General features: G+C 33.9%; 87 protein-coding genes and 1 tRNA gene (1 of these 88 running past the window's edge). 58 read left to right on the top strand and 30 right to left on the bottom strand.

Going from position 1 to position 115,343, the window contains the following annotated elements; translation table 11 throughout:
- From RE431_RS11005 to RE431_RS10995, 3 genes are all read left to right on the top strand, one after another.
- Positions 1–794, top strand: the 3' portion of a protein-coding gene (locus RE431_RS11005; RefSeq protein WP_309562035.1) for a type IV secretory system conjugative DNA transfer family protein. The gene continues 787 nt to the left of window position 1, outside the view; only the last 794 of its 1,581 coding nucleotides appear in the window; its start codon lies beyond the left edge, outside the window; its stop codon occupies positions 792–794.
- A gap of 51 nt (positions 795–845) precedes the next feature.
- On the top strand, positions 846–7,322 hold the full coding sequence (locus RE431_RS11000; protein WP_309562034.1) for an NACHT domain-containing protein: 6,477 nt from the start codon (positions 846–848) through the stop codon (positions 7,320–7,322).
- A 162-nt stretch (positions 7,323–7,484) separates the two neighbouring features.
- Complete coding sequence (locus tag RE431_RS10995) at positions 7,485–8,852, top strand: RNA-binding domain-containing protein (RefSeq protein ID WP_309562033.1); 1,368 nt, start codon at positions 7,485–7,487, stop codon at positions 8,850–8,852.
- Positions 8,853–8,876: 24 nt separating this feature from the next.
- Here the strand turns inward: RE431_RS10995 and RE431_RS10990 are convergent, their stop codons facing one another.
- From RE431_RS10990 to RE431_RS10960, 7 genes are read right to left on the bottom strand one after another with little or no spacing between them, the layout of a single operon-like run.
- Positions 8,877–9,248 carry a hypothetical protein gene (locus tag RE431_RS10990; protein WP_309562032.1) on the bottom strand — a complete coding sequence of 124 codons (372 nt, stop codon included), beginning with the start codon at positions 9,246–9,248 and terminating at the stop codon, positions 8,877–8,879.
- 7 nt (positions 9,249–9,255) lie between these two features.
- Positions 9,256–10,107 carry a DUF4138 domain-containing protein gene (locus tag RE431_RS10985; RefSeq protein ID WP_309562031.1) on the bottom strand — a complete coding sequence of 284 codons (852 nt, stop codon included), beginning with the start codon at positions 10,105–10,107 and terminating at the stop codon, positions 9,256–9,258.
- Positions 10,104–11,033 (bottom strand): conjugative transposon protein TraM, encoded by a 930-nt coding sequence (gene traM / locus RE431_RS10980; RefSeq protein ID WP_309562030.1) that lies wholly within the window; start codon positions 11,031–11,033, stop codon positions 10,104–10,106. The genes RE431_RS10985 and traM overlap by 4 nt, the downstream gene beginning before the upstream one ends.
- Positions 11,014–11,637, bottom strand: a complete 624-nt coding sequence (locus RE431_RS10975; protein WP_309562029.1) for a conjugal transfer protein TraK — start codon at positions 11,635–11,637, stop codon at positions 11,014–11,016. The genes traM and RE431_RS10975 overlap by 20 nt, the downstream gene beginning before the upstream one ends.
- 11 nt (positions 11,638–11,648) lie before the next feature.
- A complete protein-coding gene (locus tag RE431_RS10970) occupies positions 11,649–12,491 on the bottom strand; it encodes a hypothetical protein (protein ID WP_176619454.1) in 843 nt (280 codons plus the stop codon).
- Between the two features lies 1 nt (position 12,492).
- The gene (locus tag RE431_RS10965) at positions 12,493–13,068 is read right to left on the bottom strand and encodes a conjugal transfer protein (protein WP_309562028.1); all 576 of its coding nucleotides are present in this window, start codon (positions 13,066–13,068) and stop codon (positions 12,493–12,495) included.
- Positions 13,069–13,072: 4 nt separating this feature from the next.
- The gene (locus RE431_RS10960) at positions 13,073–15,475 is read right to left on the bottom strand and encodes a TraG family conjugative transposon ATPase (protein WP_309562027.1); all 2,403 of its coding nucleotides are present in this window, start codon (positions 15,473–15,475) and stop codon (positions 13,073–13,075) included.
- Between the two features lie 110 nt (positions 15,476–15,585).
- On the opposite strand from RE431_RS10960, the gene RE431_RS10955 reads away from it, so the two are divergent.
- Complete coding sequence (locus RE431_RS10955; protein ID WP_309562026.1) at positions 15,586–15,729, top strand: hypothetical protein; 144 nt, start codon at positions 15,586–15,588, stop codon at positions 15,727–15,729.
- A 19-nt stretch (positions 15,730–15,748) separates the two neighbouring features.
- On the opposite strand, the gene RE431_RS10950 is transcribed toward RE431_RS10955, so the two are convergent.
- Positions 15,749–16,036 (bottom strand): hypothetical protein, encoded by a 288-nt coding sequence (locus tag RE431_RS10950; protein ID WP_309562025.1) that lies wholly within the window; start codon positions 16,034–16,036, stop codon positions 15,749–15,751.
- Positions 16,037–16,226: 190 nt separating this feature from the next.
- On the opposite strand from RE431_RS10950, the gene RE431_RS10945 reads away from it, so the two are divergent.
- The 7 genes from RE431_RS10945 (at position 16,227) to RE431_RS10915 (ending at position 28,070) form a co-directional block, all read left to right on the top strand.
- On the top strand, positions 16,227–16,862 hold the full coding sequence (locus RE431_RS10945) for an N-acetylmuramoyl-L-alanine amidase family protein (protein WP_309562024.1): 636 nt from the start codon (positions 16,227–16,229) through the stop codon (positions 16,860–16,862).
- A 164-nt stretch (positions 16,863–17,026) separates the two neighbouring features.
- Positions 17,027–18,349: a hypothetical protein gene (locus tag RE431_RS10940; RefSeq protein ID WP_309562023.1), complete on the top strand. Its 1,323-nt coding sequence runs from the start codon at positions 17,027–17,029 to the stop codon at positions 18,347–18,349.
- Entirely contained in the window at positions 18,322–18,969 is a 648-nt protein-coding gene (locus RE431_RS10935) for a condensin complex protein MksE (RefSeq protein WP_309562022.1), read from the top strand. Before RE431_RS10940 ends, RE431_RS10935 begins: the two co-directional genes overlap by 28 nt.
- Complete coding sequence (locus tag RE431_RS10930) at positions 18,966–22,214, top strand: DNA repair protein Rad50 (RefSeq protein ID WP_309562021.1); 3,249 nt, start codon at positions 18,966–18,968, stop codon at positions 22,212–22,214. Before RE431_RS10935 ends, RE431_RS10930 begins: the two co-directional genes overlap by 4 nt.
- Positions 22,215–22,240: 26 nt before the next feature.
- Complete coding sequence (locus RE431_RS10925; protein WP_309562020.1) at positions 22,241–23,194, top strand: Wadjet anti-phage system protein JetD domain-containing protein; 954 nt, start codon at positions 22,241–22,243, stop codon at positions 23,192–23,194.
- A gap of 59 nt (positions 23,195–23,253) precedes the next feature.
- Positions 23,254–25,011, top strand: coding sequence for a hypothetical protein (locus RE431_RS10920; protein WP_309562019.1), 1,758 nt, complete (start codon positions 23,254–23,256; stop codon positions 25,009–25,011).
- Entirely contained in the window at positions 25,011–28,070 is a 3,060-nt protein-coding gene (locus RE431_RS10915; RefSeq protein ID WP_309562018.1) for an AAA family ATPase, read from the top strand. Before RE431_RS10920 ends, RE431_RS10915 begins: the two co-directional genes overlap by 1 nt.
- Before the next feature lie 33 nt (positions 28,071–28,103).
- Here RE431_RS10915 and RE431_RS10910 read toward each other — a convergent pair whose 3' ends face one another.
- The 5 genes from RE431_RS10910 to RE431_RS10890 form a co-directional block, all read right to left on the bottom strand.
- Positions 28,104–28,760: a P-loop NTPase family protein gene (locus tag RE431_RS10910; RefSeq protein WP_309562017.1), complete on the bottom strand. Its 657-nt coding sequence runs from the start codon at positions 28,758–28,760 to the stop codon at positions 28,104–28,106.
- Complete coding sequence (locus RE431_RS10905) at positions 28,744–29,496, bottom strand: hypothetical protein (RefSeq protein WP_309562016.1); 753 nt, start codon at positions 29,494–29,496, stop codon at positions 28,744–28,746. The genes RE431_RS10910 and RE431_RS10905 overlap by 17 nt, the downstream gene beginning before the upstream one ends.
- Positions 29,497–29,499: 3 nt before the next feature.
- Complete coding sequence (locus tag RE431_RS10900; RefSeq protein ID WP_089663749.1) at positions 29,500–29,784, bottom strand: helix-turn-helix domain-containing protein; 285 nt, start codon at positions 29,782–29,784, stop codon at positions 29,500–29,502.
- Positions 29,785–30,069: 285 nt separating this feature from the next.
- On the bottom strand, positions 30,070–30,951 hold the full coding sequence (locus RE431_RS10895; protein WP_309562015.1) for an RteC domain-containing protein: 882 nt from the start codon (positions 30,949–30,951) through the stop codon (positions 30,070–30,072).
- A 49-nt stretch (positions 30,952–31,000) separates the two neighbouring features.
- Positions 31,001–33,409: an aminotransferase class I/II-fold pyridoxal phosphate-dependent enzyme gene (locus RE431_RS10890; protein WP_309562014.1), complete on the bottom strand. Its 2,409-nt coding sequence runs from the start codon at positions 33,407–33,409 to the stop codon at positions 31,001–31,003.
- Positions 33,410–33,647: 238 nt separating this feature from the next.
- Between RE431_RS10890 and RE431_RS10885 the strand changes: the two genes are divergently transcribed.
- The 3 genes from RE431_RS10885 (at position 33,648) to RE431_RS10875 (ending at position 35,389) form a co-directional block, all read left to right on the top strand.
- Positions 33,648–34,031 (top strand): DUF7793 family protein, encoded by a 384-nt coding sequence (locus tag RE431_RS10885; RefSeq protein WP_309562013.1) that lies wholly within the window; start codon positions 33,648–33,650, stop codon positions 34,029–34,031.
- A 2-nt stretch (positions 34,032–34,033) separates the two neighbouring features.
- Positions 34,034–34,909, top strand: coding sequence for a helix-turn-helix transcriptional regulator (locus tag RE431_RS10880; protein WP_309562012.1), 876 nt, complete (start codon positions 34,034–34,036; stop codon positions 34,907–34,909).
- 210 nt (positions 34,910–35,119) lie between these two features.
- A complete protein-coding gene (locus RE431_RS10875) occupies positions 35,120–35,389 on the top strand; it encodes a DUF6520 family protein (RefSeq protein WP_309562011.1) in 270 nt (89 codons plus the stop codon).
- Positions 35,390–35,474: 85 nt separating this feature from the next.
- Here the strand turns inward: RE431_RS10875 and RE431_RS10870 are convergent, their stop codons facing one another.
- The 3 genes from RE431_RS10870 to RE431_RS10860 are packed head-to-tail and all read right to left on the bottom strand — an operon-like array spanning position 35,475 to position 42,801.
- The gene (locus tag RE431_RS10870) at positions 35,475–38,369 is read right to left on the bottom strand and encodes a M16 family metallopeptidase (RefSeq protein ID WP_309562010.1); all 2,895 of its coding nucleotides are present in this window, start codon (positions 38,367–38,369) and stop codon (positions 35,475–35,477) included.
- A 12-nt stretch (positions 38,370–38,381) separates the two neighbouring features.
- Entirely contained in the window at positions 38,382–39,785 is a 1,404-nt protein-coding gene (locus RE431_RS10865) for a RagB/SusD family nutrient uptake outer membrane protein (protein ID WP_309562009.1), read from the bottom strand.
- A 10-nt stretch (positions 39,786–39,795) separates the two neighbouring features.
- Entirely contained in the window at positions 39,796–42,801 is a 3,006-nt protein-coding gene (locus RE431_RS10860; RefSeq protein ID WP_309562008.1) for a SusC/RagA family TonB-linked outer membrane protein, read from the bottom strand.
- Positions 42,802–43,553: 752 nt separating this feature from the next.
- On the opposite strand from RE431_RS10860, the gene RE431_RS10855 reads away from it, so the two are divergent.
- From RE431_RS10855 to RE431_RS10810, 10 genes are all read left to right on the top strand, one after another.
- Entirely contained in the window at positions 43,554–43,814 is a 261-nt protein-coding gene (locus RE431_RS10855) for a helix-turn-helix domain-containing protein (protein WP_309562007.1), read from the top strand.
- A 333-nt stretch (positions 43,815–44,147) separates the two neighbouring features.
- Positions 44,148–44,780, top strand: coding sequence for a ribonuclease H1 domain-containing protein (locus RE431_RS10850; RefSeq protein WP_309562006.1), 633 nt, complete (start codon positions 44,148–44,150; stop codon positions 44,778–44,780).
- Positions 44,781–44,947: 167 nt separating this feature from the next.
- Complete coding sequence (locus tag RE431_RS10845; protein ID WP_309562005.1) at positions 44,948–45,739, top strand: leucine-rich repeat domain-containing protein; 792 nt, start codon at positions 44,948–44,950, stop codon at positions 45,737–45,739.
- A 142-nt stretch (positions 45,740–45,881) separates the two neighbouring features.
- Complete coding sequence (locus RE431_RS10840) at positions 45,882–46,727, top strand: nucleotide-binding protein (protein ID WP_309562004.1); 846 nt, start codon at positions 45,882–45,884, stop codon at positions 46,725–46,727.
- A gap of 120 nt (positions 46,728–46,847) precedes the next feature.
- Entirely contained in the window at positions 46,848–47,873 is a 1,026-nt protein-coding gene (locus tag RE431_RS10835; RefSeq protein WP_309562003.1) for a hypothetical protein, read from the top strand.
- 162 nt (positions 47,874–48,035) lie between these two features.
- Entirely contained in the window at positions 48,036–49,445 is a 1,410-nt protein-coding gene (locus RE431_RS10830) for an adenosine deaminase (protein ID WP_309562002.1), read from the top strand.
- A 153-nt stretch (positions 49,446–49,598) separates the two neighbouring features.
- Positions 49,599–50,354: a DUF2321 domain-containing protein gene (locus tag RE431_RS10825; protein WP_309562001.1), complete on the top strand. Its 756-nt coding sequence runs from the start codon at positions 49,599–49,601 to the stop codon at positions 50,352–50,354.
- Between the two features lie 197 nt (positions 50,355–50,551).
- Positions 50,552–51,235 (top strand): TIGR02391 family protein, encoded by a 684-nt coding sequence (locus RE431_RS10820; RefSeq protein ID WP_309562000.1) that lies wholly within the window; start codon positions 50,552–50,554, stop codon positions 51,233–51,235.
- Positions 51,236–51,361: 126 nt separating this feature from the next.
- Positions 51,362–51,643, top strand: coding sequence for a hypothetical protein (locus RE431_RS10815; protein WP_309561999.1), 282 nt, complete (start codon positions 51,362–51,364; stop codon positions 51,641–51,643).
- Positions 51,622–52,125, top strand: coding sequence for a hypothetical protein (locus RE431_RS10810; RefSeq protein WP_309561998.1), 504 nt, complete (start codon positions 51,622–51,624; stop codon positions 52,123–52,125). The genes RE431_RS10815 and RE431_RS10810 overlap by 22 nt, the downstream gene beginning before the upstream one ends.
- 157 nt (positions 52,126–52,282) lie before the next feature.
- Here RE431_RS10810 and RE431_RS10805 read toward each other — a convergent pair whose 3' ends face one another.
- Positions 52,283–52,945 carry a hypothetical protein gene (locus tag RE431_RS10805; protein ID WP_309561997.1) on the bottom strand — a complete coding sequence of 221 codons (663 nt, stop codon included), beginning with the start codon at positions 52,943–52,945 and terminating at the stop codon, positions 52,283–52,285.
- Between the two features lie 182 nt (positions 52,946–53,127).
- Between RE431_RS10805 and RE431_RS10800 the strand changes: the two genes are divergently transcribed.
- From RE431_RS10800 to RE431_RS10765, 8 genes are all read left to right on the top strand, one after another.
- Positions 53,128–53,802, top strand: coding sequence for a hypothetical protein (locus tag RE431_RS10800; protein WP_309561996.1), 675 nt, complete (start codon positions 53,128–53,130; stop codon positions 53,800–53,802).
- A gap of 164 nt (positions 53,803–53,966) precedes the next feature.
- Complete coding sequence (locus RE431_RS10795; RefSeq protein ID WP_309561995.1) at positions 53,967–54,518, top strand: topoisomerase DNA-binding C4 zinc finger domain-containing protein; 552 nt, start codon at positions 53,967–53,969, stop codon at positions 54,516–54,518.
- 200 nt (positions 54,519–54,718) lie between these two features.
- On the top strand, positions 54,719–55,951 hold the full coding sequence (locus tag RE431_RS10790; RefSeq protein WP_309561994.1) for an AAA family ATPase: 1,233 nt from the start codon (positions 54,719–54,721) through the stop codon (positions 55,949–55,951).
- Positions 55,948–56,448: a hypothetical protein gene (locus tag RE431_RS10785; protein ID WP_309561993.1), complete on the top strand. Its 501-nt coding sequence runs from the start codon at positions 55,948–55,950 to the stop codon at positions 56,446–56,448. Before RE431_RS10790 ends, RE431_RS10785 begins: the two co-directional genes overlap by 4 nt.
- Positions 56,449–56,852: 404 nt before the next feature.
- Positions 56,853–58,376 carry an IS21 family transposase gene (istA, locus tag RE431_RS10780; protein WP_309561992.1) on the top strand — a complete coding sequence of 508 codons (1,524 nt, stop codon included), beginning with the start codon at positions 56,853–56,855 and terminating at the stop codon, positions 58,374–58,376.
- Between the two features lie 24 nt (positions 58,377–58,400).
- Positions 58,401–59,129, top strand: coding sequence for an IS21-like element helper ATPase IstB (gene istB / locus RE431_RS10775; protein ID WP_309561991.1), 729 nt, complete (start codon positions 58,401–58,403; stop codon positions 59,127–59,129).
- Between the two features lie 67 nt (positions 59,130–59,196).
- Entirely contained in the window at positions 59,197–59,883 is a 687-nt protein-coding gene (locus RE431_RS10770; RefSeq protein WP_309561990.1) for a hypothetical protein, read from the top strand.
- Between the two features lie 161 nt (positions 59,884–60,044).
- Complete coding sequence (locus RE431_RS10765) at positions 60,045–60,776, top strand: hypothetical protein (RefSeq protein ID WP_309561989.1); 732 nt, start codon at positions 60,045–60,047, stop codon at positions 60,774–60,776.
- Positions 60,777–60,837: 61 nt separating this feature from the next.
- Here the strand turns inward: RE431_RS10765 and RE431_RS10760 are convergent, their stop codons facing one another.
- Entirely contained in the window at positions 60,838–61,458 is a 621-nt protein-coding gene (locus RE431_RS10760) for a transposase (RefSeq protein WP_309561988.1), read from the bottom strand.
- A gap of 513 nt (positions 61,459–61,971) precedes the next feature.
- Between RE431_RS10760 and RE431_RS10755 the strand changes: the two genes are divergently transcribed.
- The 17 genes from RE431_RS10755 (at position 61,972) to RE431_RS10680 (ending at position 85,810) form a co-directional block, all read left to right on the top strand.
- Positions 61,972–62,802: a helix-turn-helix domain-containing protein gene (locus RE431_RS10755; protein ID WP_309561987.1), complete on the top strand. Its 831-nt coding sequence runs from the start codon at positions 61,972–61,974 to the stop codon at positions 62,800–62,802.
- A 62-nt stretch (positions 62,803–62,864) separates the two neighbouring features.
- Positions 62,865–63,785 (top strand): TPR end-of-group domain-containing protein, encoded by a 921-nt coding sequence (locus RE431_RS10750; RefSeq protein ID WP_309561986.1) that lies wholly within the window; start codon positions 62,865–62,867, stop codon positions 63,783–63,785.
- A 188-nt stretch (positions 63,786–63,973) separates the two neighbouring features.
- On the top strand, positions 63,974–64,798 hold the full coding sequence (locus RE431_RS10745; protein WP_309561985.1) for an alpha/beta hydrolase: 825 nt from the start codon (positions 63,974–63,976) through the stop codon (positions 64,796–64,798).
- Positions 64,799–65,047: 249 nt separating this feature from the next.
- Positions 65,048–66,034 carry a S41 family peptidase gene (locus tag RE431_RS10740; protein WP_309561984.1) on the top strand — a complete coding sequence of 329 codons (987 nt, stop codon included), beginning with the start codon at positions 65,048–65,050 and terminating at the stop codon, positions 66,032–66,034.
- A gap of 952 nt (positions 66,035–66,986) precedes the next feature.
- The gene (locus RE431_RS10735) at positions 66,987–67,181 is read left to right on the top strand and encodes a class I lanthipeptide (RefSeq protein ID WP_309561983.1); all 195 of its coding nucleotides are present in this window, start codon (positions 66,987–66,989) and stop codon (positions 67,179–67,181) included.
- A 254-nt stretch (positions 67,182–67,435) separates the two neighbouring features.
- Complete coding sequence (locus RE431_RS10730) at positions 67,436–68,659, top strand: lanthionine synthetase C family protein (protein WP_309561982.1); 1,224 nt, start codon at positions 67,436–67,438, stop codon at positions 68,657–68,659.
- A 16-nt stretch (positions 68,660–68,675) separates the two neighbouring features.
- Positions 68,676–70,913: a lantibiotic dehydratase family protein gene (locus RE431_RS10725; RefSeq protein WP_309561981.1), complete on the top strand. Its 2,238-nt coding sequence runs from the start codon at positions 68,676–68,678 to the stop codon at positions 70,911–70,913.
- A gap of 2 nt (positions 70,914–70,915) precedes the next feature.
- A complete protein-coding gene (locus RE431_RS10720; protein WP_309561980.1) occupies positions 70,916–71,821 on the top strand; it encodes a thiopeptide-type bacteriocin biosynthesis protein in 906 nt (301 codons plus the stop codon).
- A gap of 83 nt (positions 71,822–71,904) precedes the next feature.
- Positions 71,905–72,657, top strand: coding sequence for a peptidase associated/transthyretin-like domain-containing protein (locus RE431_RS10715; RefSeq protein WP_309561979.1), 753 nt, complete (start codon positions 71,905–71,907; stop codon positions 72,655–72,657).
- Between the two features lie 217 nt (positions 72,658–72,874).
- Complete coding sequence (locus RE431_RS10710; RefSeq protein ID WP_309561978.1) at positions 72,875–75,100, top strand: S41 family peptidase; 2,226 nt, start codon at positions 72,875–72,877, stop codon at positions 75,098–75,100.
- 1,010 nt (positions 75,101–76,110) lie between these two features.
- Complete coding sequence (locus RE431_RS15650; protein WP_408914517.1) at positions 76,111–76,296, top strand: class I lanthipeptide; 186 nt, start codon at positions 76,111–76,113, stop codon at positions 76,294–76,296.
- A gap of 54 nt (positions 76,297–76,350) precedes the next feature.
- Positions 76,351–77,688 carry an erythromycin esterase family protein gene (locus RE431_RS10705; RefSeq protein ID WP_309561977.1) on the top strand — a complete coding sequence of 446 codons (1,338 nt, stop codon included), beginning with the start codon at positions 76,351–76,353 and terminating at the stop codon, positions 77,686–77,688.
- Positions 77,689–77,741: 53 nt separating this feature from the next.
- Entirely contained in the window at positions 77,742–78,968 is a 1,227-nt protein-coding gene (locus RE431_RS10700) for a lanthionine synthetase C family protein (RefSeq protein WP_309561976.1), read from the top strand.
- 5 nt (positions 78,969–78,973) lie between these two features.
- Positions 78,974–81,217 (top strand): lantibiotic dehydratase family protein, encoded by a 2,244-nt coding sequence (locus RE431_RS10695; RefSeq protein WP_309561975.1) that lies wholly within the window; start codon positions 78,974–78,976, stop codon positions 81,215–81,217.
- Complete coding sequence (locus RE431_RS10690) at positions 81,204–82,085, top strand: thiopeptide-type bacteriocin biosynthesis protein (protein WP_309561974.1); 882 nt, start codon at positions 81,204–81,206, stop codon at positions 82,083–82,085. The genes RE431_RS10695 and RE431_RS10690 overlap by 14 nt, the downstream gene beginning before the upstream one ends.
- 112 nt (positions 82,086–82,197) lie before the next feature.
- Positions 82,198–84,384: a peptidase domain-containing ABC transporter gene (locus RE431_RS10685; RefSeq protein WP_309561973.1), complete on the top strand. Its 2,187-nt coding sequence runs from the start codon at positions 82,198–82,200 to the stop codon at positions 84,382–84,384.
- Between the two features lie 130 nt (positions 84,385–84,514).
- The gene (locus RE431_RS10680; RefSeq protein WP_309561972.1) at positions 84,515–85,810 is read left to right on the top strand and encodes an HlyD family secretion protein; all 1,296 of its coding nucleotides are present in this window, start codon (positions 84,515–84,517) and stop codon (positions 85,808–85,810) included.
- A gap of 727 nt (positions 85,811–86,537) precedes the next feature.
- Here RE431_RS10680 and RE431_RS10675 read toward each other — a convergent pair.
- The 3 genes from RE431_RS10675 to RE431_RS10665 are packed head-to-tail and all read right to left on the bottom strand — an operon-like array spanning position 86,538 to position 87,380.
- The gene (locus tag RE431_RS10675; RefSeq protein ID WP_309561971.1) at positions 86,538–86,798 is read right to left on the bottom strand and encodes a M57 family metalloprotease; all 261 of its coding nucleotides are present in this window, start codon (positions 86,796–86,798) and stop codon (positions 86,538–86,540) included.
- A complete protein-coding gene (locus RE431_RS10670) occupies positions 86,785–87,129 on the bottom strand; it encodes a M57 family metalloprotease (protein WP_309561970.1) in 345 nt (114 codons plus the stop codon). Before RE431_RS10670 ends, RE431_RS10675 begins: the two co-directional genes overlap by 14 nt.
- A gap of 26 nt (positions 87,130–87,155) precedes the next feature.
- Positions 87,156–87,380 carry a hypothetical protein gene (locus RE431_RS10665; RefSeq protein ID WP_309561969.1) on the bottom strand — a complete coding sequence of 75 codons (225 nt, stop codon included), beginning with the start codon at positions 87,378–87,380 and terminating at the stop codon, positions 87,156–87,158.
- 232 nt (positions 87,381–87,612) lie between these two features.
- Between RE431_RS10665 and RE431_RS10660 the strand changes: the two genes are divergently transcribed.
- The 7 genes from RE431_RS10660 (at position 87,613) to RE431_RS10630 (ending at position 95,105) form a co-directional block, all read left to right on the top strand.
- Positions 87,613–88,350: a LytR/AlgR family response regulator transcription factor gene (locus RE431_RS10660; RefSeq protein ID WP_309561968.1), complete on the top strand. Its 738-nt coding sequence runs from the start codon at positions 87,613–87,615 to the stop codon at positions 88,348–88,350.
- Between the two features lie 258 nt (positions 88,351–88,608).
- Positions 88,609–88,770 (top strand): hypothetical protein, encoded by a 162-nt coding sequence (locus tag RE431_RS10655; RefSeq protein ID WP_309561967.1) that lies wholly within the window; start codon positions 88,609–88,611, stop codon positions 88,768–88,770.
- A gap of 147 nt (positions 88,771–88,917) precedes the next feature.
- Entirely contained in the window at positions 88,918–90,801 is a 1,884-nt protein-coding gene (locus RE431_RS10650; RefSeq protein ID WP_309561966.1) for a tetratricopeptide repeat-containing sensor histidine kinase, read from the top strand.
- An 11-nt stretch (positions 90,802–90,812) separates the two neighbouring features.
- Positions 90,813–91,478 carry a response regulator gene (locus tag RE431_RS10645; protein ID WP_309561965.1) on the top strand — a complete coding sequence of 222 codons (666 nt, stop codon included), beginning with the start codon at positions 90,813–90,815 and terminating at the stop codon, positions 91,476–91,478.
- A 378-nt stretch (positions 91,479–91,856) separates the two neighbouring features.
- The gene (locus tag RE431_RS10640; RefSeq protein ID WP_309561964.1) at positions 91,857–93,629 is read left to right on the top strand and encodes a hypothetical protein; all 1,773 of its coding nucleotides are present in this window, start codon (positions 91,857–91,859) and stop codon (positions 93,627–93,629) included.
- A gap of 9 nt (positions 93,630–93,638) precedes the next feature.
- On the top strand, positions 93,639–94,253 hold the full coding sequence (locus tag RE431_RS10635; protein ID WP_309561963.1) for a hypothetical protein: 615 nt from the start codon (positions 93,639–93,641) through the stop codon (positions 94,251–94,253).
- Between the two features lie 240 nt (positions 94,254–94,493).
- Complete coding sequence (locus RE431_RS10630) at positions 94,494–95,105, top strand: hypothetical protein (RefSeq protein ID WP_309561962.1); 612 nt, start codon at positions 94,494–94,496, stop codon at positions 95,103–95,105.
- 225 nt (positions 95,106–95,330) lie between these two features.
- Here RE431_RS10630 and RE431_RS10625 read toward each other — a convergent pair whose 3' ends face one another.
- Positions 95,331–95,576 carry a hypothetical protein gene (locus tag RE431_RS10625; protein WP_309561961.1) on the bottom strand — a complete coding sequence of 82 codons (246 nt, stop codon included), beginning with the start codon at positions 95,574–95,576 and terminating at the stop codon, positions 95,331–95,333.
- A 91-nt stretch (positions 95,577–95,667) separates the two neighbouring features.
- On the bottom strand, positions 95,668–96,882 hold the full coding sequence (locus tag RE431_RS10620) for a phage integrase SAM-like domain-containing protein (RefSeq protein WP_309561960.1): 1,215 nt from the start codon (positions 96,880–96,882) through the stop codon (positions 95,668–95,670).
- Between the two features lie 133 nt (positions 96,883–97,015).
- On the opposite strand from RE431_RS10620, the gene RE431_RS10615 reads away from it, so the two are divergent.
- Together RE431_RS10615 and RE431_RS10610 are read left to right on the top strand one after the other, a co-directional pair.
- Positions 97,016–97,086, top strand: a tRNA-Leu gene (locus tag RE431_RS10615).
- 243 nt (positions 97,087–97,329) lie between these two features.
- Entirely contained in the window at positions 97,330–98,562 is a 1,233-nt protein-coding gene (locus tag RE431_RS10610) for a site-specific integrase (RefSeq protein ID WP_309561959.1), read from the top strand.
- Positions 98,563–98,593: 31 nt separating this feature from the next.
- On the opposite strand, the gene RE431_RS10605 is transcribed toward RE431_RS10610, so the two are convergent.
- The 7 genes from RE431_RS10605 to RE431_RS10575 all read right to left on the bottom strand — a co-directional run bounded on the left by RE431_RS10605 (position 98,594) and on the right by RE431_RS10575 (position 115,182).
- The gene (locus RE431_RS10605; protein ID WP_309561958.1) at positions 98,594–99,511 is read right to left on the bottom strand and encodes a glycerophosphodiester phosphodiesterase family protein; all 918 of its coding nucleotides are present in this window, start codon (positions 99,509–99,511) and stop codon (positions 98,594–98,596) included.
- 87 nt (positions 99,512–99,598) lie between these two features.
- Positions 99,599–101,176, bottom strand: coding sequence for a calcineurin-like phosphoesterase C-terminal domain-containing protein (locus RE431_RS10600; protein ID WP_309561957.1), 1,578 nt, complete (start codon positions 101,174–101,176; stop codon positions 99,599–99,601).
- 82 nt (positions 101,177–101,258) lie between these two features.
- On the bottom strand, positions 101,259–103,007 hold the full coding sequence (locus RE431_RS10595) for a RagB/SusD family nutrient uptake outer membrane protein (RefSeq protein ID WP_309561956.1): 1,749 nt from the start codon (positions 103,005–103,007) through the stop codon (positions 101,259–101,261).
- 59 nt (positions 103,008–103,066) lie between these two features.
- Entirely contained in the window at positions 103,067–106,330 is a 3,264-nt protein-coding gene (locus tag RE431_RS10590) for a SusC/RagA family TonB-linked outer membrane protein (RefSeq protein ID WP_309561955.1), read from the bottom strand.
- 1,080 nt (positions 106,331–107,410) lie between these two features.
- Entirely contained in the window at positions 107,411–110,215 is a 2,805-nt protein-coding gene (locus RE431_RS10585; RefSeq protein ID WP_309561954.1) for a M16 family metallopeptidase, read from the bottom strand.
- A 181-nt stretch (positions 110,216–110,396) separates the two neighbouring features.
- A complete protein-coding gene (locus RE431_RS10580) occupies positions 110,397–111,737 on the bottom strand; it encodes a RagB/SusD family nutrient uptake outer membrane protein (protein ID WP_309561953.1) in 1,341 nt (446 codons plus the stop codon).
- Between the two features lie 10 nt (positions 111,738–111,747).
- Entirely contained in the window at positions 111,748–115,182 is a 3,435-nt protein-coding gene (locus tag RE431_RS10575) for a TonB-dependent receptor (protein ID WP_309561952.1), read from the bottom strand.
- Positions 115,183–115,343 lie beyond the last annotated feature (161 nt).

Below are 115,343 nucleotides of genomic sequence, written 5' to 3'. Positions count from 1 at the left end.
GGGCAATGGCAGATGCATTTATTAGTGGTAAGGATTCTGATAGGCAGACCGCTGGTGTAAAAAGCACCTTGGCCAATGCGCTGAAACGAATTAGTACACAGCGCATATTTATGGCATTATCCGCAGACGAAGTGCCACTAAATATTAATAGCGAGGATAATCCAGCAATCATTTCAGTAGTAAACAATCCAAAATATGAAACATCCTATTCGCCTGTTGTTGCAACCATTATTCACACTATTACCAAGCAAATGAGCGTACGCGGTCAGAGACCGTCTTTTTTATTGATGGAAGAAGCACCTACCATCCGATTACTGAATATGCACCGCATTCCGGCAACGCTCAGAAGTTATGATATTGCAACTGTTTATGTAATGCAGGACAAAATTCAGAATGATATGATGTATGGCGATAAGGCAAGCAAAGCGATTTTGAGCAACCTATCCTACCAGTTCTTCGGAAAGGTCAATGACCCGGATACGGCTAAATATTACGAGCGTTTTTTTGAAATCATTAAAGACCCGACGAAAAGTATCAGTCGTGGCCATAATCTCGATTTTGATACTCGTATTACGACTGGCGAAAAAGAAATCCCAAAGATTAGAGCGGACGTTTTTTTTAGATTGAAACAAGGCGAGTTCATTACCTATGCCGATGGTAAAGATAAGAAAGTTCGGTTTAAATTAGCGCGAATTCAACGGCAGCTTCCTGAAGAATCCATGCAATTTTCTCAGGTGGATTTAGCGGTTAATTTTGCGCGGGTTTATGATGAAGTCAGAACTATTTTCAAATAGAGAATATAGGATTATCTTTATGCAGATATAAACTAATTTTTTAAATAATTTATGACTGGTTCGGCACCACAAGCAGGATTCTATTATCAAAATAATATTGCAGCTCTTAAAATAATTGAAAGCCTGTTTTTTGATACCGATATACAATATATTCAACTTGAAAATTATGACAGAGGAAATCATATAGATGATGTTATTATCAATAGAAAATGTAAAACAGAGTTCATACAAGTTAAATGGTCTGAAGATGAGAGTAATAATTATACGCTGTATAACCTTATAAGTAATGCTGATGGTAAAAAATCAATTTTTCGTCAGCTTGCGGATGGCTATAAAAGCGTTATAGATTCAGAAAAACAGTTTCAAATTATCCTTTATTCAACAAAAGGTATAAGTAATGCAGCACGACCTAGTAAGGACATTACAATTGGGCTAAACGATTTCATAAAAAAAGTTGTTTTACCGATACAGACTTCAGGAAAACAATATGACGCCATCAAAACGGCAACGGAGTTTTTACCAGTAGTGGAAGTTATTCGAAAAGAAACTGGGTTACGAAAAAAGGAATTTACAGATTTTCTTAGCCGATTAGATTTTCAGCTAAAGCAAGATTCAATTCATATTATAAAAGATGCCATTGGCTCAAAATTTAGCCTTTTGGGAATTGAAAAAAACTTAGTTGATAAGCTATTGACTTCAGTAGTAGAATGGAGTATTTCTGCGGAAAAAATTACTAAAGAAAAAGTTTTAAAGCAACTTGGTTTATCCGATAGGTTTGAAGATAAACTTTCACATTACTTTAGGGTAGTTGATGATGATTACTACGTAGCTAACGATAGATTGTTGAAAGCAATACAGAAATCGGTTGATGCGCTAGATGGTGGCTATATCCTTGTAGAAGGTCTGCCAGGAATTGGAAAATCCACAGCATTAACAAAATTTCAGGAACTAAATGACGATATAGCATTTACCTATTATTGTTTTATACCAGACTCTAAAAATAATTTTGGGGAATTAAGGCACAAGACTAATTACTTTCTAAAATCTATGTGTGTCGGTATTGAGAATCGATTTCCAGATGTAAATTTACCTTCTCGCTATTCTAATGATTATGAAAGTAAATTTGTTGAATATATTGGTAAGCTTTCAACGCTCGGTAGAAAAATAATTTTTATAGTTGACGGCCTGGACCACGTACATAGGGATTTGGCTTTTTCTGAAAATTCATTACTGAATAATATTAAGGGCAATCTTCCCGAAAACATTTTTATAATAGTTAGTACCCAGTATAAGTCGGTGCTTGCTACAGATGTCCTTCAGCAAATCAACTTAGATTCTAAAAGACACATTATTGCTAAAGGGTTTACCCAACGAAATATTAAGGAATATCTTACCAATAAAGGTATTGACCATTCAGAAATACTTGAGTTGGTAGAAAAGGTATCCTCTGGCATTCCAGTATACCTTCATTATATATCTGAATTGCTTTTAAAAACTGACAGGCACAAGTATGCAAAACTACTTAGCAATCTGCCAGAGTTGAAGGATGGGGAAATTGACACGTACCATGAGTATTTATATGGAAGTATCGAGTTTAGTGAATATAATCGATGGGTATTGTCTTTCTTAGCATTTAGGAGAGAGCATACCAGTATTGAGCTAATCAATTTTATTCTTTTAAAGCTTGGTGTAGATTCGGATATAATAAAAGTGAAGCAGGTAATTAATGCCTACTCACATTTACTCAAGCAAAATGATTCAGGTAATTTTAGTGTGTTTCACAACAGCTTCAGGGAATTTATTCTTCGGAAAACGGAAGATATTACAGTTAAGTTCGGTCCAGCATTGATAGACTACTATGAGCAAAATCCTAATACTGATGAAGCTTTTAGAAACTACTTTTCGCATTTGTTTGATGCTGGAAACTATAAAAAGATATTAGAAGTAGTCAACGTAGCTTGGATTAAAAATGCTTGGGCTAATTTACGTCCAATCGAAGAAATAAGAAACAACATTGAAATTGCTCACAACGCCGCAATTGAAGAGCTAAATCTATCTGAATTTATAAGAATATCATTTTTAAAAGCTCGAATTTTAAATATAGAATGGAATTTTGAAAGTTCCCATATTGACTTTCCAACCCTATTTTTAAAAGCTGGTCACGTCAAAAACAGTTTGAGAGCAATTTGGGATGGTGATTTCCTTTTAGGCTCTAAGGAATACTTTTACCATTATCTAAGTGAATATCATTTAAAGTTTTCTAAATTATTGCCTAAAACCATTTTATCACGTGGTCTGGGAAAGGAAACCTCTGAATCTAGCTACGATGCTTTAGTGCAAAGTCTTAAAGCTGATACATTAATTGAAGAAGACCCTGTAGCTGTATTTAATAGAATTGATAAAATAACATGGAAAACGACAGATAACCATACAAGAAATTTTAAAAAGACTGATTATTCAAAAAAACAAAACAAAAAAATAAACCGTAAGATTAAACGAAAAGTGGTTAACTACTTATTATCGCATAAACAATTTGATAAGTTGGTTTTGTTGGATAATGCCAAACTGAAAGATGATAAAGTTGTCGTCACTATTAAGTTGGCTCTAGCAAAATTCTTTGTTAAGGATGATAAAAACACCACAATTGGTATTTTAAATGAGATAGACTTTAAGCAAATTTCCAATGTGAATCTTTTAAGTCAAATAGCTTATTTTTCCTCTTTTTTAACATTCGAGGAAATCGTTAAGATTTTCCCCAAGCCAAAAATAGTACTGCCAAAAATCGAAAATAAAATTATCGAACAGCGCAGGATGAATTATAAAATAAAAAAGAACATCGTCTCTTTGTTCGACTTGCTTAAAGTAATTTGGGTTTTTGAGCCAAGCCTCATTAATATTGTAGAACTAAAAGTAACCTTACTGAGAGACCCTTCGCTTGGAATTTTTGAATCAATCTTGAATTTCTCACAATTTTGGAAAGATAATAAGACCACCGAAGTAACGGAATCCTCAAAATTAAAAGCTCTAAAAAAATCACTAGAATATCTATATATAGAACACCCAAAATTTCTTCAAAAGAGAAGTTATGGACTAATGGATGGCGATGACGACAGTCATTTCATTCGTCGTAGCTTAAACGATATTACTAACAGCGTATTTCAATTAGCTTCGGATAGTTTAAAAATTCAGAGCTTAAAGAAGTTTATATCATATTGGCTAGAATTAGAAGATGGTAATAATGGTTATAGAGAACATAAAATTGGGATTGGATTTGCTAGAATTCTGAATGAAAAACACAAAGATTCGTTAGGTGCTGAAATTTTAAAAATCATACAACATTCTGAAGAAATTGTAAGACAAGATGAAGATACCAACTCGTTATTGGAACATCTTGGTGAAATAGCTGAAATCTATGGAATTTGCGATTTTCAAGACCATTTTATGAGACTATATAATGAATTCATTATAGTCGCTTTTGGTGTGGGCTATCGCAAGGATTATCAGGCAAGCTACATCACTAATGCTTTGGAAGCTGTACACGAGACAGACCCAGAAAACACGCTTAAGAGGTTAAAGGACGCATTCTCTGTTCAAACACAATTAGCTCATGCTGGCAACGGACGAATGAATCATATCTGTAAATCAGACCTAATTAGTTTTACTGGCGAAAGATATCCAAGACTGGCATTTAAACTTTTAAACTATGAGGAAAATAATTTAGGACGAAGTGAAGCCATTTCAAGTGTATTAAAGCCACTTATTGAAAAGGCTAAAAGTGCTGAATTACGACTCTTATTTACCGTAATAAAAACATTGCCAAAATGGGATGTTGGTGGCACATCAAAAGGTGAGTTTTTAGAATTGACCACTCAGTTATTGAAGCATACTTTAGAGATTGACGAGAAGGACTTTATACCCAATATTTTAAATGAAATAAAGTTCAATATATTGGTAGAACTTGAAGAACCCAAAAAATTTGAAGAATTTTATAAGTTATTAAAAACTTACAATTTAGACCCAAATGACTATGGTTTACCTGATATTGATTTTAAAGAAGATGAAAGCCAAAAGAAAAAACAATATAGAGGTAAATTTCTTGCGCCATTTTCCAAACCTACAAAAGAGCAGTTTTTAGACCTGTTTAACAACGACTTTGAAAAATTCAATGATACATTGGAATCACTTCAAAGAATACTAATTGAAAATGGAAGACGAACAGGTATTAGAAATGAATACTATCCTTTAAAAGAAAGTTTTCAGGATTTTTTTGATACGCTTTCTAAGAGGGAACAAAAAAAGATAAAGCCTTATCAAATTCTTCGATGGTTTCTGAAATTTAAGAATGAGGTAGCGCTTCTACCAAACACGCATGTTGAAAAAGATGGTATTGAGCTACTATTTAAAGCGCTTTGTAATAAAATTGATGAAGCTTATCCCAAAGCAAACTTCAAAACATATGTTATAAAGGATTGTGACTTAAATAAAATTGTAGATGAAATTTATACAAATGTAAACAACAGTCCAGTTTCTGTGCTATATGCCGTCCTTACAGACGAAGATGTTTTCGAGATAGTTACTAAAGTATCTTTATTGAAACAGCAGTTTATAGAAGAATTTTTGGATAGATGGGTGAAAGATCACACCTATTCAAAGGCAATTTTAATCTTGGCCAATCGATTGGTCAATCCTCAGCCAGAAAAGGCAAAAAAAATGCTCGATGATATAGCAGAAAAAGAATATGACAGCCTTTTATTTTCAAATCACTATAACAAGGACACCCTAGGTTTTAATGTAGTTGAAACATTAATAAAAGCAGACCCAAAATTCGGAAAACGTTATTTACTTAAAAGCTTTATTTCTCAAAAAGGAAGATATTTCTACGAACTCTTAAGCAGTATTAATATGCTTATGGAGTATACACCTTATTTTGAAGGCGAAAATGCGTCTGAATCATTTTTTAAAGCTAATTTAGAGTACAATGTAGGTTTAGCTGAAGGACTACCACAAAAGACAGCAGATTATGATTTTGTGGAACAATATACCGCAGACGTTGAGTTTTCAGAAATTATAATAAATTATATCGTCTCTCTTTTTGATTATCCAGTAATCAAAATTCGTGAATTGGCTTTAAAGAGCTTATTGGACATTTTTATAGAAATTCCAGATTATCTCACACATTTTCTTAAGAACAATCTACAAAATTTAGGTTTTAATAAAGTTGAGCATTTACTTACTGAGCTAATAAGTATTGCACTCAAAGAGCCTAAATTACTTGTTGATTACAAAAAAGAAATCTGGGTTTTGTTTCGCTTAAAACACTTTAATATCAACCAGCTTTTAATTACGTTATTTACAGTTCTATCAAATCACAATAAAAAATTATTAACAAATGATGAGCAACTTTTTATTAAAAATTTAAACCAACCCAGTACCATCATTATACCACCGAAATTTAAGGTGTACGAGAATGGTGGCAGGTTTATTTATTCAGATTTTCAGGCAGAAATGTTATATAAAATTAGAAGAAATGATTTATGTAATGAAGTTGTACAAGATGAGCTATATACAGATTTAAAACAGCAAAAAGGACTTGGTAATTACGATGCCGAAAATGAAGGTATAGAACATCGAAATTATAATATCAATACAAATTTTGATGTAATTGAGATACACTCCAAGTATTATGAAGAAGTCAAGAATAGCCTAAATGAAATACTATATAAAAAAATTAAGCGGGATTGTTTTGAACCTGAATTTTTAGAAGAGCTGGCTTTGGACATGAGGCTATATGACCCTTCAATTATTTTATACGAACCTATAACACGCTCAAGCTATATTAATTGGTTGCCAAAAGCATCACCAGAAGATTTTATGCTGTTTAAGGATTTAGACAATGTAGCTGAAACATTTATGTCACGCGAGCAAAACTACGTAACGTTATTTGAATCTGGAAGCCAACGGTCTTTAGATGGTTACAGAGAATCAAAATTTACTACTTATTTTGAAGTAAGCGCTTTCTTGAAGAAGAGAGACTTAACTATCGATATTGAAAGCTTGAAGTATGAACATTTTATTCCCAGAAAAAACAGCTTTCATTTTGAAATGCCTGGTTCCACAAGAAGTATTCATTCATTTCCAGTAAAAGGTATACTACCAATTCTTGAGGTGTCCATGAACAATTTTCGAGGCGAGAAGAGTATTTCGACGGCAATGGTTGCTAACGAGTTTTTGGAAATGTTGGAACATAATAAAATAACCTTGTTCGATTTGCTTAACAACTCATCAGAACAAGAGGAATTAATAGCTGTTAAATGGCAAAATGCCTATACCTCTGGAAGAAGGCGCTATAAACCAAGTTCAGAGGGCTTTACTTTAAAAATTCATAGAGACAAGTTAAAAGGGTTTTTAGATAAAAACAATTTTGAATTATGTTTGAGCATCGAAGTTTCAAGAGCAAATACGCCTTATGTTAACGAGTCTCATATGGACTGGAAGCATTATCGTAAAGTTTCTAGGGTAAAGATATAATAGATTTTCAATAAATAAATATCATCTTTATTATGACTTTTAACTGTTACTTCCGAAACATTATCTTGCTATGCCGATTTAAAAATGTCTAATGTATTTTCATAGCTTACTAAACCAATTTCCACAAATTTATATCATGATCTTTATGGTTTATTTATTTAAATGACCGAAACAAACCGCATAGAATACAAACGAGAACTATCCGATGGACTTGAAAAAGAGGTCATTGCTTTTTTAAACTACCGTGAAGGTGGCATTATTTATATTGGTATTGATAAGGAAGGAAACACTTACGGTCTGGCTGATGCGGATGGCGACCAATTAAAAATTAAGGACAGGTTGAAGAACAATATTCGTCCTTCAGCTTTGGGTCTGTTTGATATTTTAAGTGAAGAACGATATGGTAAGAATATCCTGAAAATCATTGTGGCGAGTGGTCCCGAAAAACCCTATCATCTCAAAAAATATGGAATGAGCGAAAAGGGTTGTTTTATCCGCTTAGGTTCAGCAGCTGAACCGATGCCACAAAAAATGATAGACGAGCTGTTTGCCAAACGTACCCGAAATTCCATCAGCAAGATTAAAGCCTGTCGGCAGGATTTAGGCTTCGGACAGCTGAAAATCTACTACGAAGAATCAGGACATACCCTCGGTAAAGCTTTTGCAAAGAACTTGGAACTATTGACCGAAGATGGCGCATTCAATTACGCTGGCTATCTTTTGGCAGATAAGAACAATACTTCTATTAAAGTAGCCAAGTATTCGGGTAAAACCCGAACAGACTTGATAGAAAGCAACGAGTATGGTCACGAATGCCTTGTGAAAGCCACCAAGCAAGTGATTGATAAAATTGCGGTTGAAAACAGAACCAACACAAAAATAACCGCCAAAGAAAGACAGCAAGCAAACCTTTGGAATCCCATCGCATTGCGCGAGGCCATTATCAATGCCTTTGTGCATAACGATTATACCAATGAAATTACCCAAAAGTTTGAAATCTTTGCGGATAGAATTGAAATCACATCGGCAGGCGGTCTTCCGGAAGGATTGAGCAAACAGGAATTTTTCGAGGGCTTTTCAGTTCCACGGAATAAAGAACTGATGCGGATTTTTAAGGATTTGGAACTCGTGGAACAATTGGGTTCTGGCATCCCTCGTATTTTGGAACACTATGGAAAAGAGAGTTTTGGCTTTTCGGATAACTTCCTTAGAATGACTTTTACTGCTAAAGAAACTGCTGTTGAAGAAGATGGTCAAATAGGTGGTGTAATAGGTGGTCTAAAAGGTGGTCAAATAGGTGGTCAAAAGGATGATGAAATTGATGATATTAAAGAATTGACACATAGACAAAAGGAAGTTCTAAAACTAATTGCTTCAGATAACCGAATAAGCCGTTCAGGAATTGCAGAGGTTTTACACATAAATGAATCTGCAATCCAAAAGCATCTAAACAATTTGAAGGATGCTGGCTTTATAGAGCGTGTAGGTGGTACGCGAGGTTATTGGGAAATAAATCTCGATAAGAACTGATAAAGCTTAAAATGAAAGTCCTTTTTAAAAAGGCGATTTATCCTTTGAGCCTCTCGCGGTAGCCAGCCATTTGCCTTCCTGTTTAACTAGTTTAAAAACACCAGGCGTTTTATCGTAAGCTGTGGTGTATTTTACCCAAGCGACGTCGCCCATTATCGTATCCTGTAAAACAGTAAAGTTGGAATCATCCTTTACCGTAGCATTAAACATATTTATAGTATTCATATAGTTAGAATATGCCTGTGGTGTTGAGTTAGCCTTTAAAGTTTCTTCATCTTTTTCATAAAAGCTTTCAATAACAATTTGGGCTGTGGTACTTGGTCCCGAGATTTTAGTTTCAGAATCAGCACAAGAAAGGAACATTACTATGAGCGAGAAAACAACAATTTTTTTCATAACAGTATTAATTGGGATTATTAATATATCTATGCGATAGTTTCATTTCTATGTTTCGTTCACCATCCTTTTCATTCAATTTCAAAATTGCCCTACGGTCATCGGATAATGAAAATTTGGATAATACATAAACAAAGCGAGCCAGTTCATTTTCCTTAATCTTGGACGGCACATTATGTTTATATATCGGTTCTTTATAGAGTTGTTGCAACGATTTCCTTTTCCCTTTTTGTATTGTTTCAATCGACAGGTTCAAGAAATTCAAATCGTAATCCAATGTAGAGGTATTTTCAATCTTGATAACGAAATAGAGTTCATCCTTATCAAAAACAATGTTCTCTACGGTCAAGATAATACCTTCATTTCGTTTCTTGATGCGTCCTATACGCTGTTTTCTATTGAGAAGATATGAGCAGAATTTTTGGTAATAATAAGTGCTGTTATCTACAAGTTCTTCAGATGATTTTACAAGAACCGAATCCTTTACAATCGGTCTTTCATTACCGATACTATTGGATAACGGAATGAAATAATTGAGCTTAGAAAGCTGTTTTTTATACCTTACAATATACGAAAAAATCAAACCATTTCTATTGACTACCAGTAGATTACTTTCCTTACCCGGCTTCGCTTGAAGAAGGCCAAAATACTGTTCTTTTTCACGATTGTAAGTAAATACAAAATTGTCAGAACCGGTTATACCTTGGCGGATAGGTTCTGGGAAGAATAGCGCAACATTCTTAGTGTCGTTGGCATAAATAGTGTCAAGTGGTATGGGTTGTTGTTGTGCTGTAGCCTGTGCTGAGCAAAGTCGAGGTGCGAAAATATAAACAAATCCAATTAAGATAAAAGTTTTCATAGTTTAGGCTTTAGAATTAATCTGTAGTTATTTAATACGGTTACTTTAACGTTGCGATTGTTTCGCCTTAGGACTTTTGTGACACCGCCTACTTGCGGAATGGTAGGTATGTTAATGTCACCAATAATATCGTCCAAAACTTCCGTGGTGGCTTCTGCCCTGAAATTGTTCTGTACGTAGATGCCCTCGCTACCATCTGATAAATCAAAAGCCTTAAGTTTAGTAGGGTGGTGCTGTATGTTTTCAATTTCAATGAGCGTTCGGTTGGGCTGAAAGCTGATAAATCCAAACACAGGTGAATTCTTGGGCATCAGCTTACCATTGATTGTAGCAGTTTTGATCAGTCGCATTCGCAATCTGGTATTCGCTTTTACTACTTGATCGCCATCAACGACCACATAAATAGTTTCATCTGTATTGTCGATGATTGAAACTTCATTGGGTTTGGGCGCAGCAGCAAAGAACAATTGATGTTCCAATCCCAATTCTTTCGCTTGGATTTTTTGTTCTCGTTTTACTTCTACAGAATCAATTTTTAAAACCGCTTTGCGAACAGTTCTTTTCTGTCCCAAGTTCTGGTATCGCTTTTCTGAATATTGGATCTTACCAGCTTCATATATGCTATCTACGATACGCTCTTTTTCGCGATCTGGAAGATCTGGGTCGTAAAATCCCAAAGAATCAATCAGTTTTTCATCATAAATGCTGGGCGCATTATTTTCACGTACTTTCTTCAAGTCGTTAATCGCATCCAGTTTGGAATCATACTCTTTTTGATCTTCTTCTAAATCTGGAACTAAGGTTTGCTTAAGGTTTTCAGTTTCACTTTCATCATCGCCCATTATCATTACGGAATAAGAAATGATGAATATGACAATCACGGCCAATACTGCTGCAAATACTATTTTATTCTTTTCTACTTTCATCGTTTAGTTTTTTTAAGGTGTTCTCGAAATATTTGGTAATCAATAATCCGTGTGGATTGTTGGGGAAGTTTCTGTCAACCGTAATCAAGTTTCCGGAGGAAACCAACTCATAGGTGTCGATGATTGAACCTCTATTGATTTCAAAAATGGTGGTTGTTGTAAAACTATACGAGCCATTATTTTCGGATATTCGTGAATCGGTGCTCAGTACTTTTTGAACCAAGGAATACTGAAGCAACCTGTTGTAAACACCATCCGCTTTTTTCTGGCGGTAAAGATTGTCCACAGAACTATTGCCCAACCACAATGCCTTTTCCAAATTACGTTCATAATTACCCGCATCTATGTTATAGAAGTAGTTATGGAACAGATCCAAATGTGCTAAAGCTTCAACCTGAAAATTTTCCTTCTGGGTCACGAGCTTCAGCGGAATTATACTGCCATCGGTATTGATAGCAAATGCACTATTGAGGGCTTTTTGATTGGTGTTGAATACAATCCAAACCGAAAATGTGCTGGATAGTAAGGCGCAGACAACCACTGCCAAAACGATAAACCGATTCAATTTTAGGACGCTGTAAATGTTCTTGTAAGGTGTTTTCATTCTGAATATATTTAGTTGGTAAATAGTCTTAGCGTAAATGACGTGGCACGTTTATATAGGGTGAATTTCAAGAAAACAATAAAACCTACTGATCCCAACTGAACTACAGGTGCAAAAAAGCCCTGGCCAACCTCTGTCCCAAAAAGGTTGACCCAAAAATTGGTGTTGATTTCCGTATATATGGCATTGATAAATATATTGACCAGAAAGAAAGCTGGCACCAGCATAAACACCGCTGCATATAGTTTGAAGAACGTATATGCGAGCGAACGAAACTTTTCAAAAACTGCAAGGCTAATGACCAAAGGAAAAAATGCTTGCATTATTCCTAAAAGGAAGAAGCGCTCTGCTAAGAATAGCGGGTAGATGAACAAATCCAATATCCAAAGTAGGGTAGTTAAGATAAATGCCAATATTTTAAAACCGTATAAAGGTGTAACCAGGGCTTCATATAAAAGTGTCATCGCTGAACTTGCGGCATCAAACAAACTTACGTCTTCCTCTAAAGGAATATCCTGCATTTGCAAAGGCAGTAATGCTGGTGCTGTTCCTCGATATTGTTCTTCAATGGCGACTAAAATGCCATCAAAAAATCCCAATACCTGAGTTGAGAATATGACCAAGATGACAATGGTAAAATTCTTGACCAATTCACCAGGACTCAATCCCCAAGTGTAACCGTCCTTCTCTGCAATTCCTTCGTTATATTTTTTAAGGATGTTGACCAAAAAGAACAAGACAGCGAGCGTTTTCATTCCCGCAATTGTGTATTGCGAAAAATTGCTGGCTTGTATGGTCTGGAAAATGGTATCGATATATTCCAAACCAATTCCTAAGAGAATGGTCGCGTTCATTTTAATAGAATGTTTCTCGGTTATTGACTTTATCTTGCATCTTTCTGAAAGAAATAATGTCTCGATAGCGTTTTGTTTTTGTAGTTATGTTGGAAACCATCTGCTTTGATTCAAGCTCCTTTGCTTTTAAAATTTCAGCACGTTCTGCATCGCTCATTTTGAGATAATCGCTGGACAGGATTTCATCAATAAAATCTACCGTGTCCAATGAGTTTTGAACAATAGCATCAAAAGATTTTACAACCCTTGAAACTTCCTCTGGTTTGATATAGGGCGAGCTGAGTATGTCCTGTACATCGTTCTGCATTACGGTGATAAGGCGCTGATTGTTTTGTCCAATTTCCTCAACTGCTCTAAGCTGTTGTACCACACTTGATACTTTCTCAATGCTCTCCTTTGCATCTTTTAAGAACTTTACAGACTTAATCATTTGAGCTGTCTGTTTACCTGATTCTACAAGTTGTTTTACCAAGCTTATAAAATTGGTATTGTCATAAGTGGGCATTCCCTGACACGCAGCGCGTGTGGGTAATAAAAAGATGAATACCGTTGCGATAATTAAGATTTTTGTCTTCATAATATTATGTTTTAGATGCGAATTGAATTATTGCCTTTTGCATATCCTGATGCTCTTTGTAGAGCTTCATTATTTCCTCATTTTCTTGTCCATCGGTCAAGTAAGCTGCATATACTTCCTTCGGAACTTCCAGACGGAAGATGTTACTTTCCCTGCCAATTTTGATAAACATTTCGGTGTACTTCCGTGGACCGGAAAGATTGTTCTTAATTGATTTTAATTGGTTCAAATCGTGGCTGGATAGATTGAGCCGTTTGACCAATTCGTCATAGCCTTTTTCATTGTTCAGGCTATAAATGACCTGCGTGTTTTCAAGAATACTCGCTGAAGTGGAATTTTTCGGAAGCTGATTAATGGATTGAAGAATGATACCGATAGCTCCGTTCTGTTTTCGTATTGCCTGGTAGTAGAATTCGACACTTTCCAGTACATTTTCAAACTTTAATTGTTTTGCAAACTCATCAAAAAGGATAATACCTTTTTCCGCTCTATTCTTCCAGATGGTTCTTTGGATAGCTGACTTAATCAGTTTCAACATTACAGACAGAATTTCCTTATTGTCCTTGACTTCATCCAGTTCAAAAACAATCAAACGCTTGTCCTCAATTTTATAGGTCTGGTCTTCGCTCACTTCAAAAAGGAAGCTATATAGACCATCGCCGACATATTCTGACATTACGTGCAAGAAGCTCGTCACATTGAAATAATCGGGATGGATTTTCAGGGTGCTCAGAAGATCTTCCTGATTTCTTTCTATAAAGCTGTAAAAACCATCCAATGAGTGATTTTCTGAAGTGCTATCGTAATAATGACGCAATATTTTTTTGACCGATACCGATTGTGCCTTTGTAACCTTTAAGTCTGAAGCAAACAGTTCAAAGAGGAAGACGGACAAATCTTCCAAACGTTCTGGTGTAAGGTCATTAGTGTGGCTAATGTAAAATGGATTGATACCAAGGTTCTTTCCACTTTCGTAGCGAAGCACCGTATATTTTTCAGGATAGAGCTTTGCAAACTTGGTATAAGAGCCACCCAAGTCGATAATGACCAGGCGAACGCCACTTTCAAAATATTGACGTAGAATGTTATTTGCCAGAAAAGACTTGCCTTCACCAGTTGGTGCAAAAATGGCGAAGTTTCGTGCCTTTATTCTTTTCTTCTTTTCGTCCCAAACATCCTTTAAAACAGGAATGTTATGCTCACGGTCATTAAAAATGATTCCGGTGTTATCACTTTTGTAGGTAGTGTTATTGATAAAAAGACAAAGTGCGTGTTTTAAGTCAGTTACATATAAATCGTTATTTGAAAAATTGGACGAAAAACAGCAGTAACTATTTAGAATATAATTTTTACGTTCTTCGCCTCTTGGATAATACGGGATGATATCCAGTTCCTTAAATTCAGTCTTGATTTTTGAAGTTATCTTGTCGAGCTCTTTGGCTTCCTTTGCCCAATAGACAATATTGAGATGACCACGAATAATTCGGGCATTATCATCAGCATTGATTTGGTCAAGGATGTGTTGGATTTTACCAAGCACCACTTTATTTTGTGAACCAAAGTTTGAACTTTTATTTAGTTCCTCAACCTTCTTATCGAGCAGCTTGCGCCATTTTTGTTTGTCATCTAAATAAAGAATTTGATTGACAATGTGATTCTCGTTAAGCGTAAGCCCTAAGCCATCAATAAACCCTTGATGAAATACAAAATCGTCAGAAGTGAATTTCTCATTGGTTTTGCTACTCTGTACACTTTCGCCAAAGCACAGTTCGCTGTTGACGGCCAGGGCATCAAAATGGTTTTCGCCAATATTGACGCTTTTCTTATCAAGTAAAATATCGGTGTCGTAGCCTTCATTGAAGCCATTGAAGTAGGCATTTGTTAGTTGCCGAATATCTTCCGCTTTAAGCGAAACAAAATCCATCTTTCGGCTGTTATTGATAAAAGAAACTGAATCACTTACCGAGTTCGTGAAGCTCTTGATATTATCATCCAGTTCCTGTACGATTCCTTTTGAAACTTTCCTGAAGGGATTGACATATTTCGGATTGTTGAGTGCCTTGTTTTTGGTCAAGATGAAGAACAAATAACAGCTGTGCTCAATATGCCCACGACCTTTAAAATGCTCGTGGGTAGCATTTTCCAGAAAGGTTGAATTCGGAAGTTGTTCTGAAGTATATGATTTCTTGAGGTAGATATCCTGCTTGTGAACCACAGTACCAACTGGCAATGATTTCAAAGCCTGAAACCAAGCACCGTGCATATCCTCAAAATCCTTTTCAGAAAGAGAGTATATTTCCGGTAGATTCCCTTTATAGCATAGGACAACGTTACCATTGTTGGCAAACATGATATTGTCCTGAATATCTGCGATGGGTTGATATGCTGAAATGTTAATCTTGTTCATAATCAAAGCCTGAGGTTTTTTTGTTACTCATTATTTTTGGGAAAACATTTGCCATTTGAAAAATTTGTGGACTGTGTGTTATCCTCGTCAGCACAACAAATAAGGAAGCATTGAGTATCAATACTCCTATTATTATCCCAAAGCTGAAAGAGAAAATGATGATGAGCAACGAAGCCAAAATGGAAACCATCATCAAGGCAAACAGGGAAATGGACAGTCCAAAAATGACAGCCCGTTTCCGAATGTTTTTATAGACTTCGAACCGCTTCATCTTTAAACTACGATTCCTATTAAGTATGTGAAGATGCCGACTACTGCACCTGCAATTAGTACAAAGACCAGTATTCTTGTTATCCCTTTTTTGAGGTCCGCATTTTCGCCGAAGAAATGTCCAGCATTAAATAGGAAGCCAATCAAGAAGATGACACCCAGTAAAATCGGAAAGATGGTCCTGATGGTATCACCAACATCGTTAACAGAATTTTCTATACCACCAATTTGAGCGAAAAGAGAAGTGGATAAGAGCGAAAGAATGAATGCTAAATAGTGTGATTTTTTCATAACGGAAAAATTTAGATTTTAAGTTCATTTTTCATTATTAGAAATTTACATATATTTGATTCTAAATAACTGAAAATCAAATAATTGTGAATAAAATATTCTTTGATATTGTTTGGTTTTCATTGTTATTATTTGACATCAAATTCTATGAAGTTTGAGATAGAAGTTGTTGATAACCCGAAAATTGAAAATGAAAAATCTGCTCAGAAACGTCAGTTTTACCATTTTACTCTTGAAAATATGCTTCATTTTTGGACAGGAAATCGATGTTCAAAAAAGAATTGTAATTGATGTTGGACACGGTGGAAAAGATGCCGGTGCAATTGGCATAAATGGCATCCAAGAAAAGGATGTGGTTTTGTCGATTGCAAATGCCATTTTGAAGCTGAATAATGAATTGAAAAAGCCTTTGGATATTTATTTAACCAGGTATAGTGATACACTCATTTCGTTATCTGATAGAACTAAGCTGGCTAAAGCCTTAAATGCTGACTTGTTTTTGTCCTTACATTGTAACCATTCGGATAATCCGGATGCGAGAGGGATAGAGATTTATGTGGCCAAGGCTATATCTAAATACTCAGATGATGCTACTTGGCTTGCTTTCCAATTGCAAGAGGACCTTAATAAGAGTTTGGGTTTTGAGAGTAGAGGTGTGAAGTTTGCAAATTTTCAGGTGTTGCGTGAAACCGTCAATTCTTGTTCTTCGATATTGGTAGAACTTGGATTTTTATCAAATAAAGATGAATCAGATTATTTGGCTAATTCAAAACAAAACAAAACGTTGGCATTCCTTATTATTAATTCATTTAAAGAAAGAAGATGAAAGAATTATTTAAAGAGGTTATTTTTTGTATAAAATCAATTTTCCTTTTGCTGTATATCGAAATAAAGTCATTGTTTAACAAAAATGTAGATAACCGTAAATAAGAAAATCTCAATTAATTATATTTATAGGATTTTTCATCAAGACAAGACCTAATAATATAATTGAACGAAAACGATAAAATAAATTTTGATTTTGTAAAAGAGATTAAAGAACCTGGTGTTTACCAACTACTCTTCCCAAAGAAGGAAGTTGGGTTGGCCGTTATGGTTCTATTTGAGAAAATTAAAAACAAATCGTTACCCGACGGAAAGTTCGTTGAAAAAGACCTTCACAACGCTTTCGCCCAGATAAGCAAACCGAACGAAAGATATCCGAAAGAGATTTATAGCGAACATATAAAGGATCTACAGGAATATTTTTTAGACTACAATCAAGAAACTCAGAAATATTATTTTAAGGATTACGCGCATAGGTTCTACGCCTATGCAAAAGAGACGTTAAAGGGTAATTTTAGTCCAACCCGTATAGAAAAGATTTGTAGTCTTCTTACCGCTTCATTGAAACAAAGGGAATCCTTAGAGGATTTAAAGTTTTGGCTCAATTCTGAGTTTAAAAAATATGAACCAGATCTCAGGGAACAGGTAGATTTTTTAGATAGGCAAATCATAGAGTCTGTAAATAAGCTTAAAAACAATACCGCCAATTCCGATAAGAAGTTTATAGACCTTTTACGTGAAGTAGAAAGTAATTTAGATAAAGCGCAAGAGCAGAGTAGAGAATTAGCAGCAGCCTATTCTGAAACTAAAGTGATACGCTCAATTCTAGAAAAACGAGAAGATACAGATTCTGAAGCAGACGATTTAATTGCAGACGTTCACTTCTTTATCAAATATCTCAACGAAAGGCTAGATTCTATCGATGGAAAACTCGATAGAATTCAGCCAAAGATTAGGCATTTGTTCTCAATTTTAAATAGACCTCAGTTTAACAGTAAAATTGAAAAATTTCTACACTTCCTACTAGATAAAAGTACCGTGACCAGTAAAAAGGATACGCTGCTTCCAAAAGTGGTCGAAAATCCAATTTTACATATAGACACACCAAATTTTACCATAGTTGAGAGAGAAAGAGAATTATTCCCTTCTAAACCCAAAAAGAGAGTTTCCTATAAATCAAACGAAGTAAAGATTGAGGAAAACACACAAAGTATTTTAAAAGTGCTCACTCAGCAGGACTTGATTAGAAAATGGGAACAACACATCATTGCCGAAATAGAATTAAGGGGTAGCATTGATTTGTCCGAAACATTTTTCAAGATAATGGAAGAAACCGACGATGGCCAGATAGCTGTAAGTGCAATCTACAGTTCAATACAGCAAGCACGTAAATCAAAAAGTTTTGATTTTAAAATGAATAAAACCAAACAGACCAATAGCAAAATAGAGCATATAAGCTTATGGAAGATGAACATACAAAAGATATAAGGGTACAGTTTTTAGACCATCCTGACACGGAAGAATTATTTGCCTCTTTAGACTATATGTTGAAAGATGGCGTTCATTTTCAAAGGGAAGGGAGTCAAGCAAGATTCTACAATTACATCTATTCAAATATAGACAGCTTAAAAGCATACTACCAGTCTTTATTCAATGTTGAATTGACTTTTGGCGGAACTGAAACAAGAGGATATTACTTTTTGGACTTTATAGGTAATACTAGAGGTCAAATAGACGCTGGACACAGATATCATATGAAGAGCGAACACGTTATAATCGGCTTCGTTATTTACAAGATTTTTTTCATTGATAATCAAATAGATGTGGTTTCTGTAAAAGACTTGCAAAAGAAGATTAGGACTGATTATGAAGATTTAAAGCCAGGTATTTACAGATTGATTGCAAAATCGAGAAATACCAACCCTGGAAATTTAAACGATGATGCGATAGATTCAACTGTGGAATCAGCGCTTAGAGAATTCAAGAAAATAGGTTGGGTAACATTAAATGATGATGAGTTCGACCTATTGCCGGCTTTTGATAGATTGATTGCCATACACGAAGACCATATAAATAATATAGACGAAACCCTAAATGAATTGAAATGAAAAGGTACCCTAGAATAAAAAGATTATCCACTTTGGGCATCGTACATCATCAATCATTTGATTATGATTTCAACCCATTTAGAACAGACTTTGTAGGCGAAGGTGGTTCTGGTAAGAGTATGATTGCAGATATTCTGCAACTCATTTTTGTCGGTTCTGCTGCATTTCATTCGCCTACCGATAGTAGTGAGCCAAGAAAGCCTAAAACAATGGTGTTAAGAACCGATGGCAAAGGAACAGATATGGGTTATGCCTTTATCAATGTAGAACTCAAAAAAGATGCATTTGTACTTATTGGTATTTATCTTGAAAGTACCGGAAGCTCACGCTCTTTTATTATTCAACAAGGCGAGAATTTTGAACCAGAAGATGAATTGCTTCCATTTAGTAAAGCTCTTAGTTTTTCGGATTTCTTGAAGGACAACAGTATTTTACCAATAGAGGATTTAAAAAATCACATATTCGATACTAAAGGATATGTATGCGAATCTTGGTCAGTATTAGATAAGTTTCATAAGCTACTGTTTGAAAATTATATCATTCCAGTTGACTTATCCATTAACCGCGAGTCTTTAAAAAGCTATGCTAAAATTATTCAGGCTTTTTCTAGGGAATCATTGGACATCAAAAAAAGCGAGAAAATCCAGGAATTTCTCTTCGGAAATGACAAGGAAAAAGAGCTTAAACTAAATTTTGACAAGGCTGTTGAAGAATTGAGTGGCGATATACGTCAGTTTGAATCTAATAGAGATGAGATTGATATGTTAACCCATAAGCAGACCGAACTACAAGAACTTCTTAGTTTAAAAAAAGATAGAGACGAAGCTCAAAGCGATTTTTCAAACACAAAATTTCACTACTTAAATCAGCAGATTGAAAAATCTAATGTGAAAATGGTCCAAAGATTAAATTCCTTTTTTAATAATCGAAACACCTTAATTGGACTTAAAAATTTTGCCGAAACTAAAGTTGAAGAACTGAAATTGAATATACCTGCTTTAGACGAAGAATTTGATAAAGCTTCTGCAGCAAGAATGTTATGGCAAGGAAAAAGCAATGACTTGAAAAAGTATTTTTCTTGGATGCAGCACTTTGAAAAAACGGGTAAGGAACTGTCAGAACATTATCACAACTATCATAAAAACAAGCTGGACATTGAGCGAATAGAAGAGTTTAAGTCACTTTTAAAAGATAGTGGTATTTACAGTTTCTTTGGAGAAAATAATAAACTCAACAAGGATTCATTGTTGAATATAGCAGAAACAATCAATACGATCGAGAAGTCACTCGAAGAGAAAAAGAAACTAAAGGTCCTTCATAATCTAGATGATACTTCGTCACTTGCACATTGGGCGTTAAATCTTAAACGAGGATTGAACCTTAAAGAGGAAAGTGTAGTACACAAATATCAAAACGATAATATTACCACCAAAGAACCCTTAAATGGTATAAAATCAAGGTACATTCCAGATCCAAAATTGTTGATTGAAAACCTGCAAGTCACAAAAGATGAAGATGATGGATTTTGGTTAGATTTAGGTGGCGTTCGTGAGTATATTCCTTATGTTCAAGAACCAATATTTGATACTGGAAACTCAGATAAAATTAAGGAATATTTTTCAAATCAAAAGGCAACCTTGGATAATGACATCAAGGATTTAGAAAAGGAATTTAAGAATTGGACAATTCTGAAAGGATTGCTAAATAAGCTAGAAAACCAATCATCTTACCTTTTGTCTTGGGAATTAAAAGATGCTAATTCTAAGTTTGATAAGCACGAATTGTACGAGGAAACAGCAGACGCCATAAAGCGTTATTTAAAATTACTAGAAGAAGACGAAAAGATAGATAAGGGATTCAAAAAGGCAAACAAGACCTACAAGAAAATAGACAAAAAACGTTCTGATAACTCTTCTGTAATTAATGGGCTAGAAACAAATCTAAAAACGATTTCAATTCCCGAAATCGATGATGATGCCGAACAGTTAATCGCCAAGTATAATTACCAAGTACAAGACACGGATGATTTAGAGAGTTTAAAAACAACACTTAACCAACAAGAGAATTTCTACGACGCTTTTGTTGCGACCCTGCATAAAGAGTCAAAAAATGAAATTGCTATTGAAGATTTGAAGTTAGAAGACAAAGCAATAGATGTTTTTAAAGCAGATTTGCAAAAATTAGTTGACGACGACCCAAAATTCACTTCAGAAAGTGATGCAGATGAGAGTGAAATTACCGCAGAAGCATTAGAAGACAAAGATGCACTAAATGCAGAATGCCAAAAGCAATACAATTATAAATATGCTCTTGTAATAAGGGAATTTTTGAAAGAAAAGGCCAACCGCTATTTAGAAACAGATGATTTTAAACAGATATGTTCAGAAATTTTACCGGCAGAGATTTTTTCGGAAAAGGACTTAGAAGATGATGAAATAATCCCGCGTATTAAAAAGTTGCTTGACGATATCAACATCAAGAATAAAAAACTGAACATTAGAAAGCTTCAAAAGTTAACGAGCATCGTTGATAAGGTCAATACTGAGGTAAGCGAACAGATATATTACTCAAGAAAGATTAGGGATTTTATAGATGCCGATGATAAGACGATTACTGGCGGTCACAGGGCAAAGCTGTCCATCAATTTTGAAAATAGCTATCCTAGAGGCTGGATGGAAGACTTTATTGATAAAATACGTGAGGATATTAGAGTGTCTAGTGAGAATAATCTATTCAATGATTTACAAGGCGTTTCAAACGAATTGGAAAAGTACACGTCTCTAGAAGAGAAAATGCAGGAAGCTTTTTATAGATGTGGTGGTTCTAGAAATCTAAAACCTAAAGTTTTAGAATTACTCAATCCAAAATCATATTATGGATTGAACTTTACCATTCAATCCTTCCACGGAAAAACGAACCCAGGAAGCACAAGTCAAACCTATGCTGCAATTGCCCTTATGTGTATTGCTAGACTCTCATTAATTAATAGAGGTGCTAAAGATAAAGTAAGGGATGGGATTAGGTTTATGCCTATTGATGAAGCAGCAGGACTAGGAAGTAATTTCGATATGCTTTACGACATTGCCAAAGCAAATGATTACCAGATTATATCGTTATCAATCCAGCCATATAAAGTAGATATGTTGAACCAATATATCTATTTGCTTCATAATAACTTAGAAGAATCTGATAAGGTAAATTATGAACCAGTTCCAATATTTGGGGATTTTGAAAATAATAATTGAGGCGTAAAACAGATGTAAAAATCAGAATGAAAAAAGATGTTGAATGGAAATATCTGATTGGTCTTAACCAACTATATAAAAACGAAAAGACCAACTTGAAGATTGGCAACAATAGCTTCATTAAACAAATACTAATGAAGCAAAAAAAACTGATAAAGCCCAAAATGGGTAATCCCAAGATTTTAGAAGCTAAATATGGTTTTAAGGCATATTATGAAAAAGAATTTTTGGATTATTTTGAATACTATTCCAATTTCTTTGAAAAAGCCGGATTAGAGAGTAATGCACACAAAACTTATAACGAAGATGATTTGAAAAGTTTGGCTTTTATTTATTATCAAAAAGACCAACTCAAAAAGAACCTCACAACTGAATACACTTTTTCAGCACGAGTTTTTAAAGGTAAAGGAGCAAAGTACTTAACAAATAAGCCCAGTTTACGCAATGCAGTATTACAGCTTCTGGATATTGACGAGTTCCCAGAGAAAGACCCGAAGAATGCACAATGGCGATTCGTAGTAGATTGTGAAAATCCTAAATTGGTTGTTATTTGCGAAAATATAGCTTGCTTAAAAGTACCCTACGAATATAAACAGAACAATATAGAATTATGGTACGTAGGTGGTAACAATACCAACCCTTTAAAAGATATTCCTGCCAAAAAAATAGAATTACCTCTATTTTACTTTTGCGATTGGGACCATCACGGGCTATCTATTTTTTCGAGAATAAAAGGCATCTTTAAAGAAAAAGGCAAAGAAATAACCTTAATTGAACCTACTACATTAGATGATGCACTACCCGTAAATTCGCCACACCATAAAAGTAAATGGCGTAAAAAGGAATTTTCGGGATTGAAAAGTGAAGACTTTTCTAAGCAGCAACAAGACATAATCAACAACTTAATTCAAGATGATATTTGGGTAGAGGAAGAGTCGATGGATTTGTTAGAATCGTTAAAAACAATAAGTCTTATCTAATAAAATATAGAGTATTTACTTGTTAAATTTTTATATTTGGAAATTAAGTAAACTGTTGAATGATATATAATTATATAGATGAAATACTACAAGGATACACTATAAATTTAGATGTATTAAGACGCGATACTAATTTATATAGTATTTCGATGTTACAACATACTGGTAGCTTTCATTCTTCAGAATTTTTTTTTGGCAATGAAAATAGTGAATTAGAAAGTGTAAAATTCAATGACTTTTTATTTAAAGCAAAGGAAAATAACTCTTCTCTAGTAATTACCCCAGAATACTCTTGCCCTTGGAGTACTGTAAGAAATTTAGTAGATAATATTGAGAATTTACCAAGTCAAAATAAATTATGGGTGCTTGGCTGTGAATCAATTATACCAACTAATGTTTTAGAGTTTCGAGATGCTTACAATGGTTTAAATAATGTTGAAGTTGTATTTAATGATATTGTAGACAATGCACCTGGTGGTGTCTTGTTAAATCCTTGTTTGTACATATTTAAAGCTAATGACCCAAATGGTATTGAGAAGACAATTGTTTTAATACAATTCAAGAGACAGCATATGGGAGCTTGGGGGAATCCATTAGAGCAACAAAAATTAATCCCAGGACAACATTCTTATATTTTAAGAAATTCACCAGATTCTATTAATCTAGTAACAGTTATATGTTCTGATGCAATGTTGTTTGATGGTCGGCATATTTATCCAGGCGCAGAAGGTCAATGGGATATTCAACCTTATATTATTCTAAGTATACAAATGAATCCTCAACCTGCTCACATAGAGTTTCGAGATTTCAGAAGAAATATTCTAAAAGTAGCTAATAAAGATGTTATTTCTCTAAACTGGAGCTCAGAAGGTAGGTCATCAGGTAATCCTAATTTTTTTGGAGAATATTGCAAATCCAACATTTCACTTATTACAGAACATATTTCTAACACTTCGAGTATTGAAGAAAAGCTTATAGATGATAATCATAAAAAAGGCGTTTATTATACATTAATTAAACCAAATAGACATTGCTTCTATTTAACCCCAAAAATCGAATTTTTCTATTTAAGGATGCGAAAACCAATACTAGGATTAGCACCTGGTCCAGCAAATAGAAGGCGAGGTCCAGAAATAAAAACAATTTATGAATACGACACGGTTTTGGAAACATTCATTGAAGTAGAGGATACAAGCGATGGCTATGTTGACTTTACAGAAGATATTCAAATTCAAAGTGAAAGCTTGCAAGATGGAGCATTAAATATACTTGATAGGGAAAGACTTATTGCTTTAACATCAGGAGAGCTATCTAAAGTTAAATCTGGTTCAAATTGGTATGCTGTCAATACCTTAAAAAGTTTTATTTCAGAAGATACTGAAACCATTAATAGATTTACAGTCACATTCGATACAAATGGTAAAGAGTATAGAATTTCACAATTTGGCAAAATTGAAGCTTTAAATGTTAATATTTTGAGTGATACCAATCTGTATCCAGATATCATAGCTTCATTTAAAGATAAATGCAATGAAGTGATGTTTTTAAACAGAAATGGAACAAAATATAATTATAACCTTGTGTCCAACGATGACCAGATAGCTACAGTTGCATTTTTAGGTCATACATCAAAAGCTGATGCAAAAGCAATGTTAAATCAACTCACCAAATTGTTTCCAGAGGAAGATTTAGGAAACAAAAGAATAGTAGTTTGGTACAAGCCGAGCATTGCAGCTGATAGTTATGACTATGAAGCTACGGATGTTCCAAAATTTACATCTACAGAACAAACCAACCTTACCTCAATAACAAAATAATGACAATCGATAAAATAAAATCAATACTACCACCGTCATATGTTATTACTAATAAGAGTGATAATCAAAAACAGTTATTTGTTGTTCAGAAGTATAATGGATTAGAGATTGCAAAGTATGTCTTCGATTTGGATTATGATAATCAACATTTTAAGCTCGATGAGTATCAAGACAAATATATCGCAAAAGATTATTTTGATTCAGAAGGAAACCTACAATGGAATTATTATCTAATATTTTTAAGAAGTTCACTTCCGGCTACCCTTAAAAAGAATATAGAAAAGGACGAGACTTTTGCTCGAAAATTTGTTTTCACATATCAAGAGCTAGAAGATCACTTAAATTACGAAAAAGCAGACTCTATTGTAGAAGAGAATATAGTTGAAAAATGGAAGTTAGAGCTTAAAAAAAATGATTTACAAGAGGTATTTAGCAATGAACCTTATACTCAAGCAGTACCTCGATATCTTGAAAATAAGACAAAAAAAGTAACAGAGCTTAACCCAATTGATGTAGAGCCAGATAAAGCCCAGGATTTTATGTTAGATGGAATATCTAATATTAAGTTAACAGATGACTACCGTAAATTTCCAGAACGGCGAAGTTTTGATTTTGGTAAAGTAAATCTTATTTGCGGTCCTAACGGAGTTGGTAAAACTTCATTAATGGAAGGTATTGAGTTAGTGATAACCGGAAATAACGCTAGAAATGAAAATGACTTACCAAGTAATGGTGCTATTGATGCAAAATATGAAGTTAACTTAGAAGAACTAGCTGATTCTTATTCTAATAACATCCCAAAATTTAAAGCTAGAAATTACTATTGGTATAAGGCTTCTTACAATAAACAAAAGTCGAATACCTTACACCACAGTTTTAATCGCTACAATTTTTATAATAGCGATAGTGCCTATCATTTATCAAATAATACTAATAGTAACCTACTGACGCCATATCTTACTGCAATTGCTTTAGGAACAGAATTTGGTGCTGTGAGAGATAGAATGATGGGCTTTAGAAAAAGATTGGGAGATGAACTCGCAAACTTAAATAGTAATCTTGAAAGAGAACAAGGACTTATCAAAAATGCTCAAGAGCAAAAAGAGGCTTTAAAGAAAATATCAAACCCAGAAAAAATCTTTGATAAATTTTTAGATGAAGCAAAAATAATAAAGTGGTTAAAGGTTCTTCCGTCTACAATAAGTGATAGTTCAATAAACTTTGAAAAAGATTATGATTTAATTAAGGGACTACTTAATTCTCTTGTTCACTCTAAAGTCGGTAAAGAATCTGATGCTATAGATAAGCTGTCAAACTTAGAAAGTCTTAAAAAAGATTTAGAGGCAAAAGAAAGTGAGAAGGAAAATCTAAGGGGACAACTAAAAATTGAGAAAAAACAAGCTAACGAATTAGAGCAGAATTTAAAACTTCTTGATGAAGCTCTAAGTTATTTAGATAATCCTGAAGCATTCAAAATTGAAACCATAGATGAAGAGATAAAAGCGTTAGAGAAAAGTATATTAAAAGTTGATGTTTTTTTAAGTGAAATAGCCAAGCTAAATATTAGTGATATAAATTCTAGTTCACATAGTTTTATAGATTTTAGAGAAAATCAAGAAGAATTTTTAAAGCTCAAAGAATCTGAATTAGGTCGTAGTCAAGCACAACTTAAAATAGTGAAAAATGCACTAGATAAAGTGAAGTCAATTATTGTAGATATTAAGTATTATGGTAAAGAATATATCGAAGCTAAACAAGATTTAAGTGAATGCCCGCTATGCGAAACACCTCATACTAAATCTGAACTGGAAGCTAAAATACAAACTAAATACGATGACAAAGAAAGTTCAAAAGATATTGAAATCTTCAACAAGAGTATAGACTTATTAGAGAAACAGATACTAGAGGTAAAAAGTAAGCTCACAAGATTAAAGAGTTATGAAGGTATTTTGAGAGGGTTTTTTCCTGTTGATATTTCTAGTATGAAAATAACCGAGTTAACTATTCTTAAAGAGAAAGAGGAGAGACAACTTGCTTTATCAAAAAAGGAGCTTGATGAATTAAAAAGTCTAAGTCTAGATTTAAGGCTGAAAGGTTATGATGTCAATGACCTTATAGAACTAAAAAGAAATTTAGCTTCAAAGTACAATGATTATAGTTTTACACCAGAAAACAAATTTCAATTTGAGTCCTTAAAAAAATCTGAACAAAAATCTTTTGATGATAATAAAGAAAAATTTGATTCAGTAAAAAATAAAATAGAAGAAATAGATGGTATTATCTCAGAACTTATAAAAGATAAATACGATTTAGAAAGATATGAAGAACAGCTGAATTTTGAGATTAAAGAGGTTCAATCTTACAAGAATTATTTCTCTGATTTACATAAATATATTGACTTTGAGAGAGATGATTTTATTATTGAACTTAGGCATAATTTAGAAAATTTATATAAAACATTTAAAAATTTCAAAGAGCAAAAAGTAAAATTTGAAGAATTAAATTTGGCTAATAAAATCATTGATGAGTCGAATGAAAAAATAAAAAAATACCAACCAAAAATAACTAGAGCTGAGTCTGCCCTTCAAGTATTACATAAATTGATAACTGAAGATAGTGAGGATGTTGTACTAGATGACTTCTTTAAGAAAAATGAGTCAGAGATAAGCGAGATATTCACAAATATTCACTCGCCCCAAGAGTTCTCTAGGTTATCTTTTAGTTCAGGTCAAATTTTATTACATAAAAAAGATTCTTCAACCGAGGTGCCAATCTCTCAAATCAGTACAGGTCAAAGAAGTGCATTAGCATTATCGGTTTTCTTAGCTTTGAATAAGAAGTTAACAAATGGGCCTAACTTAATTATTTTTGATGACCCTGTAACCTATACCGATGATTTAAATATACTTTCGTTTTTAGATTACTTAAGAAGTATAGTTATCAATGAATCAAGGCAAGTAGTATTTGCTACTGCTAGTAATAAAATAGCGAAGCTCTTTGAGAAAAAATTCGCCTTTTTAAATACTGATTTTAAGAAGTATGAATTATCAAGGGGTTAGAAATTTTTGAATACAAGTTAATGTTGTTTCTTTTTAATTTCGCTTATCCCTATCCTTCTCATCGAAAGCAATCAAATTAAACAATTCCCGCATCCTGCTGCGTACTCTATTTCCATAGCGTTCTTCCAACTCCTCTGCATTTAAATTAGTAGTAGCATGGGTTTTTAGTTTGGTTTCAAGATAAAGATCATAACGGGAGAGCAGGATTTCCCCGATCACGTTGCAATCTTTTCCATAATGCCGCCCCATGGGTTCTACTCCCATATCATCAAAACAGAAAAAACTACTTTCTCCATAATCTTCTATGGTTTTATATCCTAAATGATTGAAGGCAAAAACAATATTCCGGCAAGGCATCACTACATATTTTCGTTGGTGTGGCACTAAAAATTGTAAGAGTTTCATAAGACTTGTTTTACCGCATCCCACGGGACCGGTAAGTAAGATTCCCTTATCCAGGTCAATATCAAATTTTTTGCAATTTTCCTTATCCTTGATGAAGTAAGAGCATAGCTTTAATAAGATCTCTTTATCCTTCTTGTAAATTTTAAACTTTTCTCCAAAGAGGAGCTTACCTTTCGCATTCAGGTACACCAGGATTTTCGGAAAATCATACTGCACGGATTTTCCATTAAACCTGCCTAAAGAATATTCTACGCCGCCTTCGATTATTTTAGAGGGGTTGTGCATAATCCTTGGTTTTAGTGGTTTTGAGGTTGTCCTGATTATGGGACGCTTCCTTTTTTATTTCCTTGTTATCTTCGTTGAATAATTCGGTTCTATCCATCCAGTGGATCGCTAAGGCTTTCCAGTCCCTTACCTCGTTTCCATCACTTGTTTTCCAATTATTGGAGTGGTAATGATCAAAGAATTTTTTTCCTTCATCAGCATTAAATCCTTTTTCTTCAAAAAAAATTAAAACGGCCTGCCTGCCCTTTGGCTGTTTATTAAAGTTTATTTGTTTAGTATTGTTTATATAAGGTACCAATGCTTGTCCACTGGCGGGACGGTGCGGGTCTGCAGCTTGTCCATTGATGGGATGGTGCTGGTACACAACTGGTTCATCTTTGGGACAGTACTGTTCCGCAAGCTGTTCCAATATGGGATCGTAGTCTCCCGTAACTGGTTCATCAGTTGTCCCGATAATGGCCATCCTGATTTTACTTCCTTTATACGGATTATTGGAAGGGAAATAAGAGAGGTAATTCCATGAATCAAGGTCTGTGATACAACGATGATAGGTAGATTTAGAGCCTATCTTAGCCACGCGCATCAGTTCCCTACGGTTTACAAAAAATACATCTGCAAACCGGCTACTATTCCATTCTTGAAATAGAGCCATATACAAGCTAATATGCGTTGGGTTTAGGCGCTCGTCGAAAAAGAATTTTTCAAAAGCCGCGTTGAGTTGCTTAATATAATTCATCCTTTATAGATCAAAATTGTGTTTAACTCTGTTTTCATCCATGACCCGGTGGATCTCCTGGACATCATAGTAAATGATCCCACCCACCTTGGTATAGGGCAACGTACCATTGATACGAAGATTTTGTAAAGTTCCCGGACTGATTTGAAGCAGATCCATAACCTCTGAGGATTTAAGATAGCGTTTCAGTGTCCCGGAATTTTGTTTGGAAAGAAGGGTTTTTAATTCTTCGAGCAATTCCATTTTGAATTCCCGAAGATCATCTGTGGTAATAATACTTGTTGGCATAATAGAACATTTTTAATAGAAAGGGACTACCAAATGGTTTAAGCTTTTTAATTGATAGCCCCTATCAAAGTTTGACTTTCGTTCTACTAAATTGGTACTGTTTGATGGATATCTTTCCCTATGGGTTTCGTAGTTACGAGAAAATTTAACATTTAATAGTTATTGCTGGGATTTGGTCTATTTTGAGAGAGTATTGCTTTGAATTATGCTCTCAATTCAGAGGAAATTAAATTTGAACAGCAATTCTTCTACTTTTCGTAGTTACGAGTTACTACGAAAAGTTCATTATTCATCATCCTGGTTCATCTTAGTTTCCAAACGCAGAATAAGATTATGAAGATATTTTGCCCTGGTGCCTTTCCGGGACTTTATTTCAGAGTAGGTTTTGTAGATATTCTCCAGTTTGATATTGAAGAAATCCTCAAAAGAAGAAGTAATTGTACTGATATCTACGGTACCATGGTTAAGATCTCCATTGGCGTATAAGGCATAGATAAGTTCTACCAGTGAAGTTTTTGAACCTGACCACAGCATGACCTTATGTTTTTTATCCATCAAACCACTTTGTTTTCCTGGTCGTAGAGTTTCCATTGCTTCTCTAATGAAATGGATGAGCCGATACATAGCCTGGATCTTTGCCCATAGCATATCATGAGAGCTTGAAAATTCAGGATACTGGTAGTAATTGATCATGGGAGTGAAGGGATAGTTCTTACGATGGTTCCTGGTAAAAAGCTGGTGATCCAGGTATTCATGCCCTTGTTCCATATATTGAACAAAATCATTATTCTTATAAAAAAACTTATTGATCTTACGTAGTTCCTTTTCAAAAAATCGAAATTGAAAATTTTTGCCTGCTTTAGGTTTACGAGTCTCACAGGATCGTACCTCTGAGAAATAGATGAGATAGCTCATGGGGCAGGGTTTGATTTTTTTAAAGAATTCGATCTCGTCCGGGGTGTTTTCAAAATCCTCTTTTTCCACAATCTCTTTTAATTTAGAAAGGGTGTGATTTGAAATATCAATCCCTTTATCCGCTTTTTTAAAGGGATGAGGGATTGGTACCACCTTAGTGTTCAAACTATTGTGAAACTCATGTATTACGTCATCAAACATCTTATTATTACCTTGAATCATTAAAAAATAGTGTGGTAACGGGATCTTCAAATTGTTTGGTTTTATAAAGACTAGGTAAGGACCGCGATTACAATATCAATTATGAAATCTCATTTCTCATCATGTCCAATTGTTCTAACAGGAAATTATCGGAAGTTTGAATAAAAGCCTGTTTCTCAATTATGGTTGCACCAAATTTTCGTTTTTCAAAGGAGGCACTAAAACCTAAATCTATTTTCTGAAAGTTTGAGTTCTTAGCCCTTTTTATGGTCTGATATAATAATTGACGATATACCTGATATTCCCTGGAATATTCATAATCCATTCCAATTAAATTGGGGACGTATATACCTCCTTTATTTTTGTAACAGAACATAACGCCGACAATCTGGTTTTCCTTTTGAAGTTTTAATTCGATGAACTCCCAGTTTTTATCGGATGCCATATTTTGAAATACTTTTTTCGGATAGGTAAAGGTGTTTAATCCAAAATTTTTTGATTTCACATTTTTATAGAGTTCATGATAGGTATCAATTTTTTCAGGAGTAGGGGAGTCTAAAATTGATATATGGAACTTATCTTCAAACGGCAGTACCTCTTTTCTGAAATGTTTTCGAGACCGGGAGCTTAATGTTTCCAGAAATTCTTCTTCACTGTTCCATTCTAAATTATTAATTACACAGGAATCTGGCATGGAGACGGGAATATAACCTTCCTTTTGGAAAACTTCTGCTAAGGCTGTAGATTTCTTAAAATCGCGCAGAACGCACATTCCAGTTCTTAGTCTTTCTCCCAGCGCTTCGATTCTTAATAAGAGTTCTTTGATAGCTTCCTCAGATTGTGAATGCTTGTGGTCTAAATACAAATGACTCCCTTCGGTAAAGAGACATCCCATAGACAGTACTTTAGTAGTCATCGCATAGGGATTGGATTCCCTGTCTTGCTCTATGGCTTTAGATACCGATTCCGGTGCAAGCATATCATTCTTCCATAAGCCGCTGGTTAAAAATGTAGCTAAAATTGGATCATCCTTCTGATCTGTAATTATAAAATAATGGAAGTTCCAGTTATGCTCTTTTTGATCGTTATGGGAAAAGCATTTTTCCAGAAATTGAAGTCCTTCTTTATTAAGCATATTATGATTTCCAAGTAATTTATTCCATAGATCTGTATCTATGTCTTCGATGCTTTCCGCATAAATCACCGATACATCTGAGTCTGATTTTTCTTTTATCGTAGTTGGGTTCACGCTTATATTAAAAGCTTTTCCAACCCTCTCCAAAGTATTATTCGTTGCATTCAATGCTTTTTCATAATGATACTCCAGGGCATTCACCAGGGCTTTAATATCTTCTAATTCATTGTGACAGGAAATCGTAATTCTTACCCCGGTATTTTTCACAGGAACCGCTGGAAATAATCCCAGGTTTACAAAGAATCCTTCATCCAGCATTCGTTTCACAAAATTATAGCCGGTGGCGGGTAAGCCCGTACCAATATAAAAAACCGGGGAGTCGTTCTTTGAAATTAAGGGCAGGTTGGTTTTTGAAAGCAATTCATTAAAATAATTTATCCGGAGCTGTAGTGCCTTTTGTAGTGAATATAATTCGGTAGAAAGATGAATGTCTGCCGAAGCACTTGCCGCAGCAACAGCGCTGGGTTCCAGTTGGGCAGAGAAGGTGAGGGGGCCACCAAAATTTTTAATTTTTCTAAAGAGTTTTCGATCTGGACAAACCAGGACGGCACCTGAGGCTCCAAAGGTTTTGCTTAAAGTGCCAAATAGTAAAATATTTTCCGGTAGTTCTTTTAGGACTTCCATTACATAGCCACTACCGTTATGGCCCTTCCAGCTCATTCCATGCACATCATCAAAATACAAGTGCAGCTGAGGATATTTTTCACAAAGGGAGATAAGATCTTCTATGGGAGCATAATCACCATACATGGAATAAACCCCATCTGCCATATACCATATTTTTTTAACCTTTCCGGATAACCTCTTTATTCGGTCTTCCAGCATGTCCATGGAATTATGGCGAATTAGGCTTACAGGTATACCTCTAATTTTAAGGAATTGGGCCGCGTTTTGAACACTCCAGTGCACCTGGTGATCTAAAATTACTGCATCCTCATCCCTTACCGCAGTTGGTATAACCGCGATATGACCTAACGTACTGTTCTTGGTTATAAGAATTGGATTGTTGTAGATGGCTTCTATTTTCTCTTCTAACTCCGCATACAATGGATGAGAGATATAAGTCTTTGAAAGTGGAAACTGAGTACCATATTTTTGAATAGCTTCAATGGCAGCATTTTTAAGGCGCTGATCCTGTTCAAGACCCAGGTAGCCAGTCGTTCCAAAATGACAGGATTCTATTCCATTAACTTTTATTTTCCGTCCATTTAAGCCCTGACCTTCAGCATGCAAGTGTAAGACTCCTGCATTTGTTGCATTGGTGATTACTTCATCTACGGTATCAAGAAAATTGTTGTGTTTTATTTTAGCCATTTCTTCAAGTGTTAGATTAACAGAATATCAAGCTAAATAAACTTTTTAGGGACTGCTTAATTTAATTTGAAGATATTAAGGAAAATGCTCCTCAAAGTAAAATGTTGGTCGAGTAAGTCAAATTTATTAGTAAAATTTGACTTTAAATGAAGTAAAATGACCCTCTGTGTAAACTATATGCTGAATTTATCAAAAGTAAATCCCTAAATTACAGTATTCTATATCAAATATTATTGAAGTGAAAAAGCGGACACGAAATAATTTTGCAGAAGTATGGATTGACAAAGAAGTTCTATTCTTTGAATATAGTCCTATAATTAAATTAACATTACCTATTGCCAAACAACTTTTGAAACTCCGGTTATCTATTCAGAATAACAAGAAATACCCTATTCTCTGTGATTTAAGAAACGTTATAGACGCCGACACGAAAGCTATGGATTATTTGGCAAAAGAAGGGTCTATCCAGGCAACAGCGGTGGCGCTTTTGGTTAACTCTCCCCATACATCTATTACTGCCGAATTTTATTTAAAAACCAGTCTTCCAAAAGTTCCTACCAAGGTTTTTGAGCATAAATTGAAAGCCTTGGAATTTCTTTCTGAATATCCTAAAACACCCTAATTATGTATTTTTCTAACTCTAAATATTTTAATCAAATAACCAGTTTAATTACTGCTCTGGCAAATGGTCAATACGACAAAAGGATTCATGTAAAACGAGTAGATAACCAGTTCGCCACTATAAGCGTTCTATTAAATATGCTTGCGGGGGTATTGAAAGATGCTGCACCTAACCTATCGGCAGATCATAATGTGAGGTATCTTAATCATTTTATTTTTACCATTACTAAAGATCTGGAGCTTATTGACTTTAACAACGATGTTATCAAGGCTTTTAATATTGGAAAAATTAGAAACTTAAAAAGTATAGTCGACAAGGACTCTTTAAAACAAGTAAAAAATGCTGTTGAATTGGAAGAGATTACGGAAGGTTTATATCTCAATTTCAAGCTTAAAGAAGATTTATTTTTAAAAATGCATTCCCGGCTAACAATATCAAATAATTACAGCGCTAATAACGTATTATATATGTTGTCGGCAGTTCAGTTAATAAAAAAGTCAGAATGGTCTAAAGAACAATTATTGGAATCTTCCGAAGAAAAAAGGTCTGCTTTTAGTATTACGAAAAACAGAGACCTGATCCATTCTCTCTATCATTATCTTATGGATAATTTAGACTCTCCTCCACGTCCTATATTTGAAATTGCTGAAAAACTAAATACCAATCCAACTTTATTAAAGCGAGGTTTTAAAACTATCTATGGTACTACTATAGCTAAATATCATAGAGAAAAAAGACTTGAAAATGCAAAAGATCTTTTGCAGGATACCGATACCTCCCTGTATGCTATCGCCCAGGAATGTGGTTTTAAAAGTGCTTCACATTTCTCCAGGGCATTTAAAAAGCATTTTGGAATAAACCCTTGTCAAATTCGATAATACTACCAGTTAGTAAAACATCCACTTAAAAAAAGCAAATTTTATTAGCGACTTTAGCTATTGATATTCTAAAGTACAATGCTCCTTTACATTGAGAGAAAATCTTCTCTCTTTAAAAGAAGGGATTATAATAAAATTTATCGCGATGATACAGGAAAAGCCAACCTGTTTAAATAAAAGGTATTTGTTTAATTATTAAAATTTAATATCATGAAGATTAGAAAATTAATATTACCGATGATGGCATTCATTTGTGCCATAGGAATGGCCTTTGCCAATGTAAATTTCAATGAAAACCCAAGCAACGATTACATTGTTGTTAATGGTGACACAATTGAAATAGATGAGATGGATTGCGGTATTGGGTCAGAAACGTGTCAAGTACAGTTAGAAAGAAATGGACCTTTATATCCTGTTTTTGATGATGCAAATCTTAGCACTCCCAAAAACGGTGATGGTACCGTAATTAAATTGTATTAGATTTTTAGAGTCTATCTTAAATATAGCACACCGGAACTACCGGTGTGCTTTTTTAATTTAATCTACAAAGGAACCATGGATATTCTCAAATCTGTTTATCCTTCATTATAACTTCTATAAGATTATCTTCATGACAGTATTTTTTAGCTGTTTCAGCAATATCTTTGGAAGTAAGAGACTTTACAAATTTTTCTATTTCTGCAGGCTTTATCCAGGGTTGGTTGTAATGATAATGATTATAGAGTTTATTTTGGATTTCCTTACTATCTTTTGCTGTTTGTACACTGTAAGAAGAATAGAGACGGTGAGTACTGGCAGAAAAAGTACTTTCATCTATATTTCCTGATTTAATATTTGAAATAATCTTATCAAATTCTTGTCGTAAAGCATTCAAATCTTCTGACTTAGCCAACAATCTTATTCCAATTTCATAACGAGATAGATCTTTATTGAATCTGCCACCACTGCCAACGCTGTATAACGCATATCCTTTTTTAAACCTTAATTGTAACATCTTGTGATACAATAACCATCCCAGTGCATCTACTTTGATTTGTTCTTTCCAATTATCTGGATTTTTAACCGGGAATATAAAACTGCTATAATATTGAACTCCTTCTATTTTATATCTTCCTTTCGCAGTAATTTCTTTAGTTAATGGCCCTTCAAATTTCGTTTGAATCTTAGGTATGTGGTTACAAAATGAATCTTTCCCTTTTGGAAGATTACCCAAATATTTTTGTAAAATCGGTAAAATTATTTTAGTATTAAAATCTCCGTTGATAATAAATGTGAAGTCTTGTGCATTGCCGAAAAGTTCATGATAGATTTCATAGGATCTATTTAAATCAGTTTTTAGCATTCCCTGATAATTTTCCGTTCCAGTTAGCAACTTTAGCCCGAACACCCCATCTCCGGCAACCGTGGAATCTCCTGTTATATTTCTAATATAATTATACAAATCTGTAGACATGACATCGGCTCCTTTAGGATTTTTATAATTTTTAAATTTCTCCTTTTGCCAGTCTTTATATGCTATGCGATCTTTTCTTGGTTTGGTAAAGTAAAGGTGAATTAATTGAAGTACTGTTTCCAATTGATCTATAGACTTAGCGGCTCCCTGAATAGCAGTTTCTCTAAAATCTACGTAGGAAACAGGCCCTTTTTTAATACCTTTCGAGTCAAGGAATCGATCTAATACAAACTTATTCATTGAACCAACTCCAGAATGTTTGATAATTTGCACGCTATTAACGGCAGAATAAAAATCATCTTGTGGAAAACAAGAAGCGCCATTTGGGCTAACTCCTTTTATTAAAATTTCCCTGTCTTTAATATCAGACGAAATTTTATTGGGTTTTAAGATTAGCCGGACTCCATTTTCTAAAATGATTTCTTTTGCACCAGAAATACCAATACTTCTAGAAATAATTTTCTTCTCTTTTAATTTTGAAATATTTAACTCGGAACTAAGATTTTTAGAAGTTTCTACTAATTTGTACGACTGATAGGATTTTTTATTTGCTTTAGCAATCAACTGTCGTATTTGCTTTTCTTTGAACTGCAGAGCTAGATGACCAGCAGGAGCAATTATGCCGATATCTTCAGGCATTTCAGGAAATAAATTTTTTAGCTTCAGATTAAAGCTTTCCCTGGATAAACTTTCTATCCATTGTGCTAAATAGGAACTTTTATTTGATGGAATGGCTTCATCGTATAAGAAGTGTTTATCTATCTGTTCTATCCAATATGGTATACTGTTTTCGTTTGCTTTTTCAACAAATCGATATTTTTTCCATTCTTTTTCAGTGACACCGAATTGCTTTAACTGTTGAATTGCTTTCATGGTTTCATTGATCGCTTTCCTTTCAGAATTATTTTCAGACTTAATTTTTATTACTAAACCCGGAATATTAGGATTTTGATTTTTTTTATAAGGTAAGTGACTGGAAACTGTAAAAGAAGAATTATAAACTTCGCTTTTGCGATGTAAACGTTCCATAAGAACATTATTGAAAATTCGTTTTATTTTTTCATTTTGAAGATCCTCCCAAGTATTAATTTTAGCCGATTCATAACGGTAGATCAACCAGGTTTCTACGAAATCGTCTAAATATCCTTTTATAGTATCAGGAACCCTTTTAACTTTTTTAAATTGGTTAGGAAGGGATAAATACTGGATTGCATCATTTTTGTATTTAAGTTTATTTTCCCGGTAGATGGTCTCTGAAAAAATATTTTTGAGTTTACTTTCTAAATCATCTACGTCTTCTATACTTCCTACAATTGAAACAGCCGTTAAATCTGGTCGGTACCAATTTTTATAGAATTTTCTTAGAACCTCTGGCTTAAAGCTCTTATTATAGCTTAAGAAATTACTCTTATCACTGAATGTTGGAAACATTTTAGACATTAATTTTGATTCTGCAGCAAATTTATCTCTATTATCACTACCCCTCGTAATATATTCCTGCCTTAATTCTCCTCTGACCTTTTCTATGACGGGATTGGATAAGACCAATTCATTCGAGATATCTTTAAACCAGGTCAAGGCTGTATTTATAGTTTTAGGATCATTATTCGGCGCATCAAAGCTATAAACAGTAGTGCGTCCTGAATATGCATATATATCATATAAATGCATCCCAAGACCATCCAGAAGCTTTTCGCTATATATCGAATTCGGAAAATTTTTCGTGGGATGAAAGGCAATATGTTCTATAGCATGAGCAATATCTAATTGGTTTGCTTCTTGTTGATTTATACCGGCCTTCACATGAAATTTTAAGAACACTTTTTCTTTAGCTCCATTTATCGGTTTTATATAATAGGTGAGCCCATTATCCAGCTTACCATATCGAATGGAATTATCTACAGCTAAAGTTGTTTCTTGATTAGAGTTACCTAATTGAGCTTGAGTTGGGTATGAAAAAATGATTAGGGCTATTAAACCAATTATTTTTTTTAGGTATTGATACATTTTTTTTAAAGTTTAATAACCAGGATTTTGGTTGAGATTTGGATTCTTCATTCTTTCTTCGGCGGGTATGGGATAAAGTCTATCTGTAGCTTCCCAATCTGGTTTGATAGGGGCTAAAACTGCATCACTTCTTTCAGTTCGCTTTAAGTCCAGCCATCTGTGACCCCATTCCGTAAATAGTTCCTTTCTTCTTTCCTCTATAACTTCATCCATCAATTCTTCCCCATCCATATTTGGCCTGAATTCTGATATAATTGGTAAACCAGCACGAGCCTTTATAACATCTAAATCAGCAATTGCTCCAGGTAAATTGGACTGCATTAATCTGGCTTCTGCTCTGATCAGATACATTTCACTTAAGCGGATAACCATTGAGTATTCAGTTAGATTATCAGAACTATTTCTATCTTTATATTTAAAAGCGTGGTAATTTTCGGATCTACTGTGAAAACCAATCCATTTAGATTGACGCTGATCTTCAAGATCGAAACTATTCACAAGGTCATCAGTTAATGCTACATGGGTTAGTGATGATATGAACGGATGAAATATAAAAGCAGCGCCTTCCTTTGTTTGGGTTAAACTACCCCCACGGCCAGCCGGAGATATTTGCCAAATAGCCTCTCTGCTATTCGCTAGAAAGACCTGATCTAAATCTTCCAATATTTCATATGTATCTGTTTGAGAAATTACCTGGGTACTCAATAGCTCTGCTTCTTCCCAATTTTTAAGATATAGTTGAACTCTTGCCAGTAAAGCTTTAGCCACCGATTGATTGACGTTTATACGATCCTGGTTTCTATAGGATTGAGGTAATAATTCTACTGCTTCTTGAAGATCATTAATGATTTGCTCGTAAATTTCTTGTTTAGTATTTGAATCTGCTAGAGCATTTTCCCTATAATCTTTAGTCAAAATCAGTGGAACTTCACCATATAGATTAACTAAATAGAAGTATGAAAAAGCTCTAGTAAATTTTGCCTCACCTTTTAATTCAGCAAGAGAAACGGCTTCAATGCCTGTAGAATTTGAAATTCCATCTAATAGCGAATTAGACATATAAATTATTTTATATGCACTAGACCATAAATTAAGGTTTCGTGTATTGGTAGTTTGAATTTCATTTTCATAAAAATCCATGTAGGATCTGTCGGTAGGACGTAGTGATTTCAATTCATCTGCGCTTAAGCCTGAAATAACTGTAACACTATTGGTTCCTCCATTGCTAAAAGCAGTATTAAATAATTCATTGTATATTCCCTGTACGGCGCTTCTAGCTGTTTCAATATCACTAAAAACAACTTCGCTGGTTATTTGGTAATTGGGAGTATCAATCTGCACCAATTCTTCACATGAGGTAAAGGAGAGAACAATCAGGAAAAATAAGATAGGTTTAAAGTCAAGTATAGTTTTCATTATATTTTATTTAGAAATTAAGTTGTATTCCAAAGCTTATTGTCTTTAGGCTGGGGAAAGAAGTACCCAGATTTGGTGCTTCGGGATCTATACCTTCATAAGGTGTAATGGTGAATAAATTTTGTCCGTTGAGGAATAACTTACCACTGTTTAAACCCAGACTGTTTAAAAAGGTATTTGGTAAGGAGTAGGCTAATGAAATTGTCTTTAGCCTTATGAAAGAGGCATCAGTTCTAGAAAAAGTGGAATTTAATACATTATCATAGGCTATGATAGCCTGGGAAGATGCAGATATTTGCTGATAGCCGCTATTTTCATCCAATGCTCTAATTACATCAGTGCGTTGATTTCTCAACTCCCCTGCATTGAATAAAGCAAGTCTTCCATTTTGTTTTACGATTTCCCATAAAAACTGTAGAGAAAAATTCTTATAGTTTAAATTATTATTTAAACCACCAAAAAATTCCCTGCCACTATTTCGAATGATAGTTCGATCTTCAAAATTAAGATTGCCGTCACCATTCACATCTTCTACACTATAAAAACCGGTTTCAGGATCGAGACCTTCATAATTATATAGTAGCGCTATATTTAATGGATGACCTACCCTGTAGATATTTGCATAAGAAGATTGCTCCAAATTAGGATACCTAACCAATTCATTTTTAGGAAAGCTTAGGTTAAGGGAAGTTTGCCAGCTGAACTTGGGAGATTGAAAATTGAAAGTTGATAATTCAATTTCCCAACCTGTATTTTGTACTGTAGCCGGTAAGTTCGCCTGTACATTTGTAAATCCGGTAATCTCCGGTAAGGGATATCCTACTAACTGATTAGAAGAACGATTACGGTACCAGCTAAGCCCAATATTAATTCGATCTTCTATAAAACCTAGCTCTACAGCTGCTTCAATTTTCTTATTCACCTCCCAGGAGTAATCTGGGTTTGCTAAAAGGGTGGGGTAGAGTCCGCCTGCTCCTAAGGTTGGTTCATACGCATCTAAAAAGCCATAATTTGCGATTTGGTCACTTCCTGTTGTACCATAGCTGCCACGAAGTTTTCCAAAACTTAGAAAAGATACATGGTCTCTAATAAAAGTTTCTTCGGAAAATATCCAGGCTCCTCCTACGGCTCCAAAATTCGCAAATCTATTTCCAGGCCCAAAACGGGAAGATCCGTCCCTACGACCGGTAAGATTGATATAGTATTTTTTATCCCAGTTAAAACCTAACCTTGCAAATAGGGCTGCATATTTATATTCTGACTGCTGATTTGTTTGCGAATCTATATTTTCAGCAGCACTTAGGCTACCTATAAGAGATTCTGAAACATAACCTTCTCCATATAAGCTTAAACCGTTTTGTGTACTTTCTTGAATGGTTACCCCTACCAAGCCATCTATGGTTCCTTTTCCAATTTTACTAGAGTAAATTAACTGAGGTTCTGTTATCCAGGATTTCCTATCGGTTATTAGATGGTTCGAACGATGTTGAATTCGATCCCAAGTTGCCGGATTATATGATCGCCGAGGGCGTTTTACAATTTCATTACTATTAAAATAGGTGTACCCAAAGTTAGTTTTGAATTCCAATCCCTTTAATAGCTGATAGGTGATAACCAAATTAGATATAAGATTATTAGATTGGGTCTTACTGGAATTATAAAAACCAGCTAATGGATTATCCAATCCTACTTCAGCCCAATCATTCCAATTTATAGATTGATCATCATTAAATAGAGAGGGTGCATTAGGAGGGAGGTAAAATGCAAATGATGATAAGTCCAGGTAACCTACGAGATTATTTGAATCTACTCCGTAATTTACCGAGAGGTTAAAATTTAGTTTTTTGTTATTTGAAGTATGATTGAGTTGTAAACCTGCTGCAACTTTGTTGTAATCAAAATCTCCTAAAAAAATGGTGCCTTGTTTATGGTAGGAGCCACTAAGACTGTAAGTGGTATTTTCATTACCGCCACTTGCATTTAAATTAATATCTGTAACCTGAGAACTACCACCAAAAAACTCTTCCTGCCAATCTGTATAACGGTTCTGATCCCAAACTACTAAATCATAAGCATTCGCTTCGTCAGCTTCTACTCCATCATTTTCTAAAGCCCTTCTTCTTATTTGTAAGTAATCTTCCGTTTTTAACAGTTCTAAACGATTGGGCACTGTGGAAATGCCTTTGTAGATCCTGGCTTGGATTTCGGTTTTCCCCTGTCTTCCTTTTTTGGTAGTTATTAAAACGACACCATTGGCCCCACGAGAGCCGTAAATGGCAGTAGCATCGGCATCTTTTAGGACTTCAATGCTTTCAATATTCGATAAGTTTAGAGTGTTTAAAGGATCAATCCCTACATTTCCCAGATTACTAAAGCTTTCAATAGGAGTGGAATTTATAGGTACACCATCAATAATATAAAGAGGAAAATTTCCTTCATCCCGTAAACTATTTCTCCCTCTAATACGGATCGTAGCAGCCTGCCCCGGTAAATTACCGCCAGGAGTAACTTCTACCCCCGCCATTCTTCCTTGCAATGCCTGAATAGGGCTAACTACCGGCTGGTTTTCAATTTCTTCTGCGGTAACTCGGGAAATATTACCGGTGCTTTCCCTGCGAGTTGTATTGTAATATCCTGCATTAATCGTCACTTCCTCCAGTGCATCTACATCTTCTTCTAAAGATATATTTAGCATAGATTGATTACTTACCCGAATTTCCTGGGTTTTAAATCCAATAAAAGAAAATACAAGCATATCACCAGGATTCGCTCTGATGCTATAATTACCTTCCAGATTTGTTGTGGTGCCGTAGTTTTTGGTTGCTACTCTTACAGTCACTCCTAATAACGGCTCTCCTCCCAAAGTTGTAACGGTACCACTTATTTCCTGCTGGTAAAGTAGGGTGGGGGTAGAGGGCGTTGCCGCTTTGGCCTGACCCATCGCCAACATGACCAATAAGGCCATGGCTAGAAGGAACATGATAATAAGCATGCTCCTCTTGTAAAAATTTTTCATAATTTTACATTAGTTAAATGAAACATTTGTTTTATTAAAGCTTAGGCCTTCCCCTCCAGACGCCAATCTTAAGGGAAGGCTTTCTTGCTTTTACCCGTAAAAACGAGTGTTCACTTTTTCTTTTTATTAAATGCCCATTATGGGCTCTCATGCGCAATTTTTTTGTGGCTAAACAAACTATTAGTATGGAGCAAAAAATCACCGTTCCCAAAGCCAACTCTCTATAAGAACTGGCTTATGCCCACCCAACTGCCATTGCTAAAAAGGGCAATAACATCCCACGGGATTATTAGCGGAATTATCTCGTTCCCGTAACAAGCTTAATAATAACACTCCACAGGGAATGCCGGCCGCTTTGACCTTAGATTAAATTGTAGGGTTAATAGTTAGCGATGTCTTTTAGTGAAGAAACAAATGCTTTAAAAATAATTGAGCAGGAAACACCTAAATACAAAAAAGGCGTGAGAGCTCATCTTATTGCATCAGAGGTACTGGTATACCTTAAAAACCACAATAAGCAGCAAACTCACGCCCGGGTCGTGAGCATCCTTACTTATCCTCTCGTGGTTTATTTGAAAATTACCAGTTTTCTGACGCGAGATTCAAAGCGAATGCTTCTAATATTTTTACTTTAAGAAGTTTCGCAAATATATTATAATGAATCAAATATAATAATATTTCTTCATATGGTAATATATTACCATAAATTTTTTTATTGAAACCTTCAAATTGAGGTCTAAAGATTCTCAATTATGGATAGTAAAGAGGTATTGAAAATTTATATGACTAGGTTTTCGGAAAATTTAAATCGAATTAGGGAAGAAAAATATGAAACGATGCATGATGTGGGAACTAACTCCTCATTCGATCCTAGTAATTATAACAAATTTGAAAAAGGAAAGGGGAACCCTACCTTAGAAACCATTTTGAAACTTGCTAGCGTGATGCAAATTGATCCTAAAGATTTATTTGATTTCGATTTTGATATTAAAAAGCATAAAATTGAGATGTAATTTAATTTTTCCTGAAAGTATAAATATTCTAAAAAAATTTAATCCCTCATTTAATACTTTCAGATTTCCAATCAGGAGTATTTTAGAACAAGAATTATCTAAAAGGATTACTATCAAAAAAATATTGGAGAAATAGAGAGGGGTGTAACTAGTCCACCCTTTGAAACATTTATTTCGTTAGCCGTAGTCTCAGACGTGCCGTTTAAAGAATTATTCAACTACGATTAATAATTGCAACTTCTGTACCCTGAAACATTTTTCGATAAACCTTTATATTTGGTATGATATAATTAGTTTTTGCGAAAGCTTTAAACAAAACTACTACAACAATTTATGGCAAAGAAAAAATATTACGTCGTTTGGGAAGGAAGAAATACAGGAATACTAGAAAGTTGGGATGAATGCACAAAAAGTACTCAGGGATACAAAGGAGCTAAATTTAAATCCTTTAAAAGTTTGGAATTAGCTAAAATAGCATATTCAGAAGAATATGATGATTATAAAGGAAAATCAGTTACTGGATCAGAATTATCCAAAGAAGAAATTGACTTAATTGGAAAACCAAATCTGGATTCAATTTCCGTAGATGCTGCTTGTAGCGGCAACCCTGGAAATATGGAATTTAAAGGTGTTGATACTAAAACGAAACAAATTATTTTTCAACGAGGACCCTATAATGGTGGTACAAATAATATTGGTGAATTTCTTGCCATCGTATTAGCAAGTGCTATCTTGAAAAAGAACAAAGATTTACGACCTATTTATACGGATAGCAAAGTTGCTATGGGATGGGTGAAATATAAAAATTGTGGGAGTTACCTAGAACAGAATGAAAACAATAAAGAAATTTTTGAACTAATAAAAAACGCGGAAGAGTGGTTGGAAAATAGTCAAATTGAAAATAAAATTATAAAATGGGAAACTAAAGCTTGGGGAGAAATCCCAGCTGATTATGGCCGAAAATAAAAGTAAAAATTGAGCCCAAATGAACGGGTCATCGTTAATTCTCAACAGCTTTAGTATGAATCTAATTAAACGAAACTAACGATTAATAAGGCCACAAGCTCACTTCCCTTAATTCACCAGCTGGCGATAACATAGACCGGGAGCGATGAGCTTAAACTTGATTCCGAATGAGATACATTTATATCATTATAAATCCAAGATTCAGAAAATATTCACTTATAAATAGTACGAATCAATCATTAGAAAAAATAACTTCTGAACTAAATGATAAATATGCGAATCCAGAAATTGCTAATGATTTTTATAAAGTTGTTTATTCAAAAGAAATCGACGGAGATATTTCTGATACTTTAATAGGATTAAAGGAATATAAATTACCAGAAAGTGAATTTTATAATATCAAAGGTAATTTGGCCATAGAAATATTGGAAAGTGAATCATATGAAGATGATATTTCGGAGGACGAACTAATTAATTGGTGGGATTCTCTAAATTTAAGTTGGAAATACACTTTTGAGAAGAAAATATATACTCAAACAAGGCGAGGTGAAGAGGGCTCCAATTTTGATAAAATAACCATCAAAGAACTTAGAGAACTTTTACTTATTGAAAATCTTACTTTATGGAGAAAAGGAATAAAATCATTAGAACCACTTAAATTATTTAAACAATTAAAAATATTGAATTGTGGGGACATGGATGGTTTTACCGATTTAGAACCACTATCGGAACTTTACAAATTAGAAGAATTAAATATCGTAAATACAAAAATCAAATCATTACAACCAATATCCAAGCTTTTGAATTTAAGAAGACTCTACTGTTTTAAAACTCAAGTCAACTCAATGAATGCAATTTTACATTTAACGAATTTTGAGATAATTAAAACTAACTACAATATCCCTAATCATGAACTACGCATAATAAGAAAAAATAATCCCTATTGTAAGATAAACTAAAGCCTGTTGGGACAACATTCATCGCCAATAGGCAGCAAGGTTAGAAAAATAATTAACTTGATCAACAAACTAATATTAAGCCGACAAATCCGCCTCCCTTACTCCGCCAGCTGGGGATAATCGGTACCATTAGCTGTAATAGATGACAGAATTTGACTTAAAAAAGAAAAAAGTAATTGAAGATTTAGAAGAATATAAAAATCTAATTCGACAATGGACTTATAATGACCTCGATCCAACCGAAACAAACAAATTGCGCTCCAAAATCAACAGAAAAAAATCTTTTGTAGAAGATGTAGTAAGTAGAACCGGAAGTGCTAAAAGATTTGACTGGTCACCACCACCAATGGTTGGAGGTTTAGGTATGCAAAATGTAAACCCATTTGATGTATTTTTTGATCCACCTTATCAGACAAATGTTGCTTCTATAATAATTGATTCGATTGATCAAGCTATTGGCGTTTTAGAGACAGTAATTAAGGATGAAAATGGAGAGGAAATATTTGATCAACCTAAAAAAACAAAAACAAGGAAAAAAGATAGAAAAGAGATATTTATTGTTCACGGTCACGATAATGAATTAAAAGAAAAAGTAGCCAGATTTTTAGAAAAACTAAAACTCAAACCTATCATATTACACGAACAGGTAAACGGTGGTTTAACTGTAATAGAGAAATTTGAAAAATTTTCAGAAGTTCAATTTGCCATTATTTTAATGACTCCGGATGACATAGGAAATTCTGTAAAAAACCAGAAAAGATTAAATCTTCGAGCTCGCCAGAATGTAATTTTCGAATTGGGTTATTTTTTAGGAAAACTTGGAAGAGAAAATGTTTGCGCACTTTTAAAAGATAATATAGAAAAACCTTCAGATTATGATGGTGTAGTTTACATTGCAGTGGATCCGTCCGATGGTTGGAAATTGCTGTTAACTAAAGAATTAAAACGAGCTCAGATGGATTTTGACGCAAATGAAGTTTTCGAATAATCTACTATAGCCAACTTAAGTCGGTTCTAATCCGACAAGTCCGCGTTCCTAGTCCCGCAACTTACGAACCGTAACCGTTAGCCACAAGCTTTAAAAAAAATACCCATCCAAATGGAATCAATGTCCGATTTAAAAGAAAGATATTTAAAAGCTCAACAGGAGGAGAGGAAAAAACAGCTTGAAAAACATTCTAAAACTATAAAAGATTTTATCACGCTATGTTCGGAAATTGGACTGAAATTGACAAGTGAAAATTTTAGTTATATAGAAACAATCGGAATAGTTGCAAAATATCCTAACCTACTCTTCCACCTCAAGCCCGAATTGAAAAAAGTTGATGAAGAACTAATCGAATGTAAATCGTTAGAAAAGCACTTTGAGAAAAAAAACTTCAATAGCGGAATGCTTTATTCAGACAAATTTATTGCGATGGCTCATCCTTATTTTAGAAGAAGTTTGAGTGAATATGCAAATTTCGCACCTCGATTTATTGACCTTTTTTGGAAATTTAAAGATGATAAAGTCAAAACATATATTGCTTTAGATGCAAACCGAGTAAGAATAAATGTAGATGATTCAGCATATTCAGAACTTGATACGTGGTATGGCGGATCTTTTAAAAAACAAATTGAAAAAATTTCAGATGGTGTTGTCAAAATTCGTCCACCAGGCCAATTAGATGAAACCGATATTTCATTCTTTTTTAACGAGGCATATTCATTAGACATTAAATGGAATGAAAAAAGTGGAATAAAAACTTTTCAAGCGGAGGAATTTAAAACTGACAAAGTAACTATTAATATTGGAGCAATTGAATATTATCCAGTTCGATATATACACGCAGAATATGATATAAAAAACAAACATTTTAGGCATTTCGATGGAGCAATTCATTTCTACGAGAAAGATGAATACTTTCAACGAAGAGATTCTGATTTGAATTTTAATGAAAAAATTGGAACTCATTTAAAAGCAAGGACCTACAAATTGTTTAAAATGAACAAAAATGTAAGCATAGATACTTGGATTACTTATACAAGTCATTTTTGTACAGGAAACCCATTAGTATTCGAATATTTTGAGGGAAAATATCCTGACCATATTCAAAATTTATTGAACAAGATTGTAAACAAAGCCAGTGGCTAACATCGGCTCATCGCTAATACTGAGTTTAATCGAAAAAGTTTAATTTTAGAAACTAGGAAAGAAAGCAAAAAATCCGACTAGTCCGAGTCTCTTCTCTTGCAACTTGCGATAATCGTACATGTTAGCATAATTTTAAAAAAAAACTAACTAAAACCAACCAACATGTCACAACAAATCCAAAGAGTAAATGAATCTTTAATTGAATTAGGCAAAAAAAAAGCTTCTCTTTTTGCATTCTTTAGTGCAATGCCAAAAGGTGGAGATTTACATCATCACTATTCCGGATCAGTATATGCAGAAACCTATGCAGACTATGTAATATCAAAAGATTACTACCTGAACTTAAAAACATTGGAGGTAAAAAAGGAAATTGATGATACTACTGTGATTTCCACTTCAGAATGGAAAAAATTTAGCCAAATCAATAATCTTGAAGAGGTTAAGGCTGATCTAGTACGAAAATGGTCAATAAAGGATTTCGATCATGGCCATAGTAATATGTCTTCAGCAGACCACTTCTTTACTACCTTTTCGGATTTTTCAGTTGCAAGTAGAGATACTCTTGAAGAAGGATTAGCAGAACTAAAAAATCGCGCATTATTACAAAATTTAAGTTATCTAGAAACAATTTTTTATCGCATTAATTGGAAAGATGCCCAATTAAAAAATGAAGAACAAGTTGATAAAGAGCTTTTAAATTTCCAAAAAAATAAGGACGCAAACGGATTATTCGAATACCTAGATGGTTTACATAATAACCTAAAACCAAAAATAGATTCTATAACTGATTTGCATAATAAAAATGTAAAAGAATTGCACAACAAGGTAGTTCCAGATACAGATAATCTTATTGTTAGATATCAGAATTACTGTTTACGATTTAGACAACCAACTGATATGTTTATTGAATTAATGTCCTGTTTTAATTCAGCAGAAAAATCTGATTTGCTAATTGGTGCCAATATTGTTGCTCCTGAACACGGAGAAACATCGATGAGAGATTATTGGCTGCACATGTATTATTATAAATTCTTAAGATCCAAATACAAGAATGTTAAGTTTTCAGTTCATGCTGGGGAACTTACATTAGGACTTGTCAGACCAGAATTATTAGGTAAACATATTAAAGAAGCAATAGATATTGCAAAACCAAAAAGAATTGGGCATGGCTTAGATATTATTTATGACTCAGACTTTACTAATACAATCAAAAAGTTGTCAAATTCAAATACGGCAATTGAGATAAATCTAACTAGTAATGAATTTATTTTAAATGTTGTTGATGATTTACACCCAATAGAAGTTTATCATAATTATAAAATTCCGATGGTGATTTGTACGGATGATGAAGGTGTATTAAGGTCAAGCATTACAGAACAATATGTCCTATTGAGGCATAGATATGAGCTTTCGTATATGGATATTAAAGAATTAGTTTATAATTCTATTAAATACTCTTTAATAGAGGAAGAAGATATAAAACAAAAGCTTCTGGATAAATTAGATAGAGATTTTGATGAATTCGAAAAGAAAATTCCTGAATTAGAACCTCTATTTATATTGGGAAAATAAAAACTATGCCTAAGCCGGTTCATCGCAAACTTAAGACGGATTTTGCCGAAAAAGTATAATTTTAGTAACCAGGAAAGAAAATTGTTGACTCGACAAGTCTTATCATTATACCACAACTGATAAAATATATATTGTTTACTCAAATCTTAAAGAATGGCAGGAAAACATGATGCTTATTTAGTATGTGAAAATGGACATGGAATTAATAGTTCATATTATTCAAGTCCAGAATTCAATAAAAAGTTCTGTACTACGTGCGGAGCAAAAACGAGGAAAGATTGTCCAATTTGTGGTAATGATATAGAAGGCGAAATTAACTTTGAAAATGTTATTGATTTATCTGGAGGAATAACACCAGTTCCGGACATTTGCAAACATTGTGGAGAAGCCTTTCCATGGAAATCTGAAAAGGAAGAGATTTTACAGAACCTTGATAAGGTTAACAAAGACGATATATTTCTTTTAGAAACAATATTGGACAAATTCCATTTAGTTGCGAAGCAAATAAGACAACGCTATAGTGATCGAGAAACTCTTGATGTAAAAGATGAATATGATACACAAGATTTACTTCATTCATTACTCAGGATTTATTTTGAAGATATAAGGAATGAAGAATGGAATCCAAGCTATGCAGGAAGTTCAACACGTTCTGATTTTCTACTAAAGAAAGAAGAAATTGTAATTGAGGTAAAAAAAACAAGATCTAATTTAAAAGCAAAACAAATTGGGGAACAACTGATAATTGATATAGCTAAATATAGAACACATCCTAATTGTAAAATTTTATATTGTTTCGTATATGATCCTGAAGGTTATGTTAGTAACCCTAAAGGAATAGAAAACGATTTAAATGATGAGATTTCAGAAATGAAAGTGAAGGTAAAAATTGTGCCTAAGGGACATTAAATTAGCTGAGATTTCAGTTGGTTCATCGCAAATAATAGTATTGCTAAAAAAGTATAATTAGAGAAACCAAGAAAGTAAATTGATCAAAACCGTCTATTCCAGTAAATAGCGGTAATAGAGATCATAGTGCAAAATACAAACAAACACTCTGAAATAATATGGAAATAAGATTTATTGCCACTCAAATTGGAGACCGATTGAAATATGATACATCCGTAAATGAAATAAACCGAGTTGGCCAATCCATATTAAAAATTAACAAAGAAAAATTTGAGAATGATTCCATTACCTCGATAAGAGCAAAAGAAATTTATAATTGGATTATGTCTTTGGGCAAAACCAGTTTAACTAATGAAGACCGGACAAAACGATTGGTTAAATTTTGTATGGAATTATCTCCAGAAGCTGATAAAGGTGGGATTTCTGAATTCTTGATAAATAATGGCTGTGATTATAATGCTGTAAATAGAGACAGTTTGAACAATTTTAATTCGAGAAATTATCATCCAGAAATTAAAAAGCATTCACAAAAATTATTTTTACAGCAAAACTATTTTCATTCGGTTTTCGAATCTGCTAAAGCATTTAATAATTCAGTGAAGGCCAAATCGAAATCAGAAAAAGACGGACAGGATTTGATGATGAATGTTTTCAGTTTGAATGGAGTTTTGAAATTGAATACTGGCAGGACCGATACAGAGAAAAGCGTTCAAGATGGAGTTAAATTCTTGACGAGCGGACTCATGCGAGCTGTAAGAAACCCGACAGCACACGAACCGGCATTGGATTGGCCGATAAACAAACAAGAATGCTTAGATTTCCTTAGTATGATTTCATTTTTATTTCACCAACTGGATAAGTCAGTTTATTACAGTGCGTAAAAAGGACAATGTCGAAATCTGGTATCTATTCCCGCAACTTCTGTTAACTTTTGAATATAATATCATCTGATGAATTTGTGATTAGTTAAATACTTTGATGAATGGCAATTCCTTTTTCCAGAGAAAATGGATGGCGTTTTTAATGAATATTGGGAAGCAATTGACTTTTTAGGCTATGATGAAAAAGAATGTCAGAAGAGATTAGATAAAATAATAATGGAGTTTCCCGAAAGTCATTTGGATGCCTATAATCATATTAGCATCTCCTATAGGAATCAAGGAAAAACTAAAAAAAGCTTTCAATATGCCCTGACCTCGTATTTACTGGGAAAAAATGCATTTCCAAAAGAATTTAAAAAAAAGAGGATGAAATACGCTGGATTAATTTGGACAATAGACCATTTTTAAGAGCATGTCAAAATTTAGGTCTAGAGTATCAGCATAAAAAAAACTTACCAAGAGCAATCGAATTGTTTGAAGAAAACCTCTTATACAATACGAATGATAATCAGGGTATAAGATATTTATTATTGGAGTGTTACCTTGAATTAAAAGATTATACAAAATTCAAGACTCTTCTGGATAGGCACAAAGATGATTATAGCGTAGAATTCCTATATGGCAGAGTAATTTATGATCTTATAAAAAGTGAGGGAAAAAAAACTAAAATGCTATTGAATCAAGCTATAAAGTGCAATAAATTTATTCCCGAAGAATTAGCAAAAGAAAAACATATTAAACCCGCTCCATATAGAATTCCAGGAGAACCTCATTTCGATGCTGGAACTCCTATCGGATCCATTCAGGAGGCATATAATTATTGGGAGAGAAATAAAATTTTTTTAAACCAAAAGCGCATCCGTGATTTTTTTAAAAACCTTAAGAACTAAGCTTTTAAGGACATTATCGGAATAGCGAAAGTAATTTCTAACGAAATAATTAGATTCTCACAAAGAAGCAATTCAGTAGAAAAGTTCGTATCGACACTGTCTCACAACATACGACCCGGAACCATTATTTACAAGCTAACAGCGGATGTTTTTAGATTTAGCGCTTGGAATAACTTTCAATTTCCGTCAATAACCTTGGAATTTCGTTTTTGAAGAACTTACTATGACAATTTAAATATTTTCTTTTTTCATGATGTCCCTTTGGGCAATAACAATTAACCCTATCACCTTTATTTTGTTTTATTAATCCCATTACCAAATCACGATATTTTTCAATTTGATTGATAACATTTAAAACAGGTTTTTCCATATTTACACGATCATCATTAATTCTATCTGTATATTTAAAATAAATATGACCTACGCTATTAGATAGATATATCCAATCATTAACAATTTTATTTCCCGTAATATTCATTCTCACATTATCAATTTGTATTTGGGGATCGACGGGTGTGTTGTCAGAAAAGAATATTAATTCACTTTGACCACTTGGATGGGGTGTTACACATAATAAATCCTCCTCTTCATTTTCCCACACAGCATGACGTTCTGCTTCAATTATTATTCCCTCAGTAAAATGAACCGACCATCCATAATGAATAGCACCTCCATCTTTCTCAATTTTTGCCCTCACATTTGAATAGCATTGCATCTTACGTGAATAGCTTTCCATCTGAATAGGTACAGTTTCATATTCATAATTAACTTTTAACTTATCTCCTAATTTATCGATTTGGATTTCTTGTAACTTAGTCATCAATTATTAATTAAAAGGTCAAAAATAAAAAATTGGGAAATAACTCAAATTCACATAACAATGTTCATCGCTAGTAAGCGGCACCGTTAGAAAGAAAATAATTAAATTGACCAACACACCAATACTAAGCCTACAAATCTGCGTCGTCACTCCTATAGCTGTCACTTTTTTAAATAATTCGAATGTTAAATAAAATTCTCTTCAAACAACTTATTGATTTCAAAATACAATCAATTATTGACTATAATATCTTTGTCGAAAAAAATATTAAAGAAGGTGTCAGTGAAATCCAAAGTCAATATGATGATTTTCTTAAAATGAATCCTGAAATTGAAAATTCAACAGATGAAGAATATATTGAAAATTTTGCTTCCGTAGTCGATGATTTGGCTTTTGAAAATAAAAAGCTAAATCAGGATATATTATACAAACATAGACAGTCAATTATAATACATTTTTACTCTTTACTTGAAGAAGAATTATTCCAATTTGCAAATCTAATTCAAGGAAATAGTCAATTTAAAATATCAGATTTAAAAGGTAATTCAACATTTGACAAATTTAAACTGTATTTAAAAAAAGTTGATCCCGACTTACTGAAATCGATCAATAATGATTTAGTTTATCTTGATAGAATAAGATTAATTCGAAATTTTATAGTTCATCATAATTCAATTATTAGAGATGACAATACACACTTCAATAAAATAAACGATTTTAAAAAGGGAAAGTTTGAACTTCGTTTTAAAGGAGAAAATAAAAATGGATTTAAAGTTTTTGAAATTATATTAAATGATAGCAATTTTATAAACGAGATTTTTAAAAATTACAAGTCATTTATAGAGAAGATATACTGAAAATTATATGTTAGCTAATATCGGTTAATCGCAAATAACCGAAAATGTGATAAAATATTAATTATAGAACCAGCAAAGAAAATTGTATAGGTCCTAAGTAAACATTTCTATTCCTTCATTTTTTGATAATCAAAACCTTTAGCTGTAACTGAATAAAAAGAGTCATGAAAATCCAATGTAAATCTTGTAGTGGTCATTATACTTTGAGAACCGGTAAATACGGTGAATTTGGTGGATGCTCTAATTACCCAAATTGCACTGCAACCATAAAATTACACGATTTAGTCTTTCAGTTCTTTATTGAAGAGGGAATCCAAGTATTTAAATGGCAGAAAGTCTGCTATGGGTGTAAGAAGAAAACAGATGTTTATAGTTACTTTTTATTTTATCAATTAGAAAAGCTGGATGAATCTTATAGTGCTGCTTATGGGCTAGGAGTGGGTGATGTACCTTGGATTGATAGTTATTTGAAAAATAACATTTCAACAGTAAAAGACTGCTATAGTAAAATTATTAATTCTACCTATACAGCAAATACATGTCAGCATTGCGGTCGATTACAAGGGAAAAATTACGTAGTTGATGACCCACACGAAATATTTACCGAACTATTTCATGAAAAATCAATGAATAAATTCTTTCATTCTAGAATAACCGTCAAGGAAACGGATATTGAATTGAGAAATGAGTTCCATACAATATTTTCCCAAATTTAAATATTGCTAACATGAGGTTGAATTCCAATAATAGATATTATATAAAAAGTGCAATTTTAGAAGTTAAGAAAGAAATTGGTTATGCGGACAAGTTTGCCACCTTACTCTCGCAACTTGAGAACCGAAACTATTGTAGCCAAATTCCTATGGAAACAACCAATTTATATTTGTAATTTCGTTATTAAAGTGATCTAGAATAGATGAGTAAGATTAGAATAAGAAATTTTGGGCCCATTAAAAAAGGCTTACTTCAACACGAAGGCTGGATAGATATCACTAAAGTCACGATATTCATTGGAAATCAAGGGAGCGGAAAGAGTACCGTTGCAAAACTTATTTCTACATTCAGTTGGATGGAGAAAGCATTAGTAAGAGGGGACTATAATAGAAATTGGTTTGAAAGAAAAAATAGATTAAAAAACACTTTCCTCAAATATCATCGATTAGATACGTATTTTGAAGAGGGTGCTTTAGATAATTCAGTTATTGAGTATCAAGGTAATGCTTTCTATATTGTCTATGAGAATGGAGAACTTCGTATAAAGGAAATAGAGAATCAAAACTATTCTTTACCACAGATACTTTATGTACCAGCAGAAAGAAATTTTATTGCCTATGTCAAAAGTCCAAACGAACTTAAATTATCATCTGATTCTCTAAAAGAATTCTTAACTGAATTTGATAATGCGAAAAGATCAATCAAAGGGTCTATATCTATTCCAATTAATAATGTTGAATTAGAATATGATAAATTAAATGAGATTTTAAATATTCGAGGGAATGATTATAAAGTGCGTCTAACTGATGCCTCTAGTGGTTTTCAATCATTAGTACCAGTTTATTTAGTTTCAAAGTATTTGGCCGAATCTGTCAAAGATCAAAGCGACAATGAAGAATCTATGAGTATAGATGAGACAAAACGTTTTAAGGATGGAGTAAAACAAATATATTCTAATGATAATTTGACGGAGGAACAAAAAAGAGTTGCTTTATCAGTTTTATCTTCCAAATTCAATAAAACCTCCTTTATAAATATTGTAGAGGAACCGGAACAAAACTTATTTCCTACTTCTCAATGGGAACTTTTGAAAAAACTTATAGAGTTTAATAATATGAGTAGGAGTAACCAATTGATTATGACAACACATAGTCCGTATATTATTAATTATATGAGTATTGCCGTTGAGGCTCACATTTTAAAACTAAAGACCAATAACGATTCTTTACTTCAAAAACTTAACGAAATAGTTCCATTAAAATCAACAATTGCTTCAAATGATTTATCTATTTACCAATTAGATGAAACAAATGGTACAATCACAAAGTTAGGAGACTATCAAGGAATACCTTCCGACAATAATTATTTAAATCATTCTTTAGCTAACGGGAATAGACTTTTTGACTCATTGTTAGAAATCGAACAAGAAATATGAGTTTAGATTTTTTTAATAATGATTGCAAAGAGAATTCAAAGAGAAATGAAATCTTTGGTCTTTGCGACAAAGAAAATGGTGAAAAAGCGTATAGTGATAATTCTAATCCTGATGATTGGGTAGCAACAGTAAAAAATAATAATTGTAAAGAGATTACCTTTACACCTATAGATAATTGCTTAGAATTATTAAAACCTGATAGTAAAGATAAAGAGAGTACATGCGATGGCATGCTCACCTTTGAGAATAGTATTTATTTAGTTGAGTTAAAAGTTCAGAGACCTGGTGGCTGGTTACAAGATGCAATACAGCAACTTAAAAATACTATCACTTTAATAAATAAAAATCAGGAAATTAATTTTAAATATAAGAAAGCCTTTGCTTGCAATAGGAAACATCCTTATTTCACTACTATTGACAATGAATTAAGCAAGCGATTTTTTGAAGAGACTGGTGGTTTCAGAATTGATGCACAAGCGGAGATAGTAATAAAGTAGATATGGCAATAGCTACAATAATAGTTCATTCGAAAAGGGCCAACCGTTAGATAGAAAATAAAAATCTTGACCAACAGACCAATACTAAGCTTACAAATCTGAGTCTCTTACTCCCCCAACTGACCATAACCGGGACCGGTAGTAACAAATTAAAACGAACCGAATGAAATTATTAAATAGTTCTGAAAACATACCGGAATTCTTTTATATATTTCTTAATCAGAATAATATGCAAAAAACGGTCATAGTATACCACCCTGGCCGGATTAAAGTGAACCACCTTGGCCGGGTCAAACTGAACCACTTTAGCCGGAGTAAAGTGAACCACTAAAAAATCGATTCTATTTGTAAGGAGCCAAATGTCTTTTTTTGTAAAAAAGACCATGGCCAATAAACAGATAGATATGCGAAAAGTAAAACAGATTTTTAAGTTGTACAGCCAGGGCGTCAGTAAACGCCAGATAAGTTCGAGCTTGGGGTTATCACGTAATACCATCACTAAATACATCGCCTTTTTTCAGCGTTACCAGTTTACAAGCTACGAGGTCTCTGCAATGACCCTTGAAGAGTTACACAAACTTTTTAAGTCAGATCAAAAGCCAAAGAGCGCTCAATTGTTGACCCTGGAGGAGTACTTTCCCTATTTTGATAAGGAATTGCGTAAGACGGGGGTAACCAGGCAACTGCTCTGGCAGGAGTATTATGCGAGACATCCTGATGGCTTTAAGTTATCCCAGTTTAAATACTGGTACCATCAATGGACTAAGGAGGTATCACCGGTGATGCACCTTACCCATAAGGCTGGCGATAAGCTGTTCATCGATTACACCGGTAAGAAACTTAGCATTGTAGATCGTCACACAGGAGAACTGCAAGATCTGGAAGTTTTTGTGTGCGTTCTGGGCAGTAGCCAATACACGTATGTGGAAGCCTCGCCAAGCCAGAAGAAAGAAGATTTTATACGTAGCGTTGAGAATGCACTTTGGTTTTATGGTGGGGTGCCCAATGCCCTGGTACCCGATAACCTGAAATCCGCCGTAACCAAGGGGAGTCGTTATGAACCCAAGGTCAACGAGACCTTCTCTGATTTTGCGGAATATTATGAAACCGCAGTATTGCCCACAAGAACATATAAACCCAGGGATAAGGCTATTGTAGAGAACGCTGTACGGATAATATATACCAGGGTATTTGCACCGCTACGCCACCAGACCTTCCATAGCGTACCCGAAATTAATAAGGCAATACTCGAACTTCTAAAAACACATAATGAAATGTCGTTCCGGGGAAGAGAGTACTCCCGGCGTTCTTTATTCGAAGAAGTAGAAAAACAGGAATTAAAACCCCTGCCCTTAAAACGGTATGAGATAAAAGCCTACGCCAATGGGACCGTGCACAAGAACAGCCACATCTATTTTAGTAAAGACAAGCATTACTATAGCGTACCCTACCAGCATATAGGGAAACGTATCAAAATCATCTACTCCGATAGCCTGGTGGAGATATTCTATAAATTTGAACGCCTGGCCGCACATCCAAGAGAGAAAAGGAAGTACGCCTATACTACAGTTAAGGAACATATGCCATCACACCATAGGTTTGTAAGTGAATGGAGCTCTGAAAAATTCATCGCCTGGGCAGCTCATATTGGAGTACACTGCAAAAGGTATATCACTGAAATACTGGACAAAAAACAACATCCCGAACAATCCTATAAATCCTGTTTGGGCATACTACACCTGGCAAAAAAAGTAGGAAACCTGCGCCTGGATAATGCCTGTAAGAGAGCTTCTGATTACGGTGCATACAATTACAATATTATTGATCGCATCCTTAAAAAAGGCTGGGATAATCTTGAGGAAAACCTTGAAGATGAAATAATCCTGCCTGATCACAAGAACATCCGGGGAGGCCATTATTACAAATAGAACGAAACCATTAAAACCAAGTATATGAATACGCAAACCTTAGAACAGATGAAACAATTAAGGCTCCACGGAATGATCAGAGCCTTCAACTCCAGCTTAAGCCCGCGGAGCGTAGATTACACTAATGATGAGCTGGTAGCTTACCTTATCCAGTCAGAATGGGATGATCGCCAGGACCGAAAGGTAGAACGCCTAACTAAAACAGCCAGGTTCAGGTATAGCGCCGTTATGGAAAATATCGATTATAACCACGACCGAAATATTGATAAAAACCAGATACAACGTTTTGCAAGCTGCGACTTTGTAACGCAAAAGGATAATATATTAATCACAGGAAGTACCGGGGCCGGGAAAAGTTATATGGCATCCGCCATAGGTCATCAGGCTTGCTCATTAGGCTTCAAAACGATGTACTTCAATACTTCTAAGCTTTTCACCATGCTTAAAACATCCAAGGCCGATGGCTCTTATTTAAAGCAAGTAAACAAGATCGAAAAACAGGATCTCCTCATACTTGACGACTTTGGGCTTAAAGGCCTGGATAATATTAACAGGCACTCCCTGATGGAGATTATTGAAGATAGGCACGGAAAAAAATCTACCATAATAGCCTCCCAGTTACCGGTAGAGGCCTGGCACGAGATTATTGGAGAACAGACTATTGCAGATGCCATATTGGATCGCCTAGTTCATACGGCTCACAGAATAGATATCAAAGGGGAATCAATGAGGAAAAAACTTAAAAATAAATAGTAAATTTAACCACAATAGAATCGATTTTGAGCACTTAGTTTGCTATGCTCACTTTCATCCGGCGCACGTGGTTCACTTTGACCGGCTCATCCATAATATAGTAAGCAACAAAAACATTGAAAAAACAAAATGCATATGTTCTACAGCATTTTTCCAAGCAATTACAGATTCGGATAAAGACTTCGCAAATAAATATTTAAAAGGTTCGATTTCAGCATTTACACCAAATTATACAAAAGTTGAGGATTTCCCAACAGAATATTTGAATGGAACTATAAATTATCTTCCGTTTGTTCAAAATCCAAATTTTAATCTTGGACTAACATCTTTCTTTAATAATAGCATTACTTCCGAATACAGAACAGAATATAACTGTGAACTTTCAAGAATGTATGATTTCCCAACTTTGCCTTCAAGATTGTCCAGTTGTTACGCTTTTAGCGATTTTGAAACTTGTAAGTTAGTCAGCAATAGGTATGGTTGGAATATTAACACAGTTAAAAAATTCAAATTAATATCACATAAATATAATAAGGTAGCGAAAGTTAATATGGAAATTATTTCTCTAGAACGATACGCCAATAACGTTTCATCTATAGATATAACTACACAAGATATGATTTGGAAATCATATTGGGGTGGAAAAAAAAGCATTGAATTAGAACTTCCAACTATTAATGGACGAGAAAAATTCAAAAGCGGTTTAATATGGGAATATTTGGTCGAGGGAATATTAAGCTTGGTGGAAGAATAACGTTTTACAACATCGGTCACGTGCAGATAGCGGGCAGTGCGGTGAAAAGTGCTCTTTAGGCACCAAGCAACAAACAACCAAGCCGACAAGAACTCGTCCCTATTCCATGCCACTTGCTGTAAGAGCGTTGTGTGCAATTTCACAAAATTGAGAAAAGAATAATGATTGAATTTATAGAGCAAAACTGGACATACATTATTACGGTAGGAACAGTTCTCACATATTTATTTGAAAAAGGAAGGACAATATATCTTGATCAAAAGAAAAAGAAAACTTCATACAACAGGCTACTAACAGCCTTAGTAAAATTAAACTTCAGCTATCTAAAGCATAAACAGTTATACTCAGAAGAACCTCCGTTCAATCTTCCAGATGAAGAATTCCAACCAATATTAAAACATCTAGATACCTTTAATAATGATATTAATGAATTCAAGATGTCTGTTGACAAAGAATCTGATATAAACCCTGAAATATTAATTAATTCTCACAACCTTTTTGATTTTGTAGATAGATTTAGAATAGTTGACCGAATAAATGAAAAAGAAACAGAGAACAAGATTTCAGAAAAGGAAAGAATTGGAATAAAAAGAGCTCAGTTTTATGCTTTTGAAAAAATTTTCGAAGATTTTCTAGATGAGATCATTAGTGATTTAACCAAGAAATCTACTGCCAGTAAAACTTTTTTACAGGCACTAAAGAAAACGAAGACTGAAAAGTACAAAAAACAATTATTTGAGGAACAAAAGGAAACAATGAAAAGATACTATGAATCACTAAAAAGACAAGGTTTAATTCCTGAGGAAATTCATCATTTCATTTTAAAAAATTTAGAGTTAGAAACTGCACCTAAAAACCCTAATGGCGGGTTCCATAGAAAAGACCTAAATTAATTTCTATAACAAACAAAATAGTTAAGCCGACAAATCCGCGACCCTTATTCCGCCAATGCGATCATTTTTGTTTTCCCTTTACTAACTTTCGTTGATAATATTCTCGAAATTCCCCATCATGCTGCATGGCTGATCCACTAGCCGTACTGAGCAGGCTTTTCATTTTCCGGTCTCCCATGGGGTGGCATTTTCGCTTTTTGTGAATACTACTTCCCGAACTATGACCAAAGGGAGCCGTCCCACAATAACTGGAGAATTGGCGCCAGCTATCAAAGCGTTCAAAATTATTGGTATGATAAAGCAACTGGGCTCCTACTACTAAACCCACACCTTTTAAAGAAGTAATCAACTTATAATTTTGCGATAAGGCCTCAGAAGTCTTTATAAATGAATTTAGTTGCTTTTCTATTTTATTTATTTGAGAAGTCAGGTGGGTAATAGAGCTTACAAGCGTCTTGCAGCAGGTATCCGTAGAACTGCTGCTGAGCAACTTCTTCAGCTCTGAAAGGGTATTCTTCAATCCCGTACGACTACGAACCAGCTGATCACGTAAAGCTAGCAATCTGCCTACTTTCAGTAGTTCATCATCCTTCAACTCACTCGGAGATAGTTCCTCCCGGTGAAGCCACCCATACCTGGCGATCATCATCGCATCTACCACATCATTCTTCTCCCTGATCACTCCGGATGAACGTTTGATTACTACGGGTTTTCCCGCACATACACCTATTTCTTTGAGGATAAATACAATGCTAACTTCAAGGAATAATGACCTATATTTTCAAAACAGAAAAATACTTTTTGTTCCTTACAGTTAGCCCATTTCAATAGGGCTTTATAGCCCTTTACATCGTTACTAAACTCCCGATGGGAACAACAATTATGAGCATAGGCATCTAACTTATTTTTTGAAACATCAATTCCGATTACTTCTTGGTGATTTTTCATATTTTTAAAAAATTATTATTTGAAGGGCACATTAACTTACTCCTTTAACGGGTCCAGAATAAGACCTGGTATTCCAAATGGTTCTTGCTGCCCGTATGAAGAATGGAGGACTCTTACGGCTATTGGATCAGTAATCTCGAGACCGTTTTAGTTCTCCTCCTTCTTCATCTCAAAGGTATATTTATTAATAAGCGAAGTAAAGGAGACCTTTATACAGAAGGGCTTATGAAAATTATGATAAGTAATAATGAGAAAATTGGAGAATTTTATTTCTGTAAAACCACATTTTAAACTTCAAAAATATGTGGATTCTTATTATTTTCATATGAACACTGATCCTAAAAATAAATCAAAGTTTACCTATTACCCAAATATTAAACACGCGGTAACTATTTATCAAGATTCAATAGGCAAAACAGATAACAACAAAACTATAGTTAGACCTAAGAATGGTGTTTTTTCAGCTCATTATTCAACAGTAAAAACAGAGCCACATCAAGTTGAAATACAAGGAGAATTTAGAAAAATAGGTATTATCTTCCAACCATATGGTCTTAACCATTTTATTCAAAGAAATATAAAGGATTTTCATTTTCAAACCATTTCTAATTTTTGTGAGTGGGATTCAAGCTTTCAGGAACTGTCTAAAAAAATTTGGAGAATGAAAAATATCGACTCTCGGGTTACTTTATTAGACTCCTTTTTAATCGAAAAGAAAACTCAAAATCCAAATGAAGAATTTCAGGAAATGATAGATTGGATAATTTACTCCGAAGACATCTACTCTCTCCAAGACATAGCCCAAAAATATAACTTGAATAGAAAAAAAATTTACAGACTATTTCTAAAAGAGTTGAACTGTACTCCAACTGTATTTTTCAAAATTTTAAGATTTAGAAGGTCTTTGGATAACTACTTAAAAAACCAAAGTTCAAATCTTACTGAAGCTAGTATTGCTCAATTTTATGATCAGTCAAACTTCATCAAAACAGTAAAGCAAATCACATCCGTTACACCTAAGAAATTAACTAAAGAATTATCTGATTTAGATAATTCCATATTTTGGAAAATTTACTAGATGTCCCAATTGTACAATTATACTTCATTTTAGCAGAGTATTTTTGATGGAAATTAACGACTATGAAATACTTTCCTCTTACTCTAATTATTATTCTATACTCATTAAATAGCTTTTGCCAGAGCTATGATGGACATATCACTGATGCTACATTTTTATATAATCAAAAAAAATATGATAAATCAAGCCAAAAATGGGATAACGCTTTTACCATTCATAAAGGATATTCATCAGATTATTACAATGCAGCGTGCACAAATGCTTTAGCAGGAAATAAGGATAAAGCCTTTGAATATTTAGAAAAGGCAATAAAAAGTGGTTGGAATGACATAGAATGGATGAAAAATGATAGGGATCTTATATCTTTAAAAGATTCAAAACGGTGGACATTATTTATTAAGAATATTTCAAGTCTAAAAACTGAATACTTGTCTTCATTAAATATAAAAATGAAAGATCGATTAGAAGAGCTGCGAATGCAAGACCAAACAATTAGATTATTATTACCTGACGCAGAAAAAAGATTCAGCCGAAATTCGAAAGAGTATAGTTGGTTTAGAAATGAATTAATGCCCCGGAATGATAGTATAGTTCTAACAGAAATAGTTGATATTATAAATAATAATGGATGGTTGGGAATAAACGAGGTAGGAGAATTGGCAAATCAAACTTTATGGTTAGTAATTCAACACGCACCATTGTCAATACAAGAAGAATATCTTCCTCTACTTAAAAAATCCGTAGAAAAGGGAGACTCAAAAGCTCGTTATTTAGCCTTTCTCCAAGATAGAATTTTAATGCGAAAAAACGAAAAACAAATTTATGGAACACAGTCTATGTGGAGTAGTAAGAGGGAGAAAAATGTAATATGGCCTATTGAAAATGCGGAATCAGTCAATGAACGTAGAAAAAATGTTGGACTGGAGAGTATTGAAGAATATGCTGATAATAATGGATTTGTCTACGAACCAGAAAATAAGTAAGAGAACTAATCAATAAAATTACGTATCACCCCAGTGTATAACAACAGTTCCTAATCGCCAATAAGCGGTACCGGAAGCAAGAGAACAATTAACTTCACCAACCAATCAATACTAAGCCGACAAATTTGCGTCCCTACTCCCGCAACCTACGAACCGTAACCGTTGTAGCATTAAAAAAAACGAAATCAATGAATAAAATAATATTTCTTTTACTATTAATCCTAATAATATCGTGTAATAGTTCCATAAAAACCGAGATTCAAAACGATAATAAAAAAATATCTGAATTAGAAACATTTCACTCCAAAAGCCTCAAAGAAAATATTCCTTATAAAATTATATTTCCAGAAGATTTTGAAACAAAAAAAGACAGCTTAAGTTTATTAGTCTTATTGGATGGCGATGATTATTCTGGAATTGCAGAAAATGTTGCTTCACTTTACGAATTCAGTGATAAAATTTATCCAACCGTAATTATATCACTACCAAGTACAAAAGAAAGTAGATGGACTTATTATACACCAACAAAAGACACCACCAAAATTGAAAAAGGATTTGAATATTTATATTCAAAAACTGGAAAATTCAATGAATTTGCTGATTTTGTAGGTAATGAATTGATTCCTTCAGTTAAAAACAAGTACAATATTAATTTTAATCAAAAGACAATATTCGGACATTCTCTCGGAGGTTTAGGTGCTTTGTCATTCGCTGTTTTAAGACCAGAGATATTTGAAAATTATATTTCAGCAAGTCCAAGCACAATGTATGACCAACATTTTATTTTCAAAACAATAGAAAAAAATGGCAGGTTAAACTTCAATTCTATGTTTATAACAGCAGGATTGAACGATGCCAATGGTTATCGTGAAAATGTGGAATGGTTAAAAGAATATTTAGATAAACATAAATCGGAAAATCAAAAAGTAGGAATGGAAATTTACGATACTGAAAATCATTCAACATCCGGCTTAAAATCAATAATAGACGGAATTGAATTCATCGGGAAATAAACGTGCTACAACGGTTCATCGCCAATAAGCAAGCGATACCGGAAGCAAGAGAACAATTCACCAACAAATTAATACTAAGCCGACAAATTCGCGTCCCATATTCTGTCAACTGGCGATAATCGGGACCGTTGTGTGTCATATTAGAGATAAATCGAAACTTAACGAGGAGGAACTGGAAACATACTACCTCTACATTTGTAGAAATAAATATTTTTTTCTACACTTGTAGAACAAAATATTTTTGATGATATGAAAAATTTATTTTTAATAATATTTATTCTTTTAAGCAATATTTCTTTTTCTCAAAACAAAGATTTTGATAAATCTTACAAAAAAGAACTCATCGACTCTATCGCTTATCAACTAAACGACAAATATGTTTTTCCTGATGTTGCACATTTAATGGCAAGTAATTTATTGAAAAGATTAGAGCGTGGAGAATATAATGAAATTACTAACAAAAAAATCTTTGCTGATTCTTTAAAAAGTCATCTGTTTAAAGTAAGTAAAGACAAGCATATTGGAGTCTCTTATGACGAAGAACTTGCTTTGCAATTAAATAAACCGAAAGAGGAAAAAAACTCAGCTGAAAACTTTAAGCGAATAAACGAACGAGTTAGAAAATTCAATTATGGATTTGAGGAACTAAAGATTATGAAAGGAAATGTTGGTTATGTTAAAATAACAGGTTTTTCACCGACCAAATATGGAGGTAAAACCGCAACCTCGGCTATGCAATTTGTTTCGAATTGTGACGCACTAATTTTTGATTTAAGAGTAAATTATGGAGGAGACGATACTATGATACAACTTCTTATAAGCTATTTGTATTCTAATGAACCTGTACATCTAACTGACTTTTACCACAGAAAAGAAAATAAGACTACTCAATCGTGGACTTTACCATATGTACAAGGCAAGAAAATGCCAAATATCCCTGTTTATGTTCTAACTAGCAATAAAACTATTTCTGCGGGTGAAGAATTCGCATACGACTTGAAAAATTTAAAAAGAGCTACATTAGTCGGAGAAACAACAGCTGGAGCTGCAAATTTCGGAGAAGAATTTGTAGCAAAAGACAATTTTATAGTATGGATTCCAACGGGAAGAGCTATTAATCCAAATACAGAGACGAATTGGGAAGGAAAAGGAGTCGAACCAAACATCAAGATTAACTCAGAAAAAGCCTTGGAGACAGCTTATAAAATGGCTCTTGAAAAATTAGAGGCCGAATAAAATACGCCACACAAGACGGTTAATCGCCAATAGTCGGCACCGTTAGTAAGAAAATAATTAACTTGACCAACAAATCAATACTAAGCCGACAAATCCGCCTCCCTTACTCCGCCAACTAGCTATAACCGGGATCGTTGGCTTCAAGTATTAATGACAACTTAGAAGCCTTTAAATGAGCAACTTTAAATTAATTGCTATTCAACCCTTAAAATATTGCAATAAAAATTTTGTAAAAATCCTACAGTTAGAAACTATATATCAATTTCACAATGAGTATGATTTTTCAAAGTTTTCGAATAAAGATAAAATTCTAAAACTTAATTCCAGTTCCTCCCTAGACCTTTATTCATTTAAAAATATAAGTGGTAAAAGAATAGATTAATGATCGGATGGTACTTTTCCACGAGCTTTCCTCATTTGGGATTATTAATTCCCTTGGTGTATAATCAACATTTATTGAAGCTTATCTGATACCTTCATAATTCTAATGGCTTTCTGGTTATGAACTCCATTATACTTTAGGGCGCAAACCAATTCCTCAACATTTAAATTGGTAAATGGCTAATGTTTTTTTCTATAACACATCGCTTTACCCCCTTTCCAAATTATTTTCAAGATAGTTTTATATGTCACTTCCAAAGAGAAATCTTGCTCTTCAAATTTTCCAGAGCCTATAAATCTCTAATAAATAATAAAAGTTAAACGTGGTCTTACCGCGGAAAAAGCGTGGTTTTATTTCCACTCAAAATGTATAGTGAATTTTAATTTTACAGAATAGATCGAAGAATAGAGAATTTTGTGGATCGCATATTCAGAATATAAATAATCTAAAAGCCAAATAAGCAACGCAAATAGAAACTTAAAAGGATTATAAGAACTTTTGCAAGAGCATCCACGAAACTCAAATGATGTAAAACTTATAGAGATTTCTTAATAATTAAATTTTATAAAAATGAAAAAACATTTAAAAAGTAAATTGAAATTAAACAAAGAAACAATTGGCAAATTGCAGCCTGAGGAAATGCAAAATATAAAGGGAGGAAAAGAAGCAGCTGTTACAATGGTTAACGGATCGGCTTGCAATATTACTTTTGATAAAACTTGTGGTTCTCATTGCGTGCAAAGTAATGCAGGCCTTTGTAATTAACATCATAAGTTTGATGTATTCTTAACATTAAATACTAAGGGAAACCCAAAAAGGTTTCCCTTTCTGTTTAATTTTTAACCTTGAACTTTCATTTCCCTCATAATTTTGGATTTACAAAGCTGATTATTGAATTTAATAAGCAAAGAATTAAATTTCTGAAAGCAGAGGATAATTCTTAACTGCTTTGTAAACATCCCTTTTTACAAATTTGATTTTATAAAAATTATAAATATAACACTTAAAAACACTAAGCAGTGATCATTACAGAATCTCAAAATATAATACATAATAAGCTTGAAGAAATTAATCAACTTATTAATGAAAATTATTCTGAAATACCAAAAATTGGTGTGTTTACAGGAATCTCTGGTATGGCATTATTTCATTTTTATTATTCCAAATATTCAAACAGTAATAATTATGGAGATATGGGTTTAGAAATATTAGTGAAAGGAATCGATAGAATCAATAAGGGAAATATTTTTCCAACATATTGCAACGGATTAGCAGGTTTTGGTTGGGTAGTCAATCATCTGCAACAGGAAGGTTTTATGGAAGTTGATAATGATGAACTATTGGAAGGTTTGGATAATTACCTGTTTACTGAAATGACGTCAACTATGAAAGCAGGCCACTACGATTTTTTACACGGAGCTTTGGGATATGGTTTTTATTTTTTAAAACGCTTTAAAAATACTCGATCGGAAAAATTAAAAGAGCGATATAAAATTTACCTGTTAGAATTGATTGATTTATTAGAAAAATCATCTAAGAAAGAAGGAGATAAAATTAAATGGTTATCCATTCTTAACAAGAAAACTGGTGAGAAAGTATATAGCTTTGGTTTAGCCCATGGGATACCTAGTATTGTAAATTTCCTTGCCAGGCTGTATGTTTTTGAAGATTTCAAAACTAAAGTACATAGTATGCTAATGGGAGGTGTAGAATACATTTTAAGTCATTTTAAAGAGGAACAAAATGCATCCTCTTCTTTATTTCCCGGTTGGGTAAAAGAAGGGCAGAAAATTAGCAGAAAAAGCAGAGTGGCATGGTGTAATGGCGATTTGGGTGTGGGACTCGCTATTTGGCAAGCGTCCATTAGCCTTGGTGACTCTTCTTTAGCTAGTACAGCAAATAATATCTTTAAATACTCTACTAACCGAAATTCACCGGGAGATAGCTTGGTTAGAGATGCTGGATTATGTCATGGATCCTTTGGCAATGCACAAATATTTAATCGGATGTACCAAGAGACTGGAAAAAAGATTTATAGAGATACTGCTGGATTCTGGGTAAATGATGGATTGAAAAAAGCTTTTCATAAAGATGGTTTCGCTGGTTATAAACAGTGGAGGGGACCTGAAAAACCATATCAAGCAGAATTGTCTGTCTTAGAAGGAATAGCCGGCATTGGTTTAAGCATGATTAGCCATCTGTCAGGAGACAATTCATGGGATGAATGTTTACTAATTGGTTAACAAAAAAATTAGATAAATGAAAAATATTCCATACGAATCCTTCTCAAACTTTGTTTTAAGAGCTCCTCTTTATTCTTTTGACTTTTTTCAAAAACTAACCTCTTTACAATCGGATTCAAGTAACTATCTTAAGAGTTTATTTGATGAGGCTATGATTAAAGAAGCCATTTTTCTTGCTTCTCCACCACTTTATGAGGAACTTTTAAAATGGATAAACCATGAAATAAAAGATGAAAAAAAAGAAGAAAAATTGAAATATTCTTTTTTGAAGTATCTATCCCGTATGTCTTCTAGGTGTACTCCATTCGGTTTGTTTGCAGGATGTTCTGTTGGGGAATTCGGAAATAAAACTAAACTGGAGCTTGAAAATTCAGAAAATCACTCTCGACATACACGTTTGGATATGAATTTCCTCATAGCATTATCACAGGACTTGGCACAGAATCCAAATATAAAAAAACAATTACATTTTTTTCCTAATAATAGTATCTACAACGTGGGAAATAAACTGCGCTATGTTGAATATGAATACATAAATAGTAAAAGATTTCATCGCATAGTTGCAGTTGAGAGAACACCATATATTACAAAAATTTTACAAGCTGCTAGAACAGGATTAAGTTTTAAAAATCTTGCAGAATTATTAGTAGAGGACGAAATAACTATTCAAGAGGCTAAAACATTTATAGATGAATTAATAGATAATCAATTGTTAATTAGCGAACTAGAACCTTCGGTTTCTGGTCCGGAATTTTTAGAACAGATTCTTCAAGTATTGTCAAAATTAAATAAAGTGGAAGTCATTTTTGAAAAATTAAAAGAGGTAGACCATGAGTTGAAAAAATTAGATTTAAATATGGGAAATCCCATAGTGAGCTATAAAACTATATGCGAAAAATTAGAGGGGTTGCATACTGAATTTGATATAAAATACCTGTTTCAGACCGACCTGATCTTGAATACAATTGAAAATCAATTAGACAGTACTGTTGTTGAAAATGTAAAAAAAGGGATGGTACTTTTCAATAAAATAAGCCTCCCTCCCAAAGACACCTTTTTTAATCAATTTAAAGAAGCATTTTCTGAACGGTTTGAAAAAAGAGAAGTATCAATTTCCAAAGCATTGGATATAGAGATGGGGGTAGGATATAAACAAAACCGCAGTTCTACAGAAATAAATCCATTAATAGATGATATAACAGTGCCTTTCAAAAAAGAAAGTTCCATTAAAGAGATAAAGTGGTCATCTGTAGATTCTATAATTCAGAAAAAATTGTTTAATGCAATTGCCAACAAAGATTATATTATTAAAATAACAGATGAGGACTTTGAAGATTTTGAAGCAGATTGGAATGATCTACCTGAAACGATGAATGCAATGATTGAAGTTTTAGAAATAAATGATGATGGTAATCAAAAAATAAAGTGTGTTGGCATTGGTGGATCAAGTGCAGCTAATTTATTTGGACGTTTTTGCCACGGTGATGAAAATCTTTATAAATATACTCAAAAAATCATTGATTTTGAATCAAGTACCCAAAAAGATCAACTTCTGGCAGAAATTGTGCATCTACCGGAATCAAGGGTTGGTAACATTTTAATGCGCCCTAAATTTAGAGCATTTGAAATTCCATATTTAGCAAAGTCTTTATTAAATATAGATAAGCAGTTGCCAATTGAAGATTTGTATATTTCTATGAAAGATAATAATAGAATACGTTTGAAATCTAAAAAACATAACAAAGAAGTTATTCCCAAACTTACTAATGCTCATAATTTTTCATCAAATGCCCTGCCCATTTATCAGTTTTTGTGTGACATGCAGACACAGGGAAAAAGACAAAGTATTGGAATCAATTTAGGGCCTTTTACTCATCAGTACGAATTTATACCACGTATTGAATATAGTAATTTAATTATCTCAGAAGCAATTTGGAACATTAACAAATCAGATATAGAACCATTACAAAAGCTAAAAGGAAATAATGAAGAACTAATTACTCAAATGAAAATTTTTAGAAAAAACAAGAGGATCCCAAAATTCGCAATGTTATCCGATGGAGATAATGAATTACTAATCAATTTTGAAAATTTGACATCATTTAAAATGTTGCTAGATACTGTTAAAAATAGGTCCCAATTTAAATTGACTGAATTCTTACATACCAATTCAGGTGTTTTAAAAAATAATAATGGCAAGAAATCTTTTACAAATCAAATTATATTGTCGTTTTACAAAAATGAAATAAATTAAAGATGAATAAGCTAATTAAAAGGAATTTTATTATTGGGGACAACTGGGTTTATTATAAAATTTATTCTGGTGCAAAAACTTCTGATTCTATATTAGCAGAAATAATCAAACCACTTACTGAAGCCCTTCTAAAGGAAAAAATTATTGACAAGTGGTTTTTTATTCGATATTCCGATCCAAAACACCATATTCGTTTGAGGTTTCATTATGAAGACCCTCATAATATAAGCATAATTATTAACCGACTACAGCTTTACATTGAACAATATCTTATACATGATTTAATTTGGAAGGTCCAAACAGATACTTACAACAGAGAGTTAGAACGCTACGGCTACAAAACCATGGAATTATCAGAAGATTTATTCTTTTACCACAGTCAAATGGTCGTTAATTTTTTAAACTTGACAAAAGGATATGAAGAAGTAGAAGAAGACGTAAGGTGGTTATTCTCTTTACGAGCTGTAGATTCCTTTTTGGAAAATTTTGGTTATTCTTCAAATGCTAAACTTAATTTATTAGAAAGCCTGAAAGTAGGATTTGGCCGGGAATTTGGAATGGCTCGACCACTCAAAAAACAATTAGACAAAAAGTATCGCGAGAAAAGGATAAAAATAGAAAATTTTATGGTTGAAACAGTGAGTAATGGGGAATATGCTCCGATATTAAAACTCCTGGAAGAAAAAACAAAAAATATTCAGAACATAACAGAGAGAGTTTTGGAATATAAGAAAGAAAATGAATTAGAAATTCAGCTAAATTTCCTTCTAGGAAGTTATATACACATGTTAATGAACCGACTGTTCACTTCTCAAAATCGAAAGTATGAGATGGTTTGTTATGATTTTTTATATCGTTATTATAAGTCCATTATAGCGCGAGAGAAATTTAATGCCAAAACCCTCTGAAATTCAAAATGTACTCATTCTGAACATCCATTCCTTTTAAAGCCTCCATTTCGGTAGAAGAAGACTGGCAACAATTTTAAAAAATGAGGATACCATTTATACTAATAATTATTTTTTCTATATCTCATCCTTTATTTTCTCAAGAAAATACGATTTTAAGGGGAGAGATTAGGGGTGATTCTCTTAAGGATTCTTTTATTCATATTCTAAATCTCTCTCAGGAAACCGGTACTATAAGTTCTTTCTCAGGAGAATTTGAGATTGAAGTTAAAAAGAATGACACCCTAGCTTTTTCATCTATCCAACATAATATTGTGAAAGTCAAAATCTCTAAGAGAATTTTGGATGCAGGGTTTTTGGAAGTTGAAATGTCAGAAAACATTAACCAATTGGAGGAGGTAATAATCAACAACTATAATCTAACAGGTAGTTTACAACAAGATTTGTCGAAGAAAAAACCTTTTAATCAAGCTAATGTTGGTTTTCCTTTATCTTATAGAGAGTCTCTTACCCCTATTGAAAGAAGGCTAAAATCTGCAAGAGATGGTCTTTTGGTTACTCTATGGAACTCACTTAGCGGCAGGATTAAGAAACTTGAAAAAGCTCGTAAGAAGGAAAAAACATCTATAATGCTTGAGAAAGAAATCGCTATAGTTTCATCCAATTTTTTTACAAAAGATTTACAAATTCCAGAAGACGAAATTTTCAGTTTTGTCTATTTCTGTGCTCGTTACTCCCAATTCAGAGATCTTATCTTCGAAGGAAGACGACTGGAGTTAATTGAATATTATCAAAAAATGGCACCACAGTTTCTGAGCCAGAAACAAAAAATGTAAGAAGAAGTTATGACAAATAAGGGAAAAATTGAGTGTCCTAAGGTAACAAGGATATTGATTAATAATAAAAACACCTAAAATTTTTGATTATCTAATACATTTAAAAACAACAATCAGTTGAAATAATATGAAATTAATTTATTATGTACATCACACTAATCAATACATATAATCTATAATAGAACATCAAGTTTTTTATTAAAAAAAAGAATTACCTATGAAAACATTTTTTTTCCCATTACTATTAATTATTTGTAGTTTAAGTTGCACTGCACAGTCAGTTAAGAAATTTAATCTTGATTTTGAATACTTAAAATCAGATACTGATTTTGCAAAAGATTGGATTCAATGGGGAACTTATCAGGTAAGCATTGATACCCTTACTGTTCAATCGGGAAAATATGCTACACAGATAAATTCGAAAAATTCCGAAGGTGAGTTTGGGGGTGTTGTTTACCAAATATCCGGTAATTATGAGGGTGAGATGATAAAGCTTGAAGGTTTTATGAAAACCAAGGAGGTAAAAGAAGGATTTGCAGGGTTACTTTTGCGGGTTGATGGCAGGAATAAAATATTGGCTGGTGATAACATGGAGGAACGGAAAATTTCCGGAACCACGAATTGGACGAAATATATTATCACTTTTCCTTACCCCAAAGATGCTTCATCCATATTAGTAGGAGGTATATTAGCTGGACAAGGTATGGTTTGGTTCGATGATTTTAAATTATTCATTGATGGAAAGAATATACAATCTATACAAGAGAAAGAAAAACCAGTCTTCAAAGCAGACCAAGATGATGAGTTCGATTCCGGATCAAACGTGGAGTTTCCGGCTCTTAATGAGAAATTGGTTGCTGATTTGGAATTATTGGGAAGAATTTGGGGATTCATGAAATACTATCATCCTGAAATTGGAAAAGGTAATTTCAACTGGGATTATGAACTTTTCCGGATGCTTAATGAATACACCCATACTTCTAAAAATAAGAAGAGGGACATGATATTACTTGACTGGATCGCCAAATATGGGCGGGTAGAAGTATGTAAAAGTTGTAAAGCAAAAGCTTCAAATGCCTATTTAAAACCTGATCTGCATTGGATTCAAAATGCTAACATTAACCAAGAACTGAAAAATCAACTTCTTCATGTTTATCAGAATAGACATCAAGGAGAAAAATATTATTTAGGATTAGGTCCTGCAGAAAATCCTGAATTTCTTAATGAAAATGCCTACTCTGATATGCCTTATCCTGATGAAGGCTTTAGATTACTATCACTTTACAGATATTGGAATATGATTCAATATTTCTTTCCATATAGATATATCATCGATGAAAACTGGAATGAAATTTTACCTGAATACATTCCTCAATTCCTTAGTGCAGAAGATGAATTGGAATATGAGGCCGTAGTTTTAAAACTTATTGGAGAAGTACAAGATACTCACGCCAATCTCTACGATGGTAATGACAAACTCAATATATGGAAAGGGGAATTTTATCCACCTGTACATGTTCGCTTCATAGAAGACAAGCTAGTAGTGACGGACTACTACAATCCAGAATTAAAAGAAAGTACAGGTTTGGAGATAGGAGATGTAATTACTCATATAAATGATAAACCTATTGGAGAAATTATTGAAATGATCAAAAACTACTACCCTGCATCCAATGAGGCTGTACGTATGAGAGACTTATCAGCAGATCTGCTTAGATCTCAGAAAGATCAAATCAATATCAAGTACGATTCAGGGGCGGGCACCAAAGAAAAGACCTTGGACCTTTATAAATTAGAAAATCTAGATTATTATTCGTTGTATCGAAAAAATAGTAAAAAGAGTTACAAGATGCTAGATGAAAACGTAGGGTATATTAATTTAAAATCTATAAAAACAGCTGATACCAAGAAAATAAAAAAAGATTTCAAAAATACAAAAGGAATAATAATAGATATTCGAAATTATCCTTCGGCTTTTGTTCCTTTTTCTTTAGGATCTTATTTTGTTTCTTCTCCGACACAGTTTGCAAAATTCACAAAATTCAATATTAATAATCCAGGGGAATTTACTTTTAAGAAAGGAGATGAAATACCTCCTTCGGATCAGACATATGAAAAGCCTCTTGTTGTAATCGTTAACGAGATTACTCAGAGCTCTGCGGAATACACAGCCATGGCATTAAGAGCTGGAAAAAACACTACCATTATCGGGAGTACTACTGCCGGAGCAGATGGAAATGTATCTCCCATACTTTTGCCAGGTGGATTGAGAACTTTAATATCTGGGATAGGAGTATACTATCCGGATGGAACTGCAACACAAAGAATCGGTATTATACCTGATATTGAAGTGAAACTCACTATTGAAGGAATTAGAGCCGGAAGAGATGAATTGATAGAGAAAGCCATTGAAATTATCGAAAAAAAGAACGAAAGACATTAAAAAAATACAAAACGGCAACAACTATAAATTCTGAAAAGAATTTTAAAGATAATGCTTATGATTAAACAGGACTACCTCATAAACTGTTTATAGCAGAGTATAGCGAGGTAATTTTGTCAATTTTTGGAATCGATTGTGGTAAACATCAAGCAGTCCCCGTTATAAATTGGCAATTAATACGTGATTCATTTTAAGGTGTGCTTCTTGCTCGTATTGGGGTCTTTCAGGTTTAGTTGATCCCTCCATTCAGCTACCTCCAGTTGGCGTGGGCTTCAAGATCAAAATTTTAGCCATTGGTGTTCACCCTTCTTGGGTGCTTGTTCAAATTAGCCTTCGTCCTCCTACTCAATCGCCACAATAATCCTCTATGTATTTGAGATCATACCATTTGATAGAGGGTGAATTACGGCTGCCGCTGAAATTAGGTCGACATCCATTTTTTAGAACTCACAGAGTTATGCCTAAAAACTAAGTGCAGCTGGGGAGGTTGGAATTTACATTGCCATCTTATTATGAAATGAGTTGCTGAAATCACATTTTGCGCGATGCAGGATCCCAATTGGCTTTAAGCCAATTATGTTTTAGCGCCAAAAACATGCAAAATTCTCTTTTTCAAGTCTTTTGATCATATCATCTTCACTGAATTTTCACTTGGAAATTGCTCTACCGTTTCAAAATTGAAAATTCTACTTTTCATATTAACTAACAATTTTTTTTTATGGTACAATTGAGTAGAACCATTAAAATTATCCTTTGTTGGGTTTTCAGTATATATGTTAAACGTGGTTTTTCCGCAGGAAATACGTGGTTTGACAAAATGAAATATTTTAAGCTAAATTTTAATTTTAACCTACGAAAAACCTGCAAAATAGTCAAAGTGAAGTTTTATAATTTCTTTTTAGAGAAAGCTAATAATTTATAAATCATCAGAGATAAAAATCAGACTATTTTAAGGAGAATGCGTAAACCGAAAAGCTATAATAGAGTAGGTAAATTTAAATCATTTTATAATGAAAAAAAGACAACTTAAAGGAAAGTTCAATTTAGAGAAGGAATCCATAAGTAAACTTCAGAGTAGTCAAATAACTGGTGGGAAGGAGGCAGCTGGAACTACTTCTTTTAATGTGTGTTCGAACGGATTTATTTGTTGCGGAAAGGGTACTAGAGGTTCTTTCATAATTACTGGTTGTCCATAGTGGAACCAAATTTCGCCTACTACAAATGTATAGGTATTTATAAATAGATAATAGTTGGATTTCCAGCTATTATCTATTTTCATTAAAAATAGCATTATTTTGAGATCATTGTTTTTGTATTCTGTAGCCTTCCTATTGGCTATAAATTGTAATTCCCAAAACAAAAATGTAATAAACTGGCTAACACAACACAGCCTAGAAATTAGTAGTACAGAGGTGGATTCTATTATAGATCGTCCCATAAATACCTTTCCTTCCTCTTTTATAAGTGCCAAGATCTACGGTTTGGGAGGCTCCTCGCATCAACATACCGAATTTAATAAATTGAAATCTTCAATTACTAAATATTTAATCACAAATAACAATTTGAATTTCCTCTATTTTGAGGAAAGTTATGGTGCTGCCCATGACTTAAACGAATACCTACAGTCGGGCAAAGGTGATTTAAGAAAGTTGGTAAAAGAATTTCGTCAGAAAACCTGGCAAAATAGTGAGGTGCTGGATTTTTTTCAGTGGCTTAAGAATTATAATGACACTAAAGCTGATGCCGACAAGGTTAGCGTATATGGCATAGATCCTATGTTTAATTATAATATAGTGCAATTACTTCGAGATATACACGGCAACAAAAATTTTGAACTTACCAATGAGGAAGAAAAAATTTTAACAAAATATTCGAAGGAAGTCTTTCAGCCTTATAAAATCAAAAATATAAATCAAGAAATAAAACTTCTAACTGAATTGCAAAAAAGAATTCAGGTTTCAGATCAATTTAATTCTCAAACGGAAGATGCTGTTCTAGCCCTAGAGGCTTTAAAAAGTTATATTTTCTTTATAAATGAACCAAAACAAAGTGTAAGAGATAGGAATATGATGAGTTTAATTGTTTCAAATATGGAACAAGAAAAGAATTTCAAAAAAGGCATGGTTTGGTCCCACAACCTACATATCAAAAAAACTTCACTTCCCGATTTAAATGCAAATAAGGCAACCCTCTTTCCCAAAAACACGCCCTCCTTGGGGAAAAGATTAAAAAAGAAATTTAAAAAAGATTATTATTCCATAGGCTTTGATTTTGGTTTTGGAAAATTGGCCAAGATTGATAAAAATGGAAACCGAGAAACCGGAACCTTATCCCAGCCTTTTCCTAACACATTTTCTGAGGTTTTATTTGAAGTTCCTTTTGATTTTTTCTTTTTTGATTTTCAGGAAGCTTCGAAAAATAAGTCAATGAAAAATTTCATTAAATCGGAAAAAAAATATTTGAATATTGGTGGAGGAGGATTGCTTCCAAAATATGCAAAAAAAGCTCTCGCTAAGGATCCACTTTTCGACTTGTACGACGGGTTAATTTATGTTAGAGAAGTAAGCTTAAATTCTAAAATACCTTAATGGTATGGTGGCTTAAGAACGTTTAATTGAATCCCAAAATAAAAATCAAAAACTTGCTTAAAACATTATCTTTTACCAAACTTCCTGAAGCTGCACTTTTGAATGACCTTCATCAAATAAGTCGAACAGTTTCAGCAGAAACGAAAACAGATTTTGGAACAGGTGGTTTAGTTGGATTAGCAGGTGTCGCCATGTTTCAATTCTATTATTCCAATTTTACAAATAATAATAATTATGCCGATTATGCATTAGAAAACCTGCAGAAGTCTTTGGAAATAATTAATAAGGGGAATGGCATTCCATCCTTTTGCAGTGGAATTGGTGGAATGGGATGGATTCTTAGTCATCTCAAGCAAAAAGGATTTTTGGAGACAGATGATAGCTTATTAGCTGATATAGATGAATACATGTATGAGGCTATGATAAACTATATAAATGAAAGGAATTACGATTTTTTACACGGGGCAATAGGATGTGGTTTTTATTTTCTTAAGCGATACCAAAATTCTAATGATTCTAGTTTGCAGAACAAATACAAAAATTTTCTCACAACATTAATTGAAAATTTGGAATCATCATCCATTGTAATAGATGATAAAATTTATTGGATTTCGATAATTGATGAGAGTGGGAAAAAAGGTTATAATTTAGGCTTAGCCCACGGAGTTGCTAGTGTTATTAATTTTTTATCTCGGTTATATTTAATTAAGGATTTAAGGTCCAAGGTTCAGAAAATGCTTGAAGGCGGTATCAATTATATATTGAGCTATAGAGGTGAAAATAAATTTTCTTGTTCAACCTTTCCGAGTTATATAGATAAAAATGGAAAAATTTTTTGGAATAGTCGTTTAGCCTGGTGTTATGGGGATCTTGGAATTGGTCTATCTTTATATCGAGCTGGGAAGGCATTGGATGATACTTCTCTCAGGTCGACTTCCCTTGCTATATTAAATCATGCATCTCTAAGATACGGAGCAGAAGATACTTGCGTAGCTGATGCCGGGTTATGTCATGGCTCATTCGGTATAGCCCAAATATTTAATTACATGTATAGGCAAACAGGTCACCTAAATTTTAGAAATGCTTATCATTATTGGGTAAATGATGGAATCAATCAGAAATTACAAAATAATAAAAATATCGGTTATAGAAAAAAGACTACGAACGGGTGGGTTGATGACATCTCAGTTTTAGAGGGGATTTCGGGTATTGGTTTAGCAATTATATCCAGCTTATCAAAAGAAAATATTAGCTGGGACGAATGCTTAATGATTAATTAGCAGTAATGAAGAGTAGATTTAGATATTCCCCATTTCCCAATCACATTATTCGGACACCACTCCTTCCATTATCTTATTACAGTAAAATCACTAATGGAAATAAAGTAGAAAAACTTAAGTTAAAAAAAGCTTTTGAAAATCCTATAGTGAAAGAAGCTATTTATCTTGCTTCACCAGTATTTTATGAAGAGTTAGAAAAATGGTTTGAGGGTGCAGTAAAGAGTGAAAAGAATGAAAGAAAGCTGATTTCTTCTTTTCTAAAATACCTAGCTCGTATTTCTTCAAGATGTACACCATTTGGTCTTTTTGCCGGTTGCGCTGTTGGAACTACAGGAGAGACTATAGATTTAAAGATGAACGATGCCAGTGATAATCAAAGGCATACCCGTTTGGATATGGACTATTTAATCTCGCTCGCACAAAATCTAGCGGAAAATGAAATTATCAAGCCTCAATTAAAATTTTACACAAATAATAGTATTTACAGAGTCCAAAACAAATACCGCTATGTTGAATATGAGTATATATTCGAAAAAAGACATCATAAAATTGTTGGGGTAAATTATGCTGAATATTTAGAACTGATATTAATTTCAGCGCAAAATGGTGTCAAGTTTAATGAATTAGCAAATCTTTTAGTGGATGGAGACACCGATTTTCTAGAGGCCAGTGCTGTTATCCAAAATTTAATTGATAATCAGATATTAGTCAGTGAGTTGACACCTATCTTATCAGGTCCAGAATTTATGAGTCAAATTCTAAAAGTATTAAGAGGTTTAGATGGTATCGATGATTTAATTAAAAAGGTAGAAAAGATTGAATTAAGGGTCAATAATCTTGACCAATCATTAGGTAATTCTATAGATGCCTATAAAAACATAATTCAAGAAATCGAAGGCTTAGAGGTTGATTTTAAGATTAAGCATCTTTTTCAAACAGATTTAATTTTAAAGCCTCAAAAAAATGTTATTAATAATTCTTTGAAGTACAGGGTCTTAAACGCAATAAGAATTCTGAATATATTAACTCCACCCAGTAGTAATTTTTTTTTAAAACAGTTCAAAGAAAAATTTTATGAGCGCTATGAGGAAAGGAAAATGCCCTTAGCGATGGCATTAGATGTGGAAATGGGTGTGGGTTACAATCAAAATGGGATTTCAGACTTTAACCCACTAATAGACGCTTTAAATTTTGGAAATGGAAATGAAGAAGATCCTGTTGAAATGAAATGGTCGGAAATTGATTTTATAATCCATAAGAAAATACGAAATGCGATTTCCAAACAACAATTCATTGTACAGTTGACAGATGAGGATTTTAAAAATTATCAGGCAAACTGGGATGATTTACCTGAAACTTTTTCTGCAATGATTGAAATTTTAAAGGGAGAAGCTAATGAAAAAGTGAAATTAAAATACATCGGCGGTTCGAGTGCTGCCAACTTAATGGGCCGGTTTTGTCATGGTGATAAAATTATGTTAGACTACGTAAAGAATATTACTGAGGTTGAAAATAGTATAAACAAAGATAAAATCCTAGCGGAAATTGTTCACTTACCGGAGTCAAGAGTGGGTAATATTCTAATGCGACCAAATTTTAGAAACTTTGAAATACCATATCTAGCTCATTCGAGTGCATCTTGCAAAAATCAAATAAATATTTCGGATTTACAGATTAATGTAAAAAATGGGAGAAAAATAATTTTGACTAGTAAAAAATTTGAAAAAGAAATCAAACCAAAACATACAAATGCACATAATTTTACTTATGACAGTTTGCCAATGTATAATTTTTTATGTGATGTTCAAACAGATCAGCAGAGAGATAACTTAGGAATTCAATTTGGGACATTAGGCAATGAATATGAGTATGTCCCAAGGATAGAATATGAAGGAATCATTTTATCAGAAGCTTTTTGGAATATATCTAAACAAGAAATACAAGAACTTTTCGAGGTTAGTAAAAATGATCGGCAATTAGAAATAAAATTAAAAGAATTTTTGGAGGTCAAAAACATTCCAAACTGGGTGTTACTTCCTGAAGGAGATAATGAATTATTAATAAATTTTAAAAATTTGACTTCAACCCGCATGTTTTTGGATACAGTCAAAAACAAAAAGCAATTTAAGCTTTTGGAATTTTTATATGTCCAAGAAGGAAAGAATGAAAGTGTGGAGGATCTTCATACTAATCAAGTTATCCTTTCTTACTATGATTCACACAATTTGAGAAATCATGAGACAAGTTAGTATAATGGGTAGAAGGACGTTTTGTATTGGTGAAGAGTGGTTATATTTTAAACTTTATTGTGGTTCCGTTACTGCAGATAAAATTCTTGTTGAAGTTATTCACCCTTTAATTCAAAAATTAATAGACAATAAAATAATAGAGCAATGGTTTTTTATTCGTTATCAAGATCCTAATTCACATCTCCGGATTAGATTTTTTTCCTCAGACAAAGAGAAAATTTTCAAAGTTATCTCCATCTTTCAACCAGTTATATCAAAGCTTTTGAAAGAAAATATCATTTGGAAGGTTCAAACTGATACCTACCAAAGAGAAATAGAAAGGTATGGTACACAAACGATGGAAATATCTGAAAGGCTTTTCTTTCTTGATAGTAATTTAATTGTTAGTTTTTTAAGTTACATACATGGAGAAGAAGGGGAGGAAATTAGATGGTTATTTGGGCTGAAAATTATGGATTCGATTTTAACTTGCTTTCAACTAAATAGAAAACAAAAACTTGCATTTGTTGAATTTTTAAGAGATGCTTTTGAGGATGAGTATAAAATGAATAAGACTCTTAAAAGACAATTAAACGATCGATATAGGGATAAAAGGAACTTAATTGAAAATTTTGAGAAAAGTGATGAATTAAGAACTTTAACTCCATTGATTGCTATATATGAAGAGGGTGTAACTTCCGTAGCAGAGGAAATATTAGAATATTATAAAGCTGAGGAACCAGAGGTTACAATTGACTATTTAATTAGTAGTTATATACATATGACAATAAATAGATTATTCAAATCCCAGAACAGACTACACGAGTTTGTGAGTTATTATTTTCTTAGTAAATACTATAAAACTCAGCTTGCTCTTTTAACAGACTGATCTATTTTATATAGTTAGTCGTTCTCAACCTAATAGAATGCTAAAAGTTAAAATTTAAGGACATTACATGTCTACTATACACTACTCTTTTTAAAAGAAAATATTACTAGAATTGAAAAAATTCCCCTTTTATAAACAGCCTGATTTCAAAGATTGTGGTCCTACTTGTTTAAAAATAATATCTAAATATTATAATAAGAATATTTCTGTACAGGAATTAAGAGCTTTAAGCGAAACAACAAGGGAAGGAAGTTCTTTACTATCTCTAAGCCAATCAGCTGAAAACATAGGGTTGAGAACTTTAAGTGTTAAGATATCTCTTGAATCCCTCTCAGAGGTAAATTTACCTTGTATACTCCACTGGAACAAAAACCATTTTGTTGTTCTTTATAAAATTAAAAAGGATAAATTTTACATCTCAGATCCGGCTCATGGCCTGCTGAAATATACCAGAAAAGAATTTTTGGAATACTGGATAGGTAAAAATGCAACTGAAGAGACTGAAGAAGGAATAGTTCTGCTTCTAGAAACCAGCCCTAAGTTTTACCAAACGGAGTTTGAGAAAGAAGAGCGCCTGGGATTCAAATTCCTCTCTCATTACATCCTTAAATATAAAAAATTTCTATGGCAACTCGTCATTGGGCTTTTAGCTGGGAGTTTATTGCAGCTTATAGTGCCATTTTTGACCCAAAGTGTGGTGGATGTGGGAATCAGAAACCAGGACATCAATTTTATTTACCTGATACTAATTGCACAATTATTCTTATTCTTGGGACGAACAGGCATAGAGGTTATCCGCAGTTGGATTTTGCTGCACTTAAGCACACGTATCAATATTTCACTAGTTTCCGATTTTTTTATCAAGCTTATGGCGTTGCCTATTTCTTTTTTTGACATTAGGATGACGGGGGATATCTTGCAGCGTATAAATGACCATCGCCGAATTGAAAGAATATTGACTACTTCCTCCCTCAATGTGTTATTCTCAATGTTCAATTTACTGATATTTGGTTTTGTATTGGCCTATTACAGTTTGCAAATTTTCGCCATTTTTTTTATTGGGAGTTTGCTTTATTTTGGGTGGATTTTCCTGTTTTTAAAAAAGAGAAAGGATCTGGATTACAAACGTTTTTCACTGGTAAGCCAGGAACAAAGCAAAGTTATAGAGCTTATAAACGGAATGCAGGAAATAAAACTGCACAATGCTGAGAAACAAAAACGTTGGGGATGGGAATATATGCAGGCAAGTTTATTTAAAATTTCTATTGAGAATCTATCACTGGAACAATATCAAAACGTGGGTTCAGGCTTTATCAATGAGCTGAAGAATATTTTAATAACGATTTTATCTGCTTTGCTGGTTATTGAAGGTGAAATTACCTTGGGGATGATGCTGGCCATATCTTATATTGTAGGGCAATTAAATTCGCCCATTGCCCAACTTATTGAGTTTATCCGGGAAGTTCAGGATGCAAGGATTTCATTAGACCGATTAGCGGAGATCCATAACAAAAAGGATGAAGAGCAACTAGATGTAGAAAAAACCAATGAAATCCCTCATAATTCAGACTTAGACATTAAGAATATTTCCTTCCGATACACTGGTTCGAGCGAACCGGTTTTGAAAAATCTAGATTTACAAATTCCAGCCAATAAAATTACTGCTATTGTAGGAGTTAGCGGTAGTGGTAAAACCACTTTAATGAAAATGCTTTTAAAATTTTATCCTCCTGATGAGGGAGAGATAAGGATTGGGAACTTTGATTTGGAGAATGTGTACCAAAAAACTTGGCGGAACAAATGTGGGGTGGTAATGCAGGAAGGTTACATTTTCGATGATACCATAGCCCACAATATCGCCGTGGGGGTAGATCATATCGACAAGAAGAAGTTGTCACATGCCGTTGATGTAGCCAACATAAAAACCTTTATAGAAACTCTACCCCTTAACTATAACACAAAAATTGGTTTAGAAGGTATGGGTTTAAGCACAGGTCAAAAACAACGTTTGTTGATAGCAAGGGCGGTATATAAAAACCCGGATTATTTATTTTTTGATGAAGCAACTTCCGCACTGGACGCTAATAATGAAAAAACTATTATGGAAAAGCTAAGCACTTTTTTTCTTGATAAAACCGTTGTGGTCATCGCGCATCGGCTGAGCACTGTTAAAAACGCTCATCAAATAGTAGTATTGGACAAGGGGAAGATATCAGAAATAGGAAACCATAGAGAATTGGTTGCACAAAAAGGACAGTATTTCAAACTGGTAAAAAATCAACTGGAATTAGGAAAATAATCATTTTTAATAGAATTCAGCTTCCAACAAGCATGTATTCAAGACTTGAAATATTATAGCCATATAAATTTGACAAAACAGAATTTTCAAATATAAAAGGTTTTTAAGTCCTCCAAGAAAAATAAAAAATATGCCAAACCCAAATCTGGAAAATACCGATTTAAGAAGCGAGGAAGTTCAAGATATCCTCACGCGTGTTCCACACTGGATGATCCGTTGGGGCAGCCTACTTTTCCTTTTGCTAATTATTATGTTTCTGTTCATTTCATGGTTTGTGAAATATCCCGATATCGTTAATTCCACTGCTTTTATAACCACTAAAGTCCCACCCCAAAAAGAATTTGCCAAGTTAACTGGTAAATTCGATAGCATATTTGTAAGTGATGGACAAAAAGTTTACCCAAACCAAACTTTGGCGGTAATAGAGAACTCCGCAAGGTACCAAGATGTTTATAAACTAAAGTCAATTCTGGACACCATTAGGTTGAAAAATGATAATTTTGAATTTCCCATAGATGAATTACCAATACTACTTTTGGGAGAAGTTGAATCGGATTACGCCTTATTTGAAAATAGTTATATAGCATATAAGCTCAATAAGGACTTAAATCCTTATTCAAACGAGGCCTTTGCCAATAAAGTCTCCCTAAGCGAACTGAAGGTCCGGTTGAGAAATTTAAAGCTTCAAGAGGAGATCAATCAAGTCGAGCTTAAGGTTAAAAAAAAAGATTTAGACCGGCACGACGACCTCTATGAAAAAGGAGTAATATCAGCACAAGAATTCGAGAATAAACAGTTAGAATATCTTAATGCTAAACGCAATTTCAAGAACAATTTAGCCTCTATTTCTCAGTTAAGGGAGTCCATTAGCGATGCTCAAAAAATATCGAAAAGCACAATAATAAAGAGTAAAAGAGAAGAAATGACTTTATTGAAAAAAGTTGTGCAAACGTTTCATCAGTTAAAAAATAGCATCAAGAATTGGGAGTTAAGTTATGTGCTATCTTCGGAAATTGAAGGAAAAGTGTCTTTTCTAACCTATTGGAGCAAAAACCAAACGGTTAACCAGGGAGATCTGGTTTTTACGGTGATACCTAGCCAAAGCTCTTCAATTATTGCAAGGCTAAAAACACCTGCACAAAATTCGGGTAAAATTGAAGTCGGGCAAAAAGTAAACATTAGTCTTCAGAATTATCCCGAAACTGAATTTGGATTTCTGAAAGGGAAAGTTAAAAGCATCTCCAATCTCCCGAACAAAAATGGGTTGTATATTGTTGATGTCTCACTTCCACAGGAACTAATTACCAGTTATGGTCAAGAAATAAATTTCAAACAAGAAATGACAGGTACGGCCAATATAATTACCGAAGATCTGAGGTTGATGGAACGCTTTTTCTATCAGCTTAAAGATGTTTTTAACAGGTAAAATTTAAAAACCAAAAAGCTAAGAGAAACGGATTTCTCTCCTCCTGAACCTAGAAGAATTGGTGAAAGAAATACTGATCATCTCCTAAGAATTAGGAAAGTAAGTTAAGGTCATAAGTAAACTTAATTTTACTGAATTATGACACGAAAAAATTCCCATCCAAGTTTATAACGATAGTAGTCCATGGAACCCTGAAAGAGCGGAAAACTTTTAAGGAGCTTGCACAGGAATTCAAAACTATCCCTCAGCAAATAGGTGCTTGGATACGCGATTTCCTATAGGAGGTCGATACTGTTTTTTCCAAAGTCGAAAAATCAAAAAAATCGAAAGCAGAGGAAAAGGAAGACCAGCTTCTTAAAGTAATTGGGGGAGCTTAAAATGGAGAATGATTTTTTAAAAACGCCTTGTAAAGCCTTTAGAGTAATGTCATGATCATTTCCGGCAATGTCAGCTATTGCAAATCCATCGTAGTCTTCTTTATAATTAAACCCTTAGAGAAAGTAAACTTAACCTAGAACTTATGCGATTGAAGGGGGAGAATTATACCGATCATCCCTTTTTGTATACCTGGCTTAGTCTAGACAAAGAAAAAACGTTTTGAACGTTCCTATTCTAAAGGGATGGGGCTCCAACAATATTTCCGAAATTTAATTTAATAGTAGAAAAGGGTGTTCCCTACAAACACCCTTCTAAATCTATGACGATTTGTTAATTAAATTCGCTAACATTAATAAAGATATTCTAACGCTACTTCGTCATTGTATCCAAAATTTCCGCTTTCATTCGCTCCAAAACATGATAACATTAAAAAATTTGAATCATATCCCTCAGGAGTACCAAGAATATATACTGCACCATCTGGATCTGCTGGTTCACCACTCTGTCCGCAACTTTGTCTGCTAAACCAATCCGTATGTCTTAGACCAAGACTATGCCCTATTTCGTGGGTGATTACTTGTTGATTTGTACTAGTGCTATAGCTTTCCATTCCAGAGTATATGGTTACCCATTTGCAAGGATTCCCAATGCTTGGAAAAACCAGCAATACCTCCTGCCTGACCGTTAGATTCCTGAAAAACTACAATATCGTAGGGTGAATAATTAGTTCCAAAGCTTAAACTAAAACTTAAACCAATATTTAAGTCATTAAAATTTTGAACAGCACGTTGCAGTGCAGTTTGCTGTTTGGAAGTTAATCCTTGGCCATAGCCGCTACCTGTAAATCCAATGATATTGATAGTACTCGGACTGTTTACCAAATTGTTAGTCCGGTACTGCTTGGTAGTAATATTAGCAGGTTGCATCTCTTCTAATTGCACTTTTGAAAGGATAATATCGCCTTCAATTAATAAGCCTCTTCGGTTTCGCCATTCAAAATAGTCCTTTCAAAAATTTCCACATCATTTGAATTAAAATTCAATGAGGCGATTTTCTCTAAGATTTCTTTTGAGATTTTTGAATCTTGTTCAGTTTCTGCCACACTTTCTGTGGTGGGTTGGTCTACGTCTTTTTTTTGGCAGGAAGCAAAAAGAATAGTTGAACCTAAGATAAGAGTAAAAACTTTTTTCATAAGTCTAGCTTTAGGTTAAGATAATCCTAAATTAAAACCCTTAAATGATAAATGGGTGTGGTAAAGCCGTGTAAAAATTGCGGTACTACCACGAATTTATTTGAACTATTCAATTTTCATATTATTGGGATTAAAATGCCAACTTTTTACGTGGTAACGCCGCAGAAATCACGTGGGAAAACCAATTACTAATTTTGTCAGCCTTTTTTAATTTGGTTTCTTAAATCAAGACTTGGCAAATTCTTACTTCATATTAAATGATCATCAAAATACCTCTCGTAATTTATGTGGAGTATTAGAAGAATTCCCGGAATTTCGATGTGCAGGTGTTACCGAAGATTACGAGGAAGGAATGAATTCCATTTTAAAACTAACTCCTGATATAGTTTTTGTAAATATAGATTCAAAGCTTGATAATAATTACAGTGATATCTTTTCATACTGTAATGAAATTGACAAATACATTCTAAAAAAGCCAGTATATGTTGCTTTATCAAACGACACGTCTAAAGCATATTTAGCCTTAAAAAATAAATTTTACGACTATATAGTTACACCAGGGAACGAGTTGGAAATTCGTAAAGTTGTTTTGCAATTCGTAAAAGGCGAACAAGCATTTTTAGAAAATACATTATGTTTAAAATCTCATAAGGATTACACCCTACTTCCAGTTGATGAAATCCTTTTCCTGCAAGCCGATAACAATGCTACTGATTTTGTACTACAGGATGGAAAAAAGGTTAGTGCCTTCAAAACCCTTAAATCATTTGAAATAGTCTTGCCTGACAATTTTATAAGAATCCACCATAGTTATATTGTAAATAGAGATCACATCTCAAGAATTAATTTCGGAAAATTGAAATGTTTCCTAAATCATAATCAGGTTGGTCTACCATTTTCTAAATCCTATCGGCATAATCTTCAATCATTAGAAGAACTATTAGAAGAAAAAGCGATTTATTTCAATTAAGAGCGTTGTTATTTAAAAACCGGAATCTTCAATAACTAACAAACACCAACCAAGTACTAATAGAGGTGGTTATACCGCTAAATACGATGAAAAGGTGGTGCTTTTGCCACACTATTCAAATACTTTTGTCTCGGTTTAAGAAAGAAGCTTCTTAAGAACTGGGCACTCAAGCCTAGGTCAATCATGCATGATTAAACACTAAGCCATTCAACGGCCTTCGGGCCACAATACCATTGTTTAATTATAACCCAAAAAAACATGAAAACTTTCAAAAACCTATTAATTTTATCTATTATTATTTTATTTTCTTATTCTTGTGAACCAGAAGAAATGCCTCAGGATGAAGTTACAGCTGTTGATAATATTTCTGCTACCGGGGATAGTAAAGATGAAGTGAAGGATAGAAAAGGAAATAGTTAAGGATAACTAATTGAACCCTGTGGATAGCAGGGTTCAATTAAATTTAATTGATAATTGCGAGCTCAATTCTCTTTAATAGTATTTATTTTGTTCATTTCTTGCAATCGGAGTCATGAACTTCAAAGCGAGAATGGAAGTCAAAATTTATTGCGAAAGCTTTCTGATAGTACACTGAATAAAATTGCGAGAAAAAATATATTGGACAGTGCTTTTCGTAAGACCGATACTTTACAAAATGATAGTTTAAAGAACGAACTTCTACTGGAAATATCTTATCAATACTTGATATTAGGAGATTCTATTTCATTTTTAAATGCAAATCAAGAAGCAAGAGATTTTTCCAATCAAATAAAAGATTCTATAGGTCTTGCTGCAAGCCAATGGGATCTAGCCCATTTTTATCACAATGTTAATACGGAGGATAGTGCCTATTATTATTATAATAGCGCACAAAAAATATATCAGGATTTAGGAGATGAATATAATTCTGCCAGTTTGCTATTGAATATGGCTATAATCCAAAAAAATATAAAGGATTATACTGGAAGTGAGGTTTCAACCACCAATGCTATTACTTTACTAAAACCATTACAAGAATATAGTCAATTATATGCGGCTTATAATAACCTAGGAATTATTTTTGGTGAACTGGAACAATATGATAAGGCATTAGAGTATTTTAATATTGGTATAAGTTATTTGGAAAAGTCCGGAGAGGAAAATCTATATCCTTCCGTTTGGAATAATATGGGGGTAGTATATCGCGATAGTAAACGCTATAGGGATGCCTTAAACTATTTTGAAAAAGCACTTCATTTTAATTCAAATATTAAAAACACAGATCCCGAGCTTTACGCAATGATTTTGGACAACCGGGCTCATACAAAATTGCGTCTAAAAGATACCATCGGGATTTATGAAGATTTTTCTCAAGCCTTAGTCATAAGAAAGAATTTAGGATTGGAATCTGGAGTTTCTATAAACCAATTACATCTAGCAGAATTTTTTTTAGAAAAAGGAGACACTCAAAAAGCAAAAGAATATGCTTCAAAAACAATGAAATTAGCGAAGGAAATTCAAAATTCCAGGGATTTGCTTAGTTCTTTAAAATTACTTTCTCAAATAGATCCAGAAAGATCCTTAGTATATGCCAATGAATATATAGCGTTAAATGACAATTTACAGAAGAGAGAAAGGGAAGTTAGAAACAAATTTGCACGAATACGGTTCGAGACTGATGAATACATTTCCGAGACTGAAAGATTAAATCAGCGTGTATTTCGAATTTCATTGATTAGTCTAGGAGTTCTACTCGTTTTTGTTTTATTATATATTATCAAAGACCAGAAATCCAAAAATAAATTTATAAAACAAAAGCAGAGTGCTAACCAAGAAATTTACAACCTTATACTAGCACAACAAAAGAATTTTGAAGAGGGAAAAGAAAAGGAAAAACAACATATTTCCCGAGAATTGCATGATGGAATTTTGGGAAGACTTTTTGGGGTTAGATTGAGTCTAGATTCCTTAAATGAAGAAGATCACAAAGATGTTAAGAAGAAAAGATATGAGTATATTGAGGAAATACAAAACATTGCCGAGGAGATTAGGTTAATATCACACAGACTTAATAAGAGTTCAATTATTGAAGTAGACTTTAAGATTGTATTAGAGGAACTTATAAGAAAACAGCTTCAAACAGTACAGCTTAGGATGGATAGTTCAATTAATTGGGAGGTAGTTGAAAATGATATTAAGATTAATTTTTATAGAATTATTCAAGAAGCTATCAATAATATTCATAAGCACGCTAAAGCTACGGAAGCTAAAGTAGAAATAAGTAAAGAAGGAAATCAATTAGTACTTGAAGTCTGGGATAATGGATTAGGTTTTAATGCTGATCAACTGAAAAAAGGAATTGGCCTTGAAAATATGAAGACTCGCAGTCAAAATATAAAAGGATTTTTTACAATAGAATCTGGCGAAGAAGGTACTTTAATTAAAGTTTCAGTAAATATGGAAAAAAGATAAAAGTAAATGAAATGGATGAATTTAGAGATATAAACATATTACTAGTCGATGATCATCATATGATCTTGGAAGGTTATAAAAATGTATTAAGTAGGGCAAAATACACTGGTGTGAATCTTTCCATAGACACTTCGGACAATTGTGATATTGCCTGGAAAAAACTTAACAATAATAATTACCAGATCGTTTTTCTGGATATTAATTTTCCTGTTCAGGAAAATAGTAAAATCCTTTCCGGAGAAGACTTAGGCGTAAAAATTAGAAAAGAAAGACCAAATATAAAAATCGTTATACTATCTGTACTCGAGGATGTTTTTCGTTTGCATAATATACTTTCTAATATTAATCCTGATGGATTTCTTTCAAAAGGGGAGACCACTTCAAAAGAATTATTAAGATGTCTTGAAAACGTAATTGATTGTCCCCCTTATTACGGCCCTAAAATTTCCAAATTACTTCGCTCTGAAGTCGCAAATAAGTATTTTATAGACGAAACAGATAGAATATTACTTTATCAACTTTCTCTAGGTACCAAAACTAAAGACCTAACCAATTTTGTAAATCTTTCCCAACGAGCCGTAGAGGATAGGAAGAAAAAACTTAAAGAGGTTTTTGATGTAATTGGAGAGGGAAATAGGGCATTGTTGGAAAAAGCAAGAGAGAGTGGATATATATAAAAATTAAATACTACTGATGAAGTTCCCCAAATTTTTTAATCTGTCTTTCTTAATTATAAAATTATTACATAAATCTACAATGGTTATTTTTGAATTTCATTAGGCTTATATTGCCTTATAATTGATTCCAAGGGAGGGAATAAGGTTGTAAAACACAAATGAAATTGAAGTCTTAGTTTAAAAAAATGTTTTAATTTTTTAAGAATAATATAAGTTCTTCTTGATGCTTAGAAACGTGGTTTTACCGCATATTATGTGTGGTTTAATTTTTTTGTTTCTTTCAAATATTATGGTAATTGCCCTTAATAATTGATCAGTTATTAAGGAGGAACCCGAAAATCCTATTAAGAGTACGGATGAAATTTTAAATATTAAAAGTTGAAAAACACTTACAAAATCAGAAAACCAAGAAGAGAATTTTATTTCCTTTTCGCATTAATCTTTTGCTCACTATTTTACTTTAGCTGTAGCAATACCGACGATTTTAATCCCGGCTTTCGACAAGCAGAAATTTCTAGTTTTGAGAAACTAGAAGTGGAGATGAGTGCTAAAGAACGCTTGAGATTAAACTTCGCTCGAAAAATGGCAGTAGCGGTGTCTGAAAATCCAGAGATTCGCTTATTCCTTAAAACTGAGGCTCTAAAAATGATTAATAATGATTATGATGTTTTTTATCCAGTAGTTAAAGACAGAATAGTTGAGGGAGCACAGTTAAAATCTAATGATGGAGCATCTTCGAAATCCAACAGTGGAGCATCGACTTTTAGAAATTTATTACTACAATATTTTGATGATGAAAGTGAGCTTTTTGAAATTGAGCAGCAACTTCCTTTATTGACTATTTTTATACCTCAACTACCTGAGAATTCATTTTCTGCAGAAAGTTGGGATCCGAACGATCCAGAACAGAATCCAGTCGTAGCCGTGCGTTTGTCTAGTTCAAGTGACGTACCCATGATTGATAATTTTCATAATCAGGAATATGTTGTAGAGTCAGATTTGATTCCTGCATATCCCGTAATTGTAATTAAGGACAATGAGCGCATTGAATTAAGTGATGAATCTAATACAAGCATTGAAAAAAGGGAATTAGCCTGTTTTTCAGAGATTAGTGAAAGTCCAACCTATAATTATATTGATGACAATTTTGACCCTTGTTATACTGACCCTTGGGCCGGGGGAGGTGGTTCAGGAGGCGGTTCAGGAGGTGGTTCTGGTAGCTGTGATCCTAATTTTATTCCTATTTCTGGACGGGATATTACTGTGAATCAATTCCTAAAAGATGCTTACAATGTTTTTGATGGTTCAATAACAACGCCATGGCATCGAGACAATATTTATTATCAACTAACACCAACACAAACTACCAATGCTTTTACCGGCAGTAGATTTGTTGAAGCTTTGACTTATTTTGAATTACAAGGTAATGATCCACAAAATGTATTTAGCATAATTTCAGATCAGAGTGGAGTAGGTAACAATGATCCATTAGATGCGAATCATGATTGGGATCATGATCAAAGAAATAGAACCCCTTGGACAGATGGCTTCTTCGAATTCGAGGTATCTATAGAAGATAATGCGGTAAACCGTTCTATTAAAAATACAACTGAGCATTTTAGTGCTGCGCCAGAAGAATTATTTGAGTATGAACAAGAAACTGTAACTAGAACGAGAGGTGCATGGCCAGTCACTTGGAAAAGAACTTATTGGAGACCAATTATTACAGGATTCAAAGGAATGAGCTTCATAAATGGAGATTCCAACAATCAAAAATTAAACATTCATAATTGGGATTTATTAAAATATTCTAACGTATGGACCTTTACATTTGCTGAATTCGATACTTCAGAAGAAATAGAAATAACATCAACAAGTAGCGTTACATTTAATACTAATGTGGAAGCTAATGTTAACTTTCCAGGTGACGCCGTAAAATTTGGATTAAAATACGGTGCAAGTATTGAAAGAGAAGAGTCGCAAGGAATTTCCACTAAAGTCAAATTAATTAGCGACGAAATAGGCGAAAAAGATGTACATTTCTATGATAGGGTTTTAAATAAGAATAGTTGTGATAATAAGTTATATCCAAAGCTTTACGAAACATCTTATATTAAATTTGAGCTAAGACCTGTCCAGGTAGAATTCTAAAAATTAGTTATGCAAAAAGTACTCAAAGTTATTTTGGTATCTTTTCTAATCGGCATCGTTGCATGTGGGAAAGAAGAGATAGAACCACCTCCATCCCCTTATCTTGGGTATTGGGAAGTGACTTCGTTCACCTCAGATGTCGCCATGGATATCAATCAAGACGGGGTCGTTGAATATGATTTCCTTAAAGAATTGGCTGAATCCTGGTTTGAGAATAATTTGAGTGTGCACGGTGAGCATCATATATCAATTAGACAATCTACTCGAAATACTGATATATTATGGTTAAGGAGTTTTGGAATGCCTGTTGATACATACAGGCCTAGATTACCAACTTTACACATGCGAATGGGTCCTGAAGACACTCAAAAAAGTTTAACTATTAAAGATGGTCAGGTAGTATCTTTTGATATCCAGGAACCTCCATTTGACATGGATCTACCTGAGCATGCTGAAGCATTCCCCAGGTACACCTCAATTAAATTTTTAGATGAAAACACGCTGGAAACCAAGATGAATCAAAGGTTTTATGATGAAGAGGTAGAAGTGTGGAAAGATGTCAGTCTTATTGCAGTATTTTCAAAAATAACTGATCCGGACTATTTACCTCTCAGGGACTATTGATCTTTCTTAAAAATGATATAGTTGGTACGTATTAAAATGTAGATAAGCCGCTCAGATATGATCTTAGCGGCTTTTTTAAATAATCTCATTTGAATTACATAATTTCAAAACAGTTTTGTAAAAGCATTCGATACAAAAATCGACTTAATAAAATAATATAAGATTTGTCCTAAACTTTACCACCTTGGTATTCAAATTATAAGGGTAAGACAGATTAAAGCAGAATTCTAAAAACTAGTTATGCAAAACACATTAAAAATAATTGTCTCATTTTTTCTTATCGGTATTGTTGGTTGTGGAAAGGAAGATGTAGAACCACCTGAGTCCCCTTATCTGGGCTATTATAAGGTGATTTCTTTCACTTCAGATGTTGCCATAGATATTAATCAAGATGGGGTTGCTGAATATGATTTTGTTAAAGAACTGGATAAAGCCTGGTTTGAAAATGATATGAATATGATGGGAGAGCATCATATATCAATTCGGTCATCTAGTCATGGAGCTGATGTATTATGGGTAAGGAGTAATGGAATGCCTTTTGATTCATACAGACCTAATTTACCCTATTTATTCATGAGATTTGGTCCTGAAGGTACAGCCAAATATTTAACTATAGAAGATGGCCAGGTAGTATCTTTTGAGACCCAGGAAGCTCCAACTGACATAGATAGGCCTGAGTATGCCGAAGCATTCCCTAGGTACACCTCATTTCAGTTTTTGGATGCGAACACTCTTGAAACCAAGATGAATCAAAAATTTTATGATGAAGAGAAAGAGGTGTGGAAGGATGTAAGTCTTATTGCTGTGTTATCCAAAATAACTGATCCTGATTATATTCCTGTCAACTATTGACCGTTTTTAAAAAAAGCACTTATTAATACGAATTTATAATTATTCAAAAGCCGCTCTGATATGATCTAAGCGGCTTTTTTATTTAGTGTGCATGTTCGATATTTGGGATTAAACTTCCGAGAGATCTTAATTTTGAGACAACCCTTAGCTGATGGCATAGTGTTTAACGCAATTTGAATTTGAAGGAAGCATCAACAAAAGTTGGTGCCAACTCTTAAGCTAAGCTCAGGATAAGCCATTACTGAATCTATTTTGGGGTTTAAATTCATTTGCAAAATTTTTGTTTTCTAGTTCAAAAGATGTTATGACGTAAGTAATTACATTATTTTCCCAGGATTGTTTGACATCTTTTAGTTTGTTGAGTTCATCTTCAGTTCTTGAAAATTTATATTTCTCAATCAGAGCTGCGCCCTCAGATATGTATTCCTCTATTTTACTTTTGAAATCTATCCATTTGACTTTTAAAACCATAAACTAAAATTTAGCTTGTAAAGGTGGAGTAAAGAAAAACTAAAATGTGAAAATTTCATTTAAAGATGTTCACAGTTGATAGAAACTATGCTTAAAAATTTACTACGCTATCTAATGCATCATCGGCATCTTTATGTATAAAGTTTGCTTGATATTTTATTGTAGTAGTGACAGAAGAGTGTCTATAAAGCTTTTGAAGCATTTTAATAGGAATTTTATCTTCCGAAATGTGACCGAAACTATGCCGGGCGATGTGCATAGTCACCTTTTTGGTAACTTTTGCTTTTCTAGCAACACCAACTAAATATTTATTGAATTTTTTTGTAGCAGTTTTAGTCTTTGCATACACATCTTTGGCATTCTTTAAATCTGCCTTTTTCATTTCGGGAAAAACAAAATCGTTATCATTCTGTTCTTCAGACTTGTAATATTCAAGGATAGAAAAAACTTTCTCAGGTATTTTTAGGGATAGTAATTTGGCATTTTTGTTCATTCGGTAATGAAGTCTGCCATCATAAATATCTGACCATCTAATTTTGAGAACATCTGCAGCTCTAATTCCTGCAAAATAGAAACTGAATAGCCAGATATTTCGAGCGTGAGTTTCATTGTTGGTTAGATTTTTTGCAGACTCAAATGACTTTATCTCTTTCTTGGTCAATCCTATTTTCTCAGTTTCAGGAAATTTTATCCTTATCTTACCAGAGCCGAAGGGATACAATTTTCTATCTACAACATCCATTTTTATGGCCCGGTTATAAATAGTTCTAATAACTACAAGATTATTAACAACTGATCTTTCTGAAAGATTTAGTTCTTTTTTCAAGTATATCCTGAACTTTCTTAAAAAGGTTTCATTAATTTCGGGAAAGGTTAATTGTTTTGACTTATTATATTTTATCACGTGATTAACACGAGCTTTATCTGTCGAAAGTTGTGGAAGCTTTTTGTTTGCTTCGAGTTCATCAAGAAAATCTTTTGCAACTTCATAAAAGGTATTCGCTTTGGAACCTGAAAAGAGAATTTCCTTGATTTGATTCGCAGAAAAGTCCTTTTTGTCAGATTGTAAATCAAGAAGGGCTTTACTAGCTTCCAGAAGCCTGGTAGAAAGTAGATTGTTTAGTCTTTCTGAGTTAGGATTGGATTTCTTAACTCGTAAATTCTTATCATCCCAATCTTTCAAGTCAATATAGTGACCAATATAATGGTAGGTAGATTGACGGTTCTTGGTAATTCGAATTGCTAAAGGGTATAGCCCTTTTTTATTTGGTTTCTTTCTGATGACTATTTTTGCATTCGAGGACATATCTTTAAATTATAGAGTTTAAAGATAATCATTTTTGGTACAACATAGGTACAACAAAATTTGATTTTAGACCATATTAAATAGAATCAATAAAAATTAAATATTTGTTAATCAGTTGAATATGAGTGTGATTAGTGAAATTTACGGATATACACACTGGATTCAAAATCCAGTTCTTTCGGGAGTGCGGGTTCGATTCCCGCCTCGAGTACTTTTAACATATCAAATTCAATCAAAACCCCGTAAACTGCACTGTTTACGGGGTTTTTTATTTTTTATGATATCAAAAAATATCATTTAAACACGTATTAAAAGTGTCCCATTCGGTGCCCTTTTTAAAATTCAAAAACAGGTCACCGAATCAACCTTAACATATTGATATAATGGTTTTTACAACTATAATTTTTGGATTTTTTTCTTTAGATTTATCATTCAAAATATATCAATATGCAGAACTTATTATCAATTCTCTTCTATATCAAGAGAAGTAAAACTGACAAACAAGGAAAAGTGCCTATCTACATGAGAATTACTTATGATGGGAAAAGAGCTGAAGTTAGCACCATGAGAAAAGTGGAATTAAACAAATGGAATTCGAAAGCCAATTGCTTTAAAGGTCAATCGAGTGAAGCTAAATCAATAAACAGGCAACTGGATATTATGAAAAACCGTTTGTACAGTATATTCCAGAAACTTCAGGATTCCGATGAAAATATTACAGCAACTATATTGAAGGATATCTTTATAGGAAAAGACGATTTAAAAAAAGGAATTTTGCAATTATTTGAGGATCATAACTTAAGAATGGAAAAATTAGTTGATAAAGATTATTCCTTTAGAACATTGCAGCGCTACAAGACCACAAAGAAGCATTTAACCAATTTTATTTCATCTAATTATAAAGCTGATGATTTTCGTGTAAAAGATATCGACATAAAATTCATTAATAGTTTTATTTACTATCTAAAAACAGACCTCAACCTCTCTCATAATTCGGCTTTAAAATATTTAGCCTATTTGAAAAAAATTGTCCGCATTGCTGTTGCTAATGGTTGGCTGGAGAAGGATCCATTTTACAATTTAAAATTAAAGCGCCAGGTTATAGATCGAGAATTTTTAACAAAAGAAGAAATCATTAGAATAATGGAAAAAACCTTTTCCATTCAAAGAATGGAACAAGTAAGGGATGCATTTTTGTTCTCCTGCTATACCGGGTGTTCTTATTCCGATATTAAAAAGCTAACTAAACAGAATATTATTAAGGGAATTGATGGCAGCCAATGGTTAAAGTTTAAAAGAACAAAAACCAAATCCCTAAGCAGCGTTCCTCTTTTGACAGTACCGGAAGAGCTTATTAAAAAATATGAAGACTTTGAAAATCCCAAAGGTACCTTGTTACCGGTGTTATCAAATCAAAAAACAAATAGCTATTTAAAAGAAATTGCCGATGTATGCGAAATCCAAAAGAATCTCACTTTCCATGTTGCTAGACATACCTTTGCAACCACAGTAACCCTTTCAAACGGTGTTCCGATTGAAAGTGTAAGTAAAATGCTCGGGCATAGATCTATAAAAATCACTCAACATTACGCAAAAGTATTAGATGAAAAATTAAGCGAGGATATGAATAATTTGAAAAACCGAATGGCGGCATTTGAAAATAAAAGAAAGCTTAAATAGCTGATTTTCTTTAAACAACTGACTTCGAATTTCAATTTTCAATAATCCGTTCCGGGTAATCGGTAATAATTCCATCTACATTTAGTTCAATCATTTTTTTAATGGCTTCGGGCTCATTTACCGTCCACGGAATTAATTTCATTTCCATACTTTTAATAGAATCAACAAAAACAGTGTCTTTTACCAATTCATAATGTGGGCTATAGATTTCTGGCTGGAAATCGAGTAAAGCCAGATTTTTTTCAATGCCCTCAGTATATACCAAATAGGCAGTTTCCACTCTCGGATAACTTTTATGAATTTCATTTAAAATGTTTACATCAAAAGATTGTAAATTCATTTTCTCCTGAATATTCTTATTTTGGATTACCTCCATCACAAGATTCACGAATTCTTCCGGGGCTGGTTGATAATTACCATATTTATCTTCTGAACTTTTTAATTCAATATTATAGCTCACAGGCTTCAAATTATTTTCTGCTATATAAGTTTCTACAGAATCTAAAGCTTCCGATAGTAAAGGCTTGTAGGCTTTTTGTTTCTGCTGATTTGGAAATAATCGATTCCCCTTAGAGCCCGAATCAAACTTTTTAATGCTATCGTAAGGCATCTTGTAAATATTAAAGCTTTCTTGCTTGTCTTCGGAAATACTATCTCCTGAAGGGGTCAGGACATAAAGTGAATGCATAAATGGTTCGTGAGACACCACTACTTTTTTATCTTTAGAAATAACCACATCCAGTTCTATAACATCAACGCCCTTTTTTACAGCGCTTAAAAAAGCGGGAACAGTGTTCTCGGGAAAATTACCCCTATCGCCACGATGGCCCTGCACCTGTACCTGGAGCTCTTCTTCGTTTTTTTGAATTTCTGGCACTTCTTCCTGCTTATTCTTACAAGCCAGGCTAATCACCAGGAAGGAAAACAATACCGTTTTTATAATTTTCATATTCATAAATTTTAAATAAAGGCCCACCCGTAAAGATAGAGAACTGTGGGCAGGCCTTACAAACTAAACACTGGAATTAAAACTCAACTATTTAACAGGTTCTGCAATGCGATAGCTGTTGCTTGCTGCATGAACTTTTCCGAACATATCGGTAGCTTTTATTTCTATTGTATGTTTTCCGGTCTCAAGATCAGCTGGAATATTTCCGCGCCACAAATGTTCACTCTTAATAGGATTAGAAGACCTCCTACCCGGCATTAGTTCTTCGGTTAGATCCCATTCATAAACCATTTCTACGTAAGAAGGATCATATTCTTCCATATACTGCATTTCACTCCATTCCCCATCATCAATTCGGTATAGAACTTTATCACCCTCGGTTCCCATAAAGAAATTCACAAAAATTCCTGCCTTAGTTCTTCTGCCTTTAGCAACTACCTTAGGGGCAAAAACTTCCATTTGATAATTGGCTGGTTTACCGGCGACCTTATAATCTATATTATACGCGTTTCCATTGAAATTTATAAACGCGTAACCTTTAGGAGTTCCGTCCCTCATTGTTGAAATCGGGATATTATTTTCATCTAATTTTCCTGAATACCAATCTCCAGAAGTTGTCCCTACATTATAATGATGGTGTGGTTTATCCTGAATCCATCCCTCTTCCTTTCCGAAGAAATCCTGGCGTTGTATATGCGTATGGGCGGAAAGTGAAAGGGTGTTAGGAAAATCTTTTAAAAGTTCAAAAAGCCTTTCCCTATCTTCATCTCTAAAAGTATCTACACCATCGGGTTCACTTAATGGAATATGCATAGCAAGAACTACTAAATGGTCTTTAGGCACGAGCTTTAAGTCATTTTCTATAAATTGAAACTGGTCTTCTCTAAAACCTCCCCAATAACCTTTGCCATCTCGAGGATCTGGATATAAGACATCATCTAAAACAAGAAAATGCACCTTTCCGAAATTAAAAGCATAGTTAGCCGGACCAAAATGTGCCTCGTAAGTTTCATCGGAAAGCGTATCGTTTTCCACATCGAAATTGATATCGTGGTTTCCCAGTAAATTATACCAGGGAATACCCACCCGATTAACCGCTTTTATATAAGGATTAAAAAGATCAAGATCATTACCTACCAAATCACCGAGACTTAATCCAAAAGGCACATTCTCAATACCTTCTACTTCGGCTACAATACCATCCGCAAAATAATCGACTTCCTGTTGAGAATATGGTTGCGGGTCCCCAAAAATAAGCGCGGTAAAGTCCTCCTTCTCTTCTGAAGGGATTAGAGAAAAATCGACCGACCTAGGGAATTTCCCTGTAGCTGCTACCCCTTTAAACTTTAAATTAGGTGATCCTTTGGGTTTGTGGATATAGAAAAATTGGGGAAGATTATCTTCATTCTTACCAACCTTATAACCCGCAGGTTTGATTACTGAAATAATATTGTCTTGTCCTAAAGGTAATTCGTATTTTCCTTTAGCATCGGTCAATACCACCTCATGACCATTGGTAACTGCCACCTCAGCTATCCCTTTTTCCCGCCTGTCTTTTCTGCCATTTTGATTGCTATCTTCAAACACGGTACCTTTGGCAAGATTTTGTGCCGAAATGGAAAAGACTCCCAAAAGGCAAACACCTGTAATTATATATTTTATCATTCTGTTTTTTAGTTTAAAATTTACTTTCCTAACAAAACCGGTCAATAATTAACCGGTTTTTAATCATAAAATCAATGATTTGTTACCAACCTGGGTTTTGCTCTAAATTGTTATTTAGTTCCAGGTCCTCCATAGGTATTGGATAATAATAATCTTTAGTTTCATCGAAGCTTCCGCCCTCGAATAAAAGCAAATTGCCTGAAGTCCCTTCAGTAAGGGGTCTTTCATTAATATTTATGGTAGAAGACACTTCATCTGGCGCCCCGGAAGTATCACCATCATGAACATACACATCATAGTTGCCATCATTATTAAAATCGTGAGCACCTAATTCCGAAAAATATATACCCTTTATTGGTTTTTCTGCTTTTTTGCCTTCTTTCCATCTCATAAGGTCATCCCAACGCAGTCCCTCATTTACCATTTCCACTCTTCGTTCGCGACGAATTTCCAGGATCACCCCTTTGTTTGATCCTTCAATATTCTCATAAAGACTTTCCTGGTAAGGATCGGGATTAGCATTTGCTTCTGCCATATTTAAATGTGGCAAGCCTACACGATCGCGCAATTTATTAATTGACATATCTAAATCGCCCTGTGTCAATGTCCCAAGTTCTGCCTGGGCTTCAGCATAAATTAACAAGGCCTCTGCAAAACGGAAAAGGATTACATCGTTAAATGAGCCACCCGAACCCCATTGAGGGCCCTTGGGAGGTAATCCTTTTATGACTCTGTAGCCCGTTCTGGTTATATCTAAATCTACCGGCTCAAGATCCTGCGAGCCATACGTTGCAAAATCGGGTCCTGCTGTAGTTTGTGTTAGCCTGGGATCCCGGTTCTGCATCTCTTCATAAAACTCCATGGTTTCATAGCCAGATTGATCGGTAAACGGTGTTCCGTCAATCATTAAATAACTATTAACTAGTTCTTTTGTAAGCCCCCATCTTCCCTGGGTTGGCGCCGTCATCCTATAAGCCAGATCATGTGTTCTTAATCCAAATTCATAATCCACAGCTAAAATAGTTTCAGTGGTATTCTGATTTCCCATGGCAAACAGGTCTAGATACGCTTGCTCTTCACCGCCACTAGTATAAAGGGTGTAAGCGCCATTATCCATCAATTCTTTTGCTGCCGATGAAGCTTCTTCAATAAATCTTTCATAATCATTCAAGCCATGATATTTTCTAAATGTTCCTTCATGCAGAGCAATTCTAGCTTTTAGAATAAGCGCCGTATATTTTGTTATTTGATTTAATTCCTTTTCAGCGGGAATATTTTCAATGGCATAATCAATATCGGCCATAATAGAATCCATTACTAATTCTCGTGAATCCCTTGCTTTAGTTAATAATTCTTCATCGTCCTGATTGATCACTTCACTATACCATGGCACATCTCCAAATCGCTTTACTTTCTCGAAATAGAAGTAAGCCCTAAAAAATCGTGCTATTCCAGAGTATTTGGCTGTGGCCTCAGCATCATCTACCCTATTATAATTCTCTAAGAAATAGTTGATTCTTCGTAGATAGCCCCAGGACCATCCTCCGCTACCCCTGTCTGTTGGCACAATACGTGCCCCTCTTAGTCTTTCACCAGCACTTACTCCTAAAATATTGTCTGAATCTGAATCGTCTATATACACTGATTTTGTGGGTAGCACCGCATACAAATCATTTGTATAAGCCTTTAGATCGGCACCAGTATTGAAAAATTCATCTGCAGTTACTGCATCGCCTGGTGGTTGTTCGAGTATATCTGCATCACACCCTGTAATTATAAAAGGAGTGATCACTAATGTAAATACTTGAATTATGCTTCGTATTTTTTTCATTTTTATATATTAACTATTGATGTATCTGTTTTTACAATCCCTAAAATTTATAAAGCAAATTATAGGTTGATTTGGACACCTGCTGAATAAGTTTTACCCATTGGGTATAACTGTGTATTTGTAGCAGATCTTCCACTCACTCCATTGGGATTAGAATAACTAACATGAGCTCCTACTTCTTCGGGATCCAGATATTTAGTTAAACCTCCAAAGGTCCAGGTGAATATGTTCTCACCACTCACAAAAAACCTTAGTCTTTTAATATTGATTTTTTTAGTAAGTGTAGGTGGAATGGTATAACCCACCGTAAGATTTTTAATCCTGAGATAGCCTATATTTTCTAAAAAATGGTCGTTATAGTTATATGACATTCGTCCATTACTTAAAGCACTGTATGCTCTTTGTCTTTGTGGATATATTCTATTTGGATCGTTAGCATGAGCTGGATCCCATACTTTATTAAGAAGATCTTTTCTTATAAAAGATGTATAAGGTCTATGAAAGGTAGCCCAATACAGGGGACCGTTGGGATACCAATCCTGTTTAGCAACTCCTTGTCCAATAACGTTCAGGTCAAAGTTTTTCCACGAAGCATTTATATTAAATCCGAATGGGAACTGTGGCATTGCATTTCCAATAGGTACTAGATCTCCAGGGTCTTCAAGGGTATTATTTCCATTATCAATACTACCATCCCCATCAGTATCTACATATCTAAGATCTCCCCCTCGCAAGCGGTTCCAATCACTATTTGATCCATAATCAAGTATGCCTCTATAAACCCTGAAAAGATTATCTCTTCCATATTCATTTTGGAAGGTGGCAGCCTCTTCGTCTGACTGAAATTGGCCATCTACACGATAACCCCATATTTCACCTATTTGCTGACCTTCCCAAAAGGTGCTTAACAAACCGTTTGGGTTATCAAATTTTGTAATTATAGCCTGGTTATTTGAAACGTTGGCCTGTGCACTAAGGGCTAGTTTAGAACCTAACACATTAAATTCATCATTATAACCTAAGGTCGCCTCAAATCCTCTGTTCCGCATTGCTGCGTAATTCCTACGAGGTTCTGATGCTCCAAAAACTGCGGGAAGCGGTTGTCCCGGTAGATACATATCACGCGTATTACGTTCATACCATTCAACAGAGGCAGTTAGTTTATCCTCTAAAAACCCCATGTCAACGCCTACATTTGTTGATGTGATTTTTTCCCAGCCAATATTAGCCGGTAATGGAGAAGGTACTCTGGCATAATTACCCTGTTCTCCATCAAATAACCACGAGGTTCTACCCATTCCTATTAATTGCCTAAAGGTATTTACCCCTACATTCTGATTTCCTAATTTACCGTAGGATGCTTTTAACTTTAATGAGGATATTGCTTTTTCTAATGGTGTCCAAAAATTTTCTTTATCAATTATCCAACCTGCGCCTACAGATGGAAAAAGCCCCCATCGGTTTTCTTCTGGGAAGCGCGATGAACCATCGTAACGCGCGTTAACTTCCAATAGGTATTTGCCATCATAATCATAATTAAATCGTCCAAAATAACCTTGAATAGCCCATTCTAATGTGGAACCTTCCATATCAAGCATTGTAGTTCCAAAAGCAATATTAGCTTTGTCCTGGGTAAGCAGGTCTTCAATTCTCATTCCCACTCTATCACGGTCAAACTCCTCCTGATTAAAACCGAGCATTAGCTTGAAATTATGCTTATCTGCAATGTCCCTGGTATAGGTTCCATAAATGTTTATAGCAGTATAATTATCCTTCCAGCGATACTCGTTATGTCTATTTAATCCTTGTCCTTCTAACAACTCCAGCTTTTCACCAGCCAGATAACTAAATGGCTTATAGGAAAAGGTTCGATCTGTACGGTCAATACTATAATTATAATTCATATTAAGTACTAATCCCTCGATTGGCTTAAACTCTGCTCCAAGGGTATTAGTTAAATTTTCATACTGCCATTGCCGGTGTGCAGCGCCTTCTTTTAGGGCACCTAAACGTCCAACATATCCATTTCTGGTTCGACCAACACTCACACCATAACCGTCTACAAAAGCAGGGTGATTAGGAAAAAGATCACGCCATTTACTCACCCCAAATTCGTCACCCCAACCATTTTTAGTTCCTGCATATTGTTCATCATACCTGCTACTAAATCTGCTCAAGGCATTTAACTTTAACCATTTGTATGGAGTGGCACTCAATTTAAGCTGTAGATTATAACGTCTCATTTCCGAATCCTGGATATTCTGAATTTTTTCGCGCTCATAGCTTCTTGCTGAGATAACCCCGGTTAATTTATCAGAGCCACCAGAAACAGAGATATTATTTATTTGGTGTGACCTACGATCTTTGAACAAAACATCATAGAAATCGGTATTTCCAAAAAACTTATAGGTGCCATCCGGTTGTTGCTCATAAAAAGGTTCTCTTTCACCATTACCAACTTGTTCGGCAATTTCCCAATCATCATCTTCATAACATACATAACAACCGCTATGATATGAGCCGATTGCATCATCGACCCATCTTGCATAGGTAGCTGGATTAGTTACAAAGTCAGTACGAGCAATATTTGTGGTAAAACCAGTATTGTTAGAGTACTGGACATTAAATTCACCTGCCTCTCCAGATTTAGTAGTGATCAGCACCACTCCAAAAGAACCTCGTGCACCATAAATTGCTGCCGCTCCAGCATCTTTTAAAACAGTTACACTTTCAATGTCATTTGGATTTATATTGGCAATATCCCCTTCTATACCATCTACGATAATAAGAGGAGACCCTCCATTTATAGAATTAAAACCACGAATATTTATTTCGGGAGTTTCGGAAGGATCACCACCTGATGACGACCTAATATTCAAACCGGGTACAGTTCCCTTCAGAGAACTTGCTATATCTGCCGATGGTCGAGTTACAATGTCGCCAATCTCTGCGGTACTAACCGAATTAACAACATTTTCTGATTTTTGAGTACCGTAACCCACAACCACAACTTCGTTGAGGCTTTCTGAATCCGGAACCATTGTTATTTCAAACCTGGATCGAGACACAACAGTAACTTCTTTTGACTTATATCCTAAAAAAGAAAAAACAAGAATTGTGTCCTGGCCCGATACTCTTAAGGTAAACTCTCCATCAAAATTAGTGATTGTTCCTTTAGAAGATCCTTTAATTTGTACAGTTACTCCCGGCAAAGGCAATCCGGTTTCATCTAGAACTTTTCCTTGAATATTTTGTTGAAAATCAACGGGTTCAGGTATTGTCCCCGTATTAAAATTGGAAGCAAAAGCTTCCGAGAAAATCAATAGAAAGCATATGATATATACTTTCCTTAAAAAAAAATGTATTTTTGTATCCATTACAAGTGGCTATAAATTAATTGTTTGTAGTCTTAATTAAGCCCATTCTGTTGCAGCAGAGTGGGCTGTTTTTTTTGGCTAATTCAAAGGCTTATCTTTTCTTATAAAATTTTTTTTAGAGTTAGATTCTAGGCGTTATTAATTTGATTGTAAAACTATAAGTTGCTTTCTCCGTGAAGATTTTTTTATGTTTAAGTTTATATTACCTAAATTTTAAATTAGCTAAAAAAGGGTTGGCAGAAAATCTAAACAGTTTGACTATTTTGAATCCATCAAGAAGGATCGACTAAATATTAAGCTAGGTTTTCTTAACCTGCCGCAATTCTCCATTAAATTGCTTTTTTGAAGGGTATAGCTCTTAAAAAAAATAGCTTAAAACGATAAAAAATTTACTTTTTTCATCTTAAGCATTTTCCTTTTGCATTCCAGTTAAAACTTAGTGCAGCTCAGGATGAATAAAAAGTGCTATGAATTTTATTTACTTCTTCCAGCGCCATCGCATTACCTTTTGATGCCATTCAATTTCAAGTTTTGAAATTATATAGGAGTTATAAATAGCAAAGCGCTTTATGCACTCCGGTTAATTTCAAAGCTTGTTTTTTAGCAGCAAAAAGTAATGCGGTGTAAGAAAGACTATAAAAAACACTGAAATCCTGATCGGTAAATTTAAGTTAACCGCAGCGGACTTAAACCAAAAAGCTTCCAGAAGTCTCTTATTTACGAATTTCTTTGCAGAGCTTTTTGGCTCGTTTACAAAATTAATTGAAATAAATCTCTTTTACGCAAATGGGGTTTTTACTGAATGAAGGGAAGTAGACTAAGTGGCTTATGAAATGAATAATTCTCATTCCAATATTCATGTTTTTCGTTTGTCATAGACCAAACGATACTAAAGTTGCCAGAGACTATTCCAACTCTGCGATTAAAGCAAAATGGTTGATTTTATTTGCCTCTTTTATCAAAAAAAACCGCCGCATTTCAATTATGTGACGGTTTCTTCAGCTAAGACAAACTAAATTATTGAAATTATTTAGCTATATTTTCAGGTAGAAGAACGAATTGTGAATAATTAGCTTCCGTTAAATATTCCTTTGCAAGTTCCTGAAGTTCATTTGAGTTTAATTCGTCTGCAAAACAATTAAAATCTGGAATGCTAGAAGGATCAAGGTCATACCTATAAACTTCTTTAAGTTTCATAGACCAGTAACTATTGTAATCTAAACCTTCTTTTCCTCTTAATCGCAAGGCTTCTTTAACCTTATGCAAATCTGCTTCAGTTACTCCCTCTTTTCTAATCTTATCTAATTCTGAGTGTACCGCTTTAATAAGTTCTTCTACATCATCTGGAGATGTTGTAAAATCAATACTATGCCGATACCAGTTATAAGGTATTTCACTGGCATATGAAGCGACTCTCACACCGTAAACGCCTCCTCTATTCTCCCTTAATTCTTCATATAACCTAAGCCTTATCACGTGAGACAATGCACTTAATAAATCTTTTTTTCTAATAGAAAAATCAAATTTACCCGTATATCTAAGATGTACTTCTGCTTTATCCTCCTGGCCCTTATAAAATGTTTCATTATTTCCCTGGGTATAACGCAATTTAATGTCTTTGCTTTTTTGCTTTATATTCCCTGATGGTAAGCTAGCAAGGTAGGTTTCAACGTAAGGTTTTATAGAATCCAGCTCAAAATTTCCAACAATAAAAAAGGTGAACCCTTTGGCAGAAGCAAAACGTTTTTTATAAAAATCGTAAGCTTTATCCAAATCTAATTCCTCCTTAACTTGTTTTGATTCTACCGGAGTAGCCCTAAGATGATTATCAGTCATTTTGACAGCTATTTTTTTACGGAAATAACTATATGGATTAAGTTCATTGTTTTTATACGCTGAAACCCTTCTGTCTTTGAAAACTGAAAAAGCAGCTTCATCTTTATTAGGACTGGTGAAAGAAAGATGCGTCATTTTTAACATCGTTTCAAAATCCCTTGTTGAACTCTCTCCAGAGATTAATTCTTCATAAAAATTGATATAACTTTTAACAGAGGCAGTTTTCCCCATATTCAGCTTTCTCAGACCACTCTCTGAAATATTATTTAAACCACTTTGATTGATTATATCTCCGGCAAACCTAGCAGAAATATAATCTTTATCCGGGGCTAAAGAGCTACCTCCGGGACGCACACCACTAAGGTTTATTACATCATTTTGTAATTTTGTAGGCTTCAAAACTACTGTTACACCATTTGATAATTTCCATTCGGTAACATTGATCTCTTTATTATAAGAAGAGCTCTTAACCTTTCCCGGCTTTGGCGTCCAGGACATTAATTCATCTACTTTTAAATCATCTTCATAAGCTTCTAACTTCAAATCTTTTATTGATTCAAACCAGTGCACCAAAGTTTCTTCTTTAGGAAGTTCTAGATCCTCTTTTTCTGGACCGGCAAGTACTAAGCTTATGTTTTCATCACCTATCCATTCCTCACTTACCGCATTTATCTCTTCTAGCGTAATTGTAGGAAGTTGAGTTTTATAAAACTCGTAAGTAAATTCACTACCGGGAATAGGTTTATGCTCTATAAAATGCTCTATATAATCTTCAACATATGCACGAGAATTGATTTTTCCTTCTTCCTTTCTAATAAGATTCGCACTATTAAGCAATTGCTTTTTATAGCGATCTAATTCGCTTTGTTTAAAGCCATAACGTTTAGCTCTCTCACTTTCCTTAAGTGTAGCAATAATCCCTTCTTTAATATGGTCTTCTTTAAGCGTAGCACTTACAAAATAGGAATCCTTATCTGCAAGAAAATCTCCTATTCCTCCTTTTATTTCAATAACCGGAGCTACTCCCTCTTCCCTGGCCTCTTCCAATCGTAGATTTAACATACCAGTATACAGCCTATTAATAAGAGCTGTACGATAATCCCCTAGAGTTTCAGTATTGTTTTTCTGCTTCTTATAGTAAGCGAAGAATTTAAGAGAAGATACTTCAGGATCGGTAAAAATCCCGGCTTTTAGTTCTTCATTATCAGGTATGCCATAATGAGTTCTTTGTTTAGGATTAGGTGGATTTTTTAAGTCTCCAAAATTTTGTAGTATTTTTTGTTTGGTTTCTTCCACGTCAATATCTCCAACAACCATTAAGGCCATTAGGTCTGGTCTATACCAATCCCTATAAAATTTTCTAAGTTCTTCGTAATCAGCATTAAGAATAACGTTCAGTTTCCCAATAGGAAGCCTTTTAGCATGCCTGGCATTATTAGTAATTAATGGCACATAGCTATTAAAAAGTCGGCGAGAGCCTATAAGTCCACTTCTCAGTTCTTCGGCTATAACGCCACGTTCCTCATCAATGTCTTTTTCTGCCAAAGTCATCCCATCACTCCAATCTCTTAAAATTTCAATACCCTTATCATAAACCTCATCATCATCTGTAGGCAACGTAAGCTTATAAACGGTCTCATCAAAACTGGTATGGGCATTGAGATCGGCACCAAAAAGAACACCCAGATTCTCCAGGTAATCGATAAGTTCGTTTTTTTTAAAATTTCGAGTCCCATTAAAGGCCATATGTTCAAGAAAATGGGCAAGACCTTGTTGTTTTTCGGTTTCTAATACCGAGCCTGCATCTATAACAAGCCGTAATTCTGCTTTATTTTCTGTTTTAGGATTGTGTTTAATATAGTAGGTTAATCCGTTATCCAATTTACCAATACTTATTGAGGGATCTATAGGAATCTCTTTGGATAGGTCTTGGGCAACCAGGTTCGTTAGGACACAAAAAAGCAGTATCCCTGTAAGGAATTTTAATTTACTCATAAAATTTATGTTTAAAAAATGATATTTATAAATGCCGAAAAGTCTAATTCAAATCTCCAGAATAGAGAGGGTATTAGATCGATAACCGAGATTTCAATACACCGAGGCGTAGCTTAAAGATTCTCTATTTAATACCTCGCGGCAAGCTCGCGAGGTATTGACTTTTTAGGCAATATTTTTATTAGTAACCAGGATTCTGGTCTGAAAGGTTTAATTCTGAATTTCCAAAAATTTCATCTTCAGGTATTGGCAAAATGAATTGATCTTCACTTGTTATTTCTGGTTTCAGCTCCATAATCTTATTAAATCTAATTGCAGCAAACCATTCGGAACCATTTTCAAAGGCAAGTTCTCTCACATATTCCTGAAAGATCTCCTCTTTTACGGCCTCAATAGTGGTAGCTTCAGAAGTTGCTAAACCTGCTCTTAAGCGAATTTCATTAAGTGGTTCCTGAATATCTTCAAGTGCAGCATTTTCAAATGCTAAAGCTTCGGCCTTAATTAAATACATCTGGGCCAATCTAAGAAAATAGGTAGGTCTATATGTTTCTTCATTATTCACTTTCAGAATTTTAAGACCCTCATAGGTAAACTCCTGTCTTGGGTCTCCTTCCATCATTTCAGGATACCAGGTGTTACCGGTTCTCCCAGAATAAAATCGCTTTCGGTTATTGTCTTCAGTGTCTGAATCTGGACTTCTATGGGTAAGAAGAATAATTTCCGAAGAATTTAATCCATTATTAAACACAGCTGGAAAATCTGGCTCCAACTGTCTTACCTGGCTTTCTATAACCTCATTTGCAATACTGGCTGCACCACTATAGTTCCCCATAAACAAAAGCACACGTGCTTTTAGTGCTTTAGCCGCTGTTTTAGAAGCCCTATGGTTTACCGAAAAATCTGGAGCATTGACCATGGCATAATCTAAATCTGACAAGATCTGATCATAAGTAGCGGCCACGCTGCTTCTAGCTTTATTACGAGAAACAAAGTTTACCGGTTCTGTACGGATAATAATTCCATATTCGCTATCTAAATCGTAGAACTGACCAAAATACCTTAATAGATCAAAGCTACTCATTGCTCTTAAAAAATGAGCTTCTCCAATAATTTCTGACTTGGTGTTCCCCGAAAACTCTTCATCAGGCAATTCCTCTACAAGAGCTATGGTATTATTAGCCGCATCTAGTACTTTGTACTTAATTTGCCAAAAGTTTTTCAATTCACCATTGTCAAAAAGAACGTTGTTGGTTACAAAAGCTGAATTTCCATCACCAAAACCAATGGAGCTCATAGAACCGCTAAGGGCAGCGGGAACTAACTCTGAATACATATAATAATGCGGACTTGAGAAAGAAATTATGGTACTGTAAACACCATTCAATAGTGCCTTTGCGTCATTTTCATTTTTCACCACATTCTCAGGAACCAGATTATTTGGTGGATCCTGATCCACGACATCGGTCAGTTCACAAGATGCCATTAGAAATATTGATAATATAGGTATTATTATTTTTTTCATCATATAGTTTTTAAAATCCAATTTTCACTCCTGCGGTAAACACTCTAGATATAGGATACCTGTTATTGTCTCTTCCTGCACTTATATCGTTATTATATAAGTTGGAAGCTTCAGGATCTGCACCAGGGTAGTTGGTAAAGGTTAATAAGTTTTGTCCGGTAACGTATACAGCGGCACTGTTTAAAAACCCAAACTTGTTCAAAGTTTCATTCGGAAAAGAATATTGAAGATTCACAGTCTTTAAACGTAGGTACGAAGCGTCATATACATAATAGCTGGAAATTCGATCGTTGTTATTTGGGTCTCCATAAACCACTCTTGGTTGATCGGTTGGATTTTCCGGAGTCCATGCATTAAGTACTTCAGTGGTTTTATTTTCACCGAAATATGAATTAGCAAAATTTATAGATCTTGCCTGGTTGAACCAGTGTAAATCATTACCAACTGAAAAATTGAATAAGGTAGAAAGTGAAAAACTTTTATAGGTAAAAGTATTATTAAAACCACCGAAGAAATCAGGTTGGGTATCACCAATAACCTCTTGGTCTAATGCATTCACCACACCATCATTGTTAAGGTCTGCAAAACGAAGGTCACCTGGAGACGTCCCGGCCTCTTGATAATTTCCGGTGGGAGAATTAGCATTAAGCGCATCAATCTCACCTTGTTCCTGGAAAATTCCTTCAGAGACATAACCGTAGATAAGTCCTATTGGGCTCCCTTCCTTAAGTAAGCCTCCGCCTCCAAAGCCGGTAACAAAACCATCTTCATCCTTAAAATCATCAGAAATTTCGGTTAATTTATTCGTGTTTTTATTGGTATTTAAGCCAAGGCTCCAATTAAAACTATCTGATCTAATTATATCAGCTCTTATCTCAAACTCAAGACCTTTGTTACTGGTACTACCTACATTGGCCTGTACAGAAGAAAAACCTGTGCTACCGGGACTAATAGCTGTAAAAATAGCATCCTCGGTATTCTTTTCATAATAACCAACAGTACCACTAAGCCTATCTTCAAATAGGGAATAATCTACCCCCAAATCAAATTGTTTGCTGCGCTCCCATTTTAAGCGGTCATTTCCTAACTGGTTAAGAACAATGGCTGGCATGTCTCCATAATCATCTGTTGCGTAAAGCGTTCTCCACTGGTAAGGAGAAAAATCTTGTTGCCCCGTAACACCCCAGCTAGCCCTTAACTTAAGCTCATTAATTGTATTAGAGTTTTCAAGAAAAGCCTCTTCTGAAAGTCTCCATCCCAATGCTGCAGCAGGAAAAAAAGCGTGGGTATTTTCTTTGGCAAATTTAGAAGAGCCATCTACCCTGGCCGATAAACTTATTAAATATCTGGAATCATAATTATAATTGAATCTTCCAAAATAAGACTCAAGACCATAAGCCGTCTTATTAGAGGAAGCATCCCTGCTTACAGTAGCGCTGGAAATATTAGTAAGCACGTCGTTGAAGTAACCGGTTCCCCAGGCTTTAAGCAAAGAGGTTTTATTTTGCTCAAATGAAGCACCAATAACTGTATTTATTTGATGAACTTCGTTAAAGACTTTGTCATATCTTAATGTATTTTCCCACATAAGGTTGGAAAACTTACTGGAACTCTGTTGGGCATATCCATCCCCATCTCCTGTAAAACTACTCCACCCACCTCTAAAGGTGTATTTTGGATAGAAACTTTTTTGGGAACCATTATTGTAATTTAATGCAATAAGTGATTTTGCCGTTAAACCATCGGTAATTTCCAATTCTGCAAATAGAGAAGTAAGAAGTAAAAGGGTCTGGTTATTATTGGTGGCCTTAGCTAAGGCCGCTGGGCTTTCGCTTGCGTAACCCTTGGAAAAAGAATAATTTCCATCAGTATCAAAAATTGGCAAATCTGGCCTAAAGACGTACATTCTATCAATTAATGATCTATCAAGCGCATCCTGGTCTGTATAAGAAATACTAGATTGAACTCCAATATTCAATGCACTGTTAACTTTAGTGTCCAGATTAAGTTTAAATGAATACCTATCGAAATTTGATCCTTCAAAAGCACCCTCCTGTGTATTGGCTCCTATTGCTGAAAAATACCGGGTGTTTTCACTACCGCCCTGCACACTTAAATTAAAATCTGAAGTTACCGCGTTAGAAGGAGAAAGTACTTCTTCCCAATTGGTATTAGCGTTTCCAAAATAGGAACCATCTAAAACGCTTTTTGTATAAGAATTATCTAAAACACCGTTTTCTACCGCTGTAACAGTGAATGCTTTAAATTGTTCTGGGTTTAAAACATCCAGGGTTTTAGCTTCCTGTGAGCTTAGAGAATAATCTATATTAAATCGGGGAGCCTGGGAAAAGCTTCCAGACTTGGTTTCAACTATTATCACCCCATTAGCAGCACGAGAACCGTAAATAGCCCCGGCAGATGCATCTTTTAATACTGTAATAGAAGCAATATCATTCGCATTAATATTTCCTATAGGTGTATTTAGACCTTGCACCTCAAGCACTCCCCCCAGTCCCTGGCCTTCTCTACCACCAACTGGAATATTACTATTAGGCACCACCGGAATACCGTCAATTACATACAGAGGTTGATTTGAACCTTGTAAGGAGGTTGTACCTCTAATTCTAATTCTGGCAGGTGCTCCTGGTTGCCCAGTTGCTCCAGAAACATAAACTCCTGGGATTTGACCTTGTAAAGCCTGATCTAAACTTATTGTAGGAGATTGCATCTGGATATTTTCCATATCTACTGTACTAACAGCACCTGTTAAATTCTGTCGTTCTGTAGTTCCATATCCCACCACTACAACTTCATTAAGGTTCCCTAAATCCGCCTTAAGCATAATTTCATAGAAAGTCTTCTCTGTTACCTCAACTTCTTTACTTTCGTATCCTATAAAAGAAATATTTAAAACAGCTTCATTTGGAACCGTTAGGCGAAATTCACCCTCAAAATTAGCGGTGGTCCCACGCTTCATTCCTTTAACAGTAATTGTAGCCCCTAATAAAGGAATTCCCTTTTCATCTAATACCTTTCCGCTAATTTCCCTTTGTTGCGTTTGTAACACTTTAGGAGTAGTCTTTACTTCAGCAGTTTTCCTGGTTAAAATTATTTGCTTCTTTAAAATTTCGAAATTGATATCCGTATTCTCGAACAAAATCTCAAAAACAGCTTTAACCTCCTGATTTGAAACTTTTAAAGAAACTTTTCGATCTAAATCAATTATAGAATTTTTATAAAAGATGTTATAGGAAGTCTTTGCTTCTATCTCTTCAAACACCTGTCCCAGAGATACATTTTCTAGATTAATTGATACCTTATCCTGTCCATAAGTACTGGCATTAATAGGTAGTAGAGAAAGCATGAAAAATAAAAAGGAAAGTTTAACCGATAACCTTTTACACTTTGGTTCGGTAGCTCCGAACAAAGCTAATATTTTTTTCATAATTTTGTTATAGTTTAAGAATTGAGAAAATTTTTTCTGATTCTCCGCAAACACACCTAATATTTTTAGTATATTAGCGCTCAAAAAGCAGGGATTATGAACATATTCAGTTTTACGGCTCATTTCGGTTCGGAGGAAGATTGTCGTTTGCATTTCAAGGA

The organism is Christiangramia sediminicola (assembly GCF_031344135.1).
Lineage (GTDB): Bacteria > Bacteroidota > Bacteroidia > Flavobacteriales > Flavobacteriaceae > Christiangramia > Christiangramia sediminicola.
This window is presented reverse-complemented; position numbering and strand designations above follow the sequence as displayed.

Excerpts from the sequence above, each read along its gene's own strand:
- RE431_RS10920 (WP_309562019.1), top strand. The coding sequence starts at position 23,254 with ATGATATATAATTATATAGATGAAATACTACAAGGATACACTATAAAT.
- RE431_RS10620 (WP_309561960.1), bottom strand. The coding sequence starts at position 96,882 with ATGTCCTCGAATGCAAAAATAGTCATCAGAAAGAAACCAAATAAAAAA.
- RE431_RS10725 (WP_309561981.1), top strand. The coding sequence starts at position 68,676 with ATGAAAAATATTCCATACGAATCCTTCTCAAACTTTGTTTTAAGAGCT.
- RE431_RS10945 (WP_309562024.1), top strand. The coding sequence starts at position 16,227 with ATGAAAAATCTGCTCAGAAACGTCAGTTTTACCATTTTACTCTTGAAA.
- RE431_RS10635 (WP_309561963.1), top strand. The coding sequence starts at position 93,639 with ATGCAAAAAGTACTCAAAGTTATTTTGGTATCTTTTCTAATCGGCATC.
- RE431_RS10600 (WP_309561957.1), bottom strand. The coding sequence starts at position 101,176 with ATGATAAAATATATAATTACAGGTGTTTGCCTTTTGGGAGTCTTTTCC.
- RE431_RS10880 (WP_309562012.1), top strand. The coding sequence starts at position 34,034 with ATGTATTTTTCTAACTCTAAATATTTTAATCAAATAACCAGTTTAATT.
- RE431_RS10680 (WP_309561972.1), top strand. The coding sequence starts at position 84,515 with ATGCCAAACCCAAATCTGGAAAATACCGATTTAAGAAGCGAGGAAGTT.
- istA (WP_309561992.1), top strand. The coding sequence starts at position 56,853 with ATGCGAAAAGTAAAACAGATTTTTAAGTTGTACAGCCAGGGCGTCAGT.
- RE431_RS10825 (WP_309562001.1), top strand. The coding sequence starts at position 49,599 with ATGGCAGGAAAACATGATGCTTATTTAGTATGTGAAAATGGACATGGA.
- RE431_RS10890 (WP_309562014.1), bottom strand. The coding sequence starts at position 33,409 with ATGGCTAAAATAAAACACAACAATTTTCTTGATACCGTAGATGAAGTA.
- RE431_RS10735 (WP_309561983.1), top strand. The coding sequence starts at position 66,987 with ATGAAAAAACATTTAAAAAGTAAATTGAAATTAAACAAAGAAACAATT.
- traM (WP_309562030.1), bottom strand. The coding sequence starts at position 11,033 with ATGAAAGTAGAAAAGAATAAAATAGTATTTGCAGCAGTATTGGCCGTG.
- RE431_RS10690 (WP_309561974.1), top strand. The coding sequence starts at position 81,204 with ATGAGACAAGTTAGTATAATGGGTAGAAGGACGTTTTGTATTGGTGAA.
- RE431_RS10970 (WP_176619454.1), bottom strand. The coding sequence starts at position 12,491 with ATGAACGCGACCATTCTCTTAGGAATTGGTTTGGAATATATCGATACC.
- RE431_RS15650 (WP_408914517.1), top strand. The coding sequence starts at position 76,111 with ATGAAAAAAAGACAACTTAAAGGAAAGTTCAATTTAGAGAAGGAATCC.
- RE431_RS10950 (WP_309562025.1), bottom strand. The coding sequence starts at position 16,036 with ATGAAAAAATCACACTATTTAGCATTCATTCTTTCGCTCTTATCCACT.
- RE431_RS10740 (WP_309561984.1), top strand. The coding sequence starts at position 65,048 with ATGAAAAATTTATTTTTAATAATATTTATTCTTTTAAGCAATATTTCT.
- RE431_RS10870 (WP_309562010.1), bottom strand. The coding sequence starts at position 38,369 with ATGTATCAATACCTAAAAAAAATAATTGGTTTAATAGCCCTAATCATT.
- RE431_RS10605 (WP_309561958.1), bottom strand. The coding sequence starts at position 99,511 with ATGAAAATTATAAAAACGGTATTGTTTTCCTTCCTGGTGATTAGCCTG.
- RE431_RS10785 (WP_309561993.1), top strand. The coding sequence starts at position 55,948 with ATGAGTTTAGATTTTTTTAATAATGATTGCAAAGAGAATTCAAAGAGA.
- RE431_RS10960 (WP_309562027.1), bottom strand. The coding sequence starts at position 15,475 with ATGAACAAGATTAACATTTCAGCATATCAACCCATCGCAGATATTCAG.
- RE431_RS10845 (WP_309562005.1), top strand. The coding sequence starts at position 44,948 with ATGAGATACATTTATATCATTATAAATCCAAGATTCAGAAAATATTCA.
- RE431_RS10750 (WP_309561986.1), top strand. The coding sequence starts at position 62,865 with ATGAAATACTTTCCTCTTACTCTAATTATTATTCTATACTCATTAAAT.
- RE431_RS10755 (WP_309561987.1), top strand. The coding sequence starts at position 61,972 with ATGAGAAAATTGGAGAATTTTATTTCTGTAAAACCACATTTTAAACTT.
- RE431_RS10935 (WP_309562022.1), top strand. The coding sequence starts at position 18,322 with ATGGAAGATGAACATACAAAAGATATAAGGGTACAGTTTTTAGACCAT.
- RE431_RS10900 (WP_089663749.1), bottom strand. The coding sequence starts at position 29,784 with ATGCCAACAAGTATTATTACCACAGATGATCTTCGGGAATTCAAAATG.
- RE431_RS10765 (WP_309561989.1), top strand. The coding sequence starts at position 60,045 with ATGATTGAATTTATAGAGCAAAACTGGACATACATTATTACGGTAGGA.
- RE431_RS10715 (WP_309561979.1), top strand. The coding sequence starts at position 71,905 with ATGAGGATACCATTTATACTAATAATTATTTTTTCTATATCTCATCCT.
- RE431_RS10975 (WP_309562029.1), bottom strand. The coding sequence starts at position 11,637 with ATGAAAACACCTTACAAGAACATTTACAGCGTCCTAAAATTGAATCGG.
- RE431_RS10910 (WP_309562017.1), bottom strand. The coding sequence starts at position 28,760 with ATGCACAACCCCTCTAAAATAATCGAAGGCGGCGTAGAATATTCTTTA.
- RE431_RS10905 (WP_309562016.1), bottom strand. The coding sequence starts at position 29,496 with ATGAATTATATTAAGCAACTCAACGCGGCTTTTGAAAAATTCTTTTTC.
- RE431_RS10595 (WP_309561956.1), bottom strand. The coding sequence starts at position 103,007 with ATGAAAAAAATACGAAGCATAATTCAAGTATTTACATTAGTGATCACT.
- RE431_RS10990 (WP_309562032.1), bottom strand. The coding sequence starts at position 9,248 with ATGAAAAAAATTGTTGTTTTCTCGCTCATAGTAATGTTCCTTTCTTGT.
- RE431_RS10930 (WP_309562021.1), top strand. The coding sequence starts at position 18,966 with ATGAAAAGGTACCCTAGAATAAAAAGATTATCCACTTTGGGCATCGTA.
- RE431_RS10665 (WP_309561969.1), bottom strand. The coding sequence starts at position 87,380 with ATGAAAAAAGTTTTTACTCTTATCTTAGGTTCAACTATTCTTTTTGCT.
- RE431_RS10610 (WP_309561959.1), top strand. The coding sequence starts at position 97,330 with ATGCAGAACTTATTATCAATTCTCTTCTATATCAAGAGAAGTAAAACT.
- RE431_RS10925 (WP_309562020.1), top strand. The coding sequence starts at position 22,241 with ATGAAAAAAGATGTTGAATGGAAATATCTGATTGGTCTTAACCAACTA.
- RE431_RS10850 (WP_309562006.1), top strand. The coding sequence starts at position 44,148 with ATGGCAAAGAAAAAATATTACGTCGTTTGGGAAGGAAGAAATACAGGA.
- RE431_RS10585 (WP_309561954.1), bottom strand. The coding sequence starts at position 110,215 with ATGAGTAAATTAAAATTCCTTACAGGGATACTGCTTTTTTGTGTCCTA.
- RE431_RS10805 (WP_309561997.1), bottom strand. The coding sequence starts at position 52,945 with ATGACTAAGTTACAAGAAATCCAAATCGATAAATTAGGAGATAAGTTA.
- RE431_RS10720 (WP_309561980.1), top strand. The coding sequence starts at position 70,916 with ATGAATAAGCTAATTAAAAGGAATTTTATTATTGGGGACAACTGGGTT.
- RE431_RS10655 (WP_309561967.1), top strand. The coding sequence starts at position 88,609 with ATGAAAACTTTCAAAAACCTATTAATTTTATCTATTATTATTTTATTT.
- RE431_RS10815 (WP_309561999.1), top strand. The coding sequence starts at position 51,362 with ATGGATGGCGTTTTTAATGAATATTGGGAAGCAATTGACTTTTTAGGC.
- RE431_RS10985 (WP_309562031.1), bottom strand. The coding sequence starts at position 10,107 with ATGAAAACTTTTATCTTAATTGGATTTGTTTATATTTTCGCACCTCGA.
- RE431_RS10795 (WP_309561995.1), top strand. The coding sequence starts at position 53,967 with ATGAAAATCCAATGTAAATCTTGTAGTGGTCATTATACTTTGAGAACC.
- RE431_RS10645 (WP_309561965.1), top strand. The coding sequence starts at position 90,813 with ATGGATGAATTTAGAGATATAAACATATTACTAGTCGATGATCATCAT.
- RE431_RS10840 (WP_309562004.1), top strand. The coding sequence starts at position 45,882 with ATGACAGAATTTGACTTAAAAAAGAAAAAAGTAATTGAAGATTTAGAA.
- RE431_RS10675 (WP_309561971.1), bottom strand. The coding sequence starts at position 86,798 with ATGGAAAGCTATAGCACTAGTACAAATCAACAAGTAATCACCCACGAA.
- RE431_RS10630 (WP_309561962.1), top strand. The coding sequence starts at position 94,494 with ATGCAAAACACATTAAAAATAATTGTCTCATTTTTTCTTATCGGTATT.
- RE431_RS10710 (WP_309561978.1), top strand. The coding sequence starts at position 72,875 with ATGAAAACATTTTTTTTCCCATTACTATTAATTATTTGTAGTTTAAGT.
- RE431_RS10860 (WP_309562008.1), bottom strand. The coding sequence starts at position 42,801 with ATGAAAAATTTTTACAAGAGGAGCATGCTTATTATCATGTTCCTTCTA.
- RE431_RS10855 (WP_309562007.1), top strand. The coding sequence starts at position 43,554 with ATGGATAGTAAAGAGGTATTGAAAATTTATATGACTAGGTTTTCGGAA.
- RE431_RS11000 (WP_309562034.1), top strand. The coding sequence starts at position 846 with ATGACTGGTTCGGCACCACAAGCAGGATTCTATTATCAAAATAATATT.
- istB (WP_309561991.1), top strand. The coding sequence starts at position 58,401 with ATGAATACGCAAACCTTAGAACAGATGAAACAATTAAGGCTCCACGGA.
- RE431_RS10625 (WP_309561961.1), bottom strand. The coding sequence starts at position 95,576 with ATGGTTTTAAAAGTCAAATGGATAGATTTCAAAAGTAAAATAGAGGAA.
- RE431_RS10575 (WP_309561952.1), bottom strand. The coding sequence starts at position 115,182 with ATGAAAAAAATATTAGCTTTGTTCGGAGCTACCGAACCAAAGTGTAAA.
- RE431_RS10830 (WP_309562002.1), top strand. The coding sequence starts at position 48,036 with ATGTCACAACAAATCCAAAGAGTAAATGAATCTTTAATTGAATTAGGC.
- RE431_RS10580 (WP_309561953.1), bottom strand. The coding sequence starts at position 111,737 with ATGAAAAAAATAATAATACCTATATTATCAATATTTCTAATGGCATCT.
- RE431_RS10800 (WP_309561996.1), top strand. The coding sequence starts at position 53,128 with ATGTTAAATAAAATTCTCTTCAAACAACTTATTGATTTCAAAATACAA.
- RE431_RS10790 (WP_309561994.1), top strand. The coding sequence starts at position 54,719 with ATGAGTAAGATTAGAATAAGAAATTTTGGGCCCATTAAAAAAGGCTTA.
- RE431_RS10865 (WP_309562009.1), bottom strand. The coding sequence starts at position 39,785 with ATGAAAACTATACTTGACTTTAAACCTATCTTATTTTTCCTGATTGTT.
- RE431_RS10835 (WP_309562003.1), top strand. The coding sequence starts at position 46,848 with ATGTCCGATTTAAAAGAAAGATATTTAAAAGCTCAACAGGAGGAGAGG.
- RE431_RS10965 (WP_309562028.1), bottom strand. The coding sequence starts at position 13,068 with ATGAAGACAAAAATCTTAATTATCGCAACGGTATTCATCTTTTTATTA.
- RE431_RS10695 (WP_309561975.1), top strand. The coding sequence starts at position 78,974 with ATGAAGAGTAGATTTAGATATTCCCCATTTCCCAATCACATTATTCGG.
- RE431_RS10995 (WP_309562033.1), top strand. The coding sequence starts at position 7,485 with ATGACCGAAACAAACCGCATAGAATACAAACGAGAACTATCCGATGGA.
- RE431_RS10745 (WP_309561985.1), top strand. The coding sequence starts at position 63,974 with ATGAATAAAATAATATTTCTTTTACTATTAATCCTAATAATATCGTGT.
- RE431_RS10915 (WP_309562018.1), top strand. The coding sequence starts at position 25,011 with ATGACAATCGATAAAATAAAATCAATACTACCACCGTCATATGTTATT.
- RE431_RS10875 (WP_309562011.1), top strand. The coding sequence starts at position 35,120 with ATGAAGATTAGAAAATTAATATTACCGATGATGGCATTCATTTGTGCC.